Annotated in this window: 113 protein-coding genes, 1 tRNA gene and 1 pseudogene (2 of these 115 running past the window's edge); 68 read left to right on the top strand and 47 right to left on the bottom strand. The window is 68.4% G+C overall.

Going from position 1 to position 113238, the window contains the following annotated elements:
* Nucleotides 1–244: the 3' portion of a class I SAM-dependent methyltransferase gene (locus A5773_RS17250; RefSeq protein WP_067791741.1), read on the top strand. Its footprint begins 416 nt before the window's first position; 244 of the gene's 660 nt are visible here — the last part of the coding sequence; the start codon falls outside the window, past its left edge; its stop codon occupies nt 242–244.
* 235 nt (nt 245–479) lie between these two features.
* On the opposite strand, the gene A5773_RS17245 is transcribed toward A5773_RS17250, so the two are convergent.
* From A5773_RS17245 to A5773_RS17230, 4 genes are all read right to left on the bottom strand, one after another.
* Complete coding sequence (locus tag A5773_RS17245) at nt 480–1415, bottom strand: SDR family NAD(P)-dependent oxidoreductase (protein ID WP_067791739.1); 936 nt, start codon at nt 1413–1415, stop codon at nt 480–482.
* A 329-nt stretch (nt 1416–1744) separates the two neighbouring features.
* Nucleotides 1745–2236 (bottom strand): DUF302 domain-containing protein, encoded by a 492-nt coding sequence (locus A5773_RS17240; protein WP_066956195.1) that lies wholly within the window; start codon nt 2234–2236, stop codon nt 1745–1747.
* A 69-nt stretch (nt 2237–2305) separates the two neighbouring features.
* On the bottom strand, nt 2306–3388 hold the full coding sequence (locus tag A5773_RS17235) for an NmrA family NAD(P)-binding protein (protein ID WP_066956192.1): 1083 nt from the start codon (nt 3386–3388) through the stop codon (nt 2306–2308).
* Nucleotides 3388–4560, bottom strand: a complete 1173-nt coding sequence (locus tag A5773_RS17230) for a thiolase family protein (protein ID WP_066956189.1) — start codon at nt 4558–4560, stop codon at nt 3388–3390. The genes A5773_RS17235 and A5773_RS17230 overlap by 1 nt, the downstream gene beginning before the upstream one ends.
* Nucleotides 4561–4654: 94 nt before the next feature.
* On the opposite strand from A5773_RS17230, the gene A5773_RS17225 reads away from it, so the two are divergent.
* A complete protein-coding gene (locus tag A5773_RS17225; protein WP_066956186.1) occupies nt 4655–5128 on the top strand; it encodes a helix-turn-helix domain-containing protein in 474 nt (157 codons plus the stop codon).
* Here A5773_RS17225 and rsgA read toward each other — a convergent pair.
* Both rsgA and aroA read right to left on the bottom strand, forming a co-directional pair.
* Nucleotides 5115–6095 (bottom strand): ribosome small subunit-dependent GTPase A, encoded by a 981-nt coding sequence (gene rsgA, locus A5773_RS17220; RefSeq protein WP_066956183.1) that lies wholly within the window; start codon nt 6093–6095, stop codon nt 5115–5117. The two genes, A5773_RS17225 and rsgA, sit on opposite strands and share 14 nt — an antisense overlap.
* On the bottom strand, nt 6092–7375 hold the full coding sequence (gene aroA, locus A5773_RS17215) for a 3-phosphoshikimate 1-carboxyvinyltransferase (RefSeq protein WP_156744867.1): 1284 nt from the start codon (nt 7373–7375) through the stop codon (nt 6092–6094). Before aroA ends, rsgA begins: the two co-directional genes overlap by 4 nt.
* Nucleotides 7376–7419: 44 nt before the next feature.
* On the opposite strand from aroA, the gene A5773_RS17210 reads away from it, so the two are divergent.
* Entirely contained in the window at nt 7420–8181 is a 762-nt protein-coding gene (locus tag A5773_RS17210; RefSeq protein ID WP_066956178.1) for an SOS response-associated peptidase, read from the top strand.
* Here the strand turns inward: A5773_RS17210 and A5773_RS17205 are convergent.
* From A5773_RS17205 to A5773_RS17195, 3 genes are all read right to left on the bottom strand, one after another.
* The gene (locus tag A5773_RS17205; protein WP_066956297.1) at nt 8178–8429 is read right to left on the bottom strand and encodes a hypothetical protein; all 252 of its coding nucleotides are present in this window, start codon (nt 8427–8429) and stop codon (nt 8178–8180) included. The two genes, A5773_RS17210 and A5773_RS17205, sit on opposite strands and share 4 nt — an antisense overlap.
* Nucleotides 8430–8494: 65 nt before the next feature.
* The gene (locus tag A5773_RS17200; RefSeq protein WP_067791734.1) at nt 8495–8980 is read right to left on the bottom strand and encodes an aminoacyl-tRNA deacylase; all 486 of its coding nucleotides are present in this window, start codon (nt 8978–8980) and stop codon (nt 8495–8497) included.
* A 58-nt stretch (nt 8981–9038) separates the two neighbouring features.
* Entirely contained in the window at nt 9039–9887 is an 849-nt protein-coding gene (locus A5773_RS17195) for an NAD(P)-dependent oxidoreductase (protein WP_066956172.1), read from the bottom strand.
* 282 nt (nt 9888–10169) lie between these two features.
* On the opposite strand from A5773_RS17195, the gene A5773_RS17190 reads away from it, so the two are divergent.
* Together A5773_RS17190 and rsrA are read left to right on the top strand one after the other, a co-directional pair.
* Entirely contained in the window at nt 10170–10817 is a 648-nt protein-coding gene (locus A5773_RS17190) for a sigma-70 family RNA polymerase sigma factor (protein WP_066956169.1), read from the top strand.
* Complete coding sequence (gene rsrA, locus A5773_RS17185; protein WP_066956166.1) at nt 10814–11116, top strand: mycothiol system anti-sigma-R factor; 303 nt, start codon at nt 10814–10816, stop codon at nt 11114–11116. Before A5773_RS17190 ends, rsrA begins: the two co-directional genes overlap by 4 nt.
* Nucleotides 11117–11122: 6 nt before the next feature.
* Here rsrA and A5773_RS26775 read toward each other — a convergent pair whose 3' ends face one another.
* Entirely contained in the window at nt 11123–11197 is a 75-nt protein-coding gene (locus A5773_RS26775; RefSeq protein ID WP_011728008.1) for a 50S ribosomal protein bL37, read from the bottom strand.
* Between the two features lie 208 nt (nt 11198–11405).
* Here A5773_RS26775 and A5773_RS17180 point away from each other — a divergent pair, with 208 nt between their 5' ends.
* Both A5773_RS17180 and A5773_RS17175 read left to right on the top strand, forming a co-directional pair.
* The gene (locus tag A5773_RS17180) at nt 11406–11621 is read left to right on the top strand and encodes a biotin/lipoyl-binding carrier protein (RefSeq protein WP_066956294.1); all 216 of its coding nucleotides are present in this window, start codon (nt 11406–11408) and stop codon (nt 11619–11621) included.
* 59 nt (nt 11622–11680) lie between these two features.
* Nucleotides 11681–13180 carry a sensor histidine kinase gene (locus A5773_RS17175; RefSeq protein WP_066956164.1) on the top strand — a complete coding sequence of 500 codons (1500 nt, stop codon included), beginning with the start codon at nt 11681–11683 and terminating at the stop codon, nt 13178–13180.
* A 69-nt stretch (nt 13181–13249) separates the two neighbouring features.
* On the opposite strand, the gene whiB1 is transcribed toward A5773_RS17175, so the two are convergent.
* Together whiB1 and A5773_RS17165 are read right to left on the bottom strand one after the other, a co-directional pair.
* Nucleotides 13250–13504 (bottom strand): transcriptional regulator WhiB1, encoded by a 255-nt coding sequence (gene whiB1 / locus A5773_RS17170; protein WP_007168139.1) that lies wholly within the window; start codon nt 13502–13504, stop codon nt 13250–13252.
* Between the two features lie 281 nt (nt 13505–13785).
* Nucleotides 13786–14757 (bottom strand): diacylglycerol kinase family protein, encoded by a 972-nt coding sequence (locus tag A5773_RS17165; protein ID WP_067264258.1) that lies wholly within the window; start codon nt 14755–14757, stop codon nt 13786–13788.
* 79 nt (nt 14758–14836) lie between these two features.
* Between A5773_RS17165 and A5773_RS17160 the strand changes: the two genes are divergently transcribed.
* On the top strand, nt 14837–15283 hold the full coding sequence (locus A5773_RS17160; protein WP_156659677.1) for a hypothetical protein: 447 nt from the start codon (nt 14837–14839) through the stop codon (nt 15281–15283).
* Here A5773_RS17160 and A5773_RS17155 read toward each other — a convergent pair.
* The 3 genes from A5773_RS17155 to A5773_RS17145 are packed head-to-tail and all read right to left on the bottom strand — an operon-like array spanning nt 15235 to nt 17413.
* Nucleotides 15235–15711, bottom strand: coding sequence for a GNAT family N-acetyltransferase (locus A5773_RS17155; RefSeq protein WP_066956156.1), 477 nt, complete (start codon nt 15709–15711; stop codon nt 15235–15237). The genes A5773_RS17160 and A5773_RS17155 overlap by 49 nt on opposite strands.
* The gene (locus A5773_RS17150) at nt 15708–16805 is read right to left on the bottom strand and encodes an isochorismate synthase MenF (protein WP_066956153.1); all 1098 of its coding nucleotides are present in this window, start codon (nt 16803–16805) and stop codon (nt 15708–15710) included. The genes A5773_RS17155 and A5773_RS17150 overlap by 4 nt, the downstream gene beginning before the upstream one ends.
* Nucleotides 16802–17413, bottom strand: coding sequence for an acid phosphatase (locus tag A5773_RS17145; protein WP_066956150.1), 612 nt, complete (start codon nt 17411–17413; stop codon nt 16802–16804). The genes A5773_RS17150 and A5773_RS17145 overlap by 4 nt, the downstream gene beginning before the upstream one ends.
* Before the next feature lie 119 nt (nt 17414–17532).
* Between A5773_RS17145 and A5773_RS17140 the strand changes: the two genes are divergently transcribed.
* On the top strand, nt 17533–18336 hold the full coding sequence (locus tag A5773_RS17140; protein ID WP_066956147.1) for a ParA family protein: 804 nt from the start codon (nt 17533–17535) through the stop codon (nt 18334–18336).
* 107 nt (nt 18337–18443) lie between these two features.
* On the opposite strand, the gene A5773_RS17135 is transcribed toward A5773_RS17140, so the two are convergent.
* Together A5773_RS17135 and A5773_RS17130 are read right to left on the bottom strand one after the other, a co-directional pair.
* Nucleotides 18444–19664, bottom strand: a complete 1221-nt coding sequence (locus A5773_RS17135) for a hypothetical protein (RefSeq protein ID WP_067791732.1) — start codon at nt 19662–19664, stop codon at nt 18444–18446.
* A 15-nt stretch (nt 19665–19679) separates the two neighbouring features.
* On the bottom strand, nt 19680–21176 hold the full coding sequence (locus tag A5773_RS17130; protein WP_067791730.1) for a DEAD/DEAH box helicase: 1497 nt from the start codon (nt 21174–21176) through the stop codon (nt 19680–19682).
* A 254-nt stretch (nt 21177–21430) separates the two neighbouring features.
* Here A5773_RS17130 and A5773_RS17125 point away from each other — a divergent pair, with 254 nt between their 5' ends.
* On the top strand, nt 21431–22150 hold the full coding sequence (locus tag A5773_RS17125) for a ferritin-like fold-containing protein (RefSeq protein ID WP_067791728.1): 720 nt from the start codon (nt 21431–21433) through the stop codon (nt 22148–22150).
* A gap of 130 nt (nt 22151–22280) precedes the next feature.
* On the opposite strand, the gene A5773_RS17120 is transcribed toward A5773_RS17125, so the two are convergent.
* Entirely contained in the window at nt 22281–22994 is a 714-nt protein-coding gene (locus A5773_RS17120) for an MmpS family transport accessory protein (protein ID WP_067791726.1), read from the bottom strand.
* Between the two features lie 206 nt (nt 22995–23200).
* Here A5773_RS17120 and A5773_RS17115 point away from each other — a divergent pair, with 206 nt between their 5' ends.
* Nucleotides 23201–23470, top strand: a complete 270-nt coding sequence (locus A5773_RS17115; RefSeq protein ID WP_066956290.1) for a DUF3107 domain-containing protein — start codon at nt 23201–23203, stop codon at nt 23468–23470.
* Here A5773_RS17115 and A5773_RS17110 read toward each other — a convergent pair.
* Nucleotides 23457–24143: a TetR/AcrR family transcriptional regulator gene (locus A5773_RS17110; protein WP_066956131.1), complete on the bottom strand. Its 687-nt coding sequence runs from the start codon at nt 24141–24143 to the stop codon at nt 23457–23459. The genes A5773_RS17115 and A5773_RS17110 overlap by 14 nt on opposite strands.
* Nucleotides 24144–24342: 199 nt before the next feature.
* Between A5773_RS17110 and A5773_RS17105 the strand changes: the two genes are divergently transcribed.
* From A5773_RS17105 to A5773_RS17095, 3 genes are all read left to right on the top strand, one after another.
* Nucleotides 24343–25377, top strand: coding sequence for a DUF3152 domain-containing protein (locus A5773_RS17105; RefSeq protein ID WP_156659675.1), 1035 nt, complete (start codon nt 24343–24345; stop codon nt 25375–25377).
* 153 nt (nt 25378–25530) lie between these two features.
* Nucleotides 25531–26727, top strand: coding sequence for an adenylyltransferase/sulfurtransferase MoeZ (gene moeZ / locus A5773_RS17100; RefSeq protein WP_067791724.1), 1197 nt, complete (start codon nt 25531–25533; stop codon nt 26725–26727).
* A gap of 36 nt (nt 26728–26763) precedes the next feature.
* On the top strand, nt 26764–27618 hold the full coding sequence (locus A5773_RS17095; protein WP_066956122.1) for a TIGR02569 family protein: 855 nt from the start codon (nt 26764–26766) through the stop codon (nt 27616–27618).
* Here A5773_RS17095 and A5773_RS17090 read toward each other — a convergent pair.
* From A5773_RS17090 to A5773_RS17080, 3 genes are read right to left on the bottom strand one after another with little or no spacing between them, the layout of a single operon-like run.
* Nucleotides 27615–27917, bottom strand: coding sequence for an MGMT family protein (locus tag A5773_RS17090; protein ID WP_066956120.1), 303 nt, complete (start codon nt 27915–27917; stop codon nt 27615–27617). The genes A5773_RS17095 and A5773_RS17090 overlap by 4 nt on opposite strands.
* A 2-nt stretch (nt 27918–27919) precedes the next feature.
* On the bottom strand, nt 27920–28705 hold the full coding sequence (locus A5773_RS17085) for an alpha/beta fold hydrolase (RefSeq protein ID WP_067791723.1): 786 nt from the start codon (nt 28703–28705) through the stop codon (nt 27920–27922).
* A gap of 46 nt (nt 28706–28751) precedes the next feature.
* A complete protein-coding gene (locus A5773_RS17080) occupies nt 28752–28952 on the bottom strand; it encodes a hypothetical protein (protein WP_067264309.1) in 201 nt (66 codons plus the stop codon).
* A 108-nt stretch (nt 28953–29060) separates the two neighbouring features.
* On the opposite strand from A5773_RS17080, the gene A5773_RS17075 reads away from it, so the two are divergent.
* The 4 genes from A5773_RS17075 (at nt 29061) to nudC (ending at nt 37576) form a co-directional block, all read left to right on the top strand.
* A complete protein-coding gene (locus A5773_RS17075; protein WP_067791721.1) occupies nt 29061–32204 on the top strand; it encodes an ATP-dependent DNA helicase in 3144 nt (1047 codons plus the stop codon).
* Nucleotides 32171–35482 (top strand): ATP-dependent helicase, encoded by a 3312-nt coding sequence (locus A5773_RS17070; protein WP_369817366.1) that lies wholly within the window; start codon nt 32171–32173, stop codon nt 35480–35482. Before A5773_RS17075 ends, A5773_RS17070 begins: the two co-directional genes overlap by 34 nt.
* A 91-nt stretch (nt 35483–35573) precedes the next feature.
* Nucleotides 35574–36644, top strand: coding sequence for a TrkA family potassium uptake protein (locus A5773_RS17065; protein ID WP_067791718.1), 1071 nt, complete (start codon nt 35574–35576; stop codon nt 36642–36644).
* On the top strand, nt 36644–37576 hold the full coding sequence (gene nudC, locus A5773_RS17060; RefSeq protein ID WP_067791716.1) for an NAD(+) diphosphatase: 933 nt from the start codon (nt 36644–36646) through the stop codon (nt 37574–37576). The genes A5773_RS17065 and nudC overlap by 1 nt, the downstream gene beginning before the upstream one ends.
* Before the next feature lie 24 nt (nt 37577–37600).
* Here the strand turns inward: nudC and mrx1 are convergent, their stop codons facing one another.
* A complete protein-coding gene (gene mrx1, locus A5773_RS17055) occupies nt 37601–37855 on the bottom strand; it encodes a mycoredoxin Mrx1 (RefSeq protein WP_066956105.1) in 255 nt (84 codons plus the stop codon).
* A 137-nt stretch (nt 37856–37992) separates the two neighbouring features.
* Here mrx1 and A5773_RS17050 point away from each other — a divergent pair, with 137 nt between their 5' ends.
* The 3 genes from A5773_RS17050 to A5773_RS17045 all read left to right on the top strand — a co-directional run bounded on the left by A5773_RS17050 (nt 37993) and on the right by A5773_RS17045 (nt 40752).
* Nucleotides 37993–40095, top strand: a complete 2103-nt coding sequence (locus A5773_RS17050; RefSeq protein ID WP_197505441.1) for an ATP-dependent DNA helicase UvrD2 — start codon at nt 37993–37995, stop codon at nt 40093–40095.
* 91 nt (nt 40096–40186) lie between these two features.
* Complete coding sequence (locus A5773_RS26315; protein ID WP_197507891.1) at nt 40187–40342, top strand: hypothetical protein; 156 nt, start codon at nt 40187–40189, stop codon at nt 40340–40342.
* Nucleotides 40343–40482: 140 nt separating this feature from the next.
* On the top strand, nt 40483–40752 hold the full coding sequence (locus A5773_RS17045) for a WhiB family transcriptional regulator (RefSeq protein WP_067791714.1): 270 nt from the start codon (nt 40483–40485) through the stop codon (nt 40750–40752).
* Here A5773_RS17045 and A5773_RS17040 read toward each other — a convergent pair.
* A complete protein-coding gene (locus A5773_RS17040; protein WP_066956101.1) occupies nt 40749–42092 on the bottom strand; it encodes an AarF/ABC1/UbiB kinase family protein in 1344 nt (447 codons plus the stop codon). The two genes, A5773_RS17045 and A5773_RS17040, sit on opposite strands and share 4 nt — an antisense overlap.
* 141 nt (nt 42093–42233) lie before the next feature.
* Here A5773_RS17040 and A5773_RS26310 point away from each other — a divergent pair, with 141 nt between their 5' ends.
* On the top strand, nt 42234–42407 hold the full coding sequence (locus tag A5773_RS26310) for a hypothetical protein (protein ID WP_197505442.1): 174 nt from the start codon (nt 42234–42236) through the stop codon (nt 42405–42407).
* A gap of 9 nt (nt 42408–42416) precedes the next feature.
* Here A5773_RS26310 and A5773_RS17035 read toward each other — a convergent pair whose 3' ends face one another.
* Both A5773_RS17035 and A5773_RS17030 read right to left on the bottom strand, forming a co-directional pair.
* Entirely contained in the window at nt 42417–43232 is an 816-nt protein-coding gene (locus A5773_RS17035; RefSeq protein WP_067791816.1) for a cyclodehydratase, read from the bottom strand.
* A gap of 78 nt (nt 43233–43310) precedes the next feature.
* Entirely contained in the window at nt 43311–44687 is a 1377-nt protein-coding gene (locus A5773_RS17030) for a zinc-dependent metalloprotease (protein ID WP_197505443.1), read from the bottom strand.
* Nucleotides 44688–44764: 77 nt separating this feature from the next.
* On the opposite strand from A5773_RS17030, the gene A5773_RS17025 reads away from it, so the two are divergent.
* Nucleotides 44765–45787, top strand: a complete 1023-nt coding sequence (locus A5773_RS17025; protein ID WP_066956099.1) for a PDZ domain-containing protein — start codon at nt 44765–44767, stop codon at nt 45785–45787.
* Nucleotides 45788–45861: 74 nt separating this feature from the next.
* The gene (locus tag A5773_RS17020) at nt 45862–48846 is read left to right on the top strand and encodes a UPF0182 family protein (RefSeq protein ID WP_066956097.1); all 2985 of its coding nucleotides are present in this window, start codon (nt 45862–45864) and stop codon (nt 48844–48846) included.
* Nucleotides 48847–48849: 3 nt separating this feature from the next.
* Here A5773_RS17020 and A5773_RS17015 read toward each other — a convergent pair whose 3' ends face one another.
* Nucleotides 48850–49839 carry a GlxA family transcriptional regulator gene (locus A5773_RS17015; RefSeq protein ID WP_197507887.1) on the bottom strand — a complete coding sequence of 330 codons (990 nt, stop codon included), beginning with the start codon at nt 49837–49839 and terminating at the stop codon, nt 48850–48852.
* Nucleotides 49840–49913: 74 nt separating this feature from the next.
* Here A5773_RS17015 and A5773_RS17010 point away from each other — a divergent pair, with 74 nt between their 5' ends.
* From A5773_RS17010 to A5773_RS16995, 4 genes are all read left to right on the top strand, one after another.
* Complete coding sequence (locus tag A5773_RS17010; protein WP_067791710.1) at nt 49914–50564, top strand: HD domain-containing protein; 651 nt, start codon at nt 49914–49916, stop codon at nt 50562–50564.
* A gap of 17 nt (nt 50565–50581) precedes the next feature.
* Nucleotides 50582–51265: a nitroreductase family protein gene (locus A5773_RS17005; protein WP_066956088.1), complete on the top strand. Its 684-nt coding sequence runs from the start codon at nt 50582–50584 to the stop codon at nt 51263–51265.
* Nucleotides 51262–51798 carry a cupin domain-containing protein gene (locus tag A5773_RS17000; protein ID WP_067791708.1) on the top strand — a complete coding sequence of 179 codons (537 nt, stop codon included), beginning with the start codon at nt 51262–51264 and terminating at the stop codon, nt 51796–51798. Before A5773_RS17005 ends, A5773_RS17000 begins: the two co-directional genes overlap by 4 nt.
* Nucleotides 51799–51939: 141 nt before the next feature.
* A tRNA-Met gene (locus A5773_RS16995) sits at nt 51940–52016 on the top strand.
* 67 nt (nt 52017–52083) lie between these two features.
* Here the strand turns inward: A5773_RS16995 and A5773_RS16990 are convergent.
* From A5773_RS16990 to A5773_RS16980, 3 genes are all read right to left on the bottom strand, one after another.
* A complete protein-coding gene (locus A5773_RS16990; RefSeq protein WP_067791705.1) occupies nt 52084–52971 on the bottom strand; it encodes a universal stress protein in 888 nt (295 codons plus the stop codon).
* 55 nt (nt 52972–53026) lie between these two features.
* Nucleotides 53027–53458 carry a DUF2267 domain-containing protein gene (locus A5773_RS16985; protein WP_067791703.1) on the bottom strand — a complete coding sequence of 144 codons (432 nt, stop codon included), beginning with the start codon at nt 53456–53458 and terminating at the stop codon, nt 53027–53029.
* Nucleotides 53459–53604: 146 nt separating this feature from the next.
* Nucleotides 53605–54093 carry a glutathione peroxidase gene (locus A5773_RS16980; protein WP_067791701.1) on the bottom strand — a complete coding sequence of 163 codons (489 nt, stop codon included), beginning with the start codon at nt 54091–54093 and terminating at the stop codon, nt 53605–53607.
* 181 nt (nt 54094–54274) lie between these two features.
* Here A5773_RS16980 and A5773_RS16975 point away from each other — a divergent pair, with 181 nt between their 5' ends.
* From A5773_RS16975 to A5773_RS16930, 10 genes are all read left to right on the top strand, one after another.
* A complete protein-coding gene (locus A5773_RS16975; protein ID WP_067791699.1) occupies nt 54275–55588 on the top strand; it encodes an MCE family protein in 1314 nt (437 codons plus the stop codon).
* 23 nt (nt 55589–55611) lie between these two features.
* Complete coding sequence (locus tag A5773_RS16970; protein ID WP_067791697.1) at nt 55612–56829, top strand: cation:proton antiporter; 1218 nt, start codon at nt 55612–55614, stop codon at nt 56827–56829.
* Between the two features lie 87 nt (nt 56830–56916).
* Nucleotides 56917–57183, top strand: coding sequence for a hypothetical protein (locus A5773_RS16965; protein ID WP_067201860.1), 267 nt, complete (start codon nt 56917–56919; stop codon nt 57181–57183).
* 111 nt (nt 57184–57294) lie between these two features.
* Entirely contained in the window at nt 57295–58293 is a 999-nt protein-coding gene (locus A5773_RS16960) for a nitroreductase family protein (RefSeq protein WP_067791695.1), read from the top strand.
* A 41-nt stretch (nt 58294–58334) separates the two neighbouring features.
* Nucleotides 58335–58895 (top strand): hypothetical protein, encoded by a 561-nt coding sequence (locus A5773_RS16955; RefSeq protein WP_066947737.1) that lies wholly within the window; start codon nt 58335–58337, stop codon nt 58893–58895.
* Nucleotides 58896–58954: 59 nt separating this feature from the next.
* Nucleotides 58955–60079 (top strand): 4Fe-4S dicluster domain-containing protein, encoded by a 1125-nt coding sequence (locus A5773_RS16950; protein WP_082948275.1) that lies wholly within the window; start codon nt 58955–58957, stop codon nt 60077–60079.
* Between the two features lie 19 nt (nt 60080–60098).
* Nucleotides 60099–60914, top strand: a complete 816-nt coding sequence (locus A5773_RS16945; RefSeq protein ID WP_156659230.1) for an FAD/NAD(P)-binding protein — start codon at nt 60099–60101, stop codon at nt 60912–60914.
* Complete coding sequence (locus A5773_RS16940) at nt 60914–61669, top strand: oxidoreductase (RefSeq protein WP_066947749.1); 756 nt, start codon at nt 60914–60916, stop codon at nt 61667–61669. The genes A5773_RS16945 and A5773_RS16940 overlap by 1 nt, the downstream gene beginning before the upstream one ends.
* Nucleotides 61666–62958, top strand: coding sequence for a Ni/Fe hydrogenase subunit alpha (locus A5773_RS16935; RefSeq protein ID WP_066947752.1), 1293 nt, complete (start codon nt 61666–61668; stop codon nt 62956–62958). The genes A5773_RS16940 and A5773_RS16935 overlap by 4 nt, the downstream gene beginning before the upstream one ends.
* Nucleotides 62955–63455, top strand: coding sequence for a hydrogenase maturation protease (locus tag A5773_RS16930; protein WP_067791694.1), 501 nt, complete (start codon nt 62955–62957; stop codon nt 63453–63455). The genes A5773_RS16935 and A5773_RS16930 overlap by 4 nt, the downstream gene beginning before the upstream one ends.
* Here the strand turns inward: A5773_RS16930 and A5773_RS16925 are convergent.
* The 3 genes and pseudogenes from A5773_RS16925 to A5773_RS26095 form a co-directional block, all read right to left on the bottom strand.
* A pseudogene (locus tag A5773_RS16925) lies at nt 63406–63809 on the bottom strand (DUF302 domain-containing protein). The gene A5773_RS16930 and the pseudogene A5773_RS16925 overlap by 50 nt on opposite strands.
* Nucleotides 63810–63823: 14 nt before the next feature.
* Nucleotides 63824–65206, bottom strand: a complete 1383-nt coding sequence (locus A5773_RS16920; RefSeq protein WP_067791691.1) for a trypsin-like peptidase domain-containing protein — start codon at nt 65204–65206, stop codon at nt 63824–63826.
* A gap of 5 nt (nt 65207–65211) precedes the next feature.
* A complete protein-coding gene (locus A5773_RS26095; RefSeq protein WP_156664383.1) occupies nt 65212–65394 on the bottom strand; it encodes a hypothetical protein in 183 nt (60 codons plus the stop codon).
* 213 nt (nt 65395–65607) lie between these two features.
* Here A5773_RS26095 and A5773_RS16915 point away from each other — a divergent pair, with 213 nt between their 5' ends.
* The 6 genes from A5773_RS16915 to A5773_RS16890 all read left to right on the top strand — a co-directional run bounded on the left by A5773_RS16915 (nt 65608) and on the right by A5773_RS16890 (nt 70858).
* The gene (locus tag A5773_RS16915; RefSeq protein WP_067791689.1) at nt 65608–66093 is read left to right on the top strand and encodes a flavodoxin family protein; all 486 of its coding nucleotides are present in this window, start codon (nt 65608–65610) and stop codon (nt 66091–66093) included.
* 28 nt (nt 66094–66121) lie between these two features.
* The gene (locus A5773_RS16910) at nt 66122–66949 is read left to right on the top strand and encodes a slipin family protein (protein WP_067791812.1); all 828 of its coding nucleotides are present in this window, start codon (nt 66122–66124) and stop codon (nt 66947–66949) included.
* A 59-nt stretch (nt 66950–67008) separates the two neighbouring features.
* Entirely contained in the window at nt 67009–67812 is an 804-nt protein-coding gene (locus A5773_RS16905) for an HPF/RaiA family ribosome-associated protein (RefSeq protein ID WP_067791687.1), read from the top strand.
* A 90-nt stretch (nt 67813–67902) separates the two neighbouring features.
* Nucleotides 67903–68544, top strand: coding sequence for a hypothetical protein (locus A5773_RS16900; RefSeq protein WP_082948289.1), 642 nt, complete (start codon nt 67903–67905; stop codon nt 68542–68544).
* A gap of 108 nt (nt 68545–68652) precedes the next feature.
* Nucleotides 68653–69444: a universal stress protein gene (locus A5773_RS16895; RefSeq protein WP_067265647.1), complete on the top strand. Its 792-nt coding sequence runs from the start codon at nt 68653–68655 to the stop codon at nt 69442–69444.
* 7 nt (nt 69445–69451) lie between these two features.
* Nucleotides 69452–70858, top strand: coding sequence for a bifunctional lysylphosphatidylglycerol flippase/synthetase MprF (locus tag A5773_RS16890; RefSeq protein WP_067791685.1), 1407 nt, complete (start codon nt 69452–69454; stop codon nt 70856–70858).
* Between the two features lie 8 nt (nt 70859–70866).
* Here the strand turns inward: A5773_RS16890 and A5773_RS16885 are convergent, their stop codons facing one another.
* From A5773_RS16885 to acsA, 7 genes are all read right to left on the bottom strand, one after another.
* Nucleotides 70867–71283 (bottom strand): pyridoxamine 5'-phosphate oxidase family protein, encoded by a 417-nt coding sequence (locus tag A5773_RS16885; RefSeq protein WP_066947787.1) that lies wholly within the window; start codon nt 71281–71283, stop codon nt 70867–70869.
* 135 nt (nt 71284–71418) lie between these two features.
* Nucleotides 71419–72399 carry a nitroreductase family protein gene (locus A5773_RS16880; protein ID WP_082948274.1) on the bottom strand — a complete coding sequence of 327 codons (981 nt, stop codon included), beginning with the start codon at nt 72397–72399 and terminating at the stop codon, nt 71419–71421.
* A gap of 42 nt (nt 72400–72441) precedes the next feature.
* Nucleotides 72442–72693, bottom strand: coding sequence for an acyl carrier protein (locus A5773_RS16875; RefSeq protein ID WP_066947791.1), 252 nt, complete (start codon nt 72691–72693; stop codon nt 72442–72444).
* A gap of 6 nt (nt 72694–72699) precedes the next feature.
* Nucleotides 72700–73938, bottom strand: a complete 1239-nt coding sequence (locus A5773_RS16870; protein WP_067791683.1) for a dihydrolipoamide acetyltransferase family protein — start codon at nt 73936–73938, stop codon at nt 72700–72702.
* Nucleotides 73935–74912, bottom strand: coding sequence for an alpha-ketoacid dehydrogenase subunit beta (locus A5773_RS16865; RefSeq protein WP_066947801.1), 978 nt, complete (start codon nt 74910–74912; stop codon nt 73935–73937). Before A5773_RS16865 ends, A5773_RS16870 begins: the two co-directional genes overlap by 4 nt.
* Entirely contained in the window at nt 74909–75880 is a 972-nt protein-coding gene (pdhA, locus tag A5773_RS16860) for a pyruvate dehydrogenase (acetyl-transferring) E1 component subunit alpha (protein ID WP_067791681.1), read from the bottom strand. Before pdhA ends, A5773_RS16865 begins: the two co-directional genes overlap by 4 nt.
* Complete coding sequence (gene acsA / locus A5773_RS16855) at nt 75877–77676, bottom strand: acetate--CoA ligase (protein WP_067791679.1); 1800 nt, start codon at nt 77674–77676, stop codon at nt 75877–75879. The genes pdhA and acsA overlap by 4 nt, the downstream gene beginning before the upstream one ends.
* 177 nt (nt 77677–77853) lie before the next feature.
* On the opposite strand from acsA, the gene A5773_RS16850 reads away from it, so the two are divergent.
* The 12 genes from A5773_RS16850 (at nt 77854) to A5773_RS16795 (ending at nt 88701) form a co-directional block, all read left to right on the top strand.
* Nucleotides 77854–78837, top strand: a complete 984-nt coding sequence (locus A5773_RS16850; RefSeq protein WP_067791677.1) for an NAD(P)H nitroreductase — start codon at nt 77854–77856, stop codon at nt 78835–78837.
* 46 nt (nt 78838–78883) lie between these two features.
* Complete coding sequence (locus tag A5773_RS16845) at nt 78884–79153, top strand: DUF1918 domain-containing protein (protein WP_067791675.1); 270 nt, start codon at nt 78884–78886, stop codon at nt 79151–79153.
* Nucleotides 79154–79161: 8 nt separating this feature from the next.
* On the top strand, nt 79162–79401 hold the full coding sequence (locus A5773_RS16840; RefSeq protein ID WP_067265674.1) for a hypothetical protein: 240 nt from the start codon (nt 79162–79164) through the stop codon (nt 79399–79401).
* Nucleotides 79402–79536: 135 nt separating this feature from the next.
* Nucleotides 79537–81576 (top strand): erythromycin esterase family protein, encoded by a 2040-nt coding sequence (locus A5773_RS16835; RefSeq protein ID WP_067791806.1) that lies wholly within the window; start codon nt 79537–79539, stop codon nt 81574–81576.
* A 20-nt stretch (nt 81577–81596) separates the two neighbouring features.
* Nucleotides 81597–82589, top strand: a complete 993-nt coding sequence (locus A5773_RS16830) for a 1-phosphofructokinase family hexose kinase (RefSeq protein WP_067791673.1) — start codon at nt 81597–81599, stop codon at nt 82587–82589.
* A 68-nt stretch (nt 82590–82657) separates the two neighbouring features.
* The gene (locus tag A5773_RS16825; RefSeq protein WP_067791672.1) at nt 82658–83425 is read left to right on the top strand and encodes a universal stress protein; all 768 of its coding nucleotides are present in this window, start codon (nt 82658–82660) and stop codon (nt 83423–83425) included.
* A 6-nt stretch (nt 83426–83431) separates the two neighbouring features.
* Nucleotides 83432–84250 carry a universal stress protein gene (locus tag A5773_RS16820; RefSeq protein WP_066947833.1) on the top strand — a complete coding sequence of 273 codons (819 nt, stop codon included), beginning with the start codon at nt 83432–83434 and terminating at the stop codon, nt 84248–84250.
* A gap of 59 nt (nt 84251–84309) precedes the next feature.
* Complete coding sequence (locus A5773_RS16815; protein ID WP_066947836.1) at nt 84310–84969, top strand: response regulator transcription factor; 660 nt, start codon at nt 84310–84312, stop codon at nt 84967–84969.
* 171 nt (nt 84970–85140) lie between these two features.
* On the top strand, nt 85141–86787 hold the full coding sequence (locus A5773_RS16810; RefSeq protein WP_197507890.1) for a GAF domain-containing protein: 1647 nt from the start codon (nt 85141–85143) through the stop codon (nt 86785–86787).
* An 87-nt stretch (nt 86788–86874) separates the two neighbouring features.
* Entirely contained in the window at nt 86875–87408 is a 534-nt protein-coding gene (locus tag A5773_RS16805; protein ID WP_197507886.1) for a GNAT family N-acetyltransferase, read from the top strand.
* Nucleotides 87409–87419: 11 nt separating this feature from the next.
* A complete protein-coding gene (locus tag A5773_RS16800) occupies nt 87420–88298 on the top strand; it encodes a universal stress protein (protein WP_067791668.1) in 879 nt (292 codons plus the stop codon).
* 34 nt (nt 88299–88332) lie between these two features.
* Nucleotides 88333–88701 carry an STAS/SEC14 domain-containing protein gene (locus A5773_RS16795; RefSeq protein WP_067791666.1) on the top strand — a complete coding sequence of 123 codons (369 nt, stop codon included), beginning with the start codon at nt 88333–88335 and terminating at the stop codon, nt 88699–88701.
* Between the two features lie 6 nt (nt 88702–88707).
* On the opposite strand, the gene A5773_RS16790 is transcribed toward A5773_RS16795, so the two are convergent.
* Both A5773_RS16790 and otsB read right to left on the bottom strand, forming a co-directional pair.
* Nucleotides 88708–89514: a universal stress protein gene (locus A5773_RS16790; RefSeq protein ID WP_067791664.1), complete on the bottom strand. Its 807-nt coding sequence runs from the start codon at nt 89512–89514 to the stop codon at nt 88708–88710.
* Nucleotides 89515–89637: 123 nt separating this feature from the next.
* Entirely contained in the window at nt 89638–93312 is a 3675-nt protein-coding gene (gene otsB / locus A5773_RS16785) for a trehalose-phosphatase (RefSeq protein WP_232001870.1), read from the bottom strand.
* A gap of 142 nt (nt 93313–93454) precedes the next feature.
* Here otsB and A5773_RS16780 point away from each other — a divergent pair, with 142 nt between their 5' ends.
* From A5773_RS16780 to A5773_RS16760, 5 genes are all read left to right on the top strand, one after another.
* On the top strand, nt 93455–94342 hold the full coding sequence (locus A5773_RS16780) for a universal stress protein (RefSeq protein WP_067791802.1): 888 nt from the start codon (nt 93455–93457) through the stop codon (nt 94340–94342).
* A 15-nt stretch (nt 94343–94357) separates the two neighbouring features.
* On the top strand, nt 94358–95818 hold the full coding sequence (locus A5773_RS16775; protein ID WP_156744863.1) for a bifunctional aminoglycoside phosphotransferase/ATP-binding protein: 1461 nt from the start codon (nt 94358–94360) through the stop codon (nt 95816–95818).
* Between the two features lie 98 nt (nt 95819–95916).
* Nucleotides 95917–96915, top strand: coding sequence for an NAD(P)H nitroreductase (locus A5773_RS16770; protein ID WP_082948272.1), 999 nt, complete (start codon nt 95917–95919; stop codon nt 96913–96915).
* Between the two features lie 25 nt (nt 96916–96940).
* Nucleotides 96941–98056 (top strand): 3-oxoacyl-ACP synthase III family protein, encoded by a 1116-nt coding sequence (locus A5773_RS16765; RefSeq protein WP_066947916.1) that lies wholly within the window; start codon nt 96941–96943, stop codon nt 98054–98056.
* On the top strand, nt 98040–98927 hold the full coding sequence (locus A5773_RS16760; protein ID WP_066947861.1) for a 3-oxoacyl-ACP synthase: 888 nt from the start codon (nt 98040–98042) through the stop codon (nt 98925–98927). Before A5773_RS16765 ends, A5773_RS16760 begins: the two co-directional genes overlap by 17 nt.
* A gap of 97 nt (nt 98928–99024) precedes the next feature.
* Here the strand turns inward: A5773_RS16760 and ppsA are convergent, their stop codons facing one another.
* A complete protein-coding gene (ppsA, locus tag A5773_RS16755) occupies nt 99025–101430 on the bottom strand; it encodes a phosphoenolpyruvate synthase (protein WP_066947866.1) in 2406 nt (801 codons plus the stop codon).
* A gap of 25 nt (nt 101431–101455) precedes the next feature.
* Nucleotides 101456–101716, bottom strand: coding sequence for a hypothetical protein (locus A5773_RS16750; RefSeq protein ID WP_156744861.1), 261 nt, complete (start codon nt 101714–101716; stop codon nt 101456–101458).
* A 108-nt stretch (nt 101717–101824) separates the two neighbouring features.
* On the opposite strand from A5773_RS16750, the gene A5773_RS16745 reads away from it, so the two are divergent.
* Nucleotides 101825–103207 (top strand): wax ester/triacylglycerol synthase family O-acyltransferase, encoded by a 1383-nt coding sequence (locus A5773_RS16745; protein ID WP_067791657.1) that lies wholly within the window; start codon nt 101825–101827, stop codon nt 103205–103207.
* Here the strand turns inward: A5773_RS16745 and A5773_RS16740 are convergent.
* Together A5773_RS16740 and A5773_RS16735 are read right to left on the bottom strand one after the other, a co-directional pair.
* On the bottom strand, nt 103202–103882 hold the full coding sequence (locus A5773_RS16740) for a PAS and ANTAR domain-containing protein (RefSeq protein ID WP_066947878.1): 681 nt from the start codon (nt 103880–103882) through the stop codon (nt 103202–103204). The genes A5773_RS16745 and A5773_RS16740 overlap by 6 nt on opposite strands.
* A 93-nt stretch (nt 103883–103975) precedes the next feature.
* Nucleotides 103976–104425 carry an Hsp20/alpha crystallin family protein gene (locus tag A5773_RS16735; protein WP_066947923.1) on the bottom strand — a complete coding sequence of 150 codons (450 nt, stop codon included), beginning with the start codon at nt 104423–104425 and terminating at the stop codon, nt 103976–103978.
* A 146-nt stretch (nt 104426–104571) separates the two neighbouring features.
* Here A5773_RS16735 and A5773_RS16730 point away from each other — a divergent pair, with 146 nt between their 5' ends.
* Nucleotides 104572–104955, top strand: a complete 384-nt coding sequence (locus A5773_RS16730; protein WP_067791655.1) for a helix-turn-helix transcriptional regulator — start codon at nt 104572–104574, stop codon at nt 104953–104955.
* 77 nt (nt 104956–105032) lie between these two features.
* Nucleotides 105033–105569, top strand: a complete 537-nt coding sequence (locus tag A5773_RS16725; protein ID WP_067791653.1) for a DUF1360 domain-containing protein — start codon at nt 105033–105035, stop codon at nt 105567–105569.
* 7 nt (nt 105570–105576) lie between these two features.
* Here the strand turns inward: A5773_RS16725 and A5773_RS16720 are convergent, their stop codons facing one another.
* Nucleotides 105577–106887, bottom strand: a complete 1311-nt coding sequence (locus A5773_RS16720) for an NAD(P)/FAD-dependent oxidoreductase (protein WP_067791651.1) — start codon at nt 106885–106887, stop codon at nt 105577–105579.
* A gap of 245 nt (nt 106888–107132) precedes the next feature.
* On the opposite strand from A5773_RS16720, the gene A5773_RS16715 reads away from it, so the two are divergent.
* The 4 genes from A5773_RS16715 to A5773_RS16700 form a co-directional block, all read left to right on the top strand.
* Nucleotides 107133–108314, top strand: coding sequence for a zinc-dependent alcohol dehydrogenase (locus A5773_RS16715; protein WP_067791649.1), 1182 nt, complete (start codon nt 107133–107135; stop codon nt 108312–108314).
* Between the two features lie 69 nt (nt 108315–108383).
* Nucleotides 108384–110534, top strand: coding sequence for a glycogen debranching protein GlgX (gene glgX / locus A5773_RS16710; protein WP_067791647.1), 2151 nt, complete (start codon nt 108384–108386; stop codon nt 110532–110534).
* A gap of 112 nt (nt 110535–110646) precedes the next feature.
* Nucleotides 110647–112401, top strand: a complete 1755-nt coding sequence (locus A5773_RS16705; RefSeq protein ID WP_067791645.1) for a sensor domain-containing diguanylate cyclase — start codon at nt 110647–110649, stop codon at nt 112399–112401.
* Between the two features lie 91 nt (nt 112402–112492).
* Nucleotides 112493–113238, top strand: partial view of an SDR family oxidoreductase gene (locus tag A5773_RS16700; protein WP_082939211.1) — the 5' portion only. 22 nt of this gene lie beyond the right edge of the window; only the first 746 of its 768 coding nucleotides appear in the window; its start codon is at nt 112493–112495; its stop codon lies off the right edge, out of view.

Here is a 113238-nt window from a genome sequence, read left to right as displayed (position 1 = left end):
CAAACCCGACGGCAGGCTCTGCCTTGCCAGCCTCAGCTACGGAGACCAGCTGCTTGAACGAGCCGTCTGCCGGGCCTGGACCGGCCTGTGGCGTCTTGCGCCACAGCTTGTGGGCGGGTGTCGCCCCATCACCGTGAGCGCCCTGCTGGATCACGACTGGCGGATTCAGCATCACTCACGGGTGCATCAGTGGGGGCTTGTCACCGAAGTCGTCATCGCAACTCCAAGCACATACCAACAGTGACGGCAACGGTGCGCTCTTCGACGGCGGCCCGCTTGCCGACATTCCCGTGGCATCGCGTCTGGAAGACGCAACATTCGGTCGCATCGTAACTATCAAGCGGCAGAAGGATGTATCCCCTTTACCTGCTCCCCATCTACGTCCTTGGCCCAGAAGAGTAAGACGGGGGCCGAACGCATCGTTTCCCACTGCCGTTAGTTATCGGGTTCGGTGAAGGCGAAGCCAACGTGATGGAGCCTCAGGACTTCACTTCGATCACCACTTTGCCCATCGGGCCGTCAGCCAGGCGTTCGAAGGCTTGCGGCAACTTCTCGAACGGAAACACACGGTCGACCAGTGGCCGAGCTCCGGAGCGGGCCAGGATGCCCAAGAGGTCGTGCCAGCCGGCGCGATGCTGCTCCGGTGTGTAATAGCTGAGAGCCATTGCGCCAATTCGCAGCCAGCGCGAAAACAGCGTGCCCGTGTAAAAGTTGGGCACCGGGCCGCCAAGTTCTCCCACCAGGCTGAGTCTTCCCGAATCGCCCATCGTGTCGATGACTTCAGGAAGCAGCGTGCCCCCGATCGTGTCGACTGCCAGGTTCACCCCGCCTCCATTCAGGGCATTTCTTACACCAGCTCGCCACTGCGGGTCCTCGGGGTTGAATGTGAACGTCGCTCCGAGTTCCTTGAGGCGTCGTTGCTTTTCCTCGCTGCGCGAAAGCGCTATGACCGTGTGGCCCATCGCCGCCGCCAGTTGCACAGCCGCAACTCCGACCCCGCCTGATGCGCCGGTGACCAGGACCACTGAGTTCGGCTTGAGCGGTTCCCACATGGTGAGCGCGCGGTACGCCGATAGATAAACGACGGCGGCCCCCGACGACTGCTCTTTGGTCCAACCCGCGGGGATCTCCGCTAAGTTAACCGCCGGTATCGACACTTGCTCGGCAAACATGCCCCAGCGAAGAAGTCCGACATCACTGCGCAGAAGAACGCGCTGGTCGCCCACCTGCACATCTTCGACGCCCTTACCAATTTTGATCACTTCCCCGACGCCGTCCCGCCCCAGCACGTGCGGCGCTGGGGGGTATACCGGATACGGGTATCGCCTCTCTGCCATCATCCGGTCGGCAGGATTCAAGCTCGCGTAGTGGACTTGCATCAGCACTTCACCTTCGTTCGGGACCGGATCAGGCACGTCAGCCAGGGTCAAATGATCTATCCCTGCATGTCCATCCCAGAGCCAAGCTTTCATAACTGCTTCTCCTCGCGCCTATTCGTGTAGCCCAGCAACCACGACCACTATGCGATCCAATGAGTCGAGTGCGGTATCTGTGCTGCGGGCGCCTCAGATGAGCGGATGCAACATGCCATGGCCGGTGCTTTCGCCACGGCAGCGTTTCGAACTCTTGGGCGTTCTTGCGGTGCCCAGCGAAAGATTACTTACCGACTGGATCTCCCGACGTCAATCGTCTGCAGCGCCTCCACAGTATTTCCCGCAACGACGGCCGCGCTGAGCAAGTTGCGTCATGGGCCGCTGGTCACCTTTTCGGCGAGTGCCGCCAGCTTGGCGTCGAGTTCCTCCGCGGCGCTGAGCAATTCGGGGTTAGGCTCGACGAGCATCAGCGACGACGGCTTGACGTAGGTCAGGCTGCTGCCGGCGCCCTCGTCGGCGATCAGCAGCTCGACCGGGGCGAACAGGCCCGCCGTCACGTCGTGGCGCAGCATCGTGATCGCGATCAACGGGTTGCCTAGGATCACGCGCATCGCCTTGCGGTCGATGCCGGCCTTCGGGATCCACGCCCCGTGGTCGACCACGCCGAACAACATGAATCCGCTTGGCCCGACGTGCGGTTCGACGCGCCCACGGTACTCCTCAAAGCTGCCGGAGGTCGCCGCGATGTCGTTGATGGGGACGGGCCGCTCGCCGATGTCGGCCAGCAGCGCGGCGAGCAGCTCGTCGTAGCTCTTGGCGCTGTCGTAGCGCACCCGCACGCCGTCGAACCGGGTCTCGGTCATCGGACCGCCCCGAAAAGACCAGTTGAATTCGAAGAGTCCATGTCTCAGTGCACCTTTCAGACGCCGGGCCTACAATTTCCCTGTCCGTTGATCCTCACCAATCTTGAGGATCGGAGTCCGGTTCTCCGGTTGAACCCGCTCCCACAGGCCGCCCTTGCCCAGCGCCCGTCCCAGCTGGTCTTCTCTGCGCAACCACTCCTCGGCGGTCCTGATCCGGTTCGGGTGAATCTCGTCGAGCAGATGGTAATCGCGGTCGATGACCCCGTATTTCCACAGGTTCCAGAATCCCGTGAAGTTGTCGCGGATGTTCATGGTGCTCTTGTCGTTCGGGTCGGCGTTGTACCCAGCGGGCGCACCTGCGGCCCTGCTGAGGGGACCGGTTTTCCAGTACGTGTCGAGATCGGTGTCGATGTACCGCGCCGGATGCCCGGTGACCTTCTCGAACGCCGCGGCAAGATCCGCATAGGCGATGTGGCCGATGGCGACTTCGAGGTCCATGCCGTTCGCGCGCTCGGGATGGTCGAACAGCCAACGAACGTAGAATCCGCAATCTTCAAGGGATACATGGGGAACGGCGCCCGCACCGAGCGGAACCCGCCACGTCACGACACCGTCCTCGACGGTGGGCGTCATGGGTGTCCCGGGCGAGATCGCCATCTCGATGTATGGCCCCGTCGTGAAGACCGCCGCCCCCATCCGATCAGCGTTCACCCGGTTCTGGAACAAGATCCATTCGCCGACCCGCCCCTTGCCGTCATAGTGGCCGGTGCGGAATCGGGAATCGTAGCCCGACTTCTTGAGCCCGTAGTCGAGGTTCCCGTAGACGAAGAACTTGACGCCCTCTTCGAGGGCGATCTCGTAACTGCGGATCGCCCAGTAGATTTCGGTCTTCTCGCCGGTGTTGAATCCGTCGATGTTGACGAATGCTGCGTCGCAACCGCGGAAACCTTCGCGCAGGGTGGCCTCGTCGGCGAATGAGCCTTCCAGGACGGACACGTTGTCGAGGGCGAGCAGTTCCTTCGCGCGACGCGAAGCGGGGTCGCGGCTCAGAAATCGAACCGAGTATTTGTTGTCGGCGACCAGGGCACGGATGATGGGCATGCCCTGGGCGCCCGTTCCTCCTACGACGAAGACCTTCGAGACGGAGGACATTACAGCCGCTCGATGATCGTCGCGTTGGCCATACCGCCGCCCTCGCACATCGTCTGCAGCCCATACCGCCCGCCGCGCTGCTCGAGCGCGTTGACCAGTGTGGTCATGATGCGCGCGCCGCTGGCGCCCAGCGGGTGGCCGATCGCAATGGCGCCGCCGTTGACGTTGGTCTTGGCCAGATCGGCGCCGGTGTCGTGCGCCCACGCGAGCACGACGGGAGCAAACGCCTCGTTAACCTCGAACAGGTCGATGTCGGCCAGCGTCAACCCTGCCCGGTGGAGCACCTTTTCGGTCGCCGGGATGACCCCGGTCAGCATGTAGAGCGGGTCGGAGCCCACCACGGTGGTGGTGTGGATGCGGGCCAGCGGCCGCAGGCCGAGCTTCTTCGCAACGTCGCTGGTGGTGATCATGACCGCGGCGCTGCCGTCGGAGAGCGGCGAGGAGTTGCCGGCGGTGATCTCCCAATTGATCTGCGGGAAACGGGCTTTCATCGCCTCGCTGTAGAACGCGGGCCGCAGGCCGGCGAGAGTTTCGACCGTCGTGCCGGGCCGGATGAATTCGTCGGTGGCCAGGCCGGCGATCGGGATCAGCTCGTTGTCGAACAGGCCGTCCTTGGTGGCGCGGGCGGCCTTGTCGTGGCTGCCTGCGGAGAACTCGTCGAGCTGGGTCCGCGAGAAGCCCCACCGCGCGGCGATGAGTTCGGCGCTGATGCCCTGCGGCACCAGGCCGTCGGGGTAGCGCCGGGTCATGTCGTCGCCGAAGGGATTGCTGCCCGGCAGCACCGAGGTGCCCATCGGGACGCGGCCCATGGATTCCACGCCGGCGGCGACGACGATGTCGTAGGCGCCGGAAAGCACGCCCTGGGCGGCGAAGCTGATGGCCTGCTGGCTGCTACCGCACTGCCGGTCGATCGTGACGCCGGGAACCGACTCCGGAAATCCGGCGCCCAGCAACGCGTTTCGGGCGATGTTGACCGCCTGGTCACCGACCTGGGCGACGGCACCCGCGATGACGTCGTCGATCTGCGCGGGGTCCACACCGGTGCGCGCCACCACTTCACGCAGGCTGTGCGCGAGCAGGTCGGCGGGCAGCACATCGTGCAGCGCCCCGCTGGGCTTGCCCTTGCCGATCGGGGTGCGGACGGCTCCGACGATCACGGCGTCGCGGTTCATGGCTCCTCCTTGAGTCCCAGCATCTAGGTATAGATGGCTGTACCCAGGTAAACATCTAGGTACACTAAAAGCAACCCAGCTTGGGAGGTGATTTATGACACTGCTGCAGGGACCACTGGCCGACCGCGATGCCTGGTCGGCCGTGGGCGAGTGCGCGATCGAGAAGACGATGGGGCTGGTGGGCACCAAATCCGCGATGCTCATCATGCGCGAGGCGTACTACGGCACGACGCGCTTCGATGACTTCGCCCGCCGGGTGGGCATCACCAAGGCCGCCACCTCGGCGCGGCTGTCCGAGCTGGTCGAACTGGGGCTGCTGAAGCGTCAGCCGTACCACGAGCCCGGGCAGCGGCGTCGGGAAGAGTATGTGCTCACCGAGGCCGGCATCGACTTCATGCCCGTGGTCTGGGCGATGTTCGAGTGGGGCCGGCGCCATTTGCCGGGGCGCAATCGCCTCCGGCTCACCCATCTCGGCTGTGGCGCCGAGGCAAGCGTCGAAATCCGTTGCTCTGAAGGGCATAAGGTGGCGCCCGACGAACTCGGCATGCGGCTGGCTAAGTCTGGTTGAGCGCTTTCAGCAGCCGCCGGGCCGCGGCCACCCGGCTGGCGGCGGGGCCGGACAGGGTGTCGAGCGCGCATTCCGGGTCGGCCGGCGGCCCCATGTGCCCGCAGCCGCGCGGGCAGTCCTCGATCGCACCGGCCAGATCCGAGAAGGCCATCAGTACGTCGTCGGGCTCGATGTGCGCCAGCCCGAACGAGCGGATCCCCGGGGTGTCGATCACCCAGCCGGAGGTCGCCAGGGGCAGCGCGACCGACTGGGTGGAGGTGTGCCGCCCGCGACCGATGTCGGTGACCTCGCCGACGGCCCGTTCCGCCTCGGGCACAAGGCGATTCACCAACGTGGACTTGCCGACGCCGGAATGCCCCAGCAGCACCGTGATCTTGCCGGCCAGCAGGTCGGCCACCGCGAGCAGCGGATCGTCGCGGCCGGCAACCACCACCGTCAAGTCCAGGTCCACGAAATGCGAGGCGAACGGCTCCGGCGGGGCGAGGTCGGTCTTGGTCAGGCACAGAATCGGCTTCAACCCGCCGGCAAAGGCCGCGATGAGCGTTCGGTCGACCAGGCCGGTGCGCGGCGGCGGGTCGGCCAGCGCCACCACGATCAGCAGCTGGTCGGCGTTGGCGACCACCACGCGTTCGGTCGGATCGGTGTCATCGGCCGTGCGCCGCAACACCGTTCGCCGTTCCCCGCGCCGCACGATGCGTGCCAGCGTGTCCAGCCGCCCGGACAGGTCGCCGACCACGTCGACGTCGTCACCGACGACGATTGGGGTGCGGCCCAGTTCGCGGGCCCGCATCGCCGTGACCCGGCGATCGGGGTCCCCGCCGAGCACGCATCCCCAGCGGCCGCGGTCGACGCTGACCACCATCGCGGCCTCGGCGTCGGCGTGCTCAGGACGGGTCTTGGTGCGCGGTCGCGAGCCCCTACCGGAGCGGACCTTTACGTCGGACTCGTCGTAATCGCCGGGCCTCAAATATCGGACCCCAGCATGTGCGCCCAAAGCTGCGGAAACTCCGGCAGCGTCTTGGACGTCGACCCGATATCGTCCACCTCGACCCCGGCCACCCGCAGGCCGACGATCGCGCCCGCCATCGCCATCCGGTGGTCGGCGTAGGCGCGCCAGACGTCCGCGCGCAGCGGTGTCGCGGTGATCACCAGGCCGTCGGGGGTTTCGGCGCAGTCGCCGCCCAGGCGATTGATCTCGGCGCTCAGAGCGGCGAGCCGATCGGTCTCGTGACCGCGCAGGTGGCCGATGCCAGAGAGGCGGGACACCGATCCCGGCTTGGCCAGCGCGGCCAGCGCCGCCACCGCCGGGGCCAGCTCGCCGACCGCGCGCAGGTCGACATCGAAACCGGGGTAGTCGGCGGACCCCTGTACCTCGAGGAACGAATCCCCCTGGGTGACAACGGCGTTCAGCTTGCCCAACACGGCCAGGATCTGGTCGGCGGGCTGCACGCTGGCCGCGGGCCAGCCGGTGACGCGCACGGTCCCGCCGCTGACCACGGCCGCCGCCAGGAACGGAACGGCGTTCGTCAGGTCGGGTTCCACCTCCCAGTGCCGGGCCGCGACCGGGCCGGGGCGCACCCGCCAGCGGTTGGGCACCGAGTCGTCGACGTCGACCCCGGCCTGCCGCAGCATCACCACGGTCATCGCGATGTGTGGCGCCGACGGCAGCGTCGCGCCGGTGTGCTGCACGGTAAGTCCCTCGGTGAACGACGCCGCACACAGCAGCAGCCCCGACACGAACTGCGACGACGCCGATGCGTCGATGGCCACGGTGCCCCCGGCGACCGATCCGCTGCCGTGCACCCGGAAGGGCAGACCCGCGCCCTCGATCGGCACGCCCAGGCCGCGCAGGGCGTCGAGCAGCGGCGCGATGGGCCGCACCCGGGCCTGCTCGTCCCCGTCGAACTCGACGACCGCCTCGGCCAGCGCCGCCAGCGGCGGGACGAACCGCAGGACCGTACCGGCCAGCCCGCAATCCACACGCGCGTCGGGCCCGGGAGCGATCCGCCCGGCGACCGTCAGCTCGGAACCATCGCCCTCGACGCGCAGGCCCAGAGCGCGCAGCGCACCGATCATCAAATCGGTGTCTCGGCTGCGCAGCGCGCCGCTGATGGTCGGCGTGCCGTGGCCTTGCGCGGCCGCCAGCGCCGCCAGCACCAGCGCCCGATTGGTCTGCGACTTCGAGCCCGGAACGGTCACGGTCGCGTGCACCGGTTTCGGCGCGCTGGGGGCCGTCCACATACTCACCGGTCCATCATGGCGTGTCACCGGCTTCTGCCACCATGGAAGGTATGTGTGGACGGTTCGCGGTCACCACCGATCCGGCGCTGCTGGCCCAGAAGATCAAGGCGATCGACGAGGCCACCGGCGCGGCCGAAAGTGCCGGGGCGCCCAACTACAACGTGGCCCCCACCTCGACCATCGCGACCGTCGTGAGCCGGCACACCGACCCCGACGACCAGCCCACCCGCCGGGTGCGGCTGATGCGCTGGGGCCTGGTGCCCCCGTGGGCCAAAGCCGGTTCCGACGGTGCGCCCGAGACCAAGGGCCCGATGCTGATCAACGCCCGCGCGGACAAGGTGACCACGTCGCCCGCCTTCCGGTCGAGCGCCAAGTCGAAGCGGTGCCTGATCCCGATGGACGGCTACTACGAATGGCGCGTCAACGACGCCGTCGCGGGCAAGAAGTCGCGCAAGACACCGTTCTTCATGTACCGCGAGGATGGCGAGCCGCTGTTCATGGCCGGGCTGTGGTCGGTCTGGAAACCCGCCAAGGACGCTCAGCCGCTGCTGAGTTGCACGATCATCACCACCGACGCGCCCGGCGAGCTGGCCGAGATCCACGACCGGATGCCGCTGGTGGTCCCGGAGCGGGAGTGGGACCGCTGGCTGGACCCGGACGCCCCGGTCGACGAAAAGCTGCTGGCCCACTCGCCCGACGTGCGCGGCATCCGCATGCGCGAGGTGTCGACGCTGGTCAACAACGTCCGCAACAACGGGCCCCAGCTACTCGAGCCGGCCGGCCCGGAGCCCGAGCAGGCGACCCTGCTTTAGTTGCTGAGAACCAGCTTCCAGTTGCCGTTGACGTTGCGATCCGGCACACACCAGAAGTTGTTCCAGTTTCCCGGGGTGCTGGCCTTCACGCCGGGCCCGGCGTCCTGACAGGCCGCCCGCGTCGGGTAGTTGCCCTCGGTTTGAATCGTGTCGGCGTTGCCGGTGCCCACACCGATCGTCATCAGCCCGGAGAAAGCCAGCACACCGGCGGCGACAATCGTCGCGCCGCGGGATCGCTTCGTCGTCATGGCGCGAGCGTAACGCCGCGGACAGCATTCGGCCCGGTTTTCGCCGTGGCGCTGCGCCCGCACGGCTACGCGCGGATCCGGGCGGTGACCGCCCCCGTCAACCGGATCAGGTCCTGCGGTGAAACCCCGACGTCCCAGCCGCGCCGGCCGGCGCTGCAGTACACCCGATCCCAGGCCAGGGCGCCCGCGTCCACGACGGTCGGCAGGGCCTTGCGTTGCCCGAACGGCGACACGGCGCCGACGACGTAGCCGGTGGCGCGTTCGGCGGCGGCGGGCTCGGCCATGCCGGCCCGGGCCACCCCCAGCGCCGCGGCGGCCGCCTTCAGCGAGAGCCGGTCCGGCACCGGCAGTATCGCGACCGCGAGCCCGTCCGGCACCGCGACGACCAGGGTCTTGTAGATCTGCTCGGGCGCGATGCCGCGCTCCGTCAGCGCGTGCACCGCTTCGACGCCGAACGAGCGTTCCCGCCGATCGTGGTCGAAAGTGATGACCTCATGCGGCACACCGGCTTTCGTCAATGCGGCCAGCGCGGGCGTGGCGGCGCGAGCCACCGGCTTCTTCAATGGTCGTGACCCGCGGCGCCCGGTTCCGCCGGGCTTGCGATCACGACTAAGGACCCGAGTACCCCGGCGGGTTGACGCCGTCCACCCAGAAGTCGACGCCGAGCTGCCCGCCCGGCACGCAGTTGTAGACCGACAGGTCGGTGACGCCGGACTCCACCAGCACGTCCTCGCACAGCAGGGTGTTGCCGGTGTATTCGCGGGCGGGCTTGTTGAGGATGACGTAGGCCGCGTCGGAGTACACCTCGGGCTTGCGGGCGCGTCCCATCGCCTCGTCGCCGCCGAGCAGGTTCTGCACCGCGGCGGTGGCCACCAGCGTGCGGGGCCACAACGTGTTGGACGCGATGCCCGCCTCGCGCATCTCCTCGGCGATTCCCAAGGCGCACAGCGTCATGCCGAACTTGGCCATCATGTACGCGGTCGGCTTCAGCCACTCCTTGCCGAGCAACACGGGCGGCGACAGCGTCAGGATGTGCGGGTTCTGGGCGGCCTTCAGGTGCGGGATGCAGGCCTGCGACACGGCGTAGGTGCCCCGCACCTGGATCCCGTTCATCAGGTCGAACCGCTTCATCGGCACCTCGGTGATGGACCCCAGGTTGATGGCCGACGCGTTGTTGACGCAGATGTCGATGCCGCCGAATTGCTCGACGGTCTTGGCCACCGCCGACTCGACGGACTCCGGGTCGCGGACGTCCCCGACGATCGGCAGGGCCGCACCGCCCGCCTCCTCGAGCTCCTTGGCGGCGGTGTACACCGTGCCCGGCAGCTTGGGGTGCGGCTCGGCGGTCTTGGCGATCAGGGCGATGTTGGCACCGTCTTCTGCGGCGCGTTTGGCGATCGCCAGGCCGATACCGCGGCTGGCGCCGGAGATGAACATGGTCTTGCCGTTGAGGGACATGGCGTCACATTAACGTCCTGCCGCCATGGGCCCGATGGGGCCCGGAAATAGCACGTCCGTTAACGCTGTTAAACGAGGCGGTCTCTGATGTTATGTGGGCGCACCCGGGCAGACACTGTCGGTGGCAGCCTCTAGATTGGGAGGAGCGGTTTGGTGTCAGCGGCGACGAGCCTGTTGGACAGTCCAACGGGTGCCGAGCAGTTGGCTTGCTTTCTCGCAAGCCCGGTGGCGCTTTCAGTGCTGTCCGGCGACACCGCAGCAGAAGGGACCGGGGTTATCGACATGGCCGACACAGACGGCGCAACAGCACAGGAGATTCCCGATCCCGCCCCGCCGGAGACGGACGCCGAGCTGATGGCGCGCTTCGAGCGCGACGCGATTCCGCTGCTCGACCAGCTCTACGGCGGCGCGCTGCGCATGACGCGCAATCCCGCCGACGCCGAAGACCTGCTGCAAGAGACGATGGTGAAGGCCTACGCGGGGTTCCGCTCGTTCCGGGCCGGCACCAACCTCAAGGCCTGGCTGTACCGGATCCTGACCAACACCTACATCAACAGCTACCGCAAGAGGCAGCGCCAGCCGGCCGAATACCCGACCGAGGAGATCACCGACTGGCAGTTGGCGTCCAACGCCGAGCACTCGTCCACCGGGCTGCGGTCGGCCGAGGTCGAGGCGCTCGAGGCACTGCCCGACAACGAGATCAAGGAAGCGCTGCAGGCGCTGCCGGAAGAATTCCGGATGGCCGTCTACTACGCCGATGTCGAGGGTTTTCCGTACAAGGAAATCGCCGAGATCATGGACACGCCCATCGGGACGGTAATGTCACGGCTGCATCGCGGCCGACGTCAATTGCGTGGGCTGTTGGCTGACGTGGCCAAGGAGCGTGGCTTCAACCGCGGCCACCAGGCGCACGAGGAGGTGTCGTCATGAGTGAGTTCTCCAGCTCCGGCGACACGTGCCCCAACGACGACGCCCACGGCGCGGTCGGCTGTGCCGAGGTGATCCGCCAGGTTTGGCTCCTGCTCGACGGTGAATGCACCCCGGAGTCCCGGGACCAGCTGCGCCGCCACCTCGAGGCGTGCCCCGGCTGCTTCAAGCATTACGGCCTCGAGGAGCGGATCAAGGCGTTGATCGCCACCAAATGCAGAGGCGAGAAGGCCCCCGAGGGCCTGCGTGAGCGGCTACGGCTGGAGATCCGTCGGACCACCATCATCCGCGAGACGCGGTAGCGATCCTCAGGCGTTGGGCCGCTTGCCGTGGTTGGCTTTGCTGTGCTTGCGGTCGCGCTTCTTACGGCCACGCTTGGCCATGGGTCGAACCTCCGTTGAATTTGGTCGTTGATCCGGGCGCCCGGCGCCCGTCAGCCTGCCGGACAGTCTCTCACGAAAGACCCGCGCGGCCACAACGCCCCGTGCGCCGCGGTCCCGACCCCTCCTATGGTTCGATGTACGTGAGCCTGACGAAAGCTTGATGGACCAGCAGCCAGCCTGCGCGAAGGCCGAAATGAGTGGGGTGAAGATGGCCGAGGATGTGCGCGCCGAGATCGTGGCCAGCGTGCTCGAAGTCGTAGTGAACGAGGGTGACCAGATCGGCAAAGGCGACATCGTGGTGCTGCTGGAGTCGATGAAGATGGAGATTCCCGTCTTGGCTGAGGTCGACGGCACCATCAGCAAGGTGAGCGTCGCGGTGGGCGATGTCATCCAGGCGGGCGACCTGATTGCTGTGATCAGCTAGCCCGCGGAAAACTTTGGACCGTTCTATCTGCTGCCGGGGAATGGCCCGGGGAGTGAGTGATGTCGACTCTCGGTGATCTGCTTGCCGAACACACCGTGCTGCCGGGCAATGCGGTGGACCACCTGCACGCGGTCGTGGGGGAGTGGCAGCTGCTGGCGGACCTGTCGTTCGCCGACTATCTGATGTGGGTTCGCCGCGACGACGGCATGTTGGTGTGTGTGGCGCAGTGCCGGCCGAACACCGCGCCCACGGTCCTCGTCACCGACTCGGTGGGCAGTGTCGTCGCCGCCGACCAGCTGGCGCTCGTCGCCGAGACCTTCAACTCCGGCATCGCCCAGCGGGATGGCGATGCGGGCCAACAGGATTCGTGGCTGCCCGGCCCGCACGTCGAGGCGACCCCGGTGCGGTACGGCGGCCGGGTGGTGGCCGTGCTCACCCGGCATCAGACCGCCGTCGCGGCCGACCGCACGTCCGGCCAGCTGGAGACGGCATACCGGGAATGCGCCGGCGATCTGGTCCACATGCTCGCCGACGGCACCTTCCCCGACGTGGGCGACGTGGTCATGTCCCGCTCCACCCCGCGGGCGGGCGATGGCTTCATCCGGTTGGACGTCAACGGCGTCGTCGCCTATGCCAGCCCCAACGCGGTGTCGGCCTACCACCGGATGGGCCTGACGTCCGAGCTGGAGGGCCGCAACCTGGTCAAGGTGACCCGGCCGCTGATCTCGGACCCGTTCGAGGCGCAGGAGCTGGCCGAGCACGTCCTGGACCTGCTGGCCGGCGGCAAGAGCATGCGCATGGAGGTCGACGCCGGCGGCGCCACGGTACTGCTGCGGACGCTCCCGTTGGTGGTCGACGGCGCGAGCGCCGGTGCCGCCGTGCTGATCCGGGATGTCACCGAGGTGAAGCGCCGCGACCGGGCCCTGATCTCCAAGGACGCCACCATCCGCGAGATCCACCACCGGGTGAAGAACAACCTGCAGACGGTGGCGGCGCTGCTGCGTCTGCAGGCCCGCCGGACGGTCAACGCCGAAGGGCGCGAAGCCCTGATCGAGTCGGTGCGCCGGGTCTCGTCGATCGCGTTGGTGCACGACGCGCTGTCGATGTCCGTCGACGAACAGGTCAACCTCGACGAGGTCATCGACCGGATTCTGCCGATCATGAACGACGTGGCGTCGGTGGACCGGCCGATCCGGATCAACCGGGTCGGCGACCTCGGCGTGCTGGACTCCGACCGGGCGACGGCCCTGATCATGGTGATCACCGAACTGGTTCAGAACGCGATCGAGCACGCGTTCGATCCTGCGGTCGAAGAGGGATCGGTGACCATCCGCGCCGAGCGTTCGGCGCGCTGGCTCGACGTCGTTGTCCACGACGACGGCCGCGGGTTGCCGGAAGGCTTCAACCTGGAGACGTCCGACAGCCTCGGCCTGCAGATCGTGCGGACGCTGGTGTCGGCGGAACTCGACGGCACGCTGGGCATGCGCCAAGCCCCGGCTCGCGGCACCGATGTGGTGTTGCGGGTGCCGATCGGGCGGCGGGCCCGACTGGCCATCTAGGCGTTGTGCGCCTTACACAACAGTGCGGCCCCGACTCTCGTCGAGGCCGCACTGTTTGCTCTGACTGAGTCAGACTCCGCTACGGGCCTTCGTCCGGGCATTGCGACGCTTGAGTGCGCGCCGCTCGTCTTCGCTCATGCCGCCCCAGACGCCCGAGTCCTGGCCGGTGTTCAGGGCCCACGACAGGCAATCCGTGGTCACCGGGCACCGATTGCAGACCAGTTTCGCGTCAGCGATCTGCGCGAGCGCCGGGCCGCTGTTCCCTACCGGGAAGAACAGCTCCGGGTCCTCGTCGCGACAGACCGCCTTGTGGCGCCAATCCATACGTCCTACTCCTCACTGAGTGCGCAGCAAGGCGCACGGCCAATTTTCTTCGGCTGTTAACGCGTGCACAAGAAAAGGGTCCGTACCCCTATCTAAATTCCTGCATGCAACCTTTTGATCGTTTCACAGGCCCAACAGATGTCAATAGCCCCGAGTTCGCTCGTGGGCTATCTCACTTCGATCGATCCGTAGTCGAGCCATTACTCCGTTGTACTACACTCACCGGCCACTCACGAGGAAAAACTTCGTCGCGTGGCCCGCGGACGCTTCGTATGCGCAGCTCAGAACGTGTTTTTCTGGGGAGGTGCTACCACCGCCAGCGCGTCGGGTACCGCTTTGAACGTCATGCTTTCGCGCACGCCGAGGTAATCCCCGTCGAACTGGCAGGCGACCGGGCCGCCGGTCGAGGTGACGCGCAAGCAGGGCACGTCGTCCTCGGTGACGAGGTGGTCGAAGTCGAACTTGGGCCGCTTGGCGAACATCTGCCGCACGATGCGAAGGGTGGGGATCGTTTTCATGCTCTTGGGTGCGAACACGCCCAGCCCGGACTCGAAGCTGCAGCCGGGATTGGTCCACACTGGCCGCTCGTTGGCGAACGTCCACGGGCTGGAGTTGGACACGAACGCGAAACTCACCCCCGTAATGGGTTCGCGACCGGGCAGTTCAAGGGTGAGCATCGGTTCGCGGCGCGTGTAGCCCCACACGGCGGGCACCGCCGCGCGAATGTAGCGCCAGGCCGTCACCTTGCCGCCCTTGTCGCGTTCGGCCTCGACCGCGGCCACCACCTCGGCGTCGACCCCCATGCCGGTGTTGAACACGGCCCACCGCTCACCGCAGTCGATCAGGCCGATCCGGCGCCAGGTGTGGTGGTGGCGATAGTCGTCGAGGAGCTGGATGAGCTGGTTGGTGGCGGCCACCGGGTCCCGCGAGATCCCCAGCGACCGCGCCAGCACATTCGCCGAACCGCCGGGAACCACCGCGACCGCCGGCATCGGGCCGGTGTCCCCCGAAACCGCGCCGGGACGCCCGAGCAGGCCGTTGACCACCCCGCTCACCGTGCCGTCACCGCCGTGCACCACGACCAGGTCGACGCCGTCCGCGACCGCCTTCTCGGCGAGTTCGGTGCCGTGACCGCGGTGGCTGGTGTGTTCGACGGTGAGCTGCAGGCGGCTCTTGAGCGCGTTCGCCAGCAGGTCGCGACCGGCCGGGGTGGTGGTGGTGGCTGTGGGGTTCACGATCAGCACGGCGCGCATGAAGCACGAGCTTATGCGGGCCGGTTAAGGCCACGCTGTGGGGAACTCCTCGCCGGCCGGGGTGACTACGCTGACGAGGGTGACAGCTTTCCGCCGCAACCCAGGGGCCGCTCCAGCCGCCGTGCGCGGCGCTGGGCTCCTCGTGGTGGTGCAAGGGCTGGCCGCGCTGGTGGTGGCGGCGGTGCTGGTGGTGCGCGGCGTTGCGGGCGCCGACCAGCGCGTGGTCAACGGGTTGGGCACGGCGGTGTTTTTCGTTCTGGTCGGGGCGGTGGTGCTGGCCGCCGGACGGGCGCTGATCCTCGGCAAGCGCTGGGGGCGCGGGCTGGCCGTGATCACCCAGCTGCTGCTGGTGCCGGTGGCGTGGTACCTGACGGTGGACTCGCACCGGCCCGGCTTCGGGATTCCCGCCGGCATTGTGGCGCTGAGCGTGTTGGGCCTGCTGTTCAGCCCCGCGGGCGTGCGGTGGGCCGCCGGCGATCAGCGCGATTCCGCCAGCTCGGCCAACCGGGGGCCGGACAGCCGATAGGTGGTCCACTCGCGCTGGGGTTCGCCGCCGACGCCGTCGTACAGCGTGAGGGCGCCGGCGTTCCAGTTCAGCACGGCCCAGGACAACCGCGTGTAGCCGTGGTCGAGGCATTCGGCCGCCAGCGTGGCCAGCAGCGCGCGGGCCAGGCCGCGGCGGCGAAATCCCGGCCGCACGAACAGGTCTTCGAGGTAGATGCCCGCCACGCCGTCCCAGGTGGAGAAGTTGAGAAACCACAGCGCCATCGCGGCGATCTCGCCCTCGACTTCCGCGACGTGCCCGTACACCGTCGGGGCTGCTCCGAAAAGTGCTGCCGCAATTTGCTTTTCGGTGACCGTGCATTGCTCGGCGGCGTGTTCGAATTCCGCCAGTTCGTGGATCATTCCGGTGATTGCGGCGGCGTCTTCCGGCGCGGCGCGGCGAATGGTCATTGCTCGACGTCCAATGCGTTGAGAATCGTCGCGAATTTCGTTGTTGTTTCCGCGAGTTCTTCGTCGGGGTCGGATTCGGCGACGATGCCGCCACCGGATCGTGCGAGCGCGGTGCGGCGGTCCGCCGACAGCTGCGCGCAGCGGATCGCCACCACCCAGCGGCCGTCGCCCCGGGCGTCGCACCAGCCGACCGCCCCCGCGTAGAACCCGCGGTCGCCTTCCAACTCGGCGATGAGCTCGACCGCGGCCTTGGTCGGCACCCCGCCGACCGCCGGGGTGGGATGCAGCGCCAGGGCCAAATCGATTGCGGTGGTGGACGTATCGCGAAGCCGGGCGCTGATCGGTGTGCACAGGTGCCACACCGCCGCGGTGCGGCTCAACTCGGGCTCGGCGGCGATCGTCAACTCGTCGCACAGCGGCTCGAGGGCGGCCCGAATGGTTTCGATGACCAACTGGTGCTCGTGCCGATCCTTGGCCGAACCGGCCAGCGCGGCGCCGTTGGCGGCGTCGACGTCCGGGTCGGCGGCGCGGGGCGCCGAGCCGGCGAACGGCCGGCACGTGACTCGATCTCCGTTGCGCGCCACCAGAAGCTCCGGGCTGGCGCCCACCAGCGCCACACCCGCGTAGTCATCGCCTGCGGCGGTCAGGTCGACCAGATAGCCGTAGGCGGCCGGGTCGGCGGCGATGAGCCGGCGCAGGATGACGCGGGCGTCCAGGGGGGCGTCGGCGACCAGCCGCAGCGCGCGGGACAGCACCACCTTGCTCAGCAGGCTGTCGGGGGCGGTGAGCTGATCGCGGGCCCGGCTGATGCGGCGGCGGTAGTCGGCCGGCGATGGGTCGGCGGCGGCGATACGCACCGGCGGCAGCGGGCCGGTCGGCCAGTCGGGCGGGCCGTCGGTGCGTCGCACCGCGTCGGGCGTCAGCAGCGCTGCGGGCCGGTTCACGTCGAAGGGCAACGCGCCCAACACTATTGCGGCTGAGCCCGATCGCAGCGCGTCCTGCGCCGCCGCGACCTCGCGGTAGCGCTCCCGCACGCCCTCGGCGACCAGGGTCTGCTTCGGTCCGCACAGCGCGAACGGCGATTGGGCGCTCACCCGGGTTTTATCGCCTGCGGCTGGGCGGTCAATCCGAGCGCGGCCAGCTGTCGCACGCCATGCTCGAAACCGCACACCGCGATGGAGCCGGCCAGCATCCAGAAGCGGCTGCCCTCGACGAGCGGCAGCTCCACCCAGCGGGTGATGACCGAACGGGAGAAGTGGCTGTGCCCCACGAACACCACGTCGCGCGAGCTCATGTGCTCCAGCGCGAACGCGACCGCCCGATCGGCGCGGTCGCTGACCTGCTGCACGCTTTCGCCACCGGGACAGCCGTGCGTCCAGACCAGCCAATCGGGCACCTTTTCGTGGATCTGCGGCGTCGTCAACCCCTCGTAAGAGCCGTAATCCCATTCGGCGAGCAGGGGAGAGACCTCGTCCACGGCGAGGCCGGCCAGCTTCGCTGTGGTCAGGGCGCGGATGCGCGGGCTGCTGATCACCAACGGGTCGGTGAGGTTCAGTTCTCGCAGGACGCGGCCGGCCAGCTCGGCCTGGACGCGGCCGGTGTCGGTCAGTTCGAGGTCGGTCCGGCCCGTGTGCTGGCCGGATTTCGACCACTCGGTCTCGCCGTGGCGGAGCAGGACCAGTCGATGATTGTGCAAGCCCATATCGACCGATTCTGCCGGACGACATGCCGGGCACGTCGGCCGCAGCGCGTGGCGAGCGAACGTGCCAGGATGGGCACTGTTGACCGCATGGCAACGATGCAGAGGGGAGAGCCGCGCCTATGGCTGCTAAGACCCGGGTACTGGCAGTGGCCAACCAGAAGGGCGGGGTAGCCAAGACGACGACGGTCGCCTCGCTGGGCGCAGCGATGGTGGACGAGGGACGCCGGGTGCTCCTGGTCGACCTCGATCCGCAGGGCTGCCTGACCTTCTCGCTCGGTCAGGATCCCGACAAACTCCCGGTGTCGGTGCACGAGGTGCTTCTCGGCGAGGTCGAGCCGAATGCCGCGCTGGTCACCACCATGGAGGGGATGACCCTGCTGCCGGCCAACATCGACCTGGCGGGAGCCGAGGCGATGCTGTTGATGCGCGCCGGCCGCGAATACGCGCTCAAACGCGCGCTGGCCAAGCTCTCCGACGACTTCGACGTGGTCATCATCGACTGCCCACCGTCGCTGGGTGTGCTCACCCTCAACGGGCTGACCGCCGCCGACGAGGTGATCGTGCCGCTGCAGTGCGAGACGCTCGCGCACCGGGGAGTCGGCCAATTCCTGCGCACGGTCGCCGATGTCCAGCAGATCACCAACCCGGAGCTGCGGCTCCTCGGCGCGTTGCCGACGCTGTACGACTCGCGGACCACCCACACCCGGGACGTGTTGGTGGACGTCGCCGACCGCTACAACCTGCCGGTGCTGGCCCCGCCGATACCGCGCACAGTGCGTTTCGCCGAGGCCAGTGCCTCGGGGTCGTCGGTGATGGCCGGGCGCAAGAACAAGGGCGCGTCGGCTTACACCGACCTGGCGAAGGCGTTGCTCAAGCACTGGAAGACCGGCAAGCCGCTGCCGACGTTCGCCGTCGAGGTGTAGCGGCTTTGATTGCGCGCCTAGGGCTTTGAGCGCCTACGGCGCGGCACGCCAGCATGTCGCCGCCCTGTACACACGCGCAACGCGCTGAGCGCGCACGGCAGGCGGCGTCAGCCCAGGGCCGTCACGGTGTCGCCCCGCTGCTCGAACACCTGGGACCCCGCGACGGCCGGGACCACCGCCCGTCCGGGTGTACTCGGCGCCCGGTTCACCGGGATGTAGCGCTCGTTGGCGCCGCTGACCGGGTCGTAGACCCCGATGGCGCCGGTGACCGGCACCAGCAGACGGCCCGCCATCATCGCGCCCGGGCCCAACGGTGCCGTCGTGGAGCCCGCGGCGATGGTGTAGCGCAGCGACAGGTTGCCCGTCTCGAAGACCATGACGGAATCGCCGGTCCACCAGGTGATCAGGCTGCCCGCGTGCGACACGGCACCGGGGCTCGTCGGCGGCTTGGGCAGCAGTGTGCTCGACACGGTGGTGCCGGTCTCGTCGATCACGTCCACTCGGGGCTGCGGGGACGGCAGGTACACCGCTGTGTTGTTCTCCCAGACGGCCAGCACCCGGGCGCCCGAATCCGCCGTGATCCCGGGTTCGGCCACGATGCGCTGCTGGGGTTCGTCGTCGTCCTTGCCCGGCCGCAGCAGCACGAGCCGCAGGTCGGCCTGGTTGGCGCAGCCCTCCAGCACCGACACCGCCGACGAGCTGGCCGCCGCCGAGACCAGCTTGCAGCCGGAGTGCAGCCCGCGTGCGGAGGGCTTGACGCGGGCGTCCGTCTCGCCGTACGCGACCATCCGGACCATGTCGGAGCGCCACAGCTCGAGCCGGGTGCCGCCGGCCGCCAACACGGTCGTGCCGTCGGACGACAGCTGCACGTGCGGGTCGGCGTAGCCGCTGCGGGCAGGCCCGCGGCGACCGGTGGACCCGTCAAGCGTGCTCGCCTGCCCGCACCCGCGGTCGTCCCGGTAGACGGCGACGGCGTAGTGGTAAACCCAGGAGACCCCGCACAGGTCGGCGTCGCGCTGGTAGCTCCACCGGGACTGGCCCGAGGCGGGGTCGCGGCCGTCGACCCGGCGGCCGTCGCCGGTGACGACCGTCCCGCCGACGGCCACGGGTGCGGTGGTGGCCGGACTGGATGCGGTCCACAGCTCCTTGAGCGCGGCCGGGACCTGTCGGGCCGGGGTCGGGTTGGGCGCCGCAACGGCGGCCGGCCGGCTGATGGTGGCCCGGGCGTCGCTGGTCCACCAGATCAGCGAGGCGACGGCGACTACCGCGACCGCTATCGCCGCGGCGGCCAAGACGTCGCCCTTGGTCCGGCGTTCGGGTCTGACCATCCGCGGGCGGGCGACTCAGCTGGCGTTTGCGCCGGCTTCGGCGGGCTTGCGGCGCCGACGGCGGCGGCGGCTGGTCCCGCCGTTACCGGGCGCTTCCGCGGCGGCTTCGCCGCCGGCGGCGCCGGCCGCGGCATTCCCGCCCGAATGTGCGGTGGTGGGTTGGCCGCCGCGGGTCCGCCGCCGCGGCGCGCCGGAGCGGGCACGCCCGGACCGGTCCGCCTTCTGGCCGTCGCGCTCGCTGGTGCGGCGCTGGCCCTGCGGCTTCTTCGGCGAGCCGATGGCGCTGCCCGCTTCGGCCGGGATGCCCATCTCTTCGTAGAGGTGCGGCGAGTTCGAGTAGGTCTCGGCGGGTTCGGGGGTCTCCAGGCCCAGCGCCTTGTCGATCATCGACCAGCGGGGCAGCTCGTCCCAGTCCACCAGGGTGACGGCGATGCCGGTCTTGCCGGCGCGGCCGGTGCGGCCGATGCGGTGCACGTAGGCCTGTTCGTCCTCGGGGATCTGGTAGTTGATGACGTGGGTGATGTCGTCGATGTCGATGCCGCGGGCGGCCACGTCCGTGGCGACCAGGACGTCGATGTCGCCGCTGCGGAAGGCCTTGAGCGCCTTCTCGCGGGCGATCTGACCGAGGTCGCCGTGCACGGCGCCGACCTTGAAGCCGCGCTCGGCCAGTTCGTCGGCGACCTTCTGGGCGGTGCGCTTGGTGCGGGTGAAGATCATCGTCGCGCCGCGGCCCTCGGCCTGCAGTATGCGGCTGACCATCTCGACCTTGTCCAGCGCGTGGGCGCGGTAGACGAACTGCTCGGTGGTGTCGTGCGTGGCGGCCGAGTGCGGCGCCTCCGCCCGGATGTGGGTGGGCTGGTTCATGAAGGTGCGGGCCAGCGTGATGATCGGGCCCGGCATGGTCGCCGAGAACAGCATGGATTGCCGGTCCTCGGGGATCTGACGCAGGATGCGCTCGATGTCGGGCAAAAAGCCCAGGTCGAGCATCTCGTCGGCCTCATCGAGGACGAGCATGGACAGCCCGCCGAGCTGCAGGTGGCCCTGCTGGGCCAGGTCGAGCAGGCGGCCGGGGGTGCCGACCACGACGTCGGCGCCGGCCTGCAGCGCCTCGAGTTGCGGCTCGTAGGCCCGCCCGCCGTAGATCGAGACGACGGACAGCCGCCGGCCCTCGTCGGCGGTGAGGTACTTGGCCGCGGCGGCCAGGTCCTCGGTGACCTGAAGGCACAGTTCACGGGTCGGGACCACGACCAGGGCCCGGGGTGTGCCGTTGAGCTCCCGCACGCCGACTCCGGACGTGATGCGGTTGAGCAGCGGCACGCCGAAGGCGAGGGTCTTGCCCATACCGGTGCGGGCCTGGCCGATCACGTCGTCGCCGGCGAGCGCCAGCGGCATGGTCAGTTCTTGGATCGCAAAGGGGCGTTCGATGCCCTTTTCGGCGAGGGCGCGGACGATTTCGTCGCGAACGCCGAGCTGGGCAAAGGTCAATTCAGTTGTGCTGGTGAGTTCGCTCATGCGTGGGTAGTAAGCCTTTCGGTGACGTATCGGTTTGTGTCGGTGTTTCTCTGTCGCGGTCACGCGCGCACGAGTTCCGACTCCGAATACGTCGCCGAGTCGCGGGCCCCTGCCCAATCTGGGCCGGCCAGCTGTGCACGCACATTTCGCCGATAGCGGCTTGGGAAAAGAAATACAACCGCTACCTACATACATGATAGCCGGTCGACAGCTGGCGCCCCGTTAGCGCCGGGTCCGCCGACTACAGTGTTGCCATGACCCGGCCCTCTTGCCAGCCTTCCGAAGCCGAACTGGAAGCCGACCAGGTGGACGATTCGCCCGCCCCGCGTCTGTCGGCCGACCACCCCGGCGTCAACGAGTTGTTCGCGGTCTTGGCATACGGCGAGATCGCCGCGTTCTATCGGCTCACCGACGAGGCGCGGATGGCCCCGGACCTGCGCGGACGGATTTCCATGGCCAGCATGGCCGCCGCCGAGATGCAGCACTACGAGCTGCTGCGCGACGCCCTGGAAAGCCGGGGCGTCGACGTGGTGAAGTCGATGTCGAAGTACGTCTCGGCGCTGGAGAACTACCACCGGCTGACGATGCCCAGCACGTGGCTGGAAGCCCTGGTGAAAACCTATGTCGGCGACGCCCTGGCCGCCGACCTGTACCTGGAGATCGCCGACGGGCTACCCGACGAGATCGCCGACGTGGTGCGGGCGGCGCTGTCCGAGACGGGGCACTCGCAGTTCGTCGTCGCCGAGGTGCGCGCCGCCGTGACCTCCAGCGGCAAGCAGCGCAGCCGGCTGGCGCTGTGGTCGCGCCGCCTGTTCGGCGAGGCGATCACGCAGGCTCAGTACTTGCTGGCCGACCACGACGAGCTGGTCGACCTGGTGATGTCGGGCGCCGGTGGCCTGGGCCAGCTCAACGCGTTCTTCGAACGGTTGCAGCACACCCACGACCGGCGGATGCACGAACTGGGTCTGAGCTGACGTTCAGCCGTGATCGCAAGCGCGGCGCAGCCGGGCGCAGCGGGTCACGGCCATCGGACCCAGCCGTGATCGCAAGCGCGGCGCAGCCGGGCGCTGGGGGGCACCCCCGCGGAGCTGGGGGACGGGTCACTCAGCGCGCGCAGGTCGCCAGGCTCGCGTTGGTGGTCGATGCGGCCACCAGCTGACCGGCGGCGTTGACGATCGAGCAGTTGAGCCGGCCGTAGAAGCTCGTCGCGACGACCGACGGGTTCTGGACACTCGGACTCAAGATCACCGCCTTGGTCCACGGCAGCGAGACGTTGAACTCGGTCTGGGAGTAGCCGTTCCCGTCCGTGTAGACGATGTTCACCAGGTCCAGCAGTTGCTTGCTGCCGGTCACGCTGTAGACGACGGTGCGCGGGTTCAGCGCGGCCGGCGGGGGCGTCAGCGTCAGGGGCGGAGCGGCGGTGGGCGTTCCCGTCGGCGCCAGGCTCGGCGACGCGCTGGGCGTGGTGACGGTGGTGACCGTTTCGGGCGGCAACGGCGTGCCTGAGGGGCGGGGCTGGGCGCTGGGCGGGACGGAGCTTCTCGTCGTCGCCGGCGCGGACGTCACCGGTTGCGGAGCCGGTGCCACGGTCGCCTTCGTCGAGGCGCTATCGCCGCTGTTGATGATGACGGCGGTCGCGATCGCGCCGACGGCCACCACGGCGCCGAGGATCGCCGTGACCGGACGCCAGCGAAGCTCGGCCGGCCAGCCGGTCCAGGTGTAGTCGCCCTCGGGGTAGGCGTCGGCTCCGTAGAGCTCATCGGTCTGGTCTTCGGGGTAGTCCCGGACCTCGTCGAGATCGGCCAGTGTGGTACCCATGGGGCCGAAGGTAGCCATGTGAAAGCACGAACCGGGCTGCGGACCCGGGTCTGGGCCCAGTCGCAAGCTAATCGTTATCTGCTCGCGACCGATGTTTCGCTGAGCGCGAACCGCATGCCGGGGGCTGTCGCCGCACCGGGCCCGCCGCGTCAACTAGCCTGCAGCTGACAAGCCTGTCGACTTCAATACCTACGGAAGGGGTGACCGTGGAGGTCAAGATCGGTATTACGGACAGTCCGCGTGAGCTGGTCCTCGCCAGTGCGCAGACGCCGGCCGAAGTCGAAGAGCTGGTCAGCGCCGCGCTGGGTGAGGGACCGGGCCTGCTGAGGCTGAACGACGAGCGGGGGCGTCGCTTCCTCGTGCACACCAGCAAGATCGCCTACGTCGAGATCGGCCCCGCCGACGCGCGCCGGGTCGGCTTCGGCATCGGCGCCGAAGTCGGAAAGCTCACCGGCAAGGGCGCTAAAGGCGAGTAAGCGGCACGTGTGACAGCCCGCCCCAGGCGAACGCGACGGTGCCCTCGACGGCGTCCGCCTTCGAGATCGGGCGGTCGGAGTCGAGCCAGTAGCGGGCGCAGTCGACGCTGATGCCCACCAATCCCACCGCGATCATGCGGGCGCGGTGCGGGTCGAGCCCCGAGTCCTCGCTGATCAAGGCGAACACCGCGTCGATGCACGATTCGGTGGCGACGCGCACCTGCGCGGCCACCTCGGGTTCGGTGACGTAGTCGTTCTCGAAGATCAGCCGGTAACCCTGGCTGTCGTGCTCGATGAAGTCGAAGAACGCCTGCACCGCAGCGTGCAGTCGCCGGCGGTTGTCGGTGGTGGTGTTCAGTGCCTGCTGCACGCCCGAGACGAGGTTTTCCACATGCCGGGCGAGCACGGCCAGATAGAGCTCGAGTTTGCTCGAAAAGTGTTGATACAGAACCGGTTTGCTAACCCCGGCCCGGTCGGCGATCTCGTCCATGCCGGCCGCGTGGTAGCCGCGATCGACAAAGACGTCGCTGGCGACGATGAGCAACTGACCGCGACGCTCATCGCGGGGCAACCGGTTGCCGCGCCGGCTCGAAGCCGCGATGCCGTCCCCGGGCCGACTGCGGTCGGTCGATTTGACGGCACGCCGCGCCCCGGCCTTGGCGAGTTCGCTCATCGAGTCCTCATCTGATGTGTCGGCAACCGGCCGCCGGCACCACTGGCCGGCCGCGCTCGGCTCGTTGCGAGAGACATTACTACCCGCGTCGTCCCGGTGACCGTCGTCGCCGCCGTCGTGGCTGGCAGATTGTGGTGTCGGGCGGAGCATTCGGGCGCGCCAAGAACGGCCTCGCTGCCGACTGTGTAATCCTGGGGCAATGACGTCCCAGCGGCCTTCGCGCGGCACCGGTCGCGTCCCGGTGCTGCGGGACGAGTGGCGCGAACCGCTACGGGCGCTGCGTGACCCGATCGCCCGCGACGGCGGACGGAGCAGGGCCGACCGGGAGCGGCCGCGCCAGTGGCGCAAACAGACATGGCTGGGACGGTTCGTATCCACCTACGGCTGGCGCGCATACGCGCTGCCGGTGTTGGCGGTGCTCACCGCGGTGGTCATCTATCAGACGGTGACGGGCACCAGCGCGGTGAAGCCGACGGCGAACCAGCCCATCCAGAGTCCGCAAGCGATGGACGCCGTGGGCACCTCGATCATCGACGCGCCACCGCGCGGGCTGGCGGCGTTCGACGCCAACCTGCCGGCGGGGACGCTGCCGGACGGCGGCCCGTTCACCGAGGCGGGCGAGAAGACCTGGCACGTGGTGCCCGGCACGACGCCGCAGATCGGTCAGGGCACCGTACGGGTGTTTCACTACACCGTCGAGGTGGAGGATGGTATCGACCCCACGATGATCGGCGGCGACGAGGCGTTCGCGCAGATGGTCGACCAGACGCTGGCCAACCCCAAGGGCTGGACGCACAACCCGCAGTTCGCGTTCGTCAGGATCGACGGAACCAATGGGGGCAAGCCCGACTTCCGCATCTCCCTGGTGTCGCCGGTGACGGTCCGCGAGGGGTGCGGCTACGAGTTCCGGCTCGAGACCTCCTGCTACAACCCGTCGTTCGGCAAGGACCGGCAGTCGCGGGTCTTCATCAACGAGGCGCGCTGGGTGCGCGGGGCGGTCCCGTTCGAGGGGGACATCGGCTCCTATCGCCAGTACGTGATCAACCACGAGGTCGGCCACGCCATCGGGTACGTGCGTCACGAGCCGTGTGAGCAGCAGGGCGCTTTGGCGCCGGTGATGATGCAGCAGACCTTCTCCACGTCGAACAACGATGCCGCCCAATTCGACCCGGATTTCGTCAAGGCCGACGGGAAGACCTGCCGATTCAATCCGTGGCCGTTCCCGATCGCTTAGCCGGCCCCTAGCCGCGAAGCGTCACGCCGGCGTGACGGTCGGCGTTCGGAGTCACGCCAACGTGACGCTCGGCAGGTTGAATTCATTGCCGTCCACTTCGGCGGCTGCTGTGATGGTGGTGGACAACCGCAACGCGAGACCGAGGAGGAGTGGGTGCCGACACCGCAGACAGCACTGCCGCCTCTCGTGGAGCCGGCAGACGAGCTGACCCGCGATGAGGTCGCCCGCTACAGCCGCCATCTGATCATTCCCGACCTGGGCGTCGACGGGCAGAAGCGGCTCAAGAACGCGAAGGTGCTGGTGATCGGCGCGGGCGGGCTCGGCGCGCCGACGCTGCTGTACCTGGCCGCGGCCGGCGTCGGCACGATCGGCATCGTCGACTTCGACGTCGTCGACGACTCCAACCTGCAGCGCCAGATCATCCACGGCGTGGCCGACGTCGGGCGCTCCAAGGCGCAGTCGGCGCGCGAGTCGATCGCCGCGATCAACCCATCGGTCCGGGTGCGTCTGCACGAGGTCCGGCTCGACGCGAGCAACGCCGTCGACCTGTTCTCGCAGTACGACCTGATCCTGGACGGCACCGACAACTTCGCCACCCGGTATCTGGTCAACGACGCCGCCGTGCTGGCCGGCAAGCCGTACGTGTGGGGATCGATCTACCGATTCGAGGGGCAGGTCTCGGTGTTCTGGGAGGATGCGCCGGGCGGGCGGGGCCTCAACTACCGCGACCTCTACCCGGAGCCGCCGCCACCAGGCACGGTGCCGTCGTGCGCCGAAGGCGGTGTGCTGGGCATCGTCTGCGCCTCCGTCGCGTCGGTGATGGGCACCGAGGCCATCAAACTCATCACCGGGATCGGCGAGTCGCTGCTGGGCCGGTTGATGATCTACGACGCCCTGGAGATGTCCTATCGCACCATCACGATCCGCAGGGACCCCGACGACGCCTTCCGTCCGAAGATCACCGAGCTGATCGACTACGAGCAGTACTGCGGTGTGGCATCCGATGATGCCGGCCCGGTGCTCACCGGCTCCACGATCACCCCGCGGGAGTTGCGCGAATTACTGGATTCGGGAAAGAAACTGGCGTTGATCGACGTTCGTGAACGCGCGGAATGGGACATCGTGCACATCGACGGGGCCCAGCTGATCCCGCAGTCGTCGATCAACTCCGGTGAGGGTCTGGCAAAGCTGCCGCAGGACCGCACGCCCGTGCTGTACTGCAAGACGGGGGTGCGCTCGGCCGAGGCGCTGGTGGCGGTGCGCAAGGCCGGGTTCCCCGACGCGGTGCACCTGCAGGGCGGCATCGTGGCGTGGGCGCAGCAGATGCAACCCGACATGGTGATGTACTGACCCGATAGGGCAGGTGACCTCGTCTAGGCTACCCGTGTGAATGTCGAACCGCCGCCGGAGCACGTGCTGGCGGCGTTTGGTTTGACCGGTGTCAAGCCCGTCTATCTGGGGGCTAGCTGGGAAGGCGGCTGGCGCTGCGGTGAGGTCGTCCTGTCGTTGGTGGCCGATCACGCCCGGGCGGCCTGGTCGGCCCGGGTGCGGGAGACGCTGTTCGTCGACGGTGTTCGGCTGGCCCGCCCGGTCCGCTCGACGGACGGGCGATACGTGGTTTCGGGATGGCGGGCGGATACCTTCGTCGCCGGCACGCCCGAACCGCGGCATGACGAGGTCGTCTCCGCGGCGGTGCGCCTGCACGAGGCGACCGGCAAACTGGAACGGCCCCGATTTCTGACCCAGGGCCCCACCGCGCCGTGGGGCGACGTGGACATCTTCATCGCCGCCGACCGCGCCGCCTGGGAGGAACGGCCGTTGGCCTCGGTGCCCCCTGGCGCCCGGACGGCACCGCCGACGGCCGACGCCGAGCGGTCGGTGGAGCTGATCAACCAGCTGGCCACCCTGCGCCGGCCGACCAAGAGCCCGAACCAGCTGGTGCACGGAGATCTTTACGGGACAGTGCTTTTCATCGGCACCGCCGCCCCGGGCATCACCGACATCACCCCGTACTGGCGGCCCGCGTCGTGGGCGGCCGGTGTGGTCGTCGTGGACGCGCTGTCCTGGGGCGAGGCCGACGACGGACTCATCGAACGTTGGAACGCGCTGCCCGAGTGGCCGCAGATGTTGTTGCGCGCCTTGATGTTTCGTCTAGCGGTTCATGCGTTGCACCCACGGTCCACCGCCGAGGCGTTCCCCGGGCTGGCCCGCACCGCGGCGCTGGTGCGACTGGTGCTCTAGCGCTCGAAGTCGAAACGAACCTCGCGCAACGCGATCCGGCCGTCGGTGGCCAGGACTCCCTCGGCCCGCAGCAGCTCCAGCTGCCGGGTGGTCAGATGAGCCGCCGGGCGCCCCGAGGCGGTGATCACCCGGTGCCACGGCAGGTCCGAGGAGTCGGTCCGCATGATCCAACCGACGATGCGCGGGCTGGAAAGCCCTGCGACGTCGGCGATGTCGCCGTAGGTGGCGACCCTGCCGGGCGGGATCGCCGCGACCAGCGTGCGCACCCGCTCGACCTGGTCGTCGGTCACCGGCGCCACGATCAGCGGGCTTCCAGCAGCTCGCGCGTCAGCGCGGCGACCTCCGCGGGCGCGGCGTAGGGCACCATGTGGTTGCAATCGAAATCCAGTAGCCGGAAATCGGATCCCAGCCGGTCCCGTAGCCCGGCGATGAGGTCCTCGCCGACGTACGGCGGCGAGGTGCGCTTGGCCCGGACCAGGAACGTCGGCGTCCCGGCCGGCGGGAACACGATGTCACGGGCCAGCTCGCTCCAGTAGGACATCATCGCCGGCAGGCTCACCCGCCAGCCGTAGCGGCCGCCCGGCAGCTCGACCAGATGCTCGTCGATCTCGGCATCGAGCAGTGCGGGGGCGACGTCCGACCAGGAGCCGTGCCGCTTTTCCAGGCGCGCTTCCTCGGCGTCGGGGTAGTCGGGCGAGGCCAACATCGCGTCGGCGATCTGGCGCATCCACGCGCCGTCCAATCCGACCGCCGGGTCCAGCAGCAACAGCGCCGCCACCCGGTCCGGCCGCATCGCGGCCAGCTGCATGGCGAGCGCGCCGCCGAAGGAGTGCCCCACCACCAGCACCGGCGCCACGGCCTCGTCGTCGAGCAGCGCGGCCATCGCCGCGACGTTGGCGTCGATGCTCCACGGCGCCGCCCACGACGACCGGCCGTGACCGATCAAATCCGGTGCCGCGAAGGTGATTTCGGGCATTAGCCCGGCCAGCTGCTGCCAGCGCTGCCCGTGACCGGTCAGGCCGTGCAGCGCCAGTACTCGCACCGGACCCGGCAGGCCGTAGCGGTGCACATGGAGATCAGCGGTCACCCGTCGATCGTGCCAGCCGCCGCCACGGCCACTCGCGGTGGGCGGGTCAGCGTTCGTCCCAGTCGTCCTCGGTGGGGACGATGTAGGCCTGCTCGATCACGTCGGCCTCGTTGGCCTCGCGGTCGGCAGCTGTCAGATACTCGGTGTCCAGGCCGACCCCGTCGTCGAAGTCGACGGGTTGCAATTGTTCCGCGGCGTCACCTTCGGGCGCTTCGTCGCTGGGAAAACCGGGTTCGACGTTCGTCACGATCACCTACCTCCTCACCTTTCGTCGAGCTGCTTGCGGCCTCCAGCGTAGGGGTCGGCGGCGGCGCGGGCCGCGCGACTTGTCAGACCCTGCTGATTGCATGCAGCCATGTCGTACATCTGGGACACCGGGGCGCGGGCGCTTCTGGCGCCCGGCGTGCGCGGGCCGGTCCGGGTGGTGGGCGGGCCGGGCACCGGTAAGAGCAGCCTGCTGGTCGAGGCGGCGGTCGCCCGGATCGACGCCGGTCTCGACCCGGAATCGGTTCTGCTGCTTACCGGTTCCGGCCGGCTGGGCATGCAGGCGCGCAGCACCTTGACGACGGCGTTGTTGCGGGCGCGTTCGACCGGGCCCTGCCGGGCCGCCGTCCGCGAACCGTTGGTGCGGACCGTGCACGGCTATGCCTACGCGGTGCTGCGGCGGGCCGCCGAGCGTGCCGGCGACGCGCCCCCGCGGCTGGTCACCAGCGCCGAACAGGACGCGATCATCCGGGAGCTGCTGGCCGGCGACCTCGAGGACGGGCCGCGCGCGGCGACGGCGTGGCCCGCCCATCTGCAACCCGCGCTGGCCACCGCGGGCTTCGCCACCGAGCTGCGAAATATGTTGGCGCGCTGCGCCGAACGGGGCGTTGATCCGCAGGAGCTGGAGCGCCTGGGCCGTCGGTGCCGGCGCCCGGAGTGGACGGCCGCCGGCCAGTTCGCCCGCCAATACGAGCAGGTGATGCTGCTGCGGGCGGCGGTCGGGACGGCGGCACCGCAGGCGACGACGCCCGCGTTGGGCGCCGCGGAACTGGTGGGCGCCGCCCTGGAGGCCTTCGCGGTCGATCCCGAGCTGCTGGCCGCCGAGCGGGGCCGGGTGCGGGTCTTGTTGGTCGACGACGCCCAGCAGCTCGACCCGCAGGCAGCCCGCCTGGTCCGGGTGCTGGCGGCGGGCGCCGAGCTGGCCGTGATCGCCGGAGACCCCAATCAGGCGGTGTTCGGCTTCCGGGGCGGCGAATCCGCCGGCCTCTTCGACGGGGATTCGCCGTCGGTGACGTTGACGGTCTCGCACCGCTGCGCCCCGGCGGTGGCGCGCGCCGTCAGCGGCATCGCGCACCGGCTGCCCGGCGGCAGCGGCGGCAAGCGGATCGAGGGCAGCGGGCCCGAGGAGGGCTCGGTCACGGTGCGCCTGGCGGCGTCGGCGCACGCGGAGGCGGCGATGATCGCCGACGCCCTTCGGCGTGCGCACCTGGTCGACGGGGTGCCGTGGTCGCAGATGGCGGTCGTCGTCCGGTCGGTGCCACGGGCGGGCGCGCGGTTGCCCCGCGCGCTGGCCGCCGCCGGGGTGCCGGTGGCCGCGCCCGCGACCAGCGGACCGCTGTCCGACGAGCCGGCGGTCCGGGCGCTGCTCACCGTCCTGGCGGCCACCGCCGACGGGCTCGACGGCGAACGGGCCCTGGCGCTGCTGACCGGTCCCATCGGTCGGGTCGACCCGGTTTCGCTGCGCCAGCTGCGCCGAACGCTGCGGCGCGCCAACCCGGGTCGCGCGCCGGGCGATGTCGCGCAGCTGCTGGCCGAGGCGCTGTCCGCCGACCCACCGCCACCGGGCCCGCAGTTCCGCCCGCTGCAGCGGGTGCGCGCGGTGCTGGACGCCGCGGCGCGCTGCCATCGTGCGGGCCAAGACCCGCGCTACACGCTGTGGGCCGCCTGGCACCGGTCCGGCCTGCAGCGTCGTTGGCTGTCGGCCGCCGAGCGCGGCGGCCCCGCCGGCGCCCAGGCCACCCGGGACCTGGAGGCGGTGACCGCGCTGTTCGACATCACCGAGCAGTACGTGTCCCGCACGTCGGGTGCGTCGCTGCGCGGTCTCGTCGAGCACGTCGCCGCGCTGCACCTGCCGAGCGTGAACCAGGATCCGGTGTCACCGGTGGAGCAGGTGCGGGTGCTCAGCGCGCACGCCGCGCTGGGACACGAATGGGACCTGGTGGTCATCGCCGGGCTGCAAGAAGGCTTGTGGCCCAACACCGTTCCGCGCGGCGGTGTGCTGGGCACCCAGCGGTTGCTGGACGTGCTCGACGGCGTCACCGAGGACGCGTCGGTGCGGGCGCCGCTGCTGGCCGAGGAGCGACGGCTGCTGGTGGCGGCGATGGGCCGGGCCCGCCGCCGGTTGCTGGTGACCGCCGTGGACGGCGACACGGGCGGCGGGGACAACGAGGCCGCGCTGCCGTCGTCGTTCTGCTACGAACTCGCCCAGTGGACCGATGGCGGCGGCGATCTCGCTGCCGCGCAACCCATCTCGGCGCCCCGGGTGCTGTCGGCCACCGCGCTGGTCGGCCGGTTGCGCGGCGTGGTGTGCGCGCCCGACGGCACGGTCGACGATACCGCCCGCGCTTGTGCCGCAACGCAATTGGCGCGGCTGGCCCGCGCCGGCGTCCCGGGTGCCGATCCGGCCGGCTGGCACGGCCTGATCCCGGTCAGCACCAGCGAACCCCTGCGCGGCGACGACGATGCCGTCACCCTGACCCCGTCGACCCTGCAGATGCTCAACGACTGCCCGCTGCGCTGGCTGGCCGAACGGCACGGTGGCACCAACCCGCGCGACCTGCGCTCCACCGTCGGGTCGGTGCTGCACGCCCTGATCGCCGAACCGCAGCGCAGCGAATCCGAATTGCTGGCCGAGCTGGACCGGGCCTGGCGGCATCTGCCCTTCGAGGCGCAGTGGCATTCGGCCAACGAACTGGCGCGGCATCGCGCGATGATCGAGGCCTTCGTCGAGTGGCGGGCCCAGACCCGGGGCGCGCTGACCGAGGTCGGCGTCGAGGTCGAGATCGACGGCACCCTGACAACATCCGGCGACGGTGCCCCTCGAGGCGGCGAGATCCGGCTGTGCGGCAGGGTCGACCGGTTGGAGCGCGATGCCGCCGGCCGGCTGGTGATCGTCGACATCAAGACCGGCAAAACGCCGGTCAGCAAGGACGATGCCCAACAGCACGCCCAGCTGGCGATGTATCAGCTGGCGGTGGCCGAGGGCATGGTCGCCGCCGGGTCGGAGCCCGGCGGGGCGCGGCTGGTCTACCTGGGCAAGTCCGGGGCCTCGGGCGCCACCGAACGCGAGCAGGATCCGCTGACACCGGCCGCCCGCGACGAGTGGCGCCGGCTGGTCCGGCGCGCCGCCGAGGCGACCGCCGGGCCCCGGTTCATCGCCCGGCGCAACGATGGCTGCTCGCACTGCCCGCTGCGGCCCTCGTGTCCGGCGCACGCCGACGGGGCGGCGCAGTGAACCCGCGCTACAGCCCGGCCGAATTGGCCGGTGCGCTCGGGCTTTTCCCGCCCACCGACGAGCAGTCCGCCGTCATCGCGGCACCGCCCGGGCCGCTTGTCGTCATCGCCGGCGCCGGCGCCGGCAAGACCGAGACCATGGCCGCCCGCGTGGTGTGGCTCGTCGCCAACGGCTACGCCGAACCCGGCCAGGTGCTCGGGCTGACGTTCACCCGCAAGGCCGCCGGCCAGCTGCTGCGCCGCGTGCGGTCCCGGCTCGCCAGGCTGGCCGGCGTCGGCCTGGGTCCCGACGGCCCGGCTCCCGCGGAGCCGGCGGCCGCGCCGACGGTCAGCACCTACCACGCGTTCGCCGGTTCGCTGATCCGCGACTACGGGCTGTTGCTGCCCATCGAGCCCGACACCCGGCTGCTCGGCGAGACCGAGCTGTGGCAGCTGGCCTTCGACGTGGTCAGCGGGTACCGGGGCGAGCTGCGCACCGACAAGACCCCCGCCGCGGTCACGTCGATGGTGCTGCGGCTGTGGGGTCAGCTGGCCGAACACCTGGTGGACACCCGCCAGCTCAGCGATACCCATGTGGAGCTGGAGCGGCTGATCCACGCGCTGCCGCCGGGCCCCTATCAGCGCGACCGCGGCCCCAGCCAGTGGTTGCTGCGGCTGCTGGCCACCCAGACCCAGCGCGCCGAGCTGGTTCCGCTGCTCGACGCGCTGAACGAGCGCATGCGTGCCGCTAAGACGATGGACTTCGGCGTGCAGATGGCCTGCGCGGCGCGGCTGGCGGCGAATTTCCCGCAGGTCGGCGCCGACCTGCGCGGCCGCTACCGGGTGGTGCTGCTCGACGAGTACCAGGACACCGGGCACGCCCAGCGGGTCGCGCTGTCGGGCTTGTTCGGCGGTGGCGTCGACGACGGGTTGGCCCTGACCGCCGTCGGCGACCCGATTCAGTCGATCTACGGCTGGCGCGGCGCCTCGGCGACCAATCTCCCGCGCTTCACCACCGACTTCCCCCTCTCCGACGGCACCCCCGCGCCGGTCCTGGAGCTGCGGACCAGCTGGCGCAACCCGCCGCGGACCCTGCAACTGGCCAACGCGATCTCGGCGGAGGCACGCCGCCGGTCGGTCGCGGTGCACGCGCTGCGGCCGCGCCCGGACGCCCCGCCCGGAACGGTCCGCTGCGCGCTGCTTCCCGATGTGCACGCCGAACGCGAGTGGATCGCCGACGAGCTCGCCGCGCGGTACCGGGCGGCCGGGGACGACGGGGCGAGCCCGCCGACCGCCGCGGTTCTGGTGCGCCGCAACGCCGACGCCGCCCCCATCGCCGACGCCCTGCGCGCCCGTGGAGTCCCGGTCGAGGTCGTCGGATTGGCGGGGCTGCTGTCCATCCCCGAGGTTGCCGACGTCGTGGCCATGCTGCGGCTCGTCGCCGACCCGACCGCGGGCGCGGCGGCGATGCGGGTGCTCACGGGTCCGCGCTGGCGCCTCGGGGGCCGGGACATCGCCGCGCTCTGGCGGCGCGCCCGGAAACTCGGCGAAGGGCTGGGCGCCGGCGGGGCATCCGCGCCCGAGGCGATCGCGATGTCCGCCGGCCCGGACGCCGACACGGCGTGCCTGGCCGACGCCATCGCCGATCCCGGCCCGCCCGAAGGGTATTCGGCCGCGGGATATCAGCGCATCGCCGCACTGGCCGGCGAACTGCGTGCCCTGCGCGGCCACCTGGACCATTCCCTGCCGGACCTGGTCGCCGAGGTGCGCCGCGTGCTGGGTGTCGACTGCGAGGTCCGCGCCGCGGCGGGAGCGGACGTGGGCTGGGCCGGCACCGAACACCTCGACGCGTTCGCCGACGTCGTCGCCGGATACGCCGAACAAGCCGACGCCGCCGGCGCGCCGGACCGTCGCAGCGCGGCATCGGTGTCGGGCCTGCTGGCCTTCCTGGACGTGGCGGAGTCCGTCGAGAACGGTTTGCCGCCTGCCCCATTGGTGGCCGCGCGCGACCGCGTCCAGGTGCTCACGGTGCACTCCGCGAAGGGGTTGGAGTGGCAGGTCGTGGCGGTGGCACACCTGTCGGGCGGAATCTTCCCCTCGAGCGCGTCCAGGAGCAGCTGGCTCACCGACGCGGCCGAGCTGCCGCCGCTGCTGCGGGGCGACCGTGCCTCGGCGGGCGCGCTGGGCATCCCGGTGCTGGACACCTCTGACGTCACGAATCGAAAGCAGTTGTCCGACAAGATCTCCGGCCATCGTCGCCAGCTCGATCAGCGGCGCGTCGACGAGGAACGCCGGCTGCTGTATGTCGCCGTCACCCGGGCCGAGGACACCCTGCTGGTATCGGGTCATCACTGGGGGGCCTCCGGCATCAAACCGCGCGGCCCCTCGGATTTCCTGTGCGAGGTCAAGGAGGTCATCGACCGTTCGGCCGCGGCCGGGGCGCCCTGCGGGGTGGTGGATCAGTGGGCGCCCGCGCCGGCGGACGGCGATCGTAACCCGTTGCGTGACAACATCGTCGAGGCGTTCTGGCCGGCCGAACCGTTGGCCCGGCGCGGTGACGTCGAGCGCGGCGCCGCGTTGGTGACCCGGGCGATGTCGGGCGGCACCGGTGGGGAAGGTGCCGACATCGAGGGGTGGGCGGCCGACGTCGACGCGTTACTTGCCGAGCGGGCGCGGTTGGTCGAACCGCCCACCGGCGCGCTGCCGAGTCAGTTGTCGGTCAGCGGCCTGGTGGAGCTGGCGCGAGATCCCGCGGGCGCCGCACAGCGGCTCAGGCATCGGCTGCCGACCAGGCCTGACCCGAATGCGTTGCTGGGCAACGCCTTTCACGCCTGGGTCCAGCGGTTCTACGGCGCCGAGTGTCTCTTCGATCTCGCGGACCTGCCGGGTGCGGCGGACTCCGACGTCGGCGACACCCGGGAACTGGCCGCGTTGCAGGCCGCATTCACCGAATCGCCCTGGGCGACCCGCACTCCCATCGCCGTCGAGGTGCCGTTCGAGATGTCCATCGGCGACACCCTGGTGCGCGGCCGAATCGACGCGGTGTTCGCCGACCCCGACGGGGGCGCGACGGTCGTGGACTGGAAGACGGGCGAACCACCGCACGGGCGGGAAGCCATGCGCCAGGCCGCCGTCCAGCTCGCCGTCTACCGCCTGGCGTGGGCCGCCCTGGCCGGTGTTCCGGAATCGTCGGTGCGGACGGCCTTCTATTACGTCCGCGCCCGCACCACGGTGGCTCCCGACGATCTGCCCGCCCCCGCTGAACTGGCCGGGTTGCTGGCCGAGCCCGCCGCCGGCTGACTTCGCGCTGCCCGGGTACCGCGGTGGCGATCGTGGTTACATTGAGTCGTGCATGACTCCTGCGCTGGCGTTGAGCCCATAACGGACCGCCGTGCGCAACGGTAGGTCCCGGCAACTGACCGGTCTGGATGAAGCGCTGACCGCGCAGCGAGGCCACCAGTTGGTGGGCGTGGTGCGCATCCCCGAGGATCACGCCAGCCCCATCCGCGTCATCACCCGCCGCGTGGTCATCGCGCTGGTGGTGTTGTTCGCCGCGGCCGTCATCGTCTATCTGGACCGCAACGGGTACCGCGACGTCCGCGGCCAGCCGCTGACCTTCCTCGACGCCATGTACTTCTCCGCGGTGTCACTGTCGACGACCGGTTACGGCGACATCACCCCGTACACCGAGACCGCGCGTTTGGTTCACACCCTGATTTTTACCGCGCTTCGGATCGCGTTCCTGGCCGTGTTGGTCGGCACAACCCTCGAAGTCCTCTCCGAGCGGTCCCGCCAAGGGTGGAAGATTCAGCGTTGGAGGAGCAGAGTGCGCAACCACACGATCGTGATCGGCTACGGCACCAAGGGCAAAACGGCCGTCGCCGCGATCCTCGGCGACGAGGCCGCCCAGGGGGAGGTCGTCGTCGTCGACACGGACCGCACCACCCTCGAGCACGCCGCCGGCGCGGGGCTGGTCACCGTGCACGGCGACGCCACCAAGGCCGACGTGCTGCGGCTGGCCGGGGCGCAACATGCGGCCTCGATCATCGTCGCCACCAGCCGCGACGACACCGCGGTGCTGGTCACTCTGACCGCGCGGGAGCTCGCGCCCAACGCCAAGATCGTGGCGTCGATCCGGGAGGCCGAAAACCAGCACCTGCTGCAGCAATCGGGAGCGGACTCGGTGGTGGTCTCCTCGGCGACCGCCGGGCGGCTGCTCGGGCTTGCCACCACCACACCGAGCGTCGTGGAGATGATCGAGGACCTGCTGACACCCGACTTCGGGCTGGCCATCGCCGAGCGCGAGGTGGAGCCGACCGAGGTCGGCGGTTCCCCACGGCATCTGCGCGACATCGTGCTGGGTGTGGTGCGCGACGGCCACCTGCTGCGCATCGGCGCGCCCGAGGTGGACGCCGTCGAGGCCAACGACCGGCTGCTGTACATCCGGCAGGCCGGGCACTAGTGGCGATCGCGGATTTCCAGCTGCGGAACGTTCCGCTGCTGTCGCGGGTCGGCGCCGACCGGGCCGACCAGCTGCGCACCGACGTCGAAGCGGCCACCGCGGGGTGGGCGGACGCGGCGCTGCTGCGGGTTGACTCGCGCAGTCAGGTGCTCATCGCCGACGGCCGGGTGGTGCTGGGCGCCGCGGCCAAGCTGGCCGACAAGCCGCCACCGGAAGCGGTGTTCCTCGGCCGCCTCGACGACGGCCGCCACGTGTGGGCCATCCGCGGCGCGCTCGAGGCGCCGGAGGACCCGGGGGTGCGCGCCGAGGTGGTGAACCTGCGCGGCCTCGGCTCGATCCTCGACGACACCAGCAGTCAGCTGGTGTCGTGCGCCGTCGCGCTGCTCAATTGGCATGACAGCGCCCGGTTCAGCTCGGTGGACGGCTCGCCGACGAGGCCGGCCCGGGCGGGCTGGGCGCGGGTCAACCCGGTCACCGGCCATGAGGAGTTCCCGCGCATCGACCCGGCGGTGATCTGCCTGGTCCACGACGGCGGCGACCGTGCGGTGCTGGCTCGCCAGGCGGTGTGGCCGGAGCGGATGTTCTCGCTGCTGGCCGGATTCGTCGAGGCTGGTGAATCGTTCGAAGGCTGCGTCGCTCGTGAGATCCGCGAGGAAATCGGCCTCACGGTGCGCGACGTGCGCTACCTGGGCAGCCAGCCGTGGCCGTTCCCGCGCTCGCTCATGGTCGGCTTCCACGCGGTCGCGGATCCCGGCGAGGACTTCTCGTTCAACGACGGGGAGATCGCCGAGGCGGCGTGGTTCACCCGCGACGAGGTGCGCACGGCGCTTGCGGCAGCGGACTGGTCCAGCTCGGCGGACTCGAAACTGCTGCTGCCCGGGTCGATCTCGATCGCCCGCGTGATCATCGAATCCTGGGCGGCATTCGACTGAGCCGGCGTGCGCCCGCCCGGCGCCCTAGGCGCCGGCTTCGGCCAGCTTGGCCTTGACCTCGGCCGCGCTCGGGTTGGTGAGCGTGGACCCGTCGGCGAACTTCACCGTCGGAACCGTCCTGTTGCCGCCGTTCACCGAGCCGACGAACTCCGCCGCGGCGGGATCGTCTTCGATGTCGACCGCCTCATAGGGGATTCCGTTGGACTTCAACACGGTCATGAGGCGGTGGCAGTAGCCACACCATGAGGTCGTGTAGACGGTGAGCGGGGCATTGGTCATAGCTGGTTAACGTAGCCCGGAGACAACATGTTCCGCGCCGCGGCCGCGGCACACCGATACCGGCGAGTTGCGGCGACTCGCCGACGCGCACCATGCGGGGCCACGGTTTGTCGGCAACCGCTGCCAAGATGGACGCCATGCCGATGGTCGCCGACGCTTTGACCGCCGGACTGGACGACGAGCAGCGCGAGGCCGTGCTGGCTCCGCGCGGACCGGTCTGCGTGCTCGCGGGCGCCGGGACGGGCAAGACCCGCACCATCACCCACCGAATCGCGCAGCTGGTGGCGAACGGTCACGTGGCGGCCGGGCAGGTGCTGGCGGTCACCTTCACCCAGCGGGCGGCGGGGGAGATGCGTTCCCGGTTGCGGACGCTGGACGCCTCCGCGGGCACCGACACCGGCGTCGGCGGGGTGCAGGCGCTGACGTTTCACGCCGCGGCGCACCGGCAGCTGCGGTATTTCTGGCCGCGGGTGGTCGGCGACACCGGCTGGCAGCTGCTGGACACCAAGTTCGCCGTCGTGGCGCGGGCGGCCAGCCGCTCCCGGATCAACGCCAGCACCGATGACGTCCGCGACCTGGCGGGCGAGATCGAGTGGGCCAAGGCGTCGCTGATCGGCCCCGAGGATTACCCGGCCGCCGTGGCCGAGGCGGGGCGGGACATCCCGCTGGACGCCGCCCGGGTCGCGACCGTGTACGCCGCCTACGAGGCGCTCAAGGTCCGCGACGAGTCGGTGACACTGCTCGATTTCGACGACCTGCTGCTGCACACCGCGGCCGCGATCGAAAACGACGCCGCCGTGGCCGACGAATTCCGGGGCCGCTACCGCTGCTTCGTCGTCGACGAATACCAGGACGTCACGCCCCTGCAGCAGCGGGTGCTGACGGCGTGGCTGGGCGACCGGGACGACCTGACTGTCGTCGGCGACGCCAACCAGACCATCTACTCGTTCACCGGGGCCTCACCGCGGTTCCTGCTCGACTTTTCGCGGCGGTATCCCGACGCGACAGTTGTTCGCCTCGAGCGCGACTACCGCTCGACCCCGCAGGTGGTGTCGCTGGCGAACCAGGTGATCGCCGCGGCCCGCGGCCGGGTCGCCGGCAGCAAGCTGCACCTGTCCGGGCAGCGTCCGCCGGGCCCGGCGCCGTCCTTCCACGAGTATTCCGACGAACCGGCCGAGGCGGCCGCGGTCGCCACCTCGATCGCCCGGCTGATCGAGGCGGGCACGCCGCCGTCGGAGATCGCCGTGCTGTACCGGGTCAACGCGCAGTCCGAGGCCTACGAGGAGGCGCTGACCGAGGCCGCCATCCCCTATCAGGTCCGCGGCGGCGAGGGGTTCTTCACCCGGCAGGAGATCAAGCAGGCGTTGTTGGCCCTGCAACGGGCCGCCGAGCGCGGCGCCGAGGGTCCGCTGCCTGCGGTCGTGCGGGCGGTCCTGGAGCCCCTCGGGCTGACGGCCGAGCCGCCCGTCGGCACCCGCGCCCGGGAGCGTTGGGAGGCGCTGACCGCGCTGGCCGAGCTGGTCGACGACGAGGTGGCCCAGCGCCCGCAGCTGGAACTCCCGGGCCTGCTGGCCGAACTCCGGCTGCGCGCCGACGCGCGGCACCCACCCGTGGTGCAGGGCGTCACGCTGGCCTCGCTGCACGCCGCCAAGGGCCTGGAGTGGGACGCGGTGTTCTTGGTCGGGCTGGCCGACGGCACGCTGCCCATCTCGCACGCGCTGGCGCACGGCCCCGAAAGCGAGGCCGTCGAGGAGGAGCGCCGGCTGCTCTATGTCGGAATCACCAGGGCGCGAATTCATTTGGCGCTCAGCTGGGCGCTGGCTCGCAGCCCCGGCGGGCGGCAGGGTCGCAGGCCCTCGCGGTTCCTCAACGGCATCGCACCGCAGGCCCGCGCCGACGCCGCCCCGGGCAAGGCCCGGCGCAACCGCGGCGCCCCGGCGCGTTGCCGGATCTGCAACAAGGACCTGTCCACCTCCGCGGCGGTCATGCTGCGGCGCTGCGAAACGTGCGCCGCCGACGTCGACGAAGAGCTGCTGCTGCGGCTCAAGGCGTGGCGGCTGGACGTCGCCAAGGAACAGAACGTGCCCGCGTATGTCGTCTTCACCGACAACACGCTGATCGCGATCGCCGAGCTGCGCCCCGGCGACGAGGACGCGCTGATCGCGATCCCCGGCATCGGCGCGCGCAAGCTCGAACAGTACGGGCCTGACGTGCTGGGGTTGGTGCATGCTGACCGCTGAAGGCGCAGGTCAGAAAATCGGTTGTGGTGCGGGGCGGGGACCGTTTACCCTCGAAACCGCGTTCCGGCGCTACGAAAGGAGGGTGGCCACGATGATCAGCGACGCGTTCGGTGTGGGCGTGGCCGCCGCGGCGGCCGTGCTGAAGCACGCCGCCGACACCGCCGCGCCGGCGGCCGCGCTCAAGCATCGCGCCGCCGCCGCGACGAACGCGTCCGCGCGACTCGAGGTCCACCGAATGGCCACGTAACTCCCCGGTTTTCACCGAATGGCCACGGACCCGAAGTCAAGGATCCGTGGCCACAGTTTTAGGGGCAACGTTTTTCCAAGCCCGCTACCTGGTCCGGATCACCAAAAGGAAGCCCCGACCAGGAAGCAGGTGAGCAGGACATGTCGGCTCTGACAGTCCCCAGACAGTCGTCGCGGGTATTGCCGTGTCACACCGGCGATCCCGACCTTTGGTTCGCCGAGACCCCGGCCGACCTCGAGCGCGCCAAGGCGCTCTGCGTGGGCTGCCCGATTCGGCGCCAGTGCCTGGCGTCTGCGCTGGAGCGGGCCGAGCCCTGGGGTGTGTGGGGCGGCGAGATCATCGACCGGGGCTCGATCCTGGGCTTCAAACGACCGCGCGGACGTCCCCGCAAAGAGGGGGTCGCGGCCTAGACGACCGCGCTGTCGGGCTCGGCGAAGCCCGGGATCAGCTCCTCGGACAGCCGCTTGATCGGCACCCGCGCGTCCAGCTGGCACAGAATCGCGGCCACGGATGCGATGACGCGCATCGGAATGGCCAGCTTGGGCGGCAGGTCCATCTGCCGGGCCGTCTTGATCTGCGACACCGACCGGTCGATCTGGCCGACCGTCATGCGCTGCAGCCACTTGCGCGTGTAGTGGAAGACGTCGACCTCGATGGGCTCTACGTACTGGCGCAGCATCTCGTCGATGTCGCGCACCGACACCTGCTGGCCCTTCTGGATGAAGCCGACCTTCTCCATCGTCGGCAACAGCAGGTCGTAGTTCTTGTCGCGGGCCAACCGGATCGTCATCCCGAGCTCGATGGGGTAGCCGCCGGGCAGGGGCGCGACGGCGCCGAAGTCGATGACGCCCATCCGGTCGTCGGGGAGCAGCATGAAGTTCCCCGGGTGGGCGTCGCCGTGCAGCATTCCCAGCCGGCGCGGCGCGTCGAAGGTGAGCTCGAGCAGCCGGGTGCCGATCAGGTCGCGCTGCTCACGCGTCCCGTTGCGGATGATCTCCGCCAACGGCAACCCCTCGATCCACTCCTGCACCACGACCTTTGGGGCGCTGGCCACGACGTGCGGTATGACGAAGTGCGGGTGGCCCTCGTAGGCCTTGGCGAAGGCGCGTTGGTTGTCGGCCTCCAGCCGGTAGTCGAGCTCCATCTCGGTGCGCTCGATCAGCTCGTCGACGATGCCCTGGACGTCGGCGCCGGGGGCGAGCTGTTTGACCACGCCGACCAGACGCTGCATGGTTTTCAGGTCGGCGCGCAGCGCCTCGTCCGCGCCCGGGTACTGGATCTTGACGGCCACCAAGCGCCCGTCGGCCCAGACCGCCTTGTGCACCTGGCCGATGCTGGCCGAGGCAATCGGTTTGTCGTCGAACGAACTGAACCGCTCGCGCCACTTGGTGCCCAGCTGGGCGTCGAGCACCCGGTGCACCTTGTGGGCGGGCAGCGGCGGGGCGTCCTTCTGCAGCTTGGTCAACGCCTCGCGGTAGGGCTCGCCGTACTCGTCCGGGATGGCGGCCTCCATCACCGACAGGGCCTGGCCCACCTTCATCGCTCCGCCCTTGAGCTCGCCCAGAACGGTGAACAGCTGGTTGGCGGCTTTCTCCATCAGCTCGGCCTGGACTTCGTCCCTCGACTTGCCGGTCAGCCGCTTACCGAAGCCGAGCGCCGCCCGGCCGGCGAAGCCGACCGGGATGCTGGCCAGCTTCGCGTTCCGCGCCGCGCGGCCGCGTTTGATGTCTGCCACGTATCCATCATCCATGACGGCCGACGCGGCTCGCGCTTGATCTTCACAACACTTCGTCGGCCGCACGGCTGGAGGCGCGGGCCCTAGGTTGTGCCTTGCGGGTCGCAGTCGGCGACCCGTCGTAGGACGCATCCGAAGGGCGGTATCGACCAGGCCATGGCAGCAAAGCAATCGCAGCACGACGCCGCTGACTCCTTGTTCAGGGCGATCATCGAAACGCTGGACAAACATCGAACCGACCGCACCTTGACCGCGGAGATCCTGCAGCAGCTCGCGACCGCATACGAGGCGGTGTCGACGGACGTTCCGGACCAGGGCCGGCTGGGCTAGCAGCCCGGTTCAGCACTGGCACAACGGATGTCGGGTCCATCGCCGCACGACGATCGCGCCGGCGTTGAGATCGAATTCCAGCGTGGCGTTCAGCGTCTGGGGCGGACCGGGATCGGGCACCGCCTCCTGCCTGCGAACGGCAGCGATCACCCGGTTCACCTGGCTGAGCGCCAGCGCGGCGGTCGCCAGCAACGTGGCCCGGTCGGCGACACCGACGGTTTCCCGCAGCTGCGCCGAGATGGCCGGCCACGCTGCGTCGCGGTCCCGGCGGTGCAGGTCGGCGCAGCCCAGGCAGCTGGTCGTGCCGGGGATGACCAGCGGACCGACCAGCCCGATGCCGTCGCGGACCCGGACCGGCAGGTGGGGGACACCCTGGGTGTGCAGGTTGCGGACCATGCGCGGATCGGCGACCAGGTAGTCGGACAGGACCACCAGGTCGACGGCCGTCGCCGACACCGCGGCGTGCGGTTGGCTGCTGTGGGCGACGCGGGCGCCCGAGCAGCGCAATGCCTCGACGAGCAGCTCGGAGAGCGGTCCGCGGCCGTGGATCCGGATGCCCGGCGCCCGACCGCGGGACTTCGCGCATTCGGTCGCGACGCCCGCGCCGACGAGCTGGGCGACCAGGTGCGTCAGCCCCTCAACGTCCTGCAGGCCGCGGTCGGCGGCCCGGCGCTGTAGCTCCGATAGCGGCGTCGGTGATCGCATGGACCGCAGCAACGCGGCCAGCTCCGGCGGGGCCAGGCCGCCCGGCGGACGCACCAGCACGGCGCGGCGGGGGTCCCAACCGACCTGAACGTCGCCGTCGGGCCGCAGCAACACCGGCATGGCCGGGTCCAGCGCGTAGGTAGAGAGCAGGGCCGGTGACACGGGTGCACTGTGTCACGCCGGCGGAGACCGGCTAAGTCAGTTGTCCACAGGGCCGGCGCCCGGGTCCCCGGGGTTCTCCTCGAGTTTGGCGATCGCCTCGTCGATGCCGCTGGTGTCGCCGCCGATGACCCGGTCGATGAAGCCGGCCGGGTCGTCGAGGTCCTCGGCACCGGGCAGCAGATCGGGGTGTTGCCAGATGGCGTCGCGGGCGTCCACGCCCGCGGCCTCGGTGAGGCGCTCCCACAACGCGGCGGCTTCGCGCATCTTGCGGGGCCGCAGCTCCAGGCCCACCAGCGTCGCGAACGTCTGCTCGGCCGGGCCGCCGGTGGCGCGGCGGCGGCGCAGCGTCTCGCTGAGCGCGGCCGCGCCCGGAATCCGGTCGCCCAGGGCCGCGTTCACCACCACCTGCACCCAGCCTTCGACCAACGCGAGCAGCGTCTCGAGGCGTTCCAGCGCCTGCGTCTGCGCAGGGGTCGCCTTGGGCTCGAAAACGCCCTGCCCCAAGAGGTTTTCGATGGCCGCCGGGTCGGACAATGTTGCCGGGTTGAAGTCGCGGGCCAGCTCCTCGATTCCGCTCATGTCGATCTGCATGCCCATCGCGTAGGCCTCCACGGCGCCCAGCAGCTGGCTCGACAGCCACGGCACGTGGCTGAACAGCCGGTGGTGGGCGGCCTCGCGGGCGGCCAGGAACGTCAGGATCTCGCTGCGGGGCTGCTCGAGTCCGGCGGCGAACGACTCCAGGGCATCGGGCAGGATCGCGGCAATGCCCTTGGGCCCCAACGGCAGACCGATTTCGGTCGACGTCAGCACCTCGCGGGACAATCGGCCCAGCGCCTGTCCCAGCTGGGAGCCGAAGGCCATGCCGCCCATCTGCGACATCATCGCCATCAGCGGGCCGGCCATGCTCTTGGCCTCCTCGGGCAGCGACGACGCCCATACCGTCGAAATCTGTTGTGCCATCGGGTCACACAACCGCTTCCAGGTTTCCAGGCTGTTGTCGACCCAGTCGGCCGGGGTCCAGCCCACCGCCGTGCTGGTGCCGGCCGGCAGCGCCGTGGCGCCGTCCAGCCAGGTCTCGGCGAGGTGCACCGCGTCGGCGATCGCCGAGTGGGTGGTGGCCGGGATGGGTGCCACGAACCCGATCGAGTTGGTCGCAACCCGGCGCGCAAGCTCGTAGTTGACCGGGCCCGACTGTCCGCCGGCCATGCCGGTGCCCGCGCCGCTGAGCATCTGGCCCAACTGGGTGAAGATCTGTCCCAGGTCGCCCATGCCGAACTCGCCGCCCATGCCGAATGCGCCGAACGGGTCGGAGCCACCAGAGCCCGAATTGGGATCTTTCTTCCCGGGTTTGTCGGGGTCCTCTCCGGAGGAGAAGCCGAAAGGCAGGTCAGCCATACCGTCAACGGTACTCACCACCGGAACGGGGTGGGCGATCTCGGGTCAGCTTGTGGCTGAACCGGGCGCGGTGGGCTCCGTCTAGTGTAATCGGCGTGAACAGGCGGATTCTGACCTTGATGGTCGCGCTGGTGCCGATCCTGGTCTTCGGCGTGCTGCTCGCGGTGGTGACGGTGCCGTTCGTCTCGCTGGGCCCCGGCCCCACCTTCGACACGCTTGGTGAGGTCGACGGCAAGCAGGTCGTGGCCATCGAGGGCACCCAGACGCATCCGACCACGGGACACCTGAACATGACCACTGTTTCCCAGCGCGACGAGCTGACGCTGGGCGAAGCGCTGACGCTGTGGCTTTCGGGTCAGGAACAGCTGGTTCCGCGCGACCTGATCTACCCGCCGGGCAAGTCGCGGGACGAGGTCGACAAGGCCAACAACGCCGACTTCAAGGACTCCGAGGACAGCGCGGAGTACGCCGCCCTGGGATATCTGAAATACCCCGCCGCGGTGACGGTCGCCAGGGTCACCGATCCGGGTCCGTCGGCGGGCAAGCTGAAGGGCGGCGACGCCATCGACGCGGTCAACGGCACCCCGGTGGCCGACGTCGACCAGTTCACGGGATTGCTGAAAAGCACCAAACCCGGCCAGACGGTGACCATCGATTACCGACGCAAGAACGAACCGGCCGGCGTCGCGCAAATTACGCTGGGCGCGAACAAGGATCGCGACTACGGCTTCCTCGGCGTCGCCGTGCTCACCGCGCCCTGGGCGCCCTTCGTCGTGGATTTCAACCTCGCCAACGTGGGCGGGCCGTCGGCCGGCCTGATGTTCAGCCTGGCGGTGGTCGACAAGCTGACCACCGGTGACCTGACCGGGTCGAAGTTCATCGCGGGAACCGGCACCATCTCCGCGGATGGGAAGGTCGGCCAGATCGGCGGCATCACGCACAAGATGGTCGCCGCGCACGCGGCGGGCGCCACCGTGTTCTTGGTGCCGGCCAAAAACTGCTACGAGGCGAACTCGGACAACCCGTCGGGGCTGCGGCTGGTGAAGGTCGACACGCTCAGCCAGGCCGTCGACGCGCTGCACGCGGTCGCGTCGGGGGGCCAGGCGCCAAGCTGCTGAAGCTCGGCCGGGATCGCGGGCCGCGCGATGCGTAGAGTTGTCACCGTCGATCAATCGAGCAGGGAGCGTAGCCAGTGGGGATGCGGCCCACCGCACGGATGCCGAAGCTGACTCGGCGTAGCCGGATTCTGATCCTGATCGCACTGGGTGTGATCGCTTTGCTGCTCGCCGGCCCGCGGCTGATCGACGCGTACGTGGACTGGCTGTGGTTCGGTGAGTTGGGCTACCGCTCGGTGTTCACGACCGTGCTGGTCACCCGGTTCGTGGTCTTTCTCGTGGCCGGCCTGCTGGTGGGCGGGATCGTGTTCGCCGGTCTCGCGGTGGCCTATCGCACCCGCCCGGTGTTCGTGCCGAGCAGTGACAACGATCCGGTCGCCCGGTACCGCGCCGTCGTCCTTTCCCGGCTGCGGCTGGTGGGGATCGGGGTGCCGGTCGCGATCGGCCTGCTGGCCGGCATCATCGCGCAAAGCTACTGGGTGCGCATCCAATTGTTCATGCACGGCGGCGACTTCGGCATCCGGGACCCGCAGTTCGGCAAGGACCTCGGCTTCTACGCGTTCGACCTGCCGTTCTACCGGCTGTTGCTCAGCTACCTGTTCGTGGCCGTGTTCCTGGCGTTCGTGGCCAACGTGTTGGCGCACTACATCTTTGGCGGCATCCGGCTCTCGGGCCGCACCGGCGCGCTGAGCCGTTCGGCCCGCATCCAGTTGGTCACCGTGGTGGGGCTGCTGGTGCTGCTCAAGGCGGTCGCGTACTGGCTAGACCGCTACGAGTTGCTGTCGCACACCCGCGGCGGCAAGCCGTTCACCGGCGCCGGGTACACCGACATCAACGCGGTGCTGCCGGCCAAGCTGATCCTCATGGCGATCGCGCTGATCTGCGCGGCCGCGGTGTTCTCCGCCGTCGTGCTGAAAGATCTGCGGATCCCCGCCATCGGCCTGGTGTTGTTGTTGCTGTCGTCGTTGATCGTGGGTGCCGGGTGGCCGCTGATCGTCGAGCAGATCAGCGTCAAACCCAATGCCGCGCAGAAGGAAAGCGAATACATCGGGCGCAGTATCACGGCGACCCGGCAGGCGTATGGGCTGACGTCGGACGTGGTCACCTATCGCACGTACTCCGGCGACACGCAGGCCACCGCGCAGCAGGTGGCCGACGACCGGGCCACCACCTCCAACATCCGGTTGCTCGACCCGACCATCGTCAGCCCGGCGTTCACCCAGTTCCAGCAGGGCAAGAACTTCTACTACTTCCCCGACCAGTTGTCGATCGACCGCTACCTGGACCGCACCGGCGCGCTGCGCGACTACGTCGTCGCCGCCCGCGAACTCAATCCCGACCGGCTGATCGACAACCAGCGGGACTGGATCAACCGGCACACCGTCTACACGCACGGCAACGGCTTCATCGCGTCCCCGGCCAACACGGTGCGCGGAATTGCCAACGACCCCAACCAAAACGGTGGCTACCCCGAATTCCTGGTCAACGTCGTCGGCGCCAACGGCAACGTGGTGACCGACGGTCCGGCACCGCTGGACCAGCCGCGCATCTATTACGGACCCGTCATCTCCAGCACGTCCGCCGACTACGCGATCGTCGGCCGCAACGGTGCCGATCGCGAATACGACTACGAGACCAGCTCCGATACCAAGAATTACACCTACACCGGGCTGGGGGGCGTACCCGTCGGGGACTGGTTGTCCCGCAGCGTGTTCGCCGCCAAGTTTGCGGAGCGAAACTTCTTGTTCTCCAACGTGATCGGCTCCAACAGCAGGATCCTGTTCAACCGCGACCCCGCGCGGCGGGTGGAGGCGGTGGCGCCGTGGCTGACCACCGACAGCTCCGTGTACCCGGCGATCGTCAACAAGCGACTGGTGTGGATCATCGACGGCTACACCACGTTGGACAACTACCCGTACTCCGAACTGACCTCGCTGGAATCGGCCACCGCCGACTCGAACGAGGTGGCGTTCAACAAGCTGGCGCCCAACAAGGACGTCTCCTACATCCGCAACTCGGTCAAGGCCACGGTCGATGCCTATGACGGGACCGTGACGCTCTACCAGCAGGACGAGCAGGATCCGGTGCTCAAGGCGTGGATGCGGGTGTTCCCCGGCACGGTCAAACCGAAGAGCGACATCACCCCCGAACTGGCCGAGCACCTGCGTTACCCCGAGGACCTGTTCAAGGTGCAGCGGATGCTGCTGGCCAAGTACCACGTCAACGACCCGGTGACGTTCTTCTCCACGTCCGACTTCTGGGACGTGCCGCTGGACCCCAACCCGACCGCCAGCAGCTACCAGCCGCCGTACTACATCGTCGCGAAAAACATTGCGAAGAACGACAATTCGTCCTCATATCAGTTGACGAGCGCGATGAACAGGTTCAAGCGCGACTATCTGGCCGCCTACATCAGCGCCAGCTCCGACCCGGCGACCTACGGCAGGATCACCGTGCTGACCATCCCGGGTCAGGTCAACGGGCCCAAGCTGGCGAACAACGCCATCACCACCGACCCGGCGGTGTCCCAGGACCTCGGTGTGATCGGGCGCGACAACCAGAACCGGATCCGCTGGGGCAACCTGCTCACCCTGCCGGTGGGCCAGGGCGGCCTGCTGTATGTCGAACCCGTCTACGCCTCCCCGGGGGCCAGCGACGCCGCCTCGTCGTACCCGCGGCTGATCCGGGTGGCGATGATGTACAACGACAAGATCGGCTACGGCCCCACGGTGCGCGACGCCCTGACCGGGCTGTTCGGTCCCGGTGCGGGCGCGGCCGCGACGGGCATTCAGCCGACCGACGCCGGGAACAACCCGCAGGCGGCCCCGCCCGTCACGCCTCCTCCTCCGGCCGGGACACCGGGATCGCTACCGCCGGCGGCGCTTCCGCCGGTTCCCGACGGGTCGGTGACGCTGTCGCCCGCGAAATCCGCGGCGCTGCAAGAGATCCAGGCCGCGCTGGGCGCGGCCAAGGACGCCCAGAAGAAGGGCGATTTCGCCGGCTACGGCGCCGCCCTGCAGCGGTTGGACGACGCGATCACCAAGTACAACAACACCAAATAAGACTCAGGCCCCTGCTAATCCGGCCGTTCGGAACCTTTCCCGATAGGTCTTCGGGCTGATGCCCAGGTGGTTGACGAACACCCGGCGCAGCGTTTCGTTGCTGCCGAAGCCGGCAATGCCCGCGGTCTCGCTGACAGACCGGCCGGATTCCAGTGCGGCACGGGCGAAATCGATCCGAACCAGCTCGACGTAGCGGGCCGGCGTCATCCCCAGCTCGGATTGGAAGAGCCGGGTCAGCTGCCGGGTGCTCAGCGACGCCCGGGAGGCAAGGGATTTCACGCTGTGGTTCGCGGCCGGGTCGGCCGCGACGGCGTCGATGACCGCGCGCAGCGGCGACTGCGGCGGCGGATCGGCCTCCACCAGTACCGAGAATTGTGATTGTCCCCCCGCACGTTTGAGGTAGACGACCAGCCACCGGGCCACGTTGCGGACCAGTTCGGTTCCGTAATCCATCTCGACCAGCGCCAGCGCCAGGTCGATGCCCGACGAGATCCCGGCCGAGGTGAAGACGTTGCCGTCGCGGACGAAGATCGCGTCCGGCTCGACGGTGACATCGCGAAAGGCCCGGGCCAACACCCGGGTTTCGTTCCAATGCGTGGTGGCGCGCCGGCCGCTGAGCAGGCCGGCCTGCGCGAGGATGAACGAACCCGTGCAAATGGATGCCATCCGCCGGGACCGCGTCGCCACCGACCTGACGGCCTCGACGAGCGCGGGGTCGACCGGCCGCCGGGGCAGGTGGTCGCTGCCGGCGACCAGAACGGTATCGGCGGATTCGATCGACGCGATGCTGTCGGTGACGCCCAGTCGACTGCCGATCGACGTTGTCACGTCCCGTCCGTCCACCGACGCGATCTTGAGCTCGTAGTCGGCGCCGAACCGGTTCGCCTCGACGAACACTTCGCCCGCTCCCGCGACGTCCAACAGCGTCACGTCGTCGAAGACGACGATCACCACCACGCGCGAACGCGCTCCCGCTTCACCCACGCAACACATTGTGTCGCTTTCTGTGGACAGGACGGCCCGAACGCCCACGGTCATTGAGCGCGTTCGGCCGCACACTTGCGGTTATGACCACCCAATCCATCGAAACCATCGCCGGCATCCGCATCCCCGACTCGCCGCTGGTGCGCGAGGCCACCGAGTTCATCCGCGATGCCGAGGACGACCTGCTGTTCAACCACTCGCGGCGGGTGTTCCTCTTCGGCGCGCTGCAGGGCCTGCGGCGCGGCCTGCAACCCGACCTGGAGTTGCTCTACGTCGGCGCGATGTTCCACGACATCGGGCTCACCGAGCGCTACCGCACCTCCACGGTCCGCTTCGAGGTCGACGGGGCCGACGCGGCCCGAGACTTCCTGACCGCCCGCGGTGTCGACCAGGCCGACGCCGACAAGGTGTGGCTTGGCATCGCCCTGCACACCACGCCGGGTGTGCCCGAATTCCTGGCACCCGAGGTCGCCTTGCTGCAAGCCGGCGTCGAGGTCGACGTGGTCGGCGTCGGCCGCGAATCCCTTGCCCCCGACGCCCTCGCCGCGGTGACCGCCGCCCACCCGCGGCCCGACTTCAAGAACCGCATCCTCGCGGCGTTCAACGACGGCATGAAGCACCGCCCGCAGACCACCTTCGGCACCATGAACGCCGACGTGCTGGCGCACTTCGATGCCGGCTTCGAACGCGCCGACTTCGTCGACATCATCCTCAACAACAGGTGGCCCGAATAGCGGAAGGGAGCGGACAAATGGATATCTACGAAGCGCTGTACACCACCCGGATGATGCGGCGGCTGCGCCCGGACCCGATCCCGCTGGAGACGCAGGCCCGCATCCTCGATGCGGCCGTTCGGGCTCCCAACGGGGGCAACACTCAGCGTTGGCACTTCGTGGCCGTGGACGATCCGGAACTCATCCGCGAGTTCGCCCAACTGTTCCGGCAGGCCCGCGCCATCGAGTACGAGAAGTTCAGCTCGGGGGCCGGACCGATGGCGGCGACCGCCCCGGGTGCGGACCCGACCGCGCACGCCGAGACGATGCGCCGAATGCAGGGCTCGGGAAACTACCTGGCCGATCATTTCGAAGAAATCCCCTTGCTGCTCTTCGTCTTTGCCATCGACGATCTGGGCGGCGCCAACATCTACCCGGCGATCTGGAGCGCGTTGCTCGCCGCCCGGGCCGAGGGTGTCGGCGGCGTCATGACGATGGTGCTCCGCAATTTCACGGACGAGGTGAACGAACTGCTGGGCGTGCCCGTCGGGGAAGGCTGGGAGATGTCGGCCATGCTGGCCCTCGGCTATCCCCGGGGCAAGTGGGGTGTCGCGGCCAATCGGCGCCCCGTGCACGAGGTTTCCTCCCGCAACGGCTGGGGCAAACCGTTCGGTGTGGAAGTGCCGCAGCCCTTGTGGCCATCTCAGAGGAACGCCAAATGACCAACGCGAACGAAATCGGAGTCACCGTGGTGCAGCCGGGGGAGGGTGAGTACGTCGCCCTCCCCGGATTCGGGGCGGTGTTCAAACTGTCCAGCAAGACCAACGGGGGTGAGGTATCCATCGTCGAGCACCCGTTCGAAGTCGGCCTGCTCACCGCCGCGCACATGCACACCCGCGAGGACGAGCACTCGATCGTGTTGGCCGGTGAGATCGGCTTCCGCTCCGACGACAGCGAAGTGGTTCTGGGCCCGGGCGGCTACATCACCAAGCCCCGCGGTCAGATGCACGCGATGTGGAACGCCGGCAGCGAGCCGGGCCGCATCATCGAAGTCATCACCCCGGGCGGATTCGAGAGCTATTTCCGCGAGCTCGGGGAGCTGCTCGTCGAGCACGCCGACGACCCGGTCGGCAAGGTCCTGCACGAGTCGCCGGAGTTCGGCGAGCTGGCCGACAAGTACGGGCTGACCTACGGGTCACCGGATTGGATGGACGACATCGCGCGGCGGTACGGGCTGAACCAGCCATCGCACTGAGCGGGTTTTCACGCCGAGATTGCGGTCATGGTCGTGGTCGGCGCCCGATTCACGACTATGACGGCAATCTCGCCGCCGCACCCCCGCTGAGCCCGCGATTTGGTCGCCGTGCTGCGGGTTCGGTAACCTGGCATTCACCAACGCGGGGTGGAGCAGCTCGGTAGCTCGCTGGGCTCATAACCCAGAGGTCGCAGGTTCGAATCCTGTCCCCGCTACCAAGCGAAACGGCCCCCAGAAAATTTTCTGGGGGCCGTTTCGTGCCACGTGTGAGTGAGTTTTGCGCCGCTACGACTCGCGAGAGACGATCACCACCGATTGCGCCGCATGCGCGACGGCCGTGCTCACCGAGCCCAGCAGCATGCCGGCGAACCCGCCGCGACCGTGACTGCCGACGACGACGAGTTGTGCGGACTCCGAGTGCTCGATCAGTTGACGAGCCGGCTGGTCGCACGCCACCAGATGTCGCACCCTGACATCGGGGTAGCGCTCCTGGAATCCGGCGAGCCACTCGGCGAGGGCCTGTTGTGCCTGCACTTCCATCATCTCGAGATCCAGACCTGGCACTTCCGACATGCTGACGTCCGACCACGCATGCAGTGCCACCAGCTCCACGCCCCGGCGGGAGGCCTCATCAAAGGCGATCTCCGCCGCCAGTTTTGACGCCGCCGAACCATCGATTCCCACCAGCACCGGAGCCTGCGGGCGCGGCGGGGCCTCCTCATGGACGACCGCGACCGGGCAGTGCGCATAGTTGACGAGGCCAGTGCTGGCCGAGCCGAACGGGACCCGGCTGAACGCGCCTTCGCCCCGGTATCCCACGACCATCATGTCCGCGATCTTGGATTCATTGACGAGCGTGGAAACGGTCGGGCCACGTACCACCACGCTGTACACGAACGGTGGCCCATGGTCGGCGGTGCCGTCGGTGACGACCTTGCGCGCGTCTTCGAGAATTTGCCGTGCCTTTTCGTCCTGCCGCTCGAAGTGGTCTTGAGGAATCGGAATCGCCGGCCACCGCGCCACCGTCGGCACCACCGGTGCGATGACGTGCATGAGGGTCAGCGGCACATTGCGTAGCGCCGCATCGCGAGCCGCCCATTCGACCGCCGCCATCGACGAGGCTGATCCGTCAACGCCGACCAAAATGCCACGATGGGTTTCGTGCCCGGACATGTCGTTCCCCTGCTTCTCTCGTTAAGCGACTAGGAATTGGGTGACGCGCATCGATTCACCGCTGGGGCTGCAGTATCTTGCGAATTTCCAAGGGGAGCTGACCCAGCGCCTTGTCGATCTGGGCAACCGGCAGATGGTGTAAGACGGCCGCGGTGGTGGCCGCGGCGGCTGTCCCGACGTCGTCGAGTGCGATGTTCGCCTCGCGCGAGAATCGGACGGCGTAGGCCTTGGCGTCGTACTTGTCCGGGACGGCAGTGGGATTCCATGCCTGGTAGAAGACGCCCCTGATCAGGTCGGGAAGCTGCGCCGCAAAGTGGGCGCTCGCCTCAACCGTGAGCCGATCGCGCAGCGTGTGTAGCCAGGCCCTCAGCACTCGGTAGGCGAACTCGCGATCCTCCGTGTCGAATTCCTTGGCCACATCGTTGACCCACGTGTGTGCGGCATCGATTGCGTGATCGAGCGCTGCCACCTTGGTTTTCGTCGACATGGTCGCCTCCGGCTTGATTCGAGGACCAGTCAACTCCAGCGCGCCTGCAGCGAAGAAGGGGCGATGGACTCCGCGCCGGAGGACTTTCGACCACTCGCCCGGGCGAAACGGGGTGGATTAAGGCCCACCAAGCTCTTTCATGCGGCCTATCGGGGCAGCACAGCCTCGATGGCGCTGATCACCTCGGGGGCGTCGGGCGGGGTGCGGGGCCGGAATCGCCGAACCACCTCACCGTCGGGCGCGATGAGGAACTTTTCGAAGTTCCACTGGATGTCTCCCGCCTCGCCGGCGGAATCGGCGGCTTTGGTCAACTCGGCGTAGAGCGGGTGGCGGTCGCCGCCGTTGACGTCCGTCTTCGCCAGCAGCGGGAAGGTCACGCCGTACGTCGTCGAGCAGAACTCCCGGATCTCCTCAGCCGTGCCCGGCTCCTGGCCCATGAACTGGTTGCAGGGGACGCCGACGACGGTCAGGCCTCGACCGCCGTAGTCCTCGGCCAGTTTCTCCAGCGCCGTGTATTGCGGAGTCAGGCCACACTTCGAGGCGACGTTGACGACCAGCGTTGCGCCGTCGGCCAATTCGGCCAATGTGGTCGGCCGGCCGTCGAGGGTGGTCAAGGGGATGTCGTTGAGGGTCACGCCGACGACGCTAACGCACGGTGGCCGCAACCAGCCAGACACCGATTGTGCGAACGGCGGTTCGCATAACGATGACCGCCAAGGTACATTCCTGTGGACTTCGTTATTGCATATGTGTACAGGGCCCCTGCTAGGGGAAGGATCGCCGCGGCACCGGGCCACGGCGCAGAGATGAGGGGCGCTGGTAACAACGTCTTCCCCGGTACAAATCAATTCCCAGCGCCTCCCGCCGTACCGGTGGATCTCCGTCGCCGTTCTGGTGGTCTTGGCCGTCGTCTTCACCCTCGTGTACGTGCAGTTCCGCGGTGGGTTCACGCCGAAGACGAAGTTGACGATGCTGGCGTCGCGGGCCGGGCTGGTGATGGATCCGGGCTCGAAGGTCACCTACAACGGGGTCGAGATCGGCCGGGTGGGCAACATCGCGGAGACGGTGCGTGACGGCAAGCCGGCCGCCAAGTTCACGCTGGAGGTCTACCCGCGATACCTGTCGCTGATTCCGGCCAACGTGAACGCCGACATCAAGGCGACCACGGTGTTCGGCGGCAAGTACGTCTCGTTGACAACGCCGCAAAACCCGTCGCCCCAACGGATTGCGCCGCATATGGTGATCGACGCGCGCTCGGTGACCACCGAGATCAACACCCTGTTCCAGACGATCGTGTCGATCAACGAGAAGGTGGATCCGGTCAAGCTGAACCTCACGCTGAGCGCGGCCGCCCAGGCGCTGACCGGGCTGGGTGACAAGTTCGGCCAGTCGGTGGTCAACGCCAACGCGATCCTCGATGACGTCAATCCGCAGCTGCCGCAGGCGCGTCATGACATTCAGCAGCTCGCCGGGCTGGGCGACACCTACGCCAACGCGGCGCCGGACCTGTTCGATTTCCTGAACAACGCGGTGATCACCTCGCGGACGGTCAACCAACAGCAGAAGGATCTGGACCAGGCGCTGTTGTCGGCGGCCGGGTTCGGCAATACCGGCGCCGACATCTTCAACCGGGGCGGCCCGTACCTGGCGCGCGGCGCCGCCGACCTGATGCCCACGGCCCAGCTGCTGGACACCTACAGCCCCGAGATCTATTGCTTGCTGCGCAACGAAAACGATGCGCTGGCCGCCACGGGCGCGGCCGAGGGCGGTTTCAACGGCTACTCGTTGAATATGAACACCGAGGCGCTGTCCGGGTTGGGGCTGCTGGCCAACCCGGTCTCGGCGGTGGCCACCCTTGCCAGCCTGGTCGGCGGGCTGGCCGGCGTCGTCGGCGGCGCGCCGAACCCGTACAGCTACCCGGAAAACCTGCCGCGGGTGAACGCGCGCGGCGGCCCGGGGGGCGCCCCGGGTTGCTGGCAGCCCATCACCCGACACCTTTGGCCCGCACCCGAATTGGTGATGGACACCGGTAACAGCATCGCCCCCTACAACCACCTCGACACCGGATCGCCGTACGCGATCGAATACGTCTGGGGCCGCCAGGTCGGGGATAACACGATCAATCCCTAGAACTGCGCCGCGAAGAATGCAGAATGTCCTCGTGCTTGCACGCAGGGACCGTTGACGTGCCGGGGTTCGGCTTCCACACCCTGGCGCTGCTGACCGCGATCGGATTGGCCGGTCCGCTGCTGGCGGCGCTGCCGCGCCTTCGGATACCGGTGATCATCGGCGAGCTGGTCGCGGGCCTCGTCGTCGGCCGGACCGGTTTGGGCGTCGTCGATGTCACCAACCCGACGTTTCAGCTGCTCGCCAACATCGGCTTCGCGTTGGTCATGTTCGTCGTGGGCACCCATGTCCCGGTCGGCGCCACCGCACTGCGCGCGTCGCTACCGCAGGCGCTGGCGCGGGCGGCGCTGGGTGGCGCCGTCGCGGTGGCGCTCGGGGCCGGATTGGCGGCTGCCTTCGGCACCGGCCACGCGGCGATGTACGCCGTGCTGATGGCCTCGTCGTCGGCGGCGCTGGCGCTGCCGGTGATCGATTCCCTGCGATTACAGGGGCCGCAGGTGATTGCCGTTACGGCGCAGATCGCTATTGCGGATGCCGCCTGTATTGTCTTGCTACCGTTGGTGATTGACCTCCGGCATGCGCCCACCGCCGCGCTCGGCGCGCTGGCCGTGGCCGCGTGTGCGGGGGTGTTCTACGTGCTGCTGCGCGCCTCCGACGCCAAGGGCTGGCGCCGCCGGATGCACGTTTACTCCGAGAATCGGCGGTTCGCCCTGGAATTGCGCACCAACCTCATCGTGCTGTTCGCCCTCGCGGCCCTCGCCATGAGCACGCACGTGTCCGTCATGCTGGCGGGCTTCGCGGTGGGCCTGGTGGTCGCCATGGTCGGCGAACCGCGACGGTTGGCGCGCCAGCTGTTCGGAATCACCGAGGGGTTTTTCAGCCCGCTGTTCTTCGTCTGGCTGGGCGCTTCCCTACAGGTGCGCGAGCTCGGTGCGCACCCGAAGCTCATCCTGCTCGGCGCGGGACTGGGGCTCGGGGCCGTGCTGGCACACTGCGCCGGCAGGCTGCTCGGCCAGCCGCTCACCCTGGCGGTGCTTTCGGCCGGGCAGCTCGGGGTGCCGGTGGCCGCGGCCGCCATCGGCACCCAGGAACACCTGCTCGTCGCGGGCGAAGCGTCGGCGTTGATGTTCGGCGCCTTGTTGACCATCGCGGCCGCCTCGGTCGCGGGCGCGTTCGCGTCACGGAGCCAGGTGACCAAGGGCCCTTCCGCCGCGGGACCTCCGCATCCTCGAAAGGACGACTGAAGCACCTGCCGCCCGGTTGCGTTCGGCCCTGTGGGCCGGAGCGGTGGAGTGGTCGGATGTATTCCAGGCTCGATCGAGGAGGCCGTGATGAGGTTCACAACAAGACGCCACCATCTGCGAGCCGTGCCGACCCCGATGATGTACCGCGTCACCGATCGTTTGCACGGCGGACGCACCGTCCGGGTGCCCGGTCATGAGATCGCACCCATCGTCACGGCATGGCTGGCGGAGCTTGGCGCCCACAGCCCCCTGGTTGACGAGCTGGCACGGGCGGCGTGCCTCGGCGACTGGTCGGTGGCCTACGCCATCGGCGATCGGCTATCCGTCGACGTGAGCGTCGCGGCGGCCGCGTAGCTATGCGATTGGCCCAAAGTCCCTCGGGCTAGAGCCGTCAGGCTCTCGTCGGGCCGGCACCGATCGGCAATCGTAGGTAAGACGAAGAAATACCGAAGGGAAACGACCGCCATGAACACTCGATTTCCGGATGCCGGCACGGTCCGGACGGTCTTGAGTTTGGCATCTCGGGCGCCTTCGGTGCATAACACCCAACCCTGGCGGTGGCGGGTGGACGCAACGAGCCTGCACCTCTACTCCGACACGAGCCGGCAACTGCCCAACACCGACCCGGATGGCCGTGACCTGATGCTGAGTTGCGGTGCGGCCCTGCATCACTGTGTTGTCGCGCTTGCGGCGGTCGGGTGGCTTTCCAAGGTGACCCGGCTCCCGAACCCCGCCGACCCCAGCCACCTTGCGGCCATCGAGCTTTCGCCACACCGCGCCGACTCCGTCGACATCGCGCTGGCCGCGGCCATACCGCGGCGGCGAACCGACCGGCGCTACTACAGCTCCTGGCCCGTGCCGGTGGGCGATGTTGCGCTGATGGCGGCGCGGGCGGCTCGAAACGGGGTAACGCTGTGCCAGGTCGAAGACCTCGACAATCTGCGGAAGATCGTCGCTCAATCCATCCGCGACCACATGAATCAGGACTATCTCGCCGAGCTCACCGAGTGGAGTGGTCGCTACGCGTCGGTGGCCGGTGTCCCTGCCCGCAACACGCCGGTGCCGGATCTCACGGCGAAGATTCCGGGCCGGGTCTTCGCCGGCCCGGTGCTGCCCATGCCGCCGGACTCGTCGTCGGCCGACCACAACGCCGTCGTTCTCGCACTTGGCACCCGCAACGACGACCGCCTGGCCCAGCTACGCGCCGGCGAGGCGACCAGCGTCGTGCTGCTCACCGCGACGTCGCTCGGGCTGGCCAGTTGCCCGGTCACCGAACCGTTGGAGACGCCCGAAACGCGCGCGGCGGTCCAGTCCGACATCTTCGGCGACAGCAGTCATCCTCAGATGCTGCTCCGGGTCGGCTGGGCGCCCATCAACGCGGACCCGTTGCCGGCGACACCGCGGCGCGAGCTCTCCGACTTCGTCGAGTGGGTGACCGATCACCAGCACCAGGTCGCCCTCTGAACCGGCGAATCCACCGAAACGGTTGCGGCGCAGAGGACACTATGGAGACGTTCACCTGGGAACCCAGCCGCTGGCGGATCGCTCGCGTCTTCGGCCGTAACCCGTTGCTCCGCCGCGCGGACCGCATCGAATCGTTGGTCATGTTGGTCGCGCTTGTCGTATCCATGATCGCCGTCCCCTTCGCCGGTGTGCTCGGCGCGGTGACCTACGGCGCGCGGGATGGGGTGTACACCCGGGAGGCGCACGAGCGGCACCGGGTAATGGCGACGATCGTCGACGCCCTGGTCGAGGATTTGGGTGTCGTTGTCGTGCAGGCGAAGTGGCCAGGGCCGAGCGGGGAGCGCAACGGACCACTGGTGGTCACCGAGCAGGCCAAGGTGGGCGGAACCATCGAGATGTGGGTGGACGGGGACGGCAATCCGGTGGATCCGCCCACCCCCGCCTGGCTCGCCGTGGGCGAGGCGGCCGGCGTGGCGCTGGTGACAGCGCTGGCGGCGACGATGACGATGGCGGCACTCGTGGCGGTCGTCCGGTCCCGGTTGGATCGCGCCCGCGACGCCCTGTGGGAACGCGACATCAAGTTGCTCGCGGAGGCCTCGTAGCCGATGACCCCGTTGCCAAACCCCTATACAGCACAACCGAACCGGCGGATGATGGGCCGATGAGCGGATACGGCGAGAACCACGGTGCCGCATCGTTTGACACCGCCGGACTGCACCGTCTGGTCGAGGTCCTGATCGAGCGCGGATACCGTGTCATCGGTCCGACGTTGCGGGACAACGCGATCGTGCTGGATCAGCTGGAGTCCGCCGCCGACCTGCCGCGGGGATGGGGCGTCGACGTGGCGCCCGGGCAGTATCGGGTGCGCAGGCGTGACGATGACGCGGCGTTCGGGCACTCATCGGGGCCCCAGTCCTGGAAGCAGTTCCTGCACCCGCCGCGGCGCCGGCTGTGGTCCGGCACCCGGGACGGGTTCAGCACCGCCGATTCCGACGAGGAGGTTCCGCGGTACGCGTTCCTGGGCGTGCGTGGGTGTGACTTGGCCGCGATCGCGACGCTCGACCGGGTCCTTGGCCGGGGCCAGTTCCCCGACAACTCCTTCGTCCGCCGGCATCGCCAGATCTTCGTGGTCGCGGTGAATTGCACGGAGCCGGGCGGCCTGTGCTTCTGCGCCTCGATGGGCACCGGCCCCGCGGCCGGACCGGGCTACGACTTGGCCCTCACGGAGCGGCCCGACGACGATGGCGTGACCTACTTGGTCGAGGTGGGCACCGACGAGGGTGCCGAAGTCCTTGCCGCAGTTCCCCATCGGGTTGCCGACGATGCGGAGATCGATTCGGCGCACGCCGCGGTGCAGGCCGCTTCGCACCGGATGGGCCGCGCGATGCCGGACACCAACCTGCGCAACCTGCTGATCGAGTCGCGCGAATCGCCGCAGTGGGAGGAGGTCGCCAGCCGCTGCCTGACCTGCGGCAACTGCACGATGGTGTGCCCGACCTGCTACTGCACAAGCACCGAGGACGTCAGCAACCTGACCGGTGAGCACGCCGAGCGCTGGCAGCACTGGGCCTCGTGTTTCGAGTTCGATTTCACCTACGTGCACGGCGGCGGCAGCGTGCGCCAGTCCCCGGAATCGCGGTACCGGCACTGGATCACCCACAAACTGGGCACCTGGCACGACCAGTTCGGCTCCTCCGGCTGTGTCGGCTGCGGGCGCTGCATCGCCTGGTGCCCCACCGGGATCGACATCACCGAAGAGATGAACAAAATGGCCCGCGATGACTGACGGCACACCACCGTCCTCGATGGCGCCCAACCCCTACCGGGTACGCAGCCGCGTCGTGGAAAGCCCCGACTCGGCGACCCTGTGCCTCGAACCGCTCGGCGAAGCCCTGCGCACCCCACAGCCCGGGGAGTTCATGATGCTCTACGCCTTCGGCGTCGGCGAGGCCGCGATCTCCATCAGCGGCGACCCCACGGTCACCGACGGCTCGATCACGCACACCATCCGCGCGGTCGGGGCGGTGAGCCGCGCCCTGCACGACGCGCAGCCGGGCGCAGTCATCGGGGTGCGGGGCCCGTTCGGCACGACCTGGGGGCTCGAGGAAGCCGCCGGGCGAGATCTGGTCATGGTCGCCGGGGGTGTGGGGCTGTGCCCGCTGCGCCCGGCGATACTGGGCGCACTGGCCGCGCGGGCGCGCTACGGCAAGCTGATCCTGATCGCGGGCGCCCGCTCGCGCGAGGACTTCGTGTTCGCCGCCCAGCTCGAGACGTGGTCCGCCGACCCGCAGATCGAACTGCACTTGACCGTCGACGTCCCGGTCCACGGCTGGCGCGGCGAGGTCGGCCTGGTCACCGAGCCGCTGAAGCGGCTCGCGTTGAATCCCGACCGCACCACCGCGTTTCTATGCGGCCCGGAGCCGATGCTGCGGTTCGCCGCGGAGGCGTTGTTGGCCAAAGGTATGGCTGCCAACGATATTCGGGTATCGCTGGAGCGCAACATGCAATGCGGAATCGGAACGTGCGGCCACTGCCAGCTGAGCCAGTTGCTGGTGTGTCGCGACGGGCCTGTCGTCGGTTACGACGTCGCCGCCCCGCTACTGGCAGTCAAGGAGCTGTAATGGGTCCCACTCTGGCCGTGTGGAAGTTCGCTTCCTGCGACGGTTGCCAGCTGACGCTGCTCGACTGCGAGGACGAGTTGCTGACCCTCGCCGACCAGGTGCAGATCGCCACCTTCGCCGAAGCGTCGAGCTCGATGGTCGGCGGACCCTACGACGTGTCTCTTGTCGAGGGCTCCATCACCACCCATCACGACGAGCAACGGATCCGCGAAATCCGCGACCAGTCCAAGGTGCTGGTAACCATCGGCGCGTGCGCGACGGCCGGGGGAGTGCAGGCGCTGCGCAACTTCGCCGACGTCGCCGAGTTCGCATCCGTCGTATATGCCAAGCCGGAATACATTGACACGCTGGCAACCTCGACGCCCGCCTCGGCGCACGTCAAGGTGGATTACCAGGTGCCGGGCTGCCCGATCGATCGGGGCCAGCTGCTCGACACCTTGGCGGCCCTGCTGATCGGGCGCAAACCCCGGCTCCCGGCCAAGACCGTGTGCACCGAGTGCAAGCTGCGTGGGACCACGTGTGTCGTTGTCGCCGACGGCATTCCGTGCCTGGGGCCGGTCACCCACGCCGGGTGTGGTGCGTTGTGCCCCAGCCATCATCGCGGTTGCTACGGCTGTTTCGGCCCGTCCGCGGCGCCGCAAATCGGGACACTGATCCCGTTGCTGCGCCGCGACGGGATGTCCGACGGTGACGTCGACCGGGTGTTCTCGACCTTCAACGTCGTGAACTTCGCCGCCGAGCGGGGCAAGCCGTGAACCCGGCGACCCGGACGCTGTCCGTCGGCACCCTGACCCGGGTGGAAGGCGAAGGGGCGCTGCACGTCACGCTCAAGGACGGTGCGCTGCAAACCGTCGAATTGAACATCTATGAGCCGCCCCGATTTTTTGAAGCATTCCTGCGAGGACGCGCCTACACCGAGCCGCCGGATCTCACCGCGCGGGTGTGCGGAATCTGCCCGGTCGCCTACCAGGTGAGCGCCTGCAACGCGATCGAAAGCGCCTGTGGCGTCGAGGTGGATCCAGAGCTCGTCGCGCTGCGCCGGCTGCTGTACTGCGGCGAGTGGATTCACAGCCACATGCTGCACATCTATCTCTTGCACGCACCCGACTTCCTCGGCTACCCCGATGCGATCGCGCTGGCTCGCGACGAGCGCGAGATCGTCGAACGCGGCCTGCGATTGAAGAAGGCGGGCAATGCGCTGATGGACTTCGTCGGCGGGCGGTCGATCCACCCGATCAACGTGCGCCTGGGTGGGTTCTACTCGGTGCCCAGCCGGTCGCAGTTCGCTCCCGTCGCCGAGCAGTTACGCCGGGCGCTCGACGACGCGGTCGCGACGGTCGAGTGGGTAGCCGGTTTCGACTTCCCCGACCTCGAACTCGACCATGAGATGCTGGCGCTGAGCCAGGTCGGCCAGTATCCGATCGAGAACGGCGTCATCGCGCGCAGCGCCGGGGAGGCGTTCGCGGTCAACGACTTCACCGAGCACGTGCGCGAGTTGCAGGTGCCCCATTCCACCGCCCTGCACGCGACGCTCGACGGCGGCCGCTACATCACCGGCCCCCTGGCGCGCTATAGCCTGAACTCGTCGGCTCTTTCACCGATCGCGGCCCAGGCGGCCGCGGCGGCCGGGCTCTCGCAGGAATGCCGAAATCCGTTTCGCAGCATCATCGTTCGCTCCGTAGAGGTCGTCTACGCGATCGAAGAGGCGCTGCGCATCATCGACGGATACGAGCGGCCGCCACGGCCTTTCGTCGACGTACGGGCCCGGCCGGGAACCGGGCACGGCGTCAGCGAGGCGCCCCGTGGCCTGCTGTATCACAGCTACGACATCGATCATGGCGGGCTGGTCTGTGCGGCGACGATCATCCCGCCCACATCGCAGAACCAGGCCGCCATTGAAGCGGATCTCGCCCGGGTGGTGTCCGACAACCTCACCTTAGACGATGCCGCCCTGACGGCCCTGTGCGAGCGGGTGATTCGTAATTACGACCCATGCATTTCCTGCTCGGCGCACTTCTTGACGCTGACGGTGCAGCGACGATGACCGAGGGTGCCGGCAGGGTTGCCGTGATCGGGCTCGGCAATTGCTACCGGCGCGACGACGGCGTCGGCGTGGCCGCTGCGATGGCAATGGAACGCCTCGCCTGGCCGAACGTCGTTGTGCATACGGGCATTGCGGAACCGTTGGGGGTTCTCGACGCGTGGAGCGGGGCGGAGCTGGCCGTGGTCATCGACGCGGCGGTCGTCACCCCGGCGGCCCCGGGCCGCGTCCATCGCTACCAGCTGGACGAGGTGCCCACCCAAGCCGAGGGGTTGAGCTCGCACAGCATCGATATCGGCCGCACCCATGCGCTGGCTCGAGAGCTCGGGCGGGTACCCGGCGCGGTGGTGGTCTTCGCCGTCGAGGCGGCAGACACCGGCCATGGGGATGGGCTGAGCCCGATGGTCGAACGAGCCATCCCGGTGGTGGTCGGCATGGTCGCCGCCGAGATCAATCGCTTTCGGTCAGCGAAGCGATCGCGGCACGCAGATTCTCGGTGATCTCGGCGGCGATCGCGATGAGCGCAGGCTCACCGGTCACCTCGACCAGGAGCCCGAGATCCATCGCCTCGACGATCACCGTGCCCGGGTCACCCGGGTCGGCGCGCACCAACACGTTGCACGCAGCAGCAGGCCGATCTCTCGATCCACACCGATGGCGCGATACGCCACGGCGGGATCGCAGGCGCCCAGGATCAGGTAGTCCTCCATCTCCACGCCAAGCTGAACCTGCACCTTCGCCCTGACATCTATTTCGGTCAGCACGCCGAATCCGTGCTGCGCAAGGGCTCCCCGAGTGCGGGCCGCCGCATCGTCGAACCGGGCCGCCACCCTGGTTGATAATCCCGCGCTCACCGATAGGCCATCCGTCAGGAAATCAGTCCGGTTCCCCGTACCGCCGCAGGAAGGTCTATGTGCTTGCCGCAGTTCGGGCAGAACTGCTCGCTCGGGTGGTGCTCGGCCCCGCAATGTGCGCAGAAGTGCGGTTCACCGGCATCCAACTCATGCTTGGGCATCAGACGAAGCGGTTGTACGTCGGGTGCCGTGGGGACGCGACGATGGAGCCTGAGCCCCAGGTAGGTCAGGCCGGCGCCGAGCCCGAGCACCGAAGCGACGCTGATGACGATGTACCACAACAGATTCCGTCCGCTCAGCGGGGAGGAATCCCCGTACTGCTGGCGCAGGTTGACCGCCGTTGTCTTGAGATCGTCCAGACCGGGGTAGCCGGGCGACATCGCCAGGGTCTGGTCGAACTCGTCGATCGCATCGGTGTAGCGACCCGCATAGAAGTCGGTTAATCCCTTGCGGTAGAACCGGTCCGCGGGTCCAAGCGCCGGCTTCACTCCCTTGCCGGCCAATATCGCGGCGATACCGTCCACCGGCGTGATGAAGTTGAACGGCTGTGTTTCGTTGACGGGGGCGAAGCTGTTGACGCCGAGTACCTTTCCGTTCAGCCCGACCGTCGGGCCACCGCTCATGCCGTCGGTCATCGCGGCGTCGATCTCGTACTCGGGATTGGATCCCGCGAGGGACTTCTTGCTGACCTTGCCGCTCTTGTAGGTGGGGTCGAGTGAAGGGCCGGTGATGTTTTGGGTGCTCTCGGGGAAGCCCACCGCGAGGACGGGCGTCCCGATGGTGACGTCGGCATCGGTAGCGAGTTCCGACGACGGTAGGTTGCGCTTGGGGATCTTGAGCAGAGCGGCGTCGCCCTTACCCATCGGCCGGAAATCGGCGACGTTGGCGGCCAGCTTATCCGCGAGTTTCGTTCCCGTGCCCGACATCAGCGTGACACTCACGTGGGGGCCTTGGCCGGGTGTGTCGCCTTCCACCCTCGCGTTCTTTTGCAGCCAGTCCAACGTGACCGCCGGATCGCTCGACTCGGGTGCATCCGGATACTCGTTCTGGTATTGGAGGGCGGCCCGTTTGAGGATCAGAAGTGTGGCGCTCGCCGGGTCGACGCAGTGGCCCGCCGTCGCCACCCAACCGTCGGGGTTGACGACGAAGGCCGTGCAGTGCCAGGTGGCCAGGAACGGCATGTTGGTGCCTCGCCCGAATTGGGACATCACCTCACCGTTGGGGAGCCGGACCAGCCCGTAGCCTTCACCGGCGAGATACATGATGGACGGCCGGATCAGAGCCGCTGCCCGCTCCTCGGGCTTGGCTTGTGGACGCCCGCTGTCGGCAGCCGCCATGCCCGCCGGCCCCGCCAACAGCATGAGGGCGGCGGCCGGCAACGCCAGCGCTCTCGCCATTCGAGTCACGGCCGGGGCCGCCGCAGCTGGGCTTCGGCCCAATGGGACGGGCGGGTCATCGATGACGGATGACGGCGCATCGCCTCGACGCGCTCGGCCGCCTGTCGTTGCGCTGAAATCCAGGCCGGATGCGACTCGAGGACGATGATCTTCGCACCGGCATCCGTTGCGGGAACTGTCACAGTCACAACCCCTATTCGACCGGTTCGCCGCCCACGTGGATAGGGACCGAAGTCCCGACCGTGAAGGACCTCGGTTCGTCTGCCGATTTCGGCTTTCAGCAGGGACGATTCACAGAAGTGACCAAGGCCCTCACGGCGCTGTGCCTTTGCGCCCTTACCGAGGCCGCCAGTCCCGCGGAGCATGGAACCGTCTGAGCCACATTCGCAAAGGAGTTGGCCATGAGGTCGCTTATCGTGTGCGCTTCGAGGTCGCATGGCAACACCCGCCTGGTGGCCGATCGGATGGCCGCGGTGCTGGGTGCCGAGGTCGTCACACCGGAGTCGGTCGACCCGGGCACCGTTCACGACTACGACCTCGTCGGGTTCGGTTCCGGCATCTACTACATGATGATGGACGCGAGGCTGCGCAAATTGATCCGTCAGCTCCCGGCCGCCGACCACCCAACCGCGGCCTTCACGTTTTTCACCAGCGGCGCACGCGAGGTTCCGCTGTTGGGTTACCACAAACCCGTTCGGGAGAAGCTCGAGCAGAAGGGGTTCGACGTCGTCGGATCGTTCTCGTGCCGGGGGTTCGACACGGTTGGGCCGTTCGGATTCATCGGCGGGATCAACCGGGGGCGGCCCAACGAACACGACCTCGATCGCGCGGCGGCGTTCGCCGCCCGGATTCACAAGCGGGCCGCCGGCTCTCCGGCGGCTTCGTGACGGTGCGAAGCGGATCGAGGTGATCGTGATGAGCCAGATTGCCGCAATTCTGGTGGTCTTGGGCATTGTCGTTGCGGTGTTGCTGGCGGCGTCGATCAGGGTGGTGCAGCAGTACCAACGGGGTGTGCATTTCCGGCTCGGCCGCGTGATCGGCGTTCGCGAACCTGGGTTGCGGATCATCATTCCGATCATCGACCGCCTGTGGCGGATTTCGATGCGGATCGTGACCATGCCCATCCAGTCCCAGGGCATCATCACCCGCGACAACGTGAGTGTCGACATCGCCGCGGTTGCCTATTTCCGGATCGTCGATGCCCGCAAGGCCGTCGTGGTGATCGAAAACGTCCACGCCGCCATCGACCAGATCGCACAGACCACCCTTCGCAATGTCGTTGGGCAACATTCCCTCGACGAGGTGCTCGCCCAAACGGAGAAGATCAACGGCAGCATTCGCCAGATCCTCGACGCCACCACGGTGGACTGGGGCGTGGAGGTCACCTTGGTAGAGCTCAAGGACATTCAGCTCCCTGACAGCATGAAACGCGCGATGGCGCGCGAGGCCGAGGCGGAGCGGGAGAAGCGGGCCAAAATCATTGCGGCCGAAGGGGAAGCCCGTGCCGCGGCTGCCCTCGGCGACGCCTCCGACACCATGATGCGTCACCCGCTGGCCCTGCAGCTGCGCAACCTGCAGACCTTGCTCGAGCTGGGGGTGGAGAAGAACACCACCATCGTCTTCCCGGCCCCGCTGATGACCGCGATCGGGGAACTCACCGCCTTCTTGGCGCGTGAGACCGACGCGTCCAAGAGCCCCGGGCAATCCGAGGAGAAGCTGGCGCGGGCGGCGGCACTGCAATGAAGGATCGGGTGACCTTTGACCCTGTCCCGCAGCCGGTTTCGTGACGTAGCACTTTAACCATGCGCCACAGGACACAACCGCCACAGGACATCGACGTGCAGGTAGCCATCCGGGACGAGCTTCCCGCTGCGGCCGAGTACGCCCGCACCAAGGTCGGTGAGCTCACGCGGTACGCGAGCCGGCCGGTGCGGCACGCCCATGTGAGACTGACCAGACATCGCGACCCGGCGGTGCAGCGGCCCGTCGTCGCGCAAGCCAATCTCGACGTCGATGGCCGACCGGTCCGCGCCCAGGTCCAGGCCGACACGGCGCGGGAAGCGGTCGATCTTCTCGTGGCGCGATTGCGCCGCCGCCTCGAACGCGCCGCCGGGCAATGGGACGCGCGCCGCGGCGAGCTGCCGCCGGCGGGTCCCCACGAATGGCGGCATGAGTCCGAGCCGGCGCACCGGCCGAACTATTTCCCCCGTCCGGCCGATCAGCGCCGCGTCATCCGGCGCAAGTCGTTCACGATGGCGCCCTGCACCGTCGACGATGCCGCCCGCGAAATGGACCTGCTCGACTACGACTTTCACCTGTTCACGGAGAAGGGCACGGGCACCGCAAGTGTGCTGTATCGCGCCGGGCCGACGGGCTACCGCCTCGCGCTGGCCGCGCCGGCTCTGGCCGACCGGGTGAGCCGGCATGCGTTACCGGTGACGATCAGCCAACAACCGCTGCCGTGCCTCACCGAAGAGGGAGCCGCCGACCGGCTGGCCATGCTCGGCCTGCCGTTCCTGTTCTTCATTCACGCCGCCTATGGCTGCGCCAGCGTGCTTTACCACCGCTACGACGGCCATTACGGTCTGATCACCCCGGCCGGCTAGGACCATTCAGCGGCGCGCAGAGCATATCGGCGCACCACCAAGGACCAAGGACCCTCGCAGGCATTGGGGCGCTCCGCGCAGACTGGCGCCATGTCCAAGATGTCGAGGCGGATCGCCCAGACCACCGTGTTGCTCACCGCGCTCTACTGCGCGCGCAGGTATTACCGCAACTGGGGTGCAACCAAGGCGGAGTCGCAGATGCGCGTGCCGGGTGACGCCTTGGTCAGCGACCCGGCGGTTCAGACGACCGAGGCGGTCGACATCGATGCGACCGCGTCCGAGGTCTGGTCCCGGCTCCTGCAGATCGGCCGGGACAGGAGAGAAGGCTACGGCTCCGAGGCGGAAAGCGTTGCAGGGCAAGATGCTAGCGAGGGGCTGCGGGTGGGGGATTCGGTGCGCCTGGCTCCCGAGGGCTGGATGGGGTTACCCGGCGGGTTGACGTTACGCGTCACGGAGATCGTGCCCGAAAAATACGTGGTCCTCAATGCCATGCGATCCGAGCCGCAGTGGAACGTGGTCTTGTCCCTTCATCTCCAGCCGCACTGGGAGGACCGCGTCCGGCTGCTGGCGCGCGCTCGAATCGCCCTGCGCTACCCGGGGGAAGTGTTCGTGATGGAACTGGCCAGGCCGTTGATAGCGCTCGGGACCCGTGGGCTGATGCTTGCGATCAAGCGGCGGGCGGAGCGGCCCGCCGAGCCAGCGCCGATCCGTTCGTCGGTCGAAACAATCTGACAGCTCCCGCCTTTGCCCGCGTTGCCCATTGGTCCACCGCGGGAAGGCCGAACGACCCTAGTGCCGACCGAGCGGACTGCCTAACTTCGACAGCAGAAAGGTCGGATCATGAAACCAATCCTGGTAGGAATCGACGGTTCGGCGGCGGCGATCACGGCCGCGCTATGGGGTGTCGACGAGGCGATCACCCGCGGCGCGCCACTGCGCCTCATCTCCGTTATCAAGCCGGCGCACGAGTCCGCGGAAGAGTACGAGCGCGACTTCGCACACGCCGAGAAGTCGCTGCATGCAGCACGGTTGGCCGTGGAGGCCACGGGTAAGGCGGCCGCGATCGAAACCGACGTGCCGCGGGGCCCGGCCGGCTCGGTGCTGTTGGAGGCATCCTGGGATGCGGCAATGATCTGCGTAGGTTGTGTTGGCATCGGACGCTACGCGCGCTCCATCGTGGGTTCGACGGCCACGGAGCTCGCCGAGAAGGCGCGTTGCCCGGTCGCGGTCTTGCGGACCGAATCCGACCGGCCGGCGCCCGACATCAACTGGATCGTGGTCCGGATGACGGACGCACCCGGCAACGACGCCGTTGTGAATTTCGCTGCGGCGGAGGCGAAGTTGCGCAGGGCTCCGATGCTGGTCCTCGGCGGCCGGCCCGAGGAACTCACCGAGCACGCCGACGGCGAATTCGAACGCCGGGTCGCGGCATGGCGGCAGCACTATCCCGAGGTGCGGGTCTACCCGATCACTACCAAGCACGGCATCGCCAGCTACCTGAGCGCCAACGACGAGAGGGTTCAGCTCGCCGTGATCGGGGCCGACGAGGCCGGTCAGCTCGCCCAATTGGTCGGGCCCCAAGGGCATCCCCTCTTCCGCCACCCCGAATGCTCCGTGCTCGTCGTGCGCTAGTGGCCCCATGAAGATCACCCCCGGAAGCCGCGCGACCAACGTCGTGCGCGGCGGGGAACGGGTCTTGGTCGGCGCCGACGTCCCCGCGGCACGCCGCGTCAGCGTGCTGATGCTGCTGTGCGTCCTGGTCTGGCTGGTGGTCCTGGTCGCGCGAGCGTACCTCGGCTACGAACGGGTTGCCCCGGGCCGGTTCGGCTGGTCGGTGGCGCTACTGGGCGCGGCCGCTCTGATCGCTCGCGGCATCTTTCTCGGTCGTCCGGTGACCTCGGCACACGCGATGTATGCGGCCGTGGCGGTAGGCGCCGGGCTGGGCGCGCATTTCCTGTCCTGGGCCGTGCTGGGCAACCTTCTGATCGCCGGCAGTGGGCTCGCGCTGATGTCACCCACCACGGCCCGACCGCAGCCGGAGCTGCTGGGCCAGGTGTGGGCGCTGGTCGACGCCACGCGGGGGGATCCACTGGCGCCGTTCGCCATGCATTCCAGCAAGAGCTATCACTTCAACCCCGACGGCACCGCGGCGATCGCCTACCGCGCGCGGCTTGGGTTCGCCGTAGTCAGCGGCGACCCGATTGGCGATGCGGCGCAATTCGACGCTCTGGTAGCCGATTTCGTCCGCATGTGCCGCGGCCGGGGATGGCAGATCATCGTCTTGGCCGCCGGCGAACGCCACCTTCGATTGTGGCGCAGGGACACCGTGGGGCAGCCGATGCTGTCGGTGCCGATCGGCCGCGACGTCGTCGTCGACGTCCGCCACTTCACCCTGCGGGGCCGCCGATTTCGCAACCTGCGCCAGGCGGTGCAGCGCACGCACAACTGCGGTGTCACCACCGAGATCGTCGAGGAACAAAAGCTCAGCGGCGCAACGCTGGCCGAGCTGACCGAGGTGTTATACGCCGCTCACCGCGCGGTGCGCACCGATCGCGGCTTCTGCATGAACCTCGACGGCGCGTTGCAGGGCCGCTTCCCCGGTGTGTGGTTGGCCATCGCGCGGGACGGGCGCGGGCGGGCCGTCGCGTTTCACCGATACCTGACCGCCGGCGGGGGATCGGAAGTCAGCCTCGACGTGCCGTTCCGCCGCCCGGGGGCCCCCAACGGCGTCGACGAGCGGCTCAGCGTCGACATGATCGCCCACGCGGGCGCCACTGGCGGACAGCGTCTTTCGCTGGCGTTCGCCGCGTTCCCGGAAATCTTCGAGGCCGCTGAACCCGGGTCCCTGCAGCGGATCGCGCTGTGGCTGATCCACTTGCTGGACCCGCTGATCCGGCTGGAGTCCCTGTACCGCTACCTCCGCAAGTTCCACGCGCTGTCCGATCGGCGCTACGTGGTGTTGTGCGCCCACCATATTCCGGCTGCGCTGCTGGTCTTGCTGTCGCTGGAATTCGTCCCGCGCCCGCGCCGGATCAGGCCGGGCTAGCCGCGGGGTCAGTCCAGCGGCACACCGAAACGGAACCGGCGGCCCGTGACCGCCTCGGGAATGATCCGCACGAAGTGCGACTTCTCCGTGGCCGTCCAGGGCAGTACCTGAGCGCGCTCGGCTTCCTCGATTTCCTCGTTGCTGCGGCAGGAACGCGCGGTGCCCTTGATGATCACGCTCCAGCCTTCGGCGACATTGTGATCGTCGACCTCGAACAGCACCCGGTTGTTGATCGCCGTGCTGACCAACTTGGTACCCTCCGCCGTACGAAACAGCACCGTATTGCGCTGCACGACGTAATTGACCGGGAAGATCTCGGGCTGGTTACCAACGCTGGTGACCAGGCGTCCCAACGTCACACCAGCCAGCAGCTCCCAGCATTCGTTCACCGGCAGGATCGAAACCCCATTATCGATCAGCGACATCAGTTGTCCTCTTCGTCGACGGCACTACACGCTCGATGGTATTGGCGATGCCGACCGGCGGCGCCGGCCGAAAGTCCCGCAGGTGCGGGACCAAAGTTTTTAACCCAGTTGCCCATACGTCGCCCAGCGCACCGGCTAGCGGACCCGCAGGACATCGCCCAGCGGGCGTCGAGGGGTCGCCGCCGGGAGGCGCTCCAGCGGCGGCGCGATGCCCACGCGAACCAACACTTGCGGCTCGCCGGGCAGGCCGATGAGTTCGCGCACGATGTCACGGCTCTCGTCCAGTTCGATCAGATGGGTGAGCGGGCAGGTCGCCATTCCGGCGACCGTGCACTCGAGCAAGACCGTCGACAGCACCTCGCCGCACCGCAGCACGTCCGACCTGGTGTCGTCGGGGGTCGACAGCACCAGGATCTTCGCCCAGTCGACCTTGACCTCGCCGCGCCGGTCCGCGTGGCTCCTGATCGGAAAGCTGCGGGCCACGTCGACCCGCCAGCTCTCCTTGTCGGAGGCCAGCGCGGTTGGCGGCATCCCCTCGGCCAATGCGAATGACGAAGTCCACCAGTCGAGTTCGGCGTGGTAGTAGGAGTCGTCGCGGCGAAGCTCCTCGGTGAGTTGCGACGCCTCCGCCAGGAGCGGCCGCACATCGTCGGGCAGAACGTCGAGGGCGACCCCGGTGTCGTCGAACGTGTCACGCAGTGCGGGTTCGAACAGTTCCCAATACGTGGGTCGGCCCAACGGAAGCCGGTCGGTGCGGCGCTGCAGGATCGCTTCGGCGCGGCGGTGCTCGGCTTCGGTGACGTGCTCTAGCGGACCGAAGGTGACCGAGGCCAGCTGGTCGGGGTCATCGGGGTCGGGAAACCGATCGACTCTGGGTTCCCAGCCCGCGGCGGTCATGGCGACGCAGAGGTGGTTCAGGACGGCGCCACAGGACAGGATCACTTCGCGGCCGGAATGGTCGGTGGCCACTATCGCCCGCTGCCGGTCGACGAAGAGGCGCAGGACGCCGTCCTCGGCGACCCAGCGCCAGGGCTGGCTGTTGTGCACGGAGGGGGCGCGGCAGGCGAGCAGCACCGCCCGTTCGAGCACGCCGATGTCCGGCCTCGTAGCTTTCATGCCAGCCCCCTGTCGAATGCTCCCCGAAAAGTGCTGTGCGGCTCAGACTTTGGAGGCGTTGGTCTCCACGTAGCCGACGACGTCGGCCAGTGTCCGCAACGTCGCGTAGTCCGACTCCGGGATATCGACATGGAATCTCTTGTGGATCCCGCGCAGAAAGCTCAGCCAGTCCATGGAATCCAGGTCGACCTGATCGCGCAGCAGGACGTCGTCGCGAATGTCTTCGGGGTCGACTTCGGGGGCGATGGTGGTCAGCACCGACAGCACGCCGGCGCGGGTGTCTTCATTCGTCATTGCGCATCACTTCTCTAGTAGGTCGGGCTGCTGGAGCAGCTCGTTGATCGCGGCCAGGAATAGCGCGCCCCGGTGTCCGTCGCTGGCGCGGTGGTCGGCGGCGAGCGTGGCCTGAACCGTTGTGACGACGCGGATCCCGCCGTCGATCACACAGACCCGCTCGGCCGGTTGGCCGAAGCCCACGATCGCGACCTGCGGCGGGTAGATGACTCCGAAGACCGCGTCGACGCCCTGGTCGCCGAGGTTGGTCAGCGTGATGGTCGGGTCCGACATCTCCGAACTCCGTAGCGAGAAGGACCGTGCCCGCGCCACCAGATCGGTGAGATCGTCCATCAATTCGTCCAGCTTCTTCTCCGGAACGTCGTGGATGGCCGGCGCGACGAGGCCGCCGCCGCGCAGCGAGATCCCGACACCGACGTGCACTCCCGCCGCGGGCTCGAACCCGTCTTCCCGCCAGAATCCGTTGAACTCGCCGAAGCGCTGTGCGGCGACGCCGACGGCCTTCAAGAGCAAGACGGCCGGCAGCACCCGTTCGTCGATGGATCGCTGCGCATTTCTCGTCGTCAGCCAGGACAGCGCCTTTTCCAGCATGATCTCTTCGGCGAGGTAGTAGTGCGGGATCTCCCGCTTCGACCGGCTCATCGCCGCCGCGATCGACTTTCGCATCTGGGTCGCGCGGTCGGCCGCCGTCGCCTTGGCCGCCGGTTGCCCGACCGGCTTGACCTCGACCGGCCTGGCTGCGGCCGCATGCTCGACGTCGTTGATGGTGACGGCGCCCTGGGGTCCGGTGCCGCTCACCGCGTCGATATCGACGCTCAGCGAATGGGCCAATCGTCGCGCGGCCGGGGACACCCACCGCCGGTGTCCGGGGGCGGTCGGGGGAGCGCTGGGGACTGGTGTCGGCGTCGGCGTCGCGGTCGCCGGTGCGGTGGCCGGCGTGGCCGCCGGTGCGGGCGCCGAAGTGGTCGCCGCTTCCGGCGACGGACGCGCTGGCGTCTCCGCCTCCTCACCGGGCGCCGTCAGGGTGGCCAATGTCGTTCCTACCTGGACGGTTTCACCGATGGGCACGACGAGCTCGCTGACGATGCCCTCCTGCCAGCATTCGACTTCGACGGCGGCCTTGGTGGTCTCGACGATCGCCACGACCTGTCCGCGTGTCACCTTGTCCCCGGGCTTGACCAGCCACTCGTTCAGGGTGCCTTCATCCATGTCGGAGCCGAGCGAGGGCATCTTGAACTCGATCACGACGGGTCCCCGAACAGGCCCTGCACGGCGGCGACGATCTTGGCGGTCTGGGGGAGGGCCGCCTCTTCCATGTGCTTGGCGTAGGGCATCGGAACTTCGGCGCTGCAGACCCGGCCCACCGGTGCATCGAGGTCGTAGAAGGCGCCCTCCATCACGCGCGCGATCACTTCCGCGGCCAGGCTGCCGGTGCGCCACGCCTCGTCGACCACCACCGCCCGATGCGTCTTGCGGACGGATTCCAGGATGGTGGCGTCGTCGAGCGGGCGCAGGACCCGCAGATCGATTACTTCGCAATCGATTCCGGCTAGCGAAAGCTCATTGGCGGCGTCGAGCGTCTTCGGCAGGCTGCCGCCGTAGGTGATCAGGGTAACGTCGCTGCCGCTGCGGCGGACCGCCGCCCGGGAGATGTCCGTCGGAGTGAGGACGTCGACATCCGTCGAGGTGTTGTAGAGCTGAACGTGCTCGAAGATCACCACCGGGTCCGGGTCCGCCAGGGCGGGGGCGAGCATGCCGTACGCGTCCTCGACGGTGGCCGGAGCCACCACCTTGATGCCCGGGATGTGGGCGTACCACGGCTCAAGGCTGTGCGAATGCTGGGCGGCGAGCTGGCGCCCGGCGCCCGTCGCCATCCGGACTACGAGCGGTACCGAGAACTGCCCGCCGGACATATGGCGAAGGGCCGCAGCGGTATTGACGATCTGATCGAGAGCCAGCAGGCTGAAGTTGACCGTCATGACCTCCACGATCGGGCGTAACCCACCCAGCGCCGCGCCGATTCCGATCCCGACGAAGCCCAGTTCCGACAGCGGCGTGTCCCGCACGCGGTCGGGGCCGAATTCGTCCAGCAGGCCCTTGGAAGCGGCGTACGTTCCCCCGTAACGCGCGACGTCCTCGCCCATCAGCAATACCCGCGCGTCATCGCGCAGGGCGTCGCGCATGGCGTCGTGCACGGCGGTTCGGTAGCTGGTCTTCATCGTGCCGGCTCCGGAGTCAGCACGTCGCGTTCGAGATCCGCCACGTCCTCCCAGGTTCCGGCCTCGGCGTACGCCACCGCGCCCGCGATCTCGGTGGCCGCCGCGTCTTCGAGCTCACGCACGTCCGCCTCGGACAGTGTGCCGTCGCCCAAACACTTCTCGGTGAACGCCTGGATCGGGTCGCGCTCGCGCCACCGTTCGACTTCGACCTTGTCCCGGTAAAGTTCGGGATCGAACATCGAATGCGCCCGGAAGCGGTAGGTGCGGAATTCGATGAAGAACGGGCCGCCGGTGTCGCGGACGTGATCGACCCCCTCCTGCGCGGCCGTGTGGCACGCTTCGACGTCCATGCCGTCGACGGCCAGCGTCGGCACGCGGTAGGCGGCCGCCTTGGCGGTGAGATCGGTCTGCGACTGCGCCCGGTCCAGCGCGGTGCCCATTGCGTAAAGGTTGTTCTCGCAACAGAACAGCACCGGAAGGTTCCACAGGGCGGCCATGTTCAACGACTCGTGGAAGGCGCCTTCGGCCACCGCGCCGTCACCGAAGTAGCAGGCGGTCACGCGCTTCTGCTGCAGCATGGCGTCGGCCATGGCGATGCCGACCGCCAGCGGCAGGCCACCGGCCACGATCGCGTTGCCTCCGTAGAACCGCTTGTTCCCGTCGAACAAGTGCATCGAACCGCCGCGGCCACGCGAGCAGCCCTCCTGCTTGCCGAACATCTCGGCCATGATCGAGGTCATCGGGATGCCCCGTAACAGGGCGTGCGCATGCTCACGGTAGGTCGCGACCACCGCGTCGTCGTCGGCCAGCGCGCGCAGCGATCCGGCGGCCACCGCTTCCTCACCGACGTAGAGGTGGAGGAATCCGCGAATCTTGGCCGCGCTGTAGAGCTCGGCGCATTTTTCCTCCATGCGCCGCACGCGGATCATGTCCGACAACAGCTCATGGGCCAGTTTCGTATCGGTCACGACGGTACTCCCTCGGATTGGTGGGCTGGGTGTTGCTCGATAGTGGAGGTGTCGCCCTCCGGCAGCCCCAGTTCGCGGGCCTTGAGCAGGCGCCGCATGATCTTGCCGCTGCTGGTGTGCGGCAAGGAGTCGACGAACTCGATCTCCTTGGGCGCCACCGTGGCTCCGAGCCGCTTGCGCGCGTGGCCCAGCAGTTCCAGCCGCAGGTCCTCGTCGGCCACGACACCGTCCTTCAGGGTGACGAAGGCTTTGACCATCTCACCGACCGTCGGATCGGGTATGCCGATGACGGCCGCCTCGGCCACCGCCGGGTGATCGGTAAGTGCGCTCTCCACTTCGAACGGCCCGATCAGGTGCCCCGCGGACTTGATCACGTCGTCCTTGCGCCCGACGAACCAGAAGTAGCCGTCGGCGTCTTCCGTCGCGAGGTCCCCGGTCAGGTACAGGCCGTCCGCGAAGCAGCTGCGGTAGCGCTCCTCGGCGTTCAGGTATCCGCGGAACATCGACGGCCAGCCGAGTTTGAGTGCGAGCTCACCCTCGACGCCGGGTTCGTCGATCACCTCGACGGTGCCGTCGTCGTTGCTGCGAACGATGAAAGCGTCCACCCCGGGCAGCGGGCGGCCCATCGAGCCGGGCTTGATGTCGAACGCGGGCGTGTTGGCGATCATGATGCCGCCCGTCTCGGTCTGCCACCAATTGTCGTGAATGGGCAAGCCCAGCACCCGCTTTCCCCACCAGACGGCCTCCGGATTGAGCGGTTCGCCCACACTGGCGATGAATCGCAGACGCGGAAAGTGGTACTGCGCCGGAAGTTCCGGTCCGGCCTTGATGAGCATCCGAATGGCGGTCGGCGCGGTGTACCACACCGACACGCCCTGGTCCTGCAGGATGCGGTACCACCGTTCGGCGTCGAATTCCGCTTCGTCGACGATGGAGGTCACCCCGTGCAGCAGCGGGCTGATGATGCCGTAGGACGTCCCCGTCACCCAGCCGGGATCGGCCGTGCACCAATAGGTGTCGTCGGGGTGCAGATCGAGCGCGTACAGGCCGGTGACATAGTGCATCGCGACGGCGCCGTGCACGTGGATGGCGCCCTTCGGTGTACCCGTGGTCCCGCTGGTGAAGTGCAGCAAGGCCGGGTCGTCGGCGGTGGTGGGCTCGACCGGCGGGTTCTCATCGGCCGCGTTCACCCATTGCCAGAAGTCGAGGGTCCCCGGCGGCGCACCGCCGCCCTGCCCGTCGTCGACGACGAAGATGTGCCGCACCGACGGCAGCCGATCGCGAATCTTGGCGATCTTGCGCTGGTAGATCGCCCTCGTGGTGACCAGGACGTCGGCGCGCCCGAGGTTGACTCGGGTCGCGATCGGCTCCGGCCCGAAGGCCGAGAACAACGGCGAGACGATGCTGCCGTTGCGCAGCGCGCCGAGCATCGAGATGTAGAGCTCGGGGCCACGGGCCATGACGACGAAAACCCGGTCGCCCCGGTTGACGCCCAACGCGCGCAACGCGCTGGAGAATTTCCTGGAGAGTTGGCCGAGCTCGGCGTAGCTGAGGTCGCGGGTGGTGATCACGCCGTCCGAGGGGCGATCGACGACAAACCGCAACGCCGTCCGTGTCGCGGCCGGCCCGGCGGTGTGACGGTCAAGGGCGGCGTAGGCGATGTTGCACAGGCCGGGTCCCATGCCTTCGCACAGATCCGGTACGTCGGACCAGTGGAAGTGGGCACGCTCGTGCTCGTAGTCCGTCAGGTGGGGCCGAACACGATGGTCATGGGCTGTTTTGCGGATGACATCCATCAGGGGTCCTGGGTCGGGGTGGTCGTCTACATCGTTTGCCGCGCGGCGTCGCCGCAATAGAGACAAAGGTCATCAGTCGACCCCGGGTCCAATGACCTGACGCTGGGGACCAAGGACCCTGGCGCGCGATCCACGCATGCCCGAGGGTCCAAGTAACAGTTAGAGAGGCGAAGAACAATGACCCAGACGATGGTCGACAGCAAAGTGCTGACCCGGGCGGTGGAGCTCGCCTGCCGCGCCCCCTCGCTGCACAACAGCCAGCCATGGCGATGGGTTGCCGGCGGCCCAACCGTCGACCTCTTCGCCGACCCGCACCGCATGGTTTCCTCGGCCGACAGCTCGGGACGCGAGTCGATCATCAGCTGCGGCGCGGTGCTCGATCACTTCCGGGTCGCAATGGCCGCCGAGGGGTGGGTCGCCGGCGTCGACGAGTTTCCCAATCCCAACAACCCCGACCACCTGGCCTCCATCGACTTCGTTTCGGCCGACTACGTCGCCGTGGCGCGACGAGACCGCGCGGCGGCGATCCTGCGTCGCAGGACCGACCGGCGTCCGTTCGGCGCCCCGAAGGGGTGGGTGTCCTTCGAGCCGGTGCTGCGGAGCGCCTTCAACCCCGACCTGGCCGCCCTCGACGTACTGGCCGACGACGCGCTGCCGCGGCTGGTCGAGGCCGCGCACCTCAATGAGGCGCTGCGGCGCTACGACGACCTCTACCATCACGAATTGCGTTGGTGGACAGCGCCCGGCAGGCACGACGACGGCATACCTCAGTCCGCTCTGGTCAACGAGGCGCAGCCCCGTACCGACGGCGTCAACCGCCGATTCCCCGCCGACGGGCACGCCCGTGGGAGCTCGGCGAGCATCCGCGATCAAGCAAAGATCGTTGTCCTGTCAACGCCGGGGGACACCCGTGCGGACGCGTTCCGGTGCGGCCAGGCCCTTTCGGCGGTTCTGCTCGAGTGCACCATCGCCGGACTGGCGACCTGCACCGTGACCCAGGTGACGGAGCTGCAAGCCAGTCGCGACATGATCGCGGAGCTCATACCCGAGACCGAAGCGATACCCCAAGTCCTGATCCGGGTCGGGACCGCATTCTCGGGCAAGGGAGCTCCCGAACCGACGCCGCGCCGGCCGATGCGCGAGGTCTTGGAGATGCGTTGATAACGCGAGTTAGGTTGCGCTGCAATACCTTCGAAAGGAGCTGTTAGTGTTTGCCGATGCAGGTGACTGGCTCGTCATCAAAAGCGGCACGATCGGGAGACCGGATCTGCGCGGGTTGATCACCTCGGTGCGTTCACCGAATGGGGAACCGCCGTACCGGGTCCGGTGGCTGGCCACCGGGGAGGAGGCGACCGTATTCCCCGGTCCGGACGCGATAGTCGTGACGGCCGCCGAACAGAAGGCCGCCGACGAACGGGCACGCTCACGCATTGCCGCGGTGCAGGCCGCCATCAGGGATCACGCTCGGAGCGGGTAGGAAGCCGAATGCCGCCTACCACAGAGGGATCCCCGTCGATGACCGACGCCGACGTCGATGAGATCGCGTTCGAGTTCCTGCACTCGCCCTATGCCGGCGACAGCTATCTCGACTGGAGCCTGGACCAGCGCCTGGACGGCTTTCTCCGCCACCGCGGATTGCCCCGGCTGGTGGACGACGGTGACGCCTACGGCCTGATCCTCAACCGGGTCATGGCCTATATCGGCGAGCTGCGCCGCAGAAGCTGAGCCGACGAACGACCCGCAAGCCTGGGACTTCGTGCCCTACCGCCGATTACGGCGGGCTGGTCGGATGAATTCGTCGATGGTCAAGATCGAGGAGACTGCCATGACTACAGGCCATGACTACAGGCGCGGTGTGTGATGACCAGAGCAGCTGACGCCACCCGACGCTCGCCGCGGCGGGTGTTCCGTGACCGTGCCGAGGCCGGCCGCGTGCTGGCGAACCTTCTCGGTGCTTACCGCGATCGGCACGATGTGATCGTGCTGGGCTTGGCGCGCGGCGGCATACCCGTCGCATGGGAGGTGGCGGCGGCGCTGCATGCCCCGCTGGATGCCTTCATCGTGCGCAAGCTCGGTGCCCCCGGCCATGAGGAGTTCGCCGTGGGGGCGTTGGCGAGCGGGGGCCGCGTCGTGGTCAACGACGACGTCGTGCGCGGCCTGCGTATCACCCCGCAGGAATTGCGTGCCGTCGCCGAGCGTGAAGGCCGGGAGTTGATCCGGCGCGAGGCCGCCTATCGCGACGGGCGGCCGCCCGTGGACGTGGCCGGCAAGACGGTGATCCTGGTCGACGACGGAGTGGCTACCGGCGCAAGCATGTTCGCGGCGGTCCAGGCGCTCCGCGAGGCCGAGCCCGCACACATCGTCATCGCCGTGCCGGCGGCCCCCGAGTCCACGTGCCGGGAATTCGCCGGTCAGGTCGACGACGTCGTCTGCGCGAGCATGCCCACTCCGTTTTTCGCGGTCGGGGAGTCGTTCTGGGATTTCCGGCAGGTGACCGACGAAGAGGTCCGCCGGCTCCTCGCGACGCCCACCACCGGCATCCCGGCGAGGGCCGCGGCGCGGACCCCGGCCGAGGTGATTGCCCGGCTGGCCATCGATGCGCCGGCGGGCGTCCCGCCGCGTGACGCCCTGGATGAGTTGATCGGCGATGCGCGCATCGTGCTGATCGGCGAAAGCTCGCATGGCACACACGAGTTCTACGAGGCCCGCGCGGAAATCACGAAGTGGTTGATCGAGGAGAAAGGCTTCTGTGCCGTCGCGGCGGAGGCGGACTGGCCCGACGCCTACCGGGTGAATCGCTACGTTCGCGGCATCGGGGACGATACCAGCGCCGACGAGGCGTTGAGCGGATTCGAGAGGTTCCCCGCGTGGATGTGGCGTAACACCGTCGTGCGTGACTTCGTCGAGTGGCTGCGCACCCGAAACCGGCTGCACGAGAACAACGGGCAGCGCCAGGCCGGCTTCTACGGGCTGGATCTCTACAGCCTGCACCGGTCGATGCAGGAAGTGATCGGCTACCTCGACAACGTCGACCCCAAGGCGGCGGCGCGGGCGCGCGAACGCTATGCCTGCTTCGACCACGCCTCGGCGGACGACGGCCAGGCGTACGGCTTCTCGGCCGCCTTCGGCGCCGGCCCATCGTGTGAACAGGAAGCCATCGATCAACTGGTCGACATGCAGCGCAACGAACTGGCGTACGTGCGCAGGGACGGTCTGCTCGCCGAGGACGAATTGTTCTACGCCCACCAGAACGCCCAGACGGTGCACAACGCGGAGGTTTACTACCGGGCGATGTTCAGCGGGCGAGTCACCTCGTGGAACTTGCGCGACAAACACATGGCGCAGACGCTCGAGGCGCTGCTGAAGCATCTTGACCGCCACCAAGACATTCCCTCGGCACGAATCGTCCTGTGGGCCCACAACTCTCACGTCGGGGACGCCCGCGCCACCGAAGTCTGGGCCGATGGACAACTCACACTGGGCCAACTGGTCCGGCAGCGGCACGGCGACGAGGCACGCCTGATCGGCTTCAGCACCTACACGGGCACGGTCACCGCCGCCAGCGACTGGGGTGGCATCGCCGAGCGTAAGGTCGTGCGCCCGGCGCTCAACGGAAGCATCGAAGAACTCCTGCACGAGACACACAGGAGCGAATTCCTGGTGTCGGCACACATCAGCCCGGGGGCCGCGGAACCGCTGAGCGCGGTCCGGTTGGGGCGCGCCATCGGCGTGATCTACCGCCCCGAGACCGAACGGCAGAGCCATTACTTCCACGTCCGCCCCGCCGACCAGTTCGACGCGATGATCCACATCGATAGGACCCGGGCGCTGGAACCCCTTGAGGTCACCAGCCTCTGGATCGCCGGCGAAACGCCGGAAACGTACCCGAGCGGCCTCTAACCCCCGCGGAGCCAACCAAAATGGAGATGCCTTCCGACCCGGTTCGCCGAACTCGAATCGTGACGTTGACCATGAATCCCGCGCTCGACATCACGACGAGTGTCGGCGTCGTGCGGCCGACCGATAAGTTGCGCTGCTCTGCGACGCGTTACGACCCGGGCGGAGGCGGCATCAACGTCGCCCGGATCGCGAAGGTCCTTGGTAGCTCGGTGCTGGCGGTGTTTCCCGCGGGCGGCTCGCACGGGGGTCTCGTCACGACCCTGCTCGGCGAGGCGGAAGTCCCGTACCGGCAGGTTCCGATCGCTGCCCAAACGCGCGAGAGTTTCACCGTCAACGAGACCAGCACCGGCCAGCAATACCGGTTTGTGCTGCCCGGACCGGAGCTGACAGTCCTCGAGCAGGAGCAATGCCTCGACCAATTGCGGGTGGCAGCCCAATCGGCCGAAGTCGTTGTGGCAAGCGGAAGTCTGCCACCGGGTGTACCTGCCGACTACTATCAGCGGGTTGCCGACCTCTGCCGGCAGATGGGCGTCAAGCTCGTCCTGGACACCTCCGGCGGCGGCTTGCAGCACATCTCCTCAGGGGTATTCCTGCTCAAGGCGAGCGTGCGAGAACTCAGGGAATGCGCCGGTCGCCGACTCGCCACCGAGTCTGAGCAGCTAGAGGCCGCCCACCAACTCATCGACAGTGGCCGCACACAAGTCGTCGTGGTTTCCCTGGGTTCCTATGGCGCGCTGCTGGCGACACGCCATGCCAGCCAGCGGTTTCCGGCGGTTCCGATGCCGGGGGGGAGTGGTGTCGGGGCGGGCGATGCGATGGTTGCCGCGATCACGGTGGGCCTCACGCAGGGGTGGCCGCTGGCCAAGTCGGTTCGTTACGGGATCGCGGCGGGAGCGGCGATGCTGATGACACCCGGTACGGCGGTGTTTGAACGGGCCGACATAGAGCGATTGTTCGAGCTGGTCGCCGAACCGGCAGAGGTGGGGACGAACGACTTCGCGGCTGAGGCCTAACGACCCCTGCTGAGCGGGCGCGGCCGCAATAGCCTGAAATTGCGCGATCGGAACAATCAGGAGCCGACATGAGCCAGCTGGACGCCAAGGCGGTGATCGTGGGCGTCAACGGCTCTCAGGCCGCGGTCAACGCCGCGAAGTGGGTGATCGACGAGGCGATAGGTCGGCAGCTGCCACTTCGCCTGGTATATGTGATGCCGCGCAGACCGGCGCGCCCCGGATCGGCGCCGCGTTCCGAATGGGAGGTCGAACGCGGCGAAATGGCGCTGGCCGAAGCGGAGTGCGCCATACAGAGCGAACGGAAGCCGGTCGAGATCGAGACGGCGATCGTCTCCGGCGATCCCGCGGAGGCGTTGATCAACCAATCCCGGGACGCGGCCCTGGTGTGTGTCGGCACCGCCAGGCGCGGATGGGCATCCGACGGGCTGTTGGGCCCGACAGCCACGGGTCTGGTGGCGCGGGCGCACTGCCCGGTCGCGATCATTCGTACTTCCGACGGATTGCCGACGGAGCTCGGTGTGATCGCCGTCGTGCTCACCGATGAGCCCGACAACGACGAGGTGGTGCACCAAGCCATGGAGGAAGGGCGGCGCCGCCACGCCATCGTGCGCCAAATCGACCGGCGAGTGAACAGCTGGGTCCGCCGCTATCCGGACGTCCGCGTCCAGACGGTGGCCGCGGGGACCGGCGCGAAATACGGCGGAAAGCCCGGTAGCGCAATCGAACTGGCGGTGGTGGGTAGTGCCGACACGGAAGAGATGTCCGCGCTGGCCACCCCGAACTGCCATCCGATCGTCGGCTACCCCGACTGCTCGGTGCTTGTCGTCCGCCACTGAGGCCCGATGACGCAGCCAGCCAGAACCAAGTCGATCGTCGCCGGTGTCGACGGTTCCAAAGCGGCGATACGCGCGGCGCTGTGGGCGGTCGACGAGGCGGCGAGTCGTGACGTTCCGCTACGCCTGCTGTGCGCGACCGACCCCGGGGACGGCGAACAATCCGCGCAGCTGGCGGTCCGCCAGGCGGTGACGGCGATCCGAGCCGCGGGCACGCCGGTGCAGATCGAGACGGAGATCGTCCACGGACCCGCGGTCGGATCGCTGATCCGCTCGTCGGCGTCGGCCGCGATGGTCTGCGTGGGCGCCGTCGGACTGCGCCACTTTCAGCCGGGCCGCGTCGGCTCCACCGCGGCGGCACTGGCCGTATCGGCCCGCTGTCCGGTGGCGATCGTCCGGGGTCGCGACGGTCATCGCGGGCGGCCCGCAGAAAGCGCCGTCGTCGAGATAGCCGGGTCCCCGGATTCGGTGCTGCTCGGAGCCGCCATCGAAGAGGCGGTGCTGCGCGGCGCCGCGCTCGAGGCGGTCGTCTCGCGGCGAACGGGGCGGGCCGAACACGGTGATACCGAGGCCGATCGCCGCGCACTCGCCGACCTGGATCGCCGCCTGTCCGGGTGGAAGCGACGCCATCCGCAGCTACGGGTCGAATCGATGGCGATACACGTCGGCCTGCTGGACTATCTGGCCGGACACCGTGGACCGGTCGGCTTGGTGATCGTCGGCGCCGACAATCGTCAGCACGTCGCCGAGCTTGTCGGACCCGTCGGCAGTTCGGTGATGGCGGACGCGAATTGTTCGCTGTTGATCGTGAATCGGCAACATTTGTGAAATTTGTACGATAGTTAATGTGTGATAGGGAGGTCCCACGACCGGCGGAAGGATTCTTGATGGTCAAGGTTTTCCTGGTCGATGACCATGAGGTCGTCCGGCGCGGCCTCGCCGATCTCCTGGCGGCGGACCCCGAGCTCGAGATCGTCGGCGAGGCGGGCTCCGTCTCCGAGGCGAAGGCGCGGATACCGGCGCTGCAACCCGACGTCGCCGTCCTTGACGTGCGGCTTCCCGATGGCAACGGCATCGAATTGTGCCGCGACCTGGTGTCCGATCACCCCGATCTGCGCTGCCTGATGCTGACGTCGTTCACCTCCGACGAAGCGATGCTGGAGGCGATTCTGGCCGGCGCCAGCGGTTACGTGGTCAAGGACATCAAGGGCATGGAGCTGGCCCACGCCATCAAGGAGGTCGGCGCCGGCAAATCCCTGCTGGATAACCGCGCGGCGGCCGCCCTGATGGCCAAGCTCCGCGGCGCGGCGGAGCGCGAAGACCCGCTGTCCGGGCTTACCGAACAGGAGCGGACGCTGCTTGGCCTGCTCAGCGAGGGCCTGACCAACCGGCAGATCGCCGCGCGGATGTTCCTCGCCGAGAAGACGGTGAAGAATTACGTGTCGCGGTTGCTGGCCAAACTCGGCATGGAGCGCCGGACGCAGGCGGCGGTGTTCGCGTCCAAGTTGGACCAACGGCCCGGCCATCCCACCGCGCCGCCGGAATAGGCGAGACGTCACGCCACCGACAACAGCCATTCGCTTGGGTGCTTGACATTTTGCGATTAGGCTGATCTTGATATTCAAGCGTTTGGTGTGTGGCGGAGGTCTATCGGGGTGACGAGCGACGACGGCGGCTCGGCATTCGCCGGACTCGGCCAGCGGGGCCTGGTCAGCAGGATGCACCAGCAACTCGACGAGATGCTGGCGGCCCGCGACCAGATGGAACAGCTGCTGCGGGTCATCCTCGAGATCGGCGCGGGCCTCGACCTCGACGCCACGCTGCACCGGATCATTGGCGCGGCCAGGAGGTTGGCCTCCGCCCCCTACGGCGCGCTGGCCATCCGCGACCCCGAGGGCAACCTGCTCTCGTTCGTCCACGAGGGGATGGATGCCGACACGGTGGCCAAAATCGGGCACCTGCCGGTGGGCAAGGGCCTGCTCAGCCTGTCGGTGATGGACACGCCGGCGTTGCGGATGGACGACCTGACCTCCCATCCGGCCGCCGTCGGGTTTCCCGAGCACCACCCCCCGATGCGCGGCTTCCTCGCGGTGCCGATCACCATTCGAGGCACCGTGTTCGGCAACCTCTACCTCACCCACGTCGAGCCGCAGCGGACATTCTCCGAGTCCGACGAGGTGGCCGCTCGCGCCCTGGCGTTCGCCGCCGCGATCGCGATCGACAACGCGCAGGTGTTCGAACGCGAGCGGACGGCCGCGAAGTGGATGGAGGCCAGCCGCGAGATCACCACCGCGCTGCTGTCCAGCGCCGAGCCGCACCGGCGCCCGCTGCAGCTGATCGCCGAACGTGCCCGGGCCCTGACCGACGCCGAGCAGGCGATCGTCCTGGTGCCGGCCGATCCCGACCTGCCCGACGACGAGGTCGACACGCTGGTGGTCTCGGCGGCGGTGGGCGTGCACGCCGCCGAGGTCGTAGGCCAACAGGTCCCGGTGGAGGGTTCCACCAGCGGGGCCGTTTTCCGGTCCGGCGAAGCGCTGATCACCGAGACGTTGCGGTACCCGATTCAGGCATTCACCGATGTCGGGCAGCGGCCGGCCATCCTGATGCCGCTGCGCGCCCGCGACGAAGTCGTCGGCGTGATCGCCATCGCCCGCGGCAGCCACGAGGCACCCTTCGACGACAGCTACCTCGATCTGGTCAGCGATTTCGCCACACATGCCGCGATGGCGCTCGTGCTCGCGTCGGCCCGCGACGACGCGCGCCAGCTGACCATCCTGGCCGAGCGCGAACGCATCGCCCACGACCTGCACGACCACGTCATCCAGCGGCTTTTCGCCGCCGGCATGGACCTGCAGGGAACCCTGGCCCGGGCGCGCTCCCCGGAGGTGGCCGACCGGCTCAACCGCACGCTGGACGATCTGCAAACCATCATCGAGGAGATCCGCACGACGATCTTCCAGCTGAAATCCCCCTCGGGTAAGAACGACTTCCGGCAGCGCATCCAACAGGTGGTCGCCGACCTGACCGAGAACCGGGACATCGTGACCACCGTGCGCATGCACGGGCCCATGACCGCCGTCGGCGGCGAGCTTGCCGACCACGCCGAGGCCGTGAGCACAGAAGCGGTCAGCAATGCCCTGCGTCATTCGGGGGCATCGCGGCTGACCGTCGAGATCAGCGTCGCCGACATGTTCGTCCTCGACATCGTCGACAACGGCTCCGGCATACCCCACGGCAACACGCGGCGCAGCGGCCTGGCCAACATGAAGCGCCGCGCCGAACGACTGGGCGGGGCCTGCGAGATCACCGGCCCCCCGGAGGGTGGTACCCGGGTGCACTGGGTGGCCCCGCTGATCGACCAATAGCGGTCGCCCCGAACGGGACCAATGGGAGGGGCCATGGGGTCTAACGGCCCTGCCCGGCCGCGCCGCCGCGCAATATCGTCGGAGATTGTGAGTAATCGATCGGTGGACGCCGCGGCTACTGCTCGGTTGCTTGATGGCCGCCTGGTGTCGTTGCGTCCCTTGACCGTCGCCGACGCCGAGGCCGTTTCGGCGCTGCATCAACACCTGTCCGATCACGACCGGTACTTTCGTTTCTTCACGCTGCAGCTGTCGCCGCTGCACGAACTCGTAACCAAGCTCACCGAGCCGGCGGACGGGTTGTACGCCCTCGGTGCCTTCGACGCCGATCGGCTGATCGGCGTGGCCCACTACGTCGTCGTCGACGACCGGAACGCGGCCGAGGTCGCGGTCGTGGTCGCCCACCAAGACCATTCGGTGGGCGTGGGCACGACCCTGCTCAAGCACCTGGCCCCGATCGCCCGCGCCCACGGAATCGGGCGATTCGTCGCGGACGTCCTCGGCGAGAACCACCTCATGCTCACGGTCTTCTTCGATCTCGGCTGGCCTTGCCGGCCAATCGATTACGGATCCATTCGGCACCTCGAGATCGAGCTGCCCCAATTCGACGAAACGCCGGCGTAGAGGAGCGGAAAATGACGGCAGACGCGAAAGAATACGGAGTATTGGTTTGTGTTGACGGGTCGGCCGCATCCGACGCCGCCGTCGCCTGGGGGACACGCGAGGCCATCATGCGTGACCTGCCGATCACGCTGATGTACGTCGTTCCGCCCATCGTGGTCGGCTGGCCGGTGGGGCAACTGTATGCCGAGATGCCCGACTGGCAACAGGACAGCGCTCAGCATGTGATCGACCAGGCCCGCAAAACACTCAGCGCCAGCCTGGGCGCGTCCGAATCGCCCGAAATACACACCGAGACGGTCTATTCCGCCATTGTCCCGGCGCTGATCGAGGCCTCCAAGAAGGCCTGGGTGCTGGTCGCCGGAAACCAGGGACTGGGAGCGGTGGGCCGCTTGCTGCTGGGCTCGGTAACCACGGGGCTCGTGCACTACGCCCATTGCTCGGTCGCGGTAATCCACACCGGCGACAAGGCGGACCCGGACCCCGCCGCGCCCGTGGTGCTGGGCATCGACGGATCCCCTTCCTCCGAAGAGGCGACCGCCCTGGCCTTCGACGAAGCCTCGCGCCGCGGGGTGGGGCTGGTGGCCCTGCACGTGTGGAGCGACGTGGGCGTATTCCCCATCCTCGGCATGGACTGGCATGACCGGGAGCAAGAGGCGCACGAGATCCTCGCCGAACGCCTGGCCGGCTGGCAAGAACGCTATCCCGACGTGCACGTCGAGCGGAAACTGTTCTGCGACAAGCCGTCCGAATGGCTGCTTAAGGAATCCGAACACGCCCAACTGGTGGTGGTCGGCAGCCGCGGCCGGGGTGGGTTTCCCGGCATGCTGCTCGGCTCGGTGAGTTCGGCGGTGGCCCAGTCGGCGCGGGTGCCCGTGCTGGTCGTCCGCTGACAATCAGGATCGATGCCCGCAAAGGAGGCTTCCCATGATCGAGCTGCTCCCGGACATGCCGGAGAAAGTGATCGGCATCCGCGTGTCGGGCCGGCTGCGCGGTGACGAGCTGCGCGACTTCAAGCCCGAAATAGACCAGGTGCTCCAGACGGGCGAGGTCAGGATCGTCGAGGTCATCGCGTCCGACTACGAGGGATTCGGGCCGGGTGGGTTCCTCGAGGATCTCAAGCTGGACTTCGGCACCGTTCTGCCGCACCATTCGGCGTTCAAGCGGATCGCGGTGGTCTCCGACAAGGACTGGGTCGCTCCCGTCCTGCACGCAGTGGCGTGGATGGTTCCCGGCGAGATCGCCGTGTTCTCACTTGACGAGCTGGACCGCGCCAAGGATTGGGCGGCCGGGTAGCCGCCGTCAGTCGCGGACGACGAGCACCGAACATCCGGTGTGACCGCCCGGATGCGGGGTGATCGGCCCGACCATGCGGGCGACCCTGTCGGCATCCTCGCTGCCCACCACCGCGAGCTGAACGGGTTCTTTTGTGCGCGTGAGGAATTCGGCAGCCCCGCGCCTCGCCGCGGCGGGTTGGACGTGCACCTGGCGATGCTGCGATACCCAGGGTCCGAGCCGCTGATCGAGCTGGTGGTAGGGAATCTCGCCGAGGCCCCACCGCCAGACGCCCATCGCCAAGATCGGTGCGTCACGAAGGCGTGCCTCGCGGAACCCGTGCTCGAGCACCGCATCGTTGGCGTCCGACTCCTCGACGGCCACGGCCACGTATCCGCCATCCGGATCGGCGCCGTCGCGGCTGCTCCGGATGACGGCCACCGGGCAGTGCGCCTTCTTCACCAGGGTATGCGCGGTCGAGCCGAGGACCTTGCGGGCCACCCAACCAGTCCCCACCGAACCCACGCACACCATTGCGGCGTCGCGTGATTCGTCGATCAACGCGTCCTCCGAGGAACCGCGGACGACGTCGCATTCGACCTTGACCGGCATGCCCATCTCCTGCAGTGCCGCGTCGGCGGCGCGCAACGACGATTGGGCGTATTCGATGTCCAAGCCGTCGTCACCCGCGCGCCGTCGCGGTATGGCATGGATCAGCCGGAGCGGGATGTTGCGGCTGACGGCCTCGGCGGCTGCCCATTTGGCCGCATTGATCGCGGCGTCCGAGCCGTCGATACCTACCACGATCCGCTGCGACGACTGCGGATTGTTCATCAAGTCCTCCTCTATGACTGACCACCGGGACATCGATGGCCCGTCACTGGCCACGTTATGGGCAGACGGCTTGGTTCAGCAGGGTCGTTCGACCCACGTTCGGAGGAATTGGTCACCCCGGCTTCAGGCGACCTCGACCGTGTGCCCGGGCGCCAGCTGCTGCAATCGGCCACGGCATTCCACCGCGACCGATGCACTGTTGCCCGCCTCGGAGGTCAGCTCGGCTGCTCGCCCGCTGACCCGAAGGTGTAGCCGCTGGCCGCGATATAGGAAGGGAAACTCGATGGAGCCCAACGTATCCGGCCATTGCGGGCTGAGGATCAGCCGGTCGTCGCGGGTTTCGAGTCCGGTGAAACACCGTTGCAGCAGATCGATGCTGCCGGCCATCGCGGCCAGGTGTATCCCTTCCGACGTGGTGCCGCCCTGGATGTCGGCGACGTCGGAAGCCAATACCTGCACGAAGTACTTCATGGCGTGATGCCGGTTGCCACGGGTGAGGACCCACGCATGTACGACGGCGCTCAGGCTGGAACCGTGGGAAGTGCGTTTGAGGTAGTAATCCACGGTTTCCGGGATCTGCTCGGGCGCGAAGCGGTAACCGAGCCGGCCCAACAGAGCCAGCAACTCGTCCGACGACAGCAAGTAGAACAGCATCAGCGCATCGGCCTGCTTGGACGCCTTATAATTGTTGACGCTGTCGTTCTCGGCCTCCAGGATGCGGTCGAGCCGCTGGATGTTCCCGTACCGCCGCCGGTACTCCTCCCAATCCAGTTCCGCCAGTTCGGCATAACCTTCGAACTGGCTGATCACACCGTCATGGAAGGGCACGAACATCCGGCGCGTCACGCGGTCCCACCTATCGAGTTCGTCGGCGGTGAGATCCACCTTCGCCACCAGATCGAGTCGGTCCCGCAGCGGTAACAGATCGAGCGCGTCCATCGCCCGCATGATCACCCAGACGGCCATCACATTGGTGTATGCGTTGTTGTCGATGCCGTCGTATTCCTTGCCGGGGTAACCCGAATGGAATTCATCGGGTCCGATGACGCCACGGATCGTGTAGCGTCCGCGGGTCTCGTCCAGTTTCGCCAGACCGGCCCAGAACCGCGCGATCTCCACCAGCATCTCGGCCCCGTAGTCGACAAGCAACTGGCGGTCACCCGACACCTGATAGTGCTGCCAGAGGTCATAGGCGATGGAGAGACCGACATGATGCGCGCGGCCGCTCGGATCCGGGTTCCACCGCCCGGACTGCGGATTGAGGTGCATCTCCTGGCTGACCTCTCGGCCGTCGCTACCCGACTGCCAGGGATACATCGCGCCGAGGTGACCCGCCACCCGCGCTGCGCGGCGGGCCTCGGGCAGCCGCCGATACCGGTAAAGCACCAGTGACCGGGTGACGTTCGGCATTCGCACGCCGAGAACCGGGGCCACGAATAACGCGTCCCAGAAAACGTGCCCGCGGTACGCCTCGCCGTGTAGGCCCCGCGCGGGGACGCCGGCGTCGAGGTCGGCGGTGTGCGGCGAGATCGTCTGCAGCAGGTGCACCGAGTGCAGCCGCAGGATGCGTAGCGCGTCGGCGCTGTCGGTGCCGTCGGCCAGGCCGATGGCGCATTGTTCCCACAGCAGAGCCCACGCCCGGGCATGCTGACGATGCAGCTCGGCGTATCGGCCGGCGGAGTCGAGGTGCAGCTGGGCGGTGCTCGCCGGTTCCGAGATGGCGCTGTCCCGGCTCGTGAAGATGGTCGCGACCTTTTCCAGCGTGACCGATTGCCCCACCGCGAGCGCGACCTGGATGTCGTGCCCGCCGCGGCCGGCTTCCCGCACGATTTTGTATTGCGCAACGGCCCGAGCGTCGTCGCACCACGCGGTGCTGCGCGCGGCCACCGCGATGCTGATGCGTGATTGCGACGTTTCGGTGCGCAATATCGCCGAGTCGGCCGCGGACTCGTCGACCACGGTTGACGCGAGGTGCGTGCTCGACAACGAACGGTAGCGCTCGACCATGCTATTGCACACGTTGCCGTCCAGCACTGACCGGAATTCGACTGTGCCCGACCAGTTCTCAGCAACTATCGTGGTTTGCATGGCGAGCAAGTGCGGCTGGTCCATGGACGCGAACCGTTCTTGGGTCATGGCTGTGATCTGGCCCGCGCCGTCCCGGAATCGCAGGGTGCGGGTCAACGTCGCATGCCTCAGGTTGAACGTCTGCCGGTAGGACAACAATTCGGTGTCGTCAATGTGAAACCAAGGACCGCCGTTGATCCGGAAGGTCAGCGAGAGCCAGTTGGGGAGGTTGACCAGGCTTTCGTTCTCGATGGTCCGGCCGGCGATGCGATCGACCAGCGTGTTGTAGACGCCGGCCACATACGTCCCCGGGTAATGCGCCTCGGCTGCCGTAGCCTCCGGGGCGCAGCCACGGGTGGCGACGTAGCCGTTACCAACGGTGCACAGTGTTTCGCGCAGTCGCTCGTACGCGGGGTCATATCCCTCGTAGACCAGCTCCCACGGATCGCTTGGCTCGGCCGCCGCGTGGAGATCGTTGGCCAGGCGCCGGATGAAATCACACACTGCGGACGGACTCACCAGGCTGAACAGCGCGGCGCAGGGGCGATCCCCGTCCTCGTTGTGCCGCAACGCAATTCCGATGCCGTCGAATTGGACGGCGTCGAAGGCGTCCTCGTCGGCAAGGTCTTCGCCGACATAGATCGGTAGCACGGTGCCGCTGCCCGTTCCCTCGATGTGTTCGAGGATCCAGTTGAGCGTCCTGCCCTTGTCCCAATCGAGGCTGGGCCGAAGTTCGATGAGTCTGCGCCCCGCTGTGATCCGCAGGCCCTGGGATCGGCCGAGCTTGCGTGTCGCCGCGATCACGTGGTCGACCTGTTCGGGGTCGACGTTTCGGTAGTGAACCGCGACGGCAAAGCGCTTGTGCTCCAAGCGGATTCCGGGGATGTCGCCGAGCAGCTCCGCTAGTCGGTGGGCCGCGCGTGCCAGGGCGGCGGTGGCACCGATGGCCGCGGCGTTCTCGTGGTGGGTGCCGTCCGGTGCCACGAGCTCGAGGCCGTGACTGCCCGCGTACCAGATTCCCTCGACGTTCACGCGTTCGCGAAGATCGCCCAGATCGCGGCCGCTTATCACCGCGACGGGGCACTGGGTAGCCAGCGCGCGCAGCGCTTCGGCGGCGCCCTCGACCAGGGTGGCGGCCTCCGGCTCGGCGACGATCTCGGACAGCGTGCCGTCGAAGTCGAGGAACACCGCCGGGCGCCGGCTGGCCACCAGTTCCTTCAACTGGCTGTAGACAGCCATCGCGTCGGCGATGGTGGACAACGGTTTGCCGCCGGACTGCACCGAGACCTCGGCAAGATCGCCGACGACGATGTCCGCTCCGCGGGACAGCAATTCGCCGACTCCTCCGTTGCGCTCCAGACCGATGACGAGGCCGAAGCCGGCATCCCGGCCGGCCGCGATTCCCGCGTCGCTGCAGTCGATCAGGACGCAACGGCCCGGCCGCACGCCCAGGCGCGCCACGGTCATGGTCAGCGCCGCATCGGCGCGCTCGCCGGCGCCGGCGGCGCAGACGAGTTCGTCGACCCCCGCGGCGCGCAGCACGGCTTCGCAGTCCCGGGTGGACGAATAGGCGGCGGTGGCGACGTCGACGTCGCGCACTCGCTGCAGAAATCCGGCGGTCGAACCGCGGGCTTCAACCACCCCCGGTGCCGGCTCCACGACAACACAGTCGAGCCCGAGAATCACCGCGTCGTGGTAGCGCCTATCGACCGTGACAGGCCATTCGGTCACCTCTGTGACGATGCCACAGCACCGGCGCTGGTCAAGGCCCTTGGGCGCAAGGGGGCCTGATGGCCATGCGGTTGGTGACTAAAGCCTCATGATCGACGGCCGTTCCCGCCATAGCGTTTTGGGCAAGGAGAGGGAGAACACCATGTCCGTACTCGCAAACCACCATGGCATCGTCGTCGGAATCGACGGGTCGCCGGCCTCGAACGCCGCCGTCTGTTGGGCGGCCCGTGACGCCGCGATGCGACACGTCCCGCTGACCGTGGTCCACATGGTGAACGCGTTGGTGCCGATGTATCCGGCCCTGCCACTGTCGACCGGCGTGGCGGTGTGGCAGGAGGAGCAAGGCCGGGAGGTCCTCGAGCAGGCGGTCAAGATCGCCGAAGAGTCCGTCACCACGGACCGCAAGCTCGACGTCCGAAGCGAGCTGAGGTGCGCGCCCCCGGTGCCCACCTTGGTCGAGATGTCCAAAGAGGCCGAGATGATCGTCGTCGGCAGCAACGGACGCGGGGCGATGGGCAGGCTGTTGTTGGGTTCGGTGAGCAGCAGCGTGGTCCGCAGCGCGCGCTGCCCGGTCGCGGTCATCCGCGACGAAGACCCGCTCATGCCACACCCCCAGCAAGCCCCGGTGCTCGTGGGCATCGACGGCTCACCCGCATCGGACGTTGCGGTGGCCGTCGCTTTCGACGAGGCGTCGCGACGTGGTGTCGAGCTGACGGCGCTGCACGCCTGGAGTGACGTCGACGTCTTCGAACTGCCAGGAGTGGATTGGTCGGCCGTGCGGGCGGAAGCCGAGCGGAGCCTGGCCGAACAACTGGCCGGCTGGCAGGAACGCTATCCCGACGTGACCGTGAACCGGGTCGTCGTTTCCGACCGGCCGGCCCGCCAGCTCATCGAACAGTCGGAATCCGCCCAACTCGTCGTCGTGGGCAGCCATGGCCGCGGCGGCCTGTCCGGCATGTTGCTGGGCTCGGTCAGCAACGCCGTGGTCCACTCGGTCCGGATGCCGGTGGTCGTCGCGCGGCCGTCCTAGGGTCGCGCCGCCGCCGTGCCGTATCTCGATGTGCACGAAACCCACACGGGTGTCGTCATTCTCGCCGGTGACCGCGCATACAAAGCCAAGAAGCCGGTGCTGACCGACTTTCTCGACTTCCGCTTACCGCAGCAGCGCGAGCACGCCTGCCGCCGGGAGCTCGAGCTCAACAGCCGGCTCTCGCCCGAGAGCTATCTCGGCGTCGCCCACCTCACCGACCCGCTCGGCGGGCAGGCCGAGCCGGTCGTTGTCATGCGGCGCTACCGCGACGAGGACCGCCTCGCCCACCTGGTGGCCCACGACACTTCAGAGTCCGTGCACCGAGTTTTGGACGCGGTGGCGGCGGTGTTGGCCCGCTTCCACGAACGCGCCGAGCGCGGCGAGCGGATTGACGCCCAGGGCGATGCCGCCGCGATCGAGTGGCGCTGGCGGGAGAACCTGTCCGAATTGGAACGGTATGCGAACAAATCGATTCCGGGCATAGCCGAAAGCGAGGTAGCTCATGTGCAGCGCCTCGCGTCCCAGTTCATTGCCGGGCGCGCGGGGCTGTTCTCGCGGCGCATCCGCGATGGGCGCATCGTCGATGGGCACGGCGACCTGCTCGCCGACGACATCTTCTGGGTCGGCGGCACCCCCGCGCTGCTGGACTGCCTGGAGTTCGACGACCGGCTGCGCCACGTCGACTGCATCGACGACGCCGCCTTCCTCGCGATGGACCTGGAATTCTTGGGCCACAAGGACTTCGGCGACTACTTCCTGCAGCGTTACGCCGAGCATGCGGGTTGGGCGCCGCCGCGGGCGCTGTCCGACTTCTACATCGCCTACCGGGCCGCGGTGCGGGCGAAGGTGGACTGCGTCCGGGTTTCGCAGGGCAGCCCCGGCGCATCCGACGACGCCGCCCGCCACCTGGCCATCGCCACCCGGCACCTGCAGAGCGGCACCGTTCGGCTTGCGCTCGTCGGCGGCAACCCGGGCACCGGAAAGTCCACCGTGGCCCGGGGGCTGGCCGAATCGTATGCGGCGCAGCTTATTTCCACCGACGATGTGCGCTGGGAGCTTCGGGAGTCGGGTGCCATCGCCGGTGAGCCCGGCGTGCTGAACGCCGGGCTCTACAGCCCCGACCAGGTCGCGGTGGTCTACGAGACCACTCTGCGCCGCGCGCGGCAGTTGCTGGGCGAGGGCCACTCGGTGATCCTCGACGGCACCTGGCGCGATCCGCGGACGCGCGAGGAGGCTCACCGGCTGGCCACCGAGACGCACTCGGCGCTCGTCGAATTCGTGTGCTCGGCGACGGCCGACGTGGCGGCCGACCGGATCAAAACCAGGCCCGCGGGCAATTCGGAGGTGACCCCGGAGATCGCCGCCGCCCTGGCCGCCGGGTACGCCGACTGGGACGGCGCGCACCGGATCGATACCTCGCGGCGCGCGGACCTCGTCGCTCGCGAGGTGCACGACCTCTGGGGGCGCGCGACGTAACACCCCAGGAGGTTCCAACGTCCCGGCCGTCGGGGACCAACGGCCCTGCCCGCACCCGCCGCGTGGGGCATACAGTTTGCCTCAGCGAAGTCGACGAAATGGTGGAGATGGACGCGAAAGTGCCGACAGCGAAGGTCATCCGGGACGCGGTGACGCTCGCCTGCCGCGCGCCTTCGCTGCACAACAGCCAGCCCTGGCGGTGGGTGGCGGACGGCACGAGGCTGCACCTGTGGGCCGACCCGCGCCACGCGATGCACGCCACCGACCACACCGGCCGGGAGCTGATCCTCAGCTGCGGCGCCGTCCTCGACCACCTGCGGGTCGCCATGGCCGCCGCGGGCTGGGACAGCGTCACCGAACGTTTTCCCACCGAGGGCAGACCGGATCACCTCGCGAGTGTGGGCTTTTTGCCCGTGCAGAACGTGACGGCGCAGTGCCGGCTGCGGGCCGACGCGATCCTGCGGCGCCGCACCGACCGACTGCCCCTGGGCGCACCGACCGCGTGGCCCACGCTGCATTCGGCCCTGAGCCGCGCGGTGACCCCGTACGACGTGTTGCTGGACGTGGTCGACGACGACGAGCGACCGAGCCTGGCCGAGGCGTCGCGGCTCACCGAGCAGTTGCGCCGAAGCGATACCTCCTACCTGACCGAATTACGTTGGTGGACCTCGCCCTTCGAAGCGAACGGTGACCACGTGCCCGAGAGCGCTCTGCTGTCCAGTTCAGAGGCCGAGCGCGTGGACATCGCCCGCGCGTTCCCGCCGGCGGGCGGGGGCCGCCGCCGCGCCGCGATCGATCAGGACCATTCCAAGATCGTGGTCCTGTCCACCCATGACGACGATGCGCCGGCCGAAGTGCTGCGCTGCGGTGAGGCGCTGTCGGCGGTGCTGCTCGAATGCACTTTGGCCGGCATGGCCACCTGCACGCTGACCCACATGACGGAGATGTCGCTGAGCCGCGCCATCATCAGGCAGGTCACCGGCGGCTCCGGCCAGCCGCAGCTGCTGATCCGGGTCGGCCGGTCACCGGCCACGGACCCACGCGCGAAACGCACCGCCCGGCGTCCGGTGACCGAAGTCCTCGAGATGCGTGGGTGACCGAAATGCGAAGGAGGTGGCATCGATGACTCGGCACTGGCTGGTGATGGAAACAACCGGGGAAACAACCGGGAGGGACGGTGCGGCCCCCTTCGTCGCGCGGGTCGCGGCCGCGGGCCGGCATCTGCCCGGAACCCACCTGACGACCGACGAGCTTATGGCGTCCACCCGCCACCGCACCCACATCGACCTGGAACGGCTGACCGGGATCCGCGAACGCCGGGTGTCGGTGGGCGATGAGGACTCCTACACCCTGGCCAGCTCGGCGGCACTGAACTGCCTGGCCACCGCGCAGCAGGATCCAGCGGCGCTGGACGTGGTGATCAGCTGCAGCATCACCAAGTTCCGCGACGGGCTGACCCAGTGGCTCGAGCCGACCATGAGCAGCGCCGTGGCGCGCGGGATCGGGGCGGTGAACGCGATGACGTTCGACGTGTCCAACGCGTGCGCCGGAATGCTCACGGGCGTAACGATTTTGAATAACTGGATCCGCGAGGGCGTCGTCGAGCGCGGGCTCGTCGTCAGCGGCGAGTACATCTCGCAGCTTTCCAACAACGCCGCCCGGCACATCCGCAACATCATGAGCAAGGAGCTGGCCTGCCTGACGCTGGGCGATGCCGGCGCGGCGCTGCTGCTCGAGCGGGCACCGGCCGGTTCGGCCGGCATCGCCCTGGCGGGCTTCACCACCGTCGCCGACTACAGCCGGCTCTGCCTGGCGTATCCGCAGGGGGACGACCCGGGGGCGCGGATGTTCACCAACTCCCGCGCCATCCAGAAGGCCGCGATCGCCGACACGCCGCTGCTGTTGAGCGAAGTGCTTGACACCGTTGGTCTTTCGATCCACGACATCGACCACGTCATCACCCACCAGACGTCCGCGCGCGCCATCCGCAAGGGCATGGCCCGGATGTCGGAGGTGTTCGGTGACAGCCCGCGCCACGACGCGGTGATCACCGTCGACCGCTACGGAAACACCGCCTCCACCACCCACACGGTGGCGCTCGTCGAGGAACTCGAGGCCGGGCGGATCAGGCCCGGGGAGCGAATCGCGTTGCTGGCGTTGGCCTCCGGACTGGAGATCGGTGTGGTCTTGTTGACCCTGGACGAGGATGTGGTGAGCCGCTATGGGAACGGTGATTGATCGGATCGACGTCTCGCATCCGCGGCTGCGGGGGCGCCACAGCGCCTTGCACCTGGCCGTCGTCGCCGCCAAGGACTGCCTGAAGCGGGCCGGATGCGAGGCGAAAGACCTCGACCTCGTCGTCAACGCCGGCATCTACCGCGACCGCAACCTCGGTGAGCCGGCGCTCGCCGCGCTGATCCAGGACGACATCGGCGCCAACCCGGAGGACCCGCACGCCGGTGCCCACGGCACCTTCTCGTTCGACATCGCCAACGGCACATGCGGGCTGCTGACGGCGCTGCAGATCGTCGACGGGTTCATGCGCAGCCGCGCCATCCGGCGCGCGCTGGTGGTCGCCAGCGACGCCGACCCCGGGCACGGGATGAGTGAGCACTTCGGATTCTCGGCCGCCGGCGCGGCGATGCTGTGCGGCTGGTCCGACGACGACTACGGCCTCAGCCGGGTATCCTGGGTGAACGACCCGAGTGAAGCCGGCGACGAAAACTTCAGCGCCACGGTGGGTTTCGCCGACTCCCGCAACGTCCTGCGCTTCTCCGAGTCGGCGGCGATGGACGAGCGGTTCGCGGCGGCGGCCGGGCGGGCGGTGTCGGCGTGCCTTGCCGAGCAGTCAGTTCGGCTGTCCGAGGTCGACGCGATCGTCGCCGCCCCCGCCCGGCCCGGATACCGCACCGCGCTGGCTGCCCGGCTGGGCTTGCCGGTCGAGGCGATCAGCGTCGCCGACGACGCACGCATGCACACCGCCGCCCTGGCCGCCGCGTTCGGGCAGCGGGCCGAGCGGTTGCCGGCGGGCGCGCGGGTCGTGTTCGTCGCGGCCGGGGCCGACGTCGTCGCCGGCGCCGCCCTGTATCGCCAGCCACCGCGACCCTGAGGATCCCCGCGACCTTCGGCGAGATTGCACTCAGGGTCGTGCATGCGCCCTCAACCACAGCCGTCACGGCAATCTCGGCGCGCGACGGCGCGGCGGCTCACTGCAGCTGCACCGCGCCCTCGAGGTCCAGGATCTGCCGGGTGGTCTTGACCACCACGTCGGGGTTCAGGCTGATCGAGTCGATGCCGCAGCGAACCAGGAACTCGGCCATGTCGGGGTAGTCCGACGGCGCCTGACCGCACAACCCGGAGTGAATCCCGTTGCGGCGGCATCCCTCCACGGCCAGGCGGATCATCTCCTTGACGCCCTCGTCGCGTTCGTCGTAGTCGAAGGCCACGATCTCGCTGTCCCGGTCGACACCGAGGGTGAGCTGGGTGAGGTCGTTGGATCCGATGGAGAAGCCGTCGAAGCGCTTGGCGAACTCGTCGATCAGGATGACGTTGTTGGGGATCTCGCACATCGCGTACACCTTGAGCCCGTTCTCCCCGCGGCGCAGACCGTGTTTGGCCATCTCCGCCAGGACCAGGTCCGCCTCGGCCACCCGGCGCACGAACGGCAACATCAGCACGACGTTGGTCAGCCCCATCTGTTCGCGTACCCGCTTCATCGCCCGGCACTCCAGCGCGAATCCCTCGGCGTAGGCCGGGTGCGCGTAGCGCGAGGCGCCGCGGAAGCCGATCATCGGGTTGCTCTCGGCCGCCTCGAAGCCGCTGCCGCCGACCAGGCTGGCGTACTCGTTGGTCTTGAAGTCCGACATCCGCACGACGACAGGCTTGGGCCAGAAGGCGGCGGCGATGGTGCCGATCCCTTCCGACAGGCGCTCCACGAAGAATTCGGCGCCGTCGGAATAGGCGTACGTCAGCGTCTCGATGGTCCGCCGTGCCTCGGGATCGTCCACCCGGTCGGGGTGGAGCAGGGCCAGCGGGTGCACCCGGATGTACTCGTTGATGATGAACTCCATCCGGGCCAGCCCCACGCCGTCGTTCGGCAAGAACGAAGTCTTGAACGCCAGATCCGGGTTGCCGAGGTTGAGCATGATCTCGGTGTGCGGGCGTTCCTGGTCGGACACCTCGGTGCGATCGACGCGAAAGCCCAACTCGCCGCGGTAAACCCGCCCCGTGTCGCCCTCCACGCACGACACCGTGACGACCTCGCCGTCGGGCACGCTCGTGGTGGCGTCACCCGCGCCGACGACGGCGGGGATGCCGAGCTCGCGGGCGATGATCGCCGCGTGGCAGGTGCGCCCGCCGCGGTTGGTGACGATGGCCGCGGCGATCTTCATGATGGGTTCCCAGTCGGGCGTGGTGACGTCGGCCACCAGCACGTCGCCGGGCTGGAACTCCGACAGCTTCCCGAGGTTGTCCATCCGCCGGGCGATGCCGGTGGCGACCTTCTCGCCGACCGAGCGGCCCTCGGCGAGCACCTCCTTGCCCTCGGTGCCCTTGCTCTCGAGCACGTAGCTTTCGATGACCGTCAGGCTGCGCTGGGAGGCCGCGGTTTCTGGCCGCGCCTGGACGATGTAGAGCCGCCCGTCGAGACCATCCTTGGCCCATTCGATGTCCATCGGCCGCCCGTAGTGGCCCTCGATGGCGCAGGCGTAGCCGGCCAGCTCGAGGACGTCGTCGTCGGTGACGCAGAACCGGGCCCGGTCGGCCTTCGGGGTGGGGATGTTGCGGACGGTGTTCTTCGTCTCCCCCTCGACGTAGATCATCTTGACCGCCTTGTCCCCGATCAGCCGGCGCAGTACCGCGCGGTGGCCGGCCTGATACGTCGGCTTGTGGACGTAGAACTCGTCGGGGTCGACGGCGCCCTGGACCACGTTCTCGCCGAGCCCGTAGGCGCCCGTGATGAATACGACGTCGTGGAAGCCGGATTCGGTGTCCAGGGTGAACATCACCCCGGATGAGGCGAGGTCGGAGCGCACCATCTTCATGACGCCGATCGACAGCGACACCTTGAAGTGGTCGAAGTCCTGGTCGACCCGGTAGTGGATGGCCCGGTCGGTGAACAGGCTGGCGAAACACCGGCGGCAGGCGTCCAGCAGGCTCTCGGTGCCCTTGATGTTGAGGAAGGTCTCCTGCTGGCCGGCGAAGCTGGCGGTCGGCAGGTCTTCGGCGGTCGCCGAGCTGCGCACGGCCAGGCTGACGTCTTCGCCGTATTCCTCTTGAAGCTGCCGGTAGGCGGCCGTGATCTCGGCGGCGAGCTCCGGGGGAAGCCCTGCGCCGTAGACGATTTCGCGGGCCTGCTTGCCCTTACGTGCCAGCGCGGTGACGTCGTCGGGGTCGAGATCGTCGAGCGCGGCGTGCAGCGCGCCCCAGGCGCCGGCGCTGTCCAGCACGTGCCGGTAGGCCTCGGCGGTGATCGCGAAACCGTGCGGGACGCGCACGCCCTGCCCGGTCAGTTTCTGGAACATCTCGCCCAGCGAGGCGTTCTTCCCGCCGACCAGCGGGACGTCCTCGATGCCGATTTCTTCGAAGAAGCGGATGTAGGTGAAATCGCTCATGGTGTTCTTCCTTCGGCGGGTTGCATCAATACGCTTCGTAGTTACCGCTGTTCGCTTTTCGCATGATCCAGGCGTAGTCCGCCCGTTCCCGGGCGATTAACGACGCCGGCTCCTCTCCGCCGGGCGCAGCCGGCAGCCCCCGGTTTCGCCGCAGCGAGGCGGCGTACTCGGGACCGTCGCACAACCACCAGCACCCGCTTGCCCTTCGGCTGCGCGGTGCGATCAGGTCGGTGCGGGGCGCGGCGGCGAAAGCATCTGCCTCGCTGCTCAATTGCTCTCCCGTCACCCCCCTCACGATATGGCCGGGGGCGCGCCGCCACAGCCGCCGTTTGACCTCAGTAGTTGGGGACTTACGGCCCTGCCAGCAGGGCATTGCGGCGCGGAAAGTAGCACCATGGAGCAATTGACCGCGCTCGATGCCGGCTTCCTGGAGGTGGAGGACTCCGACCCGCACGTCAGCCTGGCGGTGGGCGGCGTGTCGATCGTGGAGGGACCGATCCCGACCTACGACGAGTTCGTCGCCGAATTCGCCGAGCGGGTGGCGGCGGTACCGCGCTGCAGGCAGATCCTGCACACCCATCCACTCGACCTGCGGCCGCCCGAATGGACGGAAGACCCCCACTTCGACCTCGCGCGTCACCTGCACCGCGTCGCGCTGGCGCAACCGGGCCGCGACCCGGAGCTGTTCGAGATGATCGCGTCCTTGATGGAACGCCGGCTCGATCGTGAGCGCCCCCTATGGGAGACCTGGATCATCGAGGGGCTCAGCGGAAACCGGTGGGCGGTGCTCACCAAGATTCACCACTGCATCGCCGACGGCATCGCGATGACGCAGCTGTTCGCCAAGTTCGGCGACGACGGCGACGGCGGCACCTTTGCGGTCGACGTCGGCGCCGCCCGGAAGGCGGTTCGGCGCGGGCCGGAGCTGTCCAAGATCAGCCTCAATCCCTTGAACTGGGCGAGTGGAATCGGGCGGAGCGCGTTCGGCGCCCTGACCGCGGCCGAACACGCGGCGATCGGTGCGGCCGAGCTGACCACAGCACTGATGCGCCCCGCCCCCCAATCTTCGCTGAACGGGCCGGTTACCGCGATGCGGAGGTACAGTGTGGCCCGCGCCCGGCTGAGGGACATGAACAAGGTCGCCCGGGCATTCGAAGTCACGCTCAACGACGTTGCGCTGGCAGCGATTACCAACAGTTATCGCGCCGTCTTGCTGGCGCGGGGGGAACAACCGGGCCGAGACTCGCTGCGCACGCTCGTCCCCGTCTCCGTCCGCGCGGTGGATCACTTCAATGTCGCCGGCAACCGGGTCTCGGCGATGCTGCCGCTGCTGCCCGTCGACGAGGCGGACCCGGTGCGGCAGCTGCAACTGGTGCACGACCGGCTCACCCACGCCAAGGCGAGCGGTCAGAGCGAGGGCGGCAGCGCGGTGGTGGTGGCCGCCAAGCGCACCCCGTTTGCGCTGTCGGCGTGGGCGATTCGATTGCTCTCGCGTTTCCCTCAACGCGCGGTAGTCGCCTTGGCGAGCAACGTTCCCGGCCCACGAAGCCGCCAGCGGCTGATGGGCCGCCGGGTGCTGGAACTCCTGCCGGTTGCCCCGATCGCCCTGCAGGTGCGCACCGGCATCGGAATGCTCAGCTACGCCGATAGTTTCGTCTTCGGCATCACCGCCGACTACGACACGGCGCCCGACATCGACGCGCTCGCCGCCGGCATCGAGAAGGGGATGGCGCAATTGGTTGCGGCCGCCCGTACCCGGCGCCGCAAGGCGTCATGACGCGGCGGGCTCGGTGACGCGTTCGTGCGCGGTCAGCAGCAGATGGTCGATCTCCGATTGGGCATCGAAGCGCAACCGGGCGCCGCGGAGGTCTTCGGCGATCTGCTCGGCGAGCGGCCGCAACTTGACGTTCGCTTCCTGTGAAAGCCATTTGAGCAACTCGAAGGCCGCGCTCTCACTGATGCCATAGATCAGCATCAGCATGCCCTTGGCCTGTTCGATCCCGGCCCGGTTCCCGTTGATCTCGGCCAGTCTGGCGCTGACGATCTCCTCCGCCACCTGTCCCGTGACCGGGGAGACGTCGATGTAAAACCCTTGCGTTCCAACGACGTCGCCGTCGTCGTCGAAGAACCGGTCACCCACCACGACGACGTGTCGCACATTCCCGCCGGTGTCGACGATTCGATGGCGAGTGCTGAACGCCTGCCGGGTGTTGACGATCTGTTCGATGGTGGCCGCGACCTGCCCGCGGTCGTCCGGATGCTTGTGCGAGAGCACCAGATCGGTGGTGGGCGTCACGCTGCCGGGCTCATACCCGTGCATCCGCTGCACTTGTTCCGACCACTCCCAGCGCTGGTCGGTGAAGTAGAAGCGAAACCAGCCGGCCGGCTGCGCGGCGCCGCCGGCCAACGCCTGTTCGACGTTAGCCCGTTGGCCGTCCAGTTCCCACTTCATCTCGCACCTGCTCTCCCTGGGTTTTTGAACCGGAGGAAGGCGGCGGCCCGTGTGTTTCTGCAGGGACCCGCGCCGCCGCCCGTCCGCCGGACATCAGGCGTTGATGACCTCGCGTTGCGAGGCGTTCTCATTGATGGCCGTTTGCCCGTCGCCGCGCCCGACGGTGATCTTGCGCGGCTTGGCCCGTTCGGCCACCGGAATGCGCAGCCGCAGAACACCTTCGCGGTAGGACGCCTCGATCTTGTCGGTGTCGAGGTTGTCGCCGAGCACCAGCTGCCGGCTGAACACCCCGCGTGGGCGCTCGGTGGCCAGCATCTCGCGGTTCGGGTCGACGGCGGGCCGCTCGGCGCGCACGGTCACGACGTTGCGCTCGATGTCGATGTCGAGCGACTCGGCGTCGATGCCGGGCAGGTCGAACTCGACGACGAACTCCTCGCCCTGGCGCCATGCGTCCATCGGCATCACTGCCGGCCGGGCGGCCGTACCGAACACCTGGTGGGCAAAGCGATCGAGGTCACGGAAGGGGTCGGAACGCATCAGCATGGTGGTCACCTCTCACTCCAATCTAGGCTGTGGTCTGGCTATTACCTATGTCCAATGACATAGATTTGATATATCACTGTCGACATAGTTATGCAAGTGTGATAAATAGATTTTCTAGGCCAGACAGCTTCGAGGAGAGACGGGTGATGACCGACCAACGCGGCGATTCCGGCGTCCCGGCGCCCGATCACGGCGTGTATGGCATCTCGGTGGCCGCCGAGCTCTCCGGCGTCCCGGTGCAATCGCTGCGCCTGTACGAGCGGTATGGGTTGCTCGCGCCGGCGCGAAGCAACGGCGGAACCCGCCGCTACAGCGCCGACGACCTGGCCCGGCTCAAACGCATCAGCGAGCTGGTCGGCGCAGGCATAAACCTGGCCGGCGTCGCCCGGATCCTGGACCTCGAGGACCACAACGCGACGCTCTCGGCGGCCAACACCGACCTGCGGTCCACGAACCAGACCCTGCGGAAGGCCGCCAAAACCGCGAAGGTCACGCAGGAGGCCGGCGAACCCGGCGACGGGGCCGGCTGAGGGCACCGCGACCCTCCGATTGCGCTCACCGAGTTCGGGTACACAGCCTGCTGTGCCCTTGAGCTGAAGGAGATGCAATGGGAGAGGTGGCGGAAGCCAAGACCCACGTGGTCGACGGCGCACGGCGCGAAGCGGACGAATACCGCGGCGACGAGCCTCGTCCGTTGGGCGGATACTTGGCGGTGCTGCTCGTCTACACCGCCGTGGTGGCCGTCGCGACCACGGCCGCGCTGCTCACCGGGCGGACGTTGCCCACCCGGTGGCGGATCCAGGACCTGATCACGGTCACCCTGGGCACCCACAAGCTCTCGCGGACGCTGACCAAAGACGCGGTGACCAGCCCGTTGCGCGCGCCCTTCACCCGCTTCGCGGGCAGCGGCGGCCCGGCCGAGGTCATGGAGGAGGTCCGGGACGAAAGCCCATTGCGGCACAGCGTGGGAGAACTGCTGACGTGCCCGTTCTGCCTGGATATGTGGGTGGCGACCGGCTTCGCCATCGGCTTGGTCTTTGCCCCGCGCTTCACCCGCCTGATCGCCGGCGTCTTCACCGTGTTGACCGGCGCCGACTTCCTGCAGCTGGCCTACTCGATGGCGCAGCAGTCGGCCGGGGGCTGAGCAGCGCTCAGCCGGTCTTCGGCATCGGGATGCCCTCGCTGGCCGCAAACTGTGCGTCCTCCTCGGAGGACAGCCCGATGGACACCACCGACCGGGCGAACAGCGCGTCGGTCAGGTAGGCCAGCGACACCGCCCACCGGTTGACGCCCCGCGGAATCGCGTACAGGTGATACGACCGGGTGACGACCTTCGCCGGCAGGCCCGAGAGGTGGATGTTCAGCGGGTTGGCCACCGCCTGCCACGGTCCCAGGTCGACCACCAGGCCCAGGTTGCGGTGCTTGTATTGCTTGGGCGTGCTATAATCGAGGCTGGCCGCCACGTTGCGGGCCAGCACCTTGCCCTGGCGGGTGGCGTGCTGGGCGGTGGGCGGCGTGATCTTTCCCGGCTGGGTCAGGTCGGGGACCGCGGCCGCGTCGCCGGCCGCGAAGACGTCGGGGTGATCCGGCACTTGCAGATCCGGCTGGACTTTGAGTCGGCCCCGCTCGGTCGGCAACCCCAGATCCTGGATCAGCGGCGCTCCGGTGACACCGGTCACCCAGGCGACCGTGCGCGTGTCGATGCGCGAATCATCGCTGAGCACAACGTGATCGCCGTGTGCTTCCTTGAGCGTGAGGCCGAGCCGGACGTCGATCCCGCGCCGGCGGAGGACCTTCTGCGCGGCATCGCCCAGCTTCTTGCCGACCTCGGGCATCACCTGCTCGGCCAGATCGAGGAGCACGAACCGGACGGCGGCGGGGTCGAAGCGCATCTGCTTGGCGGCCGCGTCGGCCAGCGCCCGAAGCTGTGCCACCAGTTCGGTGCCCGAATAGGAGGCCCCGACCACGACGACGGAGCGCCGGGCCTGTGCCACCTGCGGGTCGTCCTCGATGTTGGCCAGCTCGAGCTGCTCCACGAAATGGTCTCGTAGGTATAGGGCCTCGGCGGTGGTCTTCAACCCGCGCGCGCACGTCGCGAGGCCCGGAACATCGAGAAGCCTTGTCACCGAACCCGGCGTGAGCACCAACCGATCCCAGGCCATGGTGTGGCTGCGCTCTTCGGGATCACACCATCTCAGCGTGTGCCGGGCGAAGTCCACACCATCCACGCGGCCGCGCACCGCGTGCACGCCTTTGAGGCTGTTGGCCAGGGGGATCGCCACGAACCGGGCATCGATCACCCCGCCGGCGACGTCGGGCAACAACGGCGTGTACAGCATGTAATCCACCGGGGAGACGATCGTGATGTCGGCCTGCACGCGCCGTCTCCGCAGGATTCGGGCCAGACGGCCCGCGCAGGTGAATCCGGTGAAGCCGCTGCCAACGATCACTATCGAGGTCACCAATCCGAGTCTACGACGGGTGCCCCGAGCGGATCGGGGCACCCGTCGTGGTTTCACTGGAACAACCACAGCGAGGGCCCCCAAAAATGTTTAATAGCAACGCAATACGTGCATGCGGGGCCGGTGCGCAGCAAGCCTTCCTCACCAACATCGCGAACTCGTTGATCGACAGCGAGCATCCGCTCAAACGCCGGTGCCGCTAAAGCGGCGTTTCGGGGGCCGCGAGACGGGTATGCGCTTCCCACATGAAGGCTGTCACGTGGCACGGCAAGCGCGACGTGCGGGTGGAGTCGGTGCCCGACCCGAAGATCGAGCAACCCACCGACGCCATCATCGAAGTCACGTCGACCAATATCTGCGGGTCCGACCTGCACCTCTATGAGATCCTCGGGGCCTTCATGAAGCCCGGGGACATCCTTGGACACGAACCCATGGGAATCGTGCGCGAGGTCGGGGGTGAAACGGGTGACCTGCGGGTCGGGGACCGGGTCGTCATCCCCTTCCAAATCTCCTGCGGCACTTGCTACATGTGCAACAAGCGGCTCTACACCCAATGCGAAACCACGCAGGTGCGTGACCAGGGCATGGGGGCCGCGCTGTTCGGCTACTCGGAGCTCTACGGCGCGGTCCCGGGCGGCCAGGCCGAACTGCTGCGGGTCCCACAGGCGCAGTTCACCCACATCAAAGTCCCTGTGGGGCCGCCGGATTCGCGGTTCGTCTACCTGTCCGACGTGCTGCCGACGGCCTGGCAGGCGGTGGCCTACGCCGACATCCCGGACGGCGGCACGCTCACCGTGCTCGGCTTGGGCCCGATCGGCGACATGGCCGCGCGCATCGCCGATCACCTCGGTTATCGGGTGATCGCCGTGGACCTGGTGGCCGAACGCCTCGGACGTGCCGCGCAGCGCGGCATCCACACCATCGACTTGGGCCGGCTCGACTCGCCACTCGGGGAGGCGATCCGGGACCTGACCGGCGGGCGAGGCTCCGACTCGGTCATCGATGCGGTGGGCATGGAAGCGCACGGTTCACCGGCGGCCAAACTGGCCCAGCAAGCCGCCGGCATGTTGCCGGACTTCATTGGCAAGCGGCTGATGCAGACCGCCGGTGTGGACCGGCTCAGTGCCCTGTACTCCGCCATCGACATCGTGCGCCGCGGCGGCACGATATCGCTGATCGGCGTGTACGGCGGGATGGCCGACCCGTTGCCGATGCTCACTTTGTTCGACAAGCAGGTGACCCTGCGGATGGGCCAGGCGAACGTGAAGCGGTGGGTGGACGACATCATGCCGCTGCTCACCGACGACGACCCGCTCGGCGTCGACACCTTCGCGTCGCACGTGCTGCCCCTCGACCAGGCCCCGCACGCCTACGACATTTTCCAGAAGAAGCAGGACGGGGCGGTGAAGGTCATGTTACGACCTTGAAAACCGTTTAGCCGCAAGGCCTTCCGGGCCCCCGTTTGGGGGAGTCCCCGGTAGGGTATTGATTGCGCCATGACATCCGCAGAAGCTTCCGCCCCCACGCCCACCGGAGAGGTGTGGCCGGGCCGCGCCTACCCCCTGGGCGCCACCTACGACGGGGCGGGCACCAATTTCGCCGTCTTCAGCGAAGTGGCCGAGCGGGTGGAGCTGTGCCTGTTCGACGCCGACGGCACCGAGAGCCGGGTCCCGCTTCCCGAGGTCGACGGCTACATCTGGCACGCCTACATCCCCAACATCGAACCCGGCCAACGCTACGGCTACCGCGTGCACGGTCAGTACGACCCGCAGAACGGCCTGCGGTGCAACGCGAACAAGCTGCTGGTGGACCCGTATTCGAAGGCCATCGACGGGTCGTTCGAGTGGAACCAGGCCCTGTTCAGCTACAACTTCGGCGACCCCGACAGCCGCAACGACGACGACTCGGCCGCGTTCATGCCCAAGTCGGTGGTGATCAGCCCCTACTTCGACTGGGGCAACGACCGGCCGCCGGACCACCAATACGCCGACACAGTCATCTACGAGGCGCACGTCAAGGGCCTGACGCAGACCCACCCCGACATCCCCGAGCAGCTGCGCGGCACCTACGCGGGCGTCGCGCACCCGGTGATCATCGACCACCTCAAGGACCTCGGCGTCACGGCCATCGAGCTGATGCCGGTGCACCACTTCGCCAACGACTCCACTTTGGTGGACAAGGGCCTGTCGAACTACTGGGGCTACAACACGATCGGGTTCTTCGCGCCCGATTTCAAGTACTCCAGTTCGACGTCGCCGGGCGGTCAGGTGCAGGAGTTCAAGGCGATGGTCCGCGCCCTGCACGAGGCCGGCATCGAGGTCATCCTCGACGTCGTCTACAACCACACGGCCGAGGGCAACCACATGGGCCCGACGCTGTCCATGCGCGGCATCGACAACGCCGCGTATTACCGGCTGGTCGACGACGACAAGCGCTACTACATGGACTACACCGGGACGGGCAACAGCCTCAACGTCGGGCACCCGCACGCCCTGCAGCTGATCATGGACTCGTTGCGCTACTGGGTGACCGAGATGCACGTCGACGGCTTCCGCTTCGACCTCGCCTCGACGCTGGCCCGCGAGTTCTACGACGTGGACCGGCTGGCCACGTTCTTCGAACTGGTGCAACAGGATCCGACGGTCAGCCAGGTCAAGTTGATCGCCGAGCCGTGGGACGTTGGCCCGGGCGGTTACCAGGTCGGCAATTTCCCGCCGCAGTGGACCGAATGGAACGGCAAATACCGCGACGCGGTCCGGGACTTCTGGCGCGGCGAGCCGTCGACCCTCGACGAGTTCGCCTACCGGCTGTCCGGGTCGGCCGACCTGTACGAGCACACGGCGCGCCGGCCGGTGGCCTCGATCAACTTCGTCATCGCCCACGACGGGTTCACGCTGCGAGACCTGGTGTCCTACAACGAGAAACACAACGAGGCAAACGGCGAGGACAACAACGACGGCGAAAGTCACAACCGGTCCTGGAACTGCGGCGCGGAGGGGCCCACCGACGACCCGGGCGTCAACGCGCTGCGCGCCCGCCAACAGCGCAACTTCCTCACCACGCTGCTGCTGTCGCAGGGGGTGCCGATGATCTGTCACGGCGACGAGCTGGGCCGCACGCAGAACGGCAACAACAACGGCTACTGCCAGGACAACGAGCTCACCTGGATCGACTGGTCCAAGGCCGATAACGGCCTGCTGGAATTCACCCGCGTGGTGTCGGCCCTACGCGCCAACCATCCGGTCTTCCGGCGGCGCCGGTTCTTCTCCGGCAAGCCGCTGGGCCGCCGCGGCCAGGACGGGTTGCCCGACATCGCCTGGTTCACCCCCGAGGGCGCCGAGATGACCGAGGAGGACTGGGGCGCCGGATTCGCGAAGTCCGTCGCGGTGTTCCTCAACGGGCACGGCATCCCGGACCGCGACGCGCGGGGGCAGCGGGTGTTCGACGACTCGTTCCTGCTCTGCTTCAACGCCCATTACGAGCCGATCGAGTTCACCCTGCCGCCAAAGGAATTCGGCGCCGCCTGGCAACTCGTGGTGTTCACCGGCCCGGAGGAGGAGACGCCCGCGGAGGAGGTGCCCGGGGGAGGGACGCTCACCGTGGACGCGCATACCGCCGTGGTGTTGCAAGCCCCCGACGGAGGCTGACGCGCATCGGTGACCTTCGCCGCGAGAGTGGTGACCTTTTGCCCCCAGACATCGGTTTCCTACTCCCGCACACTGTCGGTTGCGCCGCCGCGGGGGAAGGAAGGGGCAGCCGATGGAGAGGCCGAGCCCCGACGCGTGCCTGAACGACGTGGCCTGGTGCAGACGGATCGCCTTGGCGGTGGTGTTTGTCATCGCGACGCTGTCCTGGCTGGGTTGGGCGACCGGCGTCGACCGGCTGACCCGGATCAATGCGACCTGGCCGCAGATGATGCCGTGGACCGCGTTGTGGCTGGCGGCGCTGGGCACGGCGATCCTGGCCCAGTCGGGCCGCCCGTCGAGGGGACGAGTGTGGGCCGGCCGTGGCCTCGCCATGCTGGTGGGCGCGCTTGCCGGCGTGACCCTCTTGGAGTACGCCACCGGCGGTCCATCGACCGCCCTGGACCTGACGTGGTTCGGGGACGCGGTTCGCACGTCGCAACAGACCTGGCCCGGGCGTCCCAGCGCGCAGACGGCGGCGTCGGTCCTGCCCCTGGCGGCCGCCGTCGCCCTGATCCGCGTCGATCGGGGGACGCGTTTGGCCTGGCTCGCATGCATGGCGGCCGGCGGGGCCACCCCGTTCGTCACGGTCGGGGCCTACATGTTCGGCGCTTTGGCGCTGGTGGGCTTCTCGCCTTCGACCGGCCAGGCGTTCATGACGGCCGTGGCTCTGCTGCTGCTTGCCGCCGCGACGTCGCTGGCGCGCCCCGACCGGTCTCCGGTCGCCTGGCTGCTCGCCCGACCGGACCGGAAGTCACTTCTTCGGTTGGTGGGCATCCTCGCCGGCTTTCCGATCGTCGTCGCGCTGTCGAGGCCGTTCTTTCTGCGGCTCGGTCTGGGCCAGCAGGCGGAATGGACCTTCTCGGTACTGCTCGGCACCGCCATCGTCGGGGCGATCACGTTCTTCTTCATCCAGCGCGAGCAGAAGCTGTTGATCGAGCAGGAGCTGGTCAGTAAGGAACGCGCCGACGCCGAGATGCGCTATCGTATCCTCGCCGACAACGCGGTCGACATCATCGTGCACCTGCGCGGCGCTGAGGTTGTGTGGATCTCGCCGTCCGTGGAGGCGGCGTTGGGCCGGTCGCCGCAGGGTTGGACCGGCTCGGATTTCGACCGCCACATCCACCCGCGCGACCTCGAGGCGGTCATCAGTGCGCTGGGAAAGGTCACCGCAGGCGAATCGGTCCTGCACCGGTTTCGCGTGCGCTCCGCCGACGGCAATTACCACTGGGTCGAGGGGCACGGGAAGCCGTACGTCGACGCCGAGGGCAACACCGATGGCCTGATCGCCGCGGTGCGCATCATCGACGAGCAGGTGGAGGCGGAGCGGCGGCTGGAACGGATGGCACGGTTCGACACCCTTACCGGGCTGGTGAACCGCGCCGAGGCCATCAGCCGATTCGAGGCCGCGATGCAGAAGCCGCGGCCGCTCGGATCGTATGTCGGGGTGTTGTTCTGCGACGTCGACCGCTTCAAGCAAATCAACGACACCTGGGGCCACGGCGTGGGCGACTGTGTGCTGGCAACCCTCGCCGCAAGGATTTGTGGAAGCGTGCGCGGGGGTGACACGGTGGGCCGGATGGGGGGCGACGAGATACTCGTCCTGCTGCCCGACATTCACAGCGTCGACGAGCTCGCCCAGATCGCCGAGAAGATTCGCTGTCGCGCCGCCGAACCCATTGATGTATCCGGGAAGTGGTTATCGGCGACACTGAGCATCGGCGCCACGCTCGCCATGCCCGGCGAGTCCGTCGACCTGATCACCGCCCGGGCGGACGCGGCCATGTATCGGGCCAAGCTGGGGGACCGGAACACCGTCGTTCGCAACTAAGTAGCCGAGCCCTCGCCCTCCGACGGGTGATATCCGGTAGGTTTTTGCCGACGGCAGCTCGTTACAAGAGAGGGCAAATATGTCAAGGACAGTGGTGGTGGGCGCCTCGAGCGGACTCGGTCGCTGCATCGGCGTCGGCCTCGCCCAGCGCGGCGACCAGGTCGCGCTGCTGGCCCGGCGCCGCGAGCGCATCGAGGCGGCGGCCAAGGACGCCGGCCCGGGCGCGGTCGCCATCGAATGCGACGTCACGGACGAGGCGTCGTGCCGGTCCGCGATCGCCGCCGCCGCCGACGCCCTGGGCGGCATCGACAACATCGTCTACACCCCCGCCGTCGGTCCATTGGTCCGGATGGTGGACACCGACGCCGCGACCTGGCGGCGCATCTTCGACACCAACGTCATCGGCGCGGCGCTGGTGACGGCCGCGGCGGTGCCGCACCTGACGGTTTCCGCGGGCAAAGCGGTCTACCTGTCGTCCGACGCGGGCACGTTCGGGCCGCCGTGGCCGGGCCTGGGTGCGTACGGGGTCAGCAAGGCGGCCCTCGAGCGGATGGTCGACGCATGGCGGGCCGAACACCCCGACATCGGCTTCACCACCTTCATCGTGGGGGAATGCCCGGGTGGCGAGGGCGACGCGGCCACGGGTATGAACATCGGCTGGGACATGGACCTCGCCATGAAGGCCGTGCCGCTGTGGGCGTCCCGCGGATGCATGCCCGGCAAGCTGATGCCGGTCGAGGACCTCGTCGACGTGGTGCACACGATCCTGCGGACGAACGCCGCGACCTCGATGCCGGTGGTGGTGGCCAGGGGTGCGCCCGCCAGCCCCGCCGCGTT

Source organism: Mycobacterium sp. 852014-52450_SCH5900713 (assembly GCF_001667075.1).
GTDB lineage: Bacteria > Actinomycetota > Actinomycetes > Mycobacteriales > Mycobacteriaceae > Mycobacterium.
The sequence above is the reverse complement of the archived record's forward strand: the minus strand, read 5'-3'. Positions and strand labels throughout refer to the sequence as shown.

Bases quoted from the DNA above. Each gene is read 5' to 3' on its own strand.
- A5773_RS17240 (WP_066956195.1), bottom strand. From the start codon at position 2,236: ATGACCGAGACCCGGTTCGACGGCGTGCGGGTGCGCTACGACAGCGCC.
- A5773_RS17235 (WP_066956192.1), bottom strand. From the start codon at position 3,388: ATGTCCTCCGTCTCGAAGGTCTTCGTCGTAGGAGGAACGGGCGCCCAG.
- A5773_RS17230 (WP_066956189.1), bottom strand. From the start codon at position 4,560: ATGAACCGCGACGCCGTGATCGTCGGAGCCGTCCGCACCCCGATCGGC.
- A5773_RS17225 (WP_066956186.1), top strand. From the start codon at position 4,655: ATGACACTGCTGCAGGGACCACTGGCCGACCGCGATGCCTGGTCGGCC.
- A5773_RS17210 (WP_066956178.1), top strand. From the start codon at position 7,420: ATGTGTGGACGGTTCGCGGTCACCACCGATCCGGCGCTGCTGGCCCAG.
- A5773_RS17205 (WP_066956297.1), bottom strand. From the start codon at position 8,429: ATGACGACGAAGCGATCCCGCGGCGCGACGATTGTCGCCGCCGGTGTG.
- A5773_RS17195 (WP_066956172.1), bottom strand. From the start codon at position 9,887: ATGTCCCTCAACGGCAAGACCATGTTCATCTCCGGCGCCAGCCGCGGT.
- A5773_RS17190 (WP_066956169.1), top strand. From the start codon at position 10,170: ATGGCCGACACAGACGGCGCAACAGCACAGGAGATTCCCGATCCCGCC.
- rsrA (WP_066956166.1), top strand. From the start codon at position 10,814: ATGAGTGAGTTCTCCAGCTCCGGCGACACGTGCCCCAACGACGACGCC.
- A5773_RS17180 (WP_066956294.1), top strand. From the start codon at position 11,406: ATGGCCGAGGATGTGCGCGCCGAGATCGTGGCCAGCGTGCTCGAAGTC.
- A5773_RS17175 (WP_066956164.1), top strand. From the start codon at position 11,681: ATGTCGACTCTCGGTGATCTGCTTGCCGAACACACCGTGCTGCCGGGC.
- whiB1 (WP_007168139.1), bottom strand. From the start codon at position 13,504: ATGGATTGGCGCCACAAGGCGGTCTGTCGCGACGAGGACCCGGAGCTG.
- A5773_RS17165 (WP_067264258.1), bottom strand. From the start codon at position 14,757: ATGCGCGCCGTGCTGATCGTGAACCCCACAGCCACCACCACCACCCCG.
- A5773_RS17155 (WP_066956156.1), bottom strand. From the start codon at position 15,711: ATGACCATTCGCCGCGCCGCGCCGGAAGACGCCGCCGCAATCACCGGA.
- A5773_RS17145 (WP_066956150.1), bottom strand. From the start codon at position 17,413: ATGGGCTTGCACAATCATCGACTGGTCCTGCTCCGCCACGGCGAGACC.
- A5773_RS17140 (WP_066956147.1), top strand. From the start codon at position 17,533: ATGGCTGCTAAGACCCGGGTACTGGCAGTGGCCAACCAGAAGGGCGGG.
- A5773_RS17135 (WP_067791732.1), bottom strand. From the start codon at position 19,664: ATGGTCAGACCCGAACGCCGGACCAAGGGCGACGTCTTGGCCGCCGCG.
- A5773_RS17130 (WP_067791730.1), bottom strand. From the start codon at position 21,176: ATGAGCGAACTCACCAGCACAACTGAATTGACCTTTGCCCAGCTCGGC.
- A5773_RS17125 (WP_067791728.1), top strand. From the start codon at position 21,431: ATGACCCGGCCCTCTTGCCAGCCTTCCGAAGCCGAACTGGAAGCCGAC.
- A5773_RS17120 (WP_067791726.1), bottom strand. From the start codon at position 22,994: ATGGGTACCACACTGGCCGATCTCGACGAGGTCCGGGACTACCCCGAA.
- A5773_RS17110 (WP_066956131.1), bottom strand. From the start codon at position 24,143: ATGAGCGAACTCGCCAAGGCCGGGGCGCGGCGTGCCGTCAAATCGACC.
- A5773_RS17105 (WP_156659675.1), top strand. From the start codon at position 24,343: ATGACGTCCCAGCGGCCTTCGCGCGGCACCGGTCGCGTCCCGGTGCTG.
- A5773_RS17075 (WP_067791721.1), top strand. From the start codon at position 29,061: ATGTCGTACATCTGGGACACCGGGGCGCGGGCGCTTCTGGCGCCCGGC.
- mrx1 (WP_066956105.1), bottom strand. From the start codon at position 37,855: ATGACCAATGCCCCGCTCACCGTCTACACGACCTCATGGTGTGGCTAC.
- A5773_RS17050 (WP_197505441.1), top strand. From the start codon at position 37,993: ATGCCGATGGTCGCCGACGCTTTGACCGCCGGACTGGACGACGAGCAG.
- A5773_RS26315 (WP_197507891.1), top strand. From the start codon at position 40,187: ATGATCAGCGACGCGTTCGGTGTGGGCGTGGCCGCCGCGGCGGCCGTG.
- A5773_RS17045 (WP_067791714.1), top strand. From the start codon at position 40,483: ATGTCGGCTCTGACAGTCCCCAGACAGTCGTCGCGGGTATTGCCGTGT.
- A5773_RS17040 (WP_066956101.1), bottom strand. From the start codon at position 42,092: ATGGATGATGGATACGTGGCAGACATCAAACGCGGCCGCGCGGCGCGG.
- A5773_RS26310 (WP_197505442.1), top strand. From the start codon at position 42,234: ATGGCAGCAAAGCAATCGCAGCACGACGCCGCTGACTCCTTGTTCAGG.
- A5773_RS17035 (WP_067791816.1), bottom strand. From the start codon at position 43,232: ATGCCGGTGTTGCTGCGGCCCGACGGCGACGTTCAGGTCGGTTGGGAC.
- A5773_RS17015 (WP_197507887.1), bottom strand. From the start codon at position 49,839: ATGTGTTGCGTGGGTGAAGCGGGAGCGCGTTCGCGCGTGGTGGTGATC.
- A5773_RS17010 (WP_067791710.1), top strand. From the start codon at position 49,914: ATGACCACCCAATCCATCGAAACCATCGCCGGCATCCGCATCCCCGAC.
- A5773_RS17005 (WP_066956088.1), top strand. From the start codon at position 50,582: ATGGATATCTACGAAGCGCTGTACACCACCCGGATGATGCGGCGGCTG.
- A5773_RS17000 (WP_067791708.1), top strand. From the start codon at position 51,262: ATGACCAACGCGAACGAAATCGGAGTCACCGTGGTGCAGCCGGGGGAG.
- A5773_RS16990 (WP_067791705.1), bottom strand. From the start codon at position 52,971: ATGTCCGGGCACGAAACCCATCGTGGCATTTTGGTCGGCGTTGACGGA.
- A5773_RS16985 (WP_067791703.1), bottom strand. From the start codon at position 53,458: ATGTCGACGAAAACCAAGGTGGCAGCGCTCGATCACGCAATCGATGCC.
- A5773_RS16970 (WP_067791697.1), top strand. From the start codon at position 55,612: ATGTCCTCGTGCTTGCACGCAGGGACCGTTGACGTGCCGGGGTTCGGC.
- A5773_RS16965 (WP_067201860.1), top strand. From the start codon at position 56,917: ATGAGGTTCACAACAAGACGCCACCATCTGCGAGCCGTGCCGACCCCG.
- A5773_RS16960 (WP_067791695.1), top strand. From the start codon at position 57,295: ATGAACACTCGATTTCCGGATGCCGGCACGGTCCGGACGGTCTTGAGT.
- A5773_RS16955 (WP_066947737.1), top strand. From the start codon at position 58,335: ATGGAGACGTTCACCTGGGAACCCAGCCGCTGGCGGATCGCTCGCGTC.
- A5773_RS16950 (WP_082948275.1), top strand. From the start codon at position 58,955: ATGAGCGGATACGGCGAGAACCACGGTGCCGCATCGTTTGACACCGCC.
- A5773_RS16945 (WP_156659230.1), top strand. From the start codon at position 60,099: ATGGCGCCCAACCCCTACCGGGTACGCAGCCGCGTCGTGGAAAGCCCC.
- A5773_RS16940 (WP_066947749.1), top strand. From the start codon at position 60,914: ATGGGTCCCACTCTGGCCGTGTGGAAGTTCGCTTCCTGCGACGGTTGC.
- A5773_RS16930 (WP_067791694.1), top strand. From the start codon at position 62,955: ATGACCGAGGGTGCCGGCAGGGTTGCCGTGATCGGGCTCGGCAATTGC.
- A5773_RS16920 (WP_067791691.1), bottom strand. From the start codon at position 65,206: ATGGCGAGAGCGCTGGCGTTGCCGGCCGCCGCCCTCATGCTGTTGGCG.
- A5773_RS16915 (WP_067791689.1), top strand. From the start codon at position 65,608: ATGAGGTCGCTTATCGTGTGCGCTTCGAGGTCGCATGGCAACACCCGC.
- A5773_RS16910 (WP_067791812.1), top strand. From the start codon at position 66,122: ATGAGCCAGATTGCCGCAATTCTGGTGGTCTTGGGCATTGTCGTTGCG.
- A5773_RS16905 (WP_067791687.1), top strand. From the start codon at position 67,009: ATGCGCCACAGGACACAACCGCCACAGGACATCGACGTGCAGGTAGCC.
- A5773_RS16900 (WP_082948289.1), top strand. From the start codon at position 67,903: ATGTCCAAGATGTCGAGGCGGATCGCCCAGACCACCGTGTTGCTCACC.
- A5773_RS16895 (WP_067265647.1), top strand. From the start codon at position 68,653: ATGAAACCAATCCTGGTAGGAATCGACGGTTCGGCGGCGGCGATCACG.
- A5773_RS16890 (WP_067791685.1), top strand. From the start codon at position 69,452: ATGAAGATCACCCCCGGAAGCCGCGCGACCAACGTCGTGCGCGGCGGG.
- A5773_RS16885 (WP_066947787.1), bottom strand. From the start codon at position 71,283: ATGTCGCTGATCGATAATGGGGTTTCGATCCTGCCGGTGAACGAATGC.
- A5773_RS16880 (WP_082948274.1), bottom strand. From the start codon at position 72,399: ATGAAAGCTACGAGGCCGGACATCGGCGTGCTCGAACGGGCGGTGCTG.
- A5773_RS16875 (WP_066947791.1), bottom strand. From the start codon at position 72,693: ATGACGAATGAAGACACCCGCGCCGGCGTGCTGTCGGTGCTGACCACC.
- A5773_RS16865 (WP_066947801.1), bottom strand. From the start codon at position 74,912: ATGAAGACCAGCTACCGAACCGCCGTGCACGACGCCATGCGCGACGCC.
- acsA (WP_067791679.1), bottom strand. From the start codon at position 77,676: ATGGATGTCATCCGCAAAACAGCCCATGACCATCGTGTTCGGCCCCAC.
- A5773_RS16850 (WP_067791677.1), top strand. From the start codon at position 77,854: ATGACCCAGACGATGGTCGACAGCAAAGTGCTGACCCGGGCGGTGGAG.
- A5773_RS16840 (WP_067265674.1), top strand. From the start codon at position 79,162: ATGCCGCCTACCACAGAGGGATCCCCGTCGATGACCGACGCCGACGTC.
- A5773_RS16835 (WP_067791806.1), top strand. From the start codon at position 79,537: ATGACCAGAGCAGCTGACGCCACCCGACGCTCGCCGCGGCGGGTGTTC.
- A5773_RS16830 (WP_067791673.1), top strand. From the start codon at position 81,597: ATGGAGATGCCTTCCGACCCGGTTCGCCGAACTCGAATCGTGACGTTG.
- A5773_RS16825 (WP_067791672.1), top strand. From the start codon at position 82,658: ATGAGCCAGCTGGACGCCAAGGCGGTGATCGTGGGCGTCAACGGCTCT.
- A5773_RS16820 (WP_066947833.1), top strand. From the start codon at position 83,432: ATGACGCAGCCAGCCAGAACCAAGTCGATCGTCGCCGGTGTCGACGGT.
- A5773_RS16815 (WP_066947836.1), top strand. From the start codon at position 84,310: ATGGTCAAGGTTTTCCTGGTCGATGACCATGAGGTCGTCCGGCGCGGC.
- A5773_RS16810 (WP_197507890.1), top strand. From the start codon at position 85,141: ATGCACCAGCAACTCGACGAGATGCTGGCGGCCCGCGACCAGATGGAA.
- A5773_RS16800 (WP_067791668.1), top strand. From the start codon at position 87,420: ATGACGGCAGACGCGAAAGAATACGGAGTATTGGTTTGTGTTGACGGG.
- A5773_RS16795 (WP_067791666.1), top strand. From the start codon at position 88,333: ATGATCGAGCTGCTCCCGGACATGCCGGAGAAAGTGATCGGCATCCGC.
- A5773_RS16790 (WP_067791664.1), bottom strand. From the start codon at position 89,514: ATGAACAATCCGCAGTCGTCGCAGCGGATCGTGGTAGGTATCGACGGC.
- A5773_RS16780 (WP_067791802.1), top strand. From the start codon at position 93,455: ATGTCCGTACTCGCAAACCACCATGGCATCGTCGTCGGAATCGACGGG.
- A5773_RS16770 (WP_082948272.1), top strand. From the start codon at position 95,917: ATGGTGGAGATGGACGCGAAAGTGCCGACAGCGAAGGTCATCCGGGAC.
- A5773_RS16765 (WP_066947916.1), top strand. From the start codon at position 96,941: ATGACTCGGCACTGGCTGGTGATGGAAACAACCGGGGAAACAACCGGG.
- A5773_RS16760 (WP_066947861.1), top strand. From the start codon at position 98,040: ATGGGAACGGTGATTGATCGGATCGACGTCTCGCATCCGCGGCTGCGG.
- ppsA (WP_066947866.1), bottom strand. From the start codon at position 101,430: ATGAGCGATTTCACCTACATCCGCTTCTTCGAAGAAATCGGCATCGAG.
- A5773_RS16745 (WP_067791657.1), top strand. From the start codon at position 101,825: ATGGAGCAATTGACCGCGCTCGATGCCGGCTTCCTGGAGGTGGAGGAC.
- A5773_RS16740 (WP_066947878.1), bottom strand. From the start codon at position 103,882: ATGAAGTGGGAACTGGACGGCCAACGGGCTAACGTCGAACAGGCGTTG.
- A5773_RS16735 (WP_066947923.1), bottom strand. From the start codon at position 104,425: ATGCTGATGCGTTCCGACCCCTTCCGTGACCTCGATCGCTTTGCCCAC.
- A5773_RS16730 (WP_067791655.1), top strand. From the start codon at position 104,572: ATGACCGACCAACGCGGCGATTCCGGCGTCCCGGCGCCCGATCACGGC.
- A5773_RS16725 (WP_067791653.1), top strand. From the start codon at position 105,033: ATGGGAGAGGTGGCGGAAGCCAAGACCCACGTGGTCGACGGCGCACGG.
- A5773_RS16715 (WP_067791649.1), top strand. From the start codon at position 107,133: ATGAAGGCTGTCACGTGGCACGGCAAGCGCGACGTGCGGGTGGAGTCG.
- glgX (WP_067791647.1), top strand. From the start codon at position 108,384: ATGACATCCGCAGAAGCTTCCGCCCCCACGCCCACCGGAGAGGTGTGG.
- A5773_RS16705 (WP_067791645.1), top strand. From the start codon at position 110,647: ATGGAGAGGCCGAGCCCCGACGCGTGCCTGAACGACGTGGCCTGGTGC.